We start from the raw sequence: 115343 nt of genomic DNA, 5'->3' as shown, positions 1-115343 counted from the left end.
ATCAAACTTTGCGGCTTCGCACATTTGAGTCAATTCGCGGATTATCTCGCGCTCAAGTTTTTTGTCCGTTTTTCGCATAGAAATCCCCTTCATAGCTTTGTAGGCGCAGGATAACCTATAACAACCTAGTTAAGACAGAACACCACCGCGTTTGACCCGCCTACTCAGCTAGCTATACTCATTTTATCAGTCGTCATAAGGGGCTTGGTATTTGTTAAACCCTGATAACTGGACGTTATTTCAAGGACTAGCGGTATTTGGGGTTTGCGCTCTGGTTATCGCTATTACCGGAACCCGTATTACACGTATTGTTGACCAGCTTGCTGACCGCACCGGTATTGGTGAAGCCGCAGCAGGCGCGGTGTTACTGGGTGCGACAACATCCATTGGTGGCTCCGTGCTGTCCGTTACCGCAGCCTGGAACGGTAATGCCGAGTTGGCCATGAGCAATGCCCTGGGCGGTATTGCGGTACAAACCTTATTCCTGGCGGTAGCCGATATGGTCTACCGCCGCGCGAATCTTGAGCATGCCGCAGCATCGGTTCCAAACATGATGCAAAACGCACTCCTTATAGTCCTGCTCTCGCTCATTCTTATGGCCCCGCTGCTGCCTAATGTTACCGTCTGGGGTCTTCACCCGGTCACGCCCATACTTTTTCTTGTTTATATCTACGGTATTCACCTAGTGCACCGGGCACACAGTGCGCCAATGTGGGCACCGACCAAAACCCGCGAAACGCGTGAAGACAAGCCGGATGATACAAGCCAAATACCATCAATGGTGAGACTGACCAGCGAGTTCTTTGTCCTGTTTGTCGTGCTCGGATTCGCAGGTTATATGCTCGAACCTTCAGCAACCATTATTGCAGCAGAGACTGGACTGACTCAAACAGTGGTGGGCGTTATGCTAACAGCCATTAGCACCTCAATTCCTGAACTGGTTACTTCCATCGCTGCCGTCCGGCGCGGCGCCTTAACCCTGGCGGTAGGCGGTATTATTGGTGGCAACGCGTTTGACACCCTATTTACCGCCGCATCAGATATTGCCTACCGCGGCGGGTCGATTTATCACACCATGACCGACGGTACCTTGTTCTGGGTGTGTCTGACGGTGTTGATGTCCGCTATTTTAATCATGGGCCTCATTCGACGTGAACGCGAAGGTCCCGGTCGTATTGGCCTGGAAAGCGTACTTATCACTATGCTTTACCTTGGCGGGGCGTGGCTGTTGCTAGGTCAAATTTAGTCGGCGGCTTGCCTATTTCTACGATAAAGCACCTAATTTATTTCAGCTTTTCTTTAAAGTGACCGATAAACAGTTCTATAGGGTGCCAACGCAAATTTTGATTGACTTAAATCTAACCTATAATCAATCTTAACATAATATTAACAAGGTTCAGGGTGGCTATGAATATCTCAAAAAAACTTACTCTGTCATTCTTCAGTACAGTGTTTCTGCCCATCATCATTATATCGACCATTCTGATACTTCAAATTCGGGATCAAGCAGTAGAAGACTTTGAAACCACGACATCTCGCGAAGTTAAGCAAGTTGATAACGCCATTCAAATTCTATTCAGAGAAATAGAGCAAAACCTGAATTTCATCGCCCAGGAGCCACTGATTAATCAGGCTGTCCCTAATGCACGTGCCTATTTGTCGAACCCTGAAGGAACGCAAATGGACTCATTAAATGAGTCTAAAGAAGAAGCTGCCGTATTTAATTTCTATACCCGCTTCGCTAAAACACATCCGAGATTGGCCTATCTTTACTTAGGTACAGCCAACGGCGGCTACATTCAGTGGCCACAGGGCCCGCTCAGCAAAAACTACGACCCAAGAACTCGCCCATGGTATGAGGCCGCCATACAGGGAGAAGGCGAAATAGTGCGAACCGATGCCTATTACTGGGCTGCGGACGACGCCGTTATCGTCTCAACCGTCAAAGCTTTGAAACAAAATGGCAAGCTGGTCGGAGTACAAGGCATGGACGTGTCTTTAGCTCAACTGACGGATCTCATCGCCGACGTCAAGATTGGAGAGTCAGGCTATTTGATGCTTGTTGAGGACACAGGAACCGTTTTAGTTGATCCTAAATATTCTGACAATAACTTCAGTAATATTGACGATGTCTATAACGGAAACTTTGCCCAAATAAGCAAACAGTCTGACCAAAACCAAGTCGGTCAGGTTGTTATAGACAACGACAATTACTTAGTTAACACCTACATTTCCGACAAACTCGGTTGGCAGTTTATTGGCTTAGTGAAAGAAAGTGAGGTGATGAATAGCGCCAACCAGTTAACCTGGGTTATTGTCGCCGTCGGAATCATTCTGATTCTTCTATTTACCTTACTGGGCTGGTACTTATCTAAAGTCATATCCACTCCTATTGTAAACGTATCCAATAAGCTGTCAGAGATAGCCGAGGGCGGCGGGGACCTGACGCAACGGATTGAAGTTTCAACCAACGACGAAACACGCGATCTTGCAGACAACTTTAATCAATTCCTTTTGTCCATTAACCGACTGGTCAAAGACATTAATAATGCATCTCTTCAGGTCAGCGATAACGCAGAAATTAATAAGCAATTGTCGGAAGAAATCACCGACTCAGCAGGTAAGCAACAACAGTCACTGGAAATGGCATCGAGTGCCGTGGATGAAATGGCTTCTGCAGCAGACGAAGTCGCCGCCAGTTGTTCACGGGCGGCAGACTTGGCCCGGGAAACACAGGATTCTGCGAACAACGGCGTTCGTATTATCAAGGAAAACAATGACAGTGTTGCCGAGCTGCGCAACTCACTTGAACAAGCCGAAACCAACCTTCAGGCATTGCAGGAAGGCAGTGAGTCGATGGTCTCTATCATTAGAACGATTAGAGATATTTCAGAGCAGACCAATTTACTGGCACTTAACGCTGCCATTGAAGCCGCTCGCGCCGGTGAACAGGGACGCGGCTTTGCGGTCGTTGCAGACGAAGTGCGGGAATTATCGCGGCGAACCGCAGATTCAACCACTCAAATATCGGATCAGCTCGAAAACTTCAAGAGTACATCTCAGTCTATTGTTGACGTCATGAAAGCCAATATTGGGCGTTCTCAGCAAGCCGCGGATAAAGCCGATCAGGCACAAAGTGAGTTTTCGGGAATTGTGCAATCTATCGCCCACATCAGCGATCAAAACGCACAAATAGCGACCGCAGCCGAGGAACAACAATCGGTAGCGGAAGAAATTAGTCGAAATGTCAGTGAGATTAAAGGTTCCGCCGATACCATAGCTGACGTTGCGCAGCGTGCCAGTGATAGCAGTCAGTCGTTGGAGCAGCAATCAAGCGCATTATCAACACTGGTTAGGAAGTTTAAGACGGACTAAGTGATGGAGTGTGGGTATGACTTTTGCTGCCACCCTGTGTTCAGCTAGCATTTAGGCTACCAGAGCTATCCGCTTATACTTGCTAATTACTTTATTTTACTCTCGTCGTGAGCCGAATAGTAGATATATTCGGCTCACTTTCCAAACATTGGTCAAGCTATGCTTGTAGAACGTGAAGTGATGGAGAGGTAAGTAGGTTACTCTATATTCTGGATCTGCTCCCTCATCTGCTCAATCAAAACCTTCAATTCTACCGCAGCAGCGGTAATATCAGAGTTGATAGACTTAGAGGCGAGGGTGTTTGCTTCGCGGTTGAACTCTTGCATCATAAAATCAAGACGGCGTCCGCAAGGGCCGCCTTTTTTCAGTATTTTGCGGGCTTCTTCCACATGCGCGTCTAAGCGATCGAGCTCTTCGGCTACGTCGGTTTTCTGCGCCAGCATGACCATTTCCTGTTCAACGCGTTGCTGGTCGAGCTCTACTTTGGCTTCTTCAAAACGGGTTAGTAAGCGCTCACGTTGCCAGGCCATAACTTCCGGCATGCGTTCACGCACAAAAGCTACCTGCGTGGTCACACCGTCTAAGCGTTCCTGCAGCATTTTATCAATGGCTGCGCCTTCACTTTTGCGGTTCTCGATAAAGTCGTTGGTGGTCTTTTCCAGAGCAGCCAGAACGTCTTTTTGCAGCTCGTCCATGTCCTGGTCCTGAGCGGCGACTACGCCGGGCCATTTTAGAACATCAATAGGGTTTAACTGGCCTGCGGCAGAATGCTGGCTCACCCACTTGGCGCTGGCAATGACGCTTTTTGCCAGGTCTTCGTTAATCGACAAAGCGCTTTGCTGGGCTTCATCTACCTGCAGGCTCAGCTTGCACTCAACTTTGCCGCGCTGCAGCTTTTTACGAAACTGTTCGCGTAATGAATTTTCCAGTGAACGGAAGGTTTCCGGTAAACGAAAGTAAGTTTCCAGATACCGTTGGTTAACGGAACGAATTTCCCAAACTGCGGTGCCCCAGTCGGCTTTTTGCTCGTAACGAGCATAGCCAGTCATACTTTGAATCATGTCGGTTCCTTTAAAACGAATCGTTTCTGTTACCGCTTAGCGTGCTTTTCACGGTTCTTTTGTTTCTGTTCGGCGTTCTTTTTCATCATTATGTAGGCTGCGCCGCGGCCTCCATGGGGTCGCTGTGCGCTATGAAACGCCAGTACCGGCTCCAGCTCGCGCAACCACTTATTCACGTAACTTTTTATCAGTGCCGGATGCGGCTTTGTGTGCTTGCCCATGCCGTGGATGATTAAAGCCGTACGTACACCCGCGCCGTGACAATCTTTCACAAAGTTAAACAGTGCCGTGCGCGCCTCTGCCAACGTATGGTGGTGCAAGTTCAAACTGGCTTCCATGCTGTAACGCCCCTGTTTAAGGCGTTTATAAACTCCAGCCTGAACACCATCGCGATGAAACTCAATAACATCGTCCGGCTCAACTAAGTCCACATATTCGGTCGATAAAAAGTTTTCGTTTTCAGCTTCTTCTGCCTCAGCAGCGCGGCGACGCTCTTTTTGCGCCAGCGTGGGTTCAAAAGCCTGCTTAATATCCGCAACTTCTTCACCCGCCAAGGGCGTTACGTCAGTCATTTCCTGACGAAACAGCTCAAATTCTTCATCATCTGAACGCGACATACTGCCTCCCGCTCATATTCTTTTACTCGGTCTAGTGTAATACGTTGCTGCGCGAATCGCGATCCATTAATCGTGCAATTCTGCTACAATTGCGCTCAATTTATACATCGCGACATTCACTCAGTAAGGAGATGACATGCGTCCAAGTGGCCGTACGGCACAACAAATTCGACCGGTAACCATTACCCGTAACTTTACCAAACACGCAGAAGGCTCGGTTTTAATTGAGTTTGGCGAAACCAAGGTGCTTTGTAATGCATCGGTAGAGCGCGGCGTTCCGCGCTTTTTAAAAGGTAAAGGCCAGGGCTGGGTTACCGCTGAATACAGCATGTTACCACGCGCAACGCATACCCGTTCTGCCCGCGAAGCATCACGCGGTAAGCAAGGCGGTCGTACCTTAGAAATTCAGCGCTTAATTGGCCGTTCACTGCGTACCTGCATCGACATGAGCGCATTAGGCGAACACACCATTACTATCGACTGTGACGTGATTCAGGCCGACGGCGGCACACGTACCGCGTCTATCACTGGCGCTTGTGTGGCGTTAGTTGACGCGCTGAACTGGATGCGCGGCCAGGGCATGGTCAAAGTAAACCCACTAAAAGAAATGGTCGCAGCAATTTCAGTCGGGATTTTAGACGGAGAACCGGTCAGCGATCTGGAATACATCGAAGACTCAAAAGCCGATACCGACATGAACATTGTCATGACAGAAGCCGGCAAGTTTATCGAAATTCAAGGCACAGCCGAGGGCGAAGCCTTCAGTTTTGACGAAATGAACAGCCTGGTTGAAATGGCGCGTCACAGTATTCGCGAGTTAATTGATATTCAGAAACAAGCTTTAGCGTAAGCTTCAGTATAAAAGTAAGCGAGGAATAAGCAGGCAATGAAAGCGTATCAAAAAGAGTTTATTGAGTTTGCCATAGAGCGTGGCGTATTAAAGTTTGGCGAGTTTACCTTAAAGTCCGGGCGCACCAGCCCGTACTTTTTTAACGCGGGGCTTTTTAATAAAGGTTCTGACCTCGCCCGCTTAGGCCGCTTTTATGCCGCCGCGCTGGTCGACTCCGGTATTGATTTTGATGTGCTTTTTGGCCCGGCTTACAAAGGCATTCCTATTGCCACTGCCACAGCGGTTGCCTTATACGACCACCATCAGAAAGACACCCCATATTGCTTTAACCGCAAAGAAAAGAAAGATCACGGCGAAGGCGGTAACCTGGTTGGCTCAGCGCTGGAAGGCAAAGTGATGCTCGTGGATGACGTGATCACCGCAGGCACAGCTATTCGCGAAGCTATGGAGATTGTCGAAGCAAACGGCGCGGAACTGTCCGGTGTGCTCATTGCTCTGGACCGTCAGGAAAAAGGCAAAGGTGAGCTATCGGCTATTCAGGAAGTTGAGCGTGATTTTGGCGCTCAGGTGGTCAGCATTGTAAGCTTAAATGATGTCATCAACTTCTTGAAAGATGACGACACCTTTAAAGAATATCTTCCCAAGGTTGAAGCTTATCGCGCCGAGTTCGGCGTCGCCTGATACGTATTCCGTTGCCTGACATTCATGTCAGGTGGAATATCGGACCGGACGTAAACGTCAGGCTATCAGGAAAACGGCAATAAGTGATTATTCCCTCTCCTCAAAGTGTGTGGCGCCAGGGATGGGTTCACGGCGTCTTTCAGGTGAGGGGACAATCGCCAACCGTTTTCATTCGCGCCAGTTGGGATATCGGGGAAATAAGAGTGCGCCTACGGTTGCGAGGGGCCTTATGGAGGTGTGCAGCGCCATGGATGGCGCTGCTCAAGCCCTACAAGGATGTATTCACGGGCGTCCTCCAAAAGACCCCTTGTAACCTCAGCACTCGTTTCCCCGGTTTCCCAGCCGTTACAGCTGCTCCTGTGGCTGCCAGGCAATACCAATGCTGCCGTTTACAATCTGGCATTCGCCACCTGAAGACTGTACGCGACTGGATTCCCCGCGCTGCGCAATTAAGCGAAAGTCTTTATTCAACAAGCTAACCTGCTTACGCTCACCACACAAAATACGCATGGAATCGATTAACCCACGGTCGCTGAGAAAGTTGGTTGTCGGCTCTTCCTGAACCACATCATCACCTTCCGCAAATTCGGCGGTTTGTAATCCATACGGAGAGATAACCCCCGATGCTCCGGCGACCAGATAATGAAACGTAGCAGCTACGGCATTATCGGTTCCTTGTGCATCTTCCACCATAAATGCGCCACGCTCGCCAATAATGTTGAAAGCACCGCTCTCTAAATTCACTTCCATTGCGGTATTTTCGTCAATACCAATAGACAACGGCGTTGAGCTCGAAGCCGCCAAACGCATTAAGCGTCCCTGACGTCCACGCTCAGAAAACCCAGTATCCAATGTGGCATAGTGAAACAAACTTAACCCACCCAGCGGATGGTAAGTCAGACTATCCGGCCCAACATTCGGCGGACAAGTGGTGTCTAAATCACATCCAAAAGGAGGTGGATCAGAAGCAATAGCCCCCTCTTTTATAGCCTGAGCCGTTGAGCCATTAGAAATCATAGGCTTGGACGTCATAACCGCTGTGCCGGCACCCATTCCACCAATAACCACTTCCTTTTGTTGCACGGCTGCAATAATTGTCTTCAGCACGTCGCCGGGTTCATTATTCGCCTTAATAAAGGTTGAGCGACTAAGGTTCTGATCGCCATCATTAAAAAACAGTCCGTCGGCGTCGGCTAGCATCTCTGCGGCCGCATCAGAATCTTTACAAAATGCGACTTGCTCCTGATACCGGTCTTTATGCACCCGGTCACGTTCATAAGCACCTAATTGCTTTTGCTGAATTTTTGCCAATTCATCGCAACGACCTTCACGCTGAGCTTTGGCTAAGGCTGAATCCAGCGGCAACCAATGTACCTCTGCTCCCAGCTGTTCAAATACACTATTGTAAAAATCTATCTCATCGTACGGGTTACGTGATGCCGACGTCAGGAAGTACACTTTCGGCTTCTGATCCTCTCCGGCAACCGATTGAGCCATTTCAACAAAGCGCTGAAAAATCGCTTTTGACTCACCTTTGAGGTTTTCATCCAAATTAACCACTTCTCGTGCAGAATCCGGAACCGGTAGCTCAATTAAATCAATAATCCGATTCCACTCTGCATCTGACAACGAGTTATAAAGCTGCTGTGTCGCCCGCCGGGTAAACTCACGCAGAAAAACCCTCTCAGGAACAATGTCCTCTTTTAAACGGTCGTGAATTAACTCCAGCGCGTCAGCGACTTTTTTACGAGTCTCTTCACGGTAAGTAGGCCAAACCGATTCCGCCGTTGCCTTCGAACGAAACTTTTTCGACAGGTTTAAATATCTGTCGGTACGCATCGTTTCCTTATCTATCCAGTCAACGTCATCACAGTTATCCGACGCGAAACTGGAACAGGCCGTCAGGCCACCACCAGCCAACAATAAATGCCGGTACGTATCATCATCGGCAGCATTTGACGGTGTAGCAAAAGCTGATGACAATGCCGCCAAAGAGAGCAAGGAAAACAACGACTTAACCATAAATAAAACCCCTAGTTACCGACGGCTTTCACCGCTAGAATATTTCAACTAACAAAATCAACAGGCTGCAACGCTAGAGCGTTAACGACCTAACTGTCAAATATAGGACAATAGATTAACGCATTTATTATAGACAGACCTAAAATTCTCGCAGAATTAACTTATGTAATAAGCTATAGTAAAGCCACTGTTAACAAATATAAGTATATGAAAATAAATAATTTTCAGGGCTCGTGACGAGCATCTGAACACTGCTATACTAACCCTCTTTTATGAAATAAGATCACACGCGTTGTTATGAAGTCACCGTTACGTTTTTGCTTTCTGTTACTGCTCGCGGGTCTGCTCCCGATGACTAGTCTTGCTTTCTCAGAGCAGAAACTGACCTTCCGTGCACCCGAGAAAGGGCCCTTTACGCAATATGTAACAGCGGTGCTTGAAGAGGCTTATGAAAAACTCGATATTGAACTCGAGTACATAGAGCTTCCCCGCTTACGAGGTGAGCAGTTAGCTACTGAAGGCACAATTGCTGGAGAACTGGGCAGAACCGCGCTACTTGAAGATAAGCGTCGACACCTCCGCAGGGTGCCTTTTCCATTATTCACTTTCGATATTATTGCGGTGGCCGATCGTCGCAATTGTGGTTACTGCCCATTGTCAGAAATGGAAAGTCTGGCCTACGTTAACGGTATGGACTCAATTACTAAAGTTGTCAAAAACCTGCCTTACGAACCATCCATTGTCACCCCTATCAATATTGAACAGGTGGTAAAATTACTTGATTCGGGGCGCATTCAAATGGCATTTATGGGGGATTTTCAATTTGAAAATTCAGAGCTGAGAGATAACCCTCATTTAATTACTCATAAGTTATCGACAGAGGTTGGTTTTCATTATCTGAACGAGGATCATGCCAGGCTTATCCCCCAACTGACTTATCATCTGCAAACTATGCGTGACAACGGCCGGATGAAAGCACTACGCGAGCAGTATGGTGTCACCCTGGAAACACCAGTACAGCCCGTAAAGCGTCCTGACGAACTGACCGTTGTCGGGGCTATACATCAGGGTTTACTGAATGCCGACGGCACGGGCAAATTATGGAATTTGGCTAAATCCGTATTTCCGACTTTTACCTCCCGGCTCAATACGGTTGTCAGCAGTTGGCAGCGAAGTATTCAATTACTACAGGAAGGCCGTGCAGATGCGTTAATCGGTGTTCGTCCTGATCAGAAAATAAAAAATATCATTCTGTCTAAATATCATATTGGCTACGACGACAGCATTTTTCTTTTCACCCTTGAACAACCGAATGATGGTCCTATTTGTGTATCCGGCCCTCGCTTCATGCAAAACTTAGTGGATACCGACCGACCCTTTTACCGGGCCTCGAATTCACTGGACTGCTTTGCACTGCTGGATATGGAAAGGGTCAGTGCGGTAATAGACTACAAGGACAACCTGCCTGACTGGACCGAAAAGCCCTACAAGAAACAGAAGCTGTCGGGACCACAACCTTTATTCATGGCCTTTCTCGACAACAACAGAGGCCGTGCACTTCGTCAACTATTTGATAACACGCTGTTCGAACAGACAATTGAAAAAAGGGCTAAACAGCAAATTAACGAGCGCCTGTAAAATCGTTCTGGCGCCAGGCTTCATAAGCAAAAATAGCCACTGAATTGGATAAATTCAGGCTTCGGCTGGTGTCCGCCATTGGCAACCGCAACCAGTTCTCTTGTGGAAAAGTTTCCAGGACCTCCATTGGCAGCCCGCGAGTTTCAGGGCCAAACAACAAAACATCGCCGGCCTCATAAGCCACTGCAGAGTAATTTGTCTTACCTTTGGTTGTGCACGCAAAAATGCGGTTAAACGAGGTACTATTCAGAAAGCTCTGCCAGTCTTTATGGATATTTACAGAAGCTAAATCGTGATAATCAAGACCCGCCCGACGTACTTTTTTTTCATCCAGCTCAAACCCTAAGGGCTCAATTAAATGCAAGGACATGCCCGTGTTCGCCGCCAAACGAATAACGTTGCCGGTATTAGGGGGAATTTCAGGCTCAAACAGTACAAGGTGCAACATGGTCGTTTTCATCACTTGGGTAAAAGCGGTAGAATAGCAGAATATCTTTTATAAATGTGTACCGGTACTGTGGCAAATCAGAAAAACTACCAACAGAATTATGCTTTTTGGGTACGACTGGCTAGTACAGCGTCGGTTATCGTTGCCATAATCCTAATTACCATTAAGCTTTTTGCCTGGTTCCAGACAGAATCAGCCAGTATGCTGGCATCTCTCACCGATTCAATTTTAGACAGCGGCGCTTCCATATTCAGCTTTTTTGCGATTCGCTACGCTTTGCAACCAGCAGATGAAGAGCATCGATTCGGTCACGGTAAAGCCGAATCCCTGGCGGCGTTAGCGCAAAGCGCCTTTATTTCCGGTTCCAGCATGCTGCTTATTTTTCACAGCGTTCAACAGTTTATGCAGGGCGGCAGTGTGCCTAAAGTGGGTTACGGTATCGCGGTTTCTGCCATTGCTATTGTCATTACCTTTGTTTTAATTGTTATACAGCGTATGGCTATTCGTCATACCAACTCTCAGGCCGTGCAGGCCGATAATCTTCACTATCAGTCGGACATACTGCTGAACTTAGCCGTTATTGTGGCGTTAATTTTAAGTAGCTATGGCTGGCTCTGGGCTGACAGTATTTTTGCCATGGGCATTGCGGTTTACCTCATTATTGGCGCAGTTCGTATTGGCTGGGACGCCTTTCAGGCACTGATGGATCGTGAGTTGTCAGAAGAGCTGCAAGAGCAGATTGGTAATATCACAATGGCGGTAAACGGCGTTAGAGGCTTTCACGGTCTACGCACACGGGAGGCCGGGCCGGTACGCTTTATTCAGTTGCACATTGAGCTGGCCAACGAGTTGTCTCTATTACGGGCACACGCCATTGCCGATGATGTTGAAGCGCAGCTAATGAAAGCTTTTCCGGGAGCCGATATTATTGTCCACATGGACCCTGAAATTGTCGCCGTCGTGGAAGGTTCACTTAAGCGTTAACAAGTTTCCGGGTCTCTTCAATAAGAGCGTCCAGCACAGGTTGACGAAACTTGTCTGTTTCCATCATCAACTCGTGCGACGCACCTTTAATGGTCTTAAACCGAAAGTGATCACCGGTAACCGCAGCAGCTACTTTCTTTTGTCCTGAAGCGGAAACTACTTTGTCATTCCCAGCCTGAAACAGAATGACCGGAATGGTGATGTCATTTGCCAGCTTCTGCGCGTTGATAGCGGCACTGATGGCCTCATACAGCCAGTTAAATGTGGGCCCGCCTAGCTGAACATCCGAAACATTGTCGTAAACATCCCGAAATGCCTTATATCGCTGTTGGCTGTGCGTCAGAACGTTATCTTCAAAAGGCACCGGCTTGTAATTTCCCATACCGAGAAAGTACCAGGGTTTTGCCAGCCATTGGTTTAGCCAGGCTCCAGCAAAAACTATCCAACGCGCCAACCGATAAGGAACTATTCCTGTTTCTATGGAGAACATAGGAGCGGAGAGTATCAACTTTTTATAAGGGTGCTGGTAAGTGGCACAGTAAATGGTCGCTATTGTTCCGCCCATCGAATGAGAGAACAGCATTTTAGGTACATCGCCAAATCGTGCCATTAACAGGTCAGTAAAGTCTGAAAAGTCACGTACAAAGTCGTTAAAGCTCTCGACATGCCCCTGATGAGGGTTCGCCGTCAAACGCCCCGACAACCCCTGCCCACGGTGATCCAGTGCGGCAACGGAAAAGCCTTGCTGCGCCAGCTCCCAAAACAGTTCCTGATACTTAAGCGCCGATTCTATTCGCCCCGGAGCAATAACCACTAAGGGTGCGGAATCACTATGTCGGTAATAAGCAAAGTGTAATTTGATACCATCAAATGCAGTAAAATACTCAGAGGTAACTTGTTGTTCCCAAAAGACTTCGACTTGAGTGTTAAAAAACTCAAGCCATTCAGGCGTGTCGTCCGCAGGGCGTTGTTGTGTAGTAGGCGGTTGCTTCATTCTTTCTGTTCAGGCTGACTTTTAGGTAAGTCTAACACGACTTCAAGTCCCCCTTCAGAGTGATTATGAGCTTTTAATTCGCCACCCAGAACAGCCGCCGCGCGATGACTCAGGGCTAAACCAAGACCAACGCCGGCTTTATGATGTCGCGCTGGGTCGCCGCGATAAAAGGGCACAAAAAGTTTACTTATGGTGCTTTCATCAACCCCCGGGCCATGGTCCCGAATACGTATATGACAGCCTTTACCGTAATCGTCACAAGAAAGCTCTACATTATCATCAGTGTAGTGCAGCGCATTACGGACAATATTCTCGAGAACCAGCCGCAGCAACTCAGGGTCGGTATCAATAACCGGCCAGTTACTGCCGTGACGCAACAGGCGCTCCCGTACTTCGGGATGCTGATAACACATATCGTTAATAAGCTGCTGCGCCAGTTCACCACTATCCAGACTTTCATGGTTCAGATCAACCAGTCCATTCTCCAGTCTCGACAGCGACAGAATACGTTCAATAATCACACTGAGACGTTCAGTATCGCGTCGCAGTTGCTGCCAATTGGAGTCGTTCTCGTCGCAATCGGCTAAATCCAGAGCAACTTGCATACGCGCCATAGGAGAGCGTAACTCATGTGATACATCGCTGAGTAAGCGCCGTTGTGCGTCGCGCGAGGTTGCTAAGTCAATTGCACCCTGCGATAAAGCTCTTGCCAGTTCGCCAATTTCATCGCCGCGTTTAGGTAAGCGTTTAAGTTCTGGTGTCGCACTGCCGTCAGCCACTTCACGCATTGCTAAGATCATTCGTCGTATAGGACGAATAAGCCAAATACCCAACAAGACCGCAAGTAAACCACTCCCGACCAGCAAAGTCAGTATGCGCGCACGAGTCGACTCAGCTTCCAGTTGCTCACGGTCAACCTGCTCCTCAATGCCTAATGGCTTAGTCACCAGAATTTTATTGCCGTCGAGCTCGAACGGACCCATTAGCAAACGTTCATCCAGAGGAATTTGCTGAGGTGAATCCTGACCCAGCATACGCAATAGTGTGGAGCCATGGCTCACGCGCAGCATCTCGTCCATTAACAGCTTCTCGCTGCCCTGCACCGATAACTGAGCAGCAACACGGTAGTCACCGGCAATAAGCCGGCCGGGTTGTAACGAGTGAAAGGTTAGGGCATCGCTCAATAAAGGCTGTAACGTCTGATAAATCTCCGAGTTCAGTGGTTTAAGTTCAGCTTTGGGTTTATTCCAAACTGCTAACAAATAACCACTGGCCGCCGTGACCGAAAGCAGCGCCCAGAAAATGAAAAGTAATCTCAGAGCAAGCGATCGGTACCACCGCGTACGCCGGTTTTTCATAAGCTTGCAATCAGTCGGTAGCCGCGACCTCGTATGGTTTGAATACGATCAGGTTTTGCCGGGAATTTCTTCCGGATGTTACTAATATGCACATCCAGACTGCGGTCAAAAGGCTCCATTTTTCGTCCCAGTGCCGCAACCGACAGCTGATCCTTGCTAACCATTTGACCGGCCTGCTGCATCAGGCAACGCAAAATATCAAATTCGGTTGGGGTCAGTATCAGTTCTGCGTCATCGCATTTCACTTCGGTGGTCGCCGGATCCAGCACGATGCCGCAAACATTCAGGCTTTCATTCTGCATGGTCGTGTTTGGCGTGCGACGCAGCAGAGCTCTTACACGGGCAATCAGTTCGCGTGGGTTGAAAGGTTTTGGCAGATAATCATCTGCACCAAGCTCCAGCCCCATAACTCTGTCGTCATCGTCACCACGAGCCGTCAGCATTAGTACGGCGGTATCTCGGTGTTGTTGGCGCAATCGTTGCAAAAGCTGCATACCATCAATACCGGGTAACATTACGTCCAGCAAAATAAGTTCGTAGTCACCGTTAAGTGCTTTATCAAGACCAGTGACACCATCTTCAGCGACACTTAAATCCACAGATTCACGTTTAAACAATTCTGTCAGCATGACAGACATTTCAGTATCATCGTCAATGAGTAGTACGGAATGTCTCATAACTTGTTGTTCTCTCCAGAAATAAATCCATGATCCAAAATGCCGGGGGTGGATACGACCCTCTTTACATAACTTTTACTTTACACTTTTTATTTTAGCAGAGTTTTCAATTTTCGCGTTAAAGTGTTCCTTCCCCAACCCAGCCATGCGGCTGCTTTTTGTTTGTGTCCGGAGAAGCGTTTTAACGCAGTCTGTAACGCAATCTGCTCCAGCTGCTGCTGGTAACTTTGCAGAACATCCTGCGAGTTTAACGGTTGCTGCTCCAGCTCGGTTTGCAACGAGTGTAACCAGGTCAGTTCACCCTTTTGCTTCGCCGGAACAGGTTCTGAGGTCACCAAAATGTCTTCAGGCAGGTCGCGGGGGCTAATTTGTTGCCCGGGCGCCATAACTGTTAACCAACGACAAGTATTCTCCAACTGCCGGACATTGCCGGGCCAGTTGTAGTCCTTAAGTGTGCTAAGCGTTTCATTTAACAACGATTTTGGTGTGACATTCAACTCTTCGGCCGATTTTTTAAGAAAGTGTCTGGCCAGAGTATCAATATCTTCTGCTCGTTCACGCAGAGGCGGCAGTCGCAGCCGGATAACGTTAAGACGATGATAAAGGTCATCCCGGAATGTGCCCTGGTTAACTAAGTGTTCCAGCTCCCGGTGGGTTGCAGCAATGACACGCACATCCACTTTTACCGGTTGCAGCGCTCCCACCGGATAAAATTGCCCTTCGGCCAGAACACGCAGTAGCCGGGTCTGAACTGGTAACGGCATATCACCAATTTCATCCAGAAACAAAGTACCACCGTCAGCTTGCTGAAACCGCCCGACGCGTTTCCGGTCGGCTCCGGTAAAGGCTCCTCGCTCATGCCCGAACAGTTCCGACTCAATTAAATCGGCGGGTATTGCTGCCATGTTAAGCGCAATAAAAGGTTTATCCGCCCGTGGGCTGTGTTTATGCAGAGCTCGCGCGACAACTTCTTTGCCGGTACCGGTTTCTCCGGTAAGCAGCACACTAACGCTGGAGCCCGACAAGCGACCGATAGCACGAAACACATCCTGCATAGGCGTGGCTTCACCAATAAGCTCGGGAACTGAATTTGCGTCTATTTGCGCGGGCGCATTTTCACTTTGTCTGGCATGCTGCAGAGCACGGTCAACGGCGGTAATAGCTTCATCAATGTCAAAGGGCTTTGCCAGATACTCAAATGCGCCGCCCTGAAACGCTTTTACCGTTGTCTCGAGATCGGAATGCGCGGTCATAACCACAACAGGCAAATGCGCTTCGGTCTGATGCAACCGCTCCAGTACCGCGAGGCCGTTTTCTCCCGGCATACGGATATCGGTGAGCACAACGGTTGGTTTATCGCTCTTTAAAGCTGTGAAAAAGTCTTCGCCATTGGCAAAACTGCGCACGTGATAACGGCTATCGGCAAAGGCTTTTTCCAGTACCCAGCGAATCGAGTCGTCATCATCAATTATCCATAACTGAGCATTAGTGGTCATCCGTCACCTCATTACCATTTTCTGCAGAAAGATAAGGCAGATACACTGAAAACCGAGTTTTTCCGGGGCTGGAATCAAAATCAATTTTCCCTTTATGCTGATGCACCAAGTTTTGTGCCAGTGACAAGCCGAGCCCGGTTCCTTCGGCACGACCGCTTATCAACGGATAAAACAGGGTATCGCGCAGCTCTGCCGGAATACCGGGTCCATTATCGGTCAAAGTAACCACTGCACATTGCCGATAGCGCTGTCCAAACAGAGTCAATTGATGCTCTACCCGGGTTTTAATTGTAATAGTGCCTTCGCCGGACATCGCTTGTGCTGCATTTTGGGCTATGTTCAAAAATACCTGTTCACAAGCTTCCGCAACCACCTGAATATCCGGCAGTGACGGGTCGTAATCCCGGATCAAATGTAGCGAGTCGCCATATTCGTACACCAAAGTTCTGGCAACTCTTTCCAACACCTCATGAATATTGGTTTCTTTCGACTCGCCCCTTTTTACTGGCCCAAGTAACCTGTCGACCAAATACCTTAACCGGTCCGACTGGCTAATAATCAAATCCGTATACTCTGTCAGGCTCTCGTCCGGAAGCTGCCGCGCTAGTAACTGCGCTGCGCCGCGTAAACCACCCAAAGGGTTCTTTATTTCATGCGCCATACCACGCAGTAAGTGCTGGGTAGCGAATAGCTGATTACGCTGTTGGTCTTCCTGATTTATTCGCCGCAACTGGTCTACTTGTTTTAATTCCAGTAGCAAAGCACGCCCAAAAGATTGCTCTACTGTCTGAATGCTGGTTTCCACCCGAATATTGTGCCCGGAATGCAGCGCGAACTGAGCTTCCGCATTCAGCACTGTTTGCTCGCTATTCAGACACTCCATCAGCGTTTCTGACGCCAGCGAACATTGGTAAAAAGCCGCAGTGAAGGGTTCGCCCAACAAGCGTTTTGCACTGTGATCGAGCAAGGATTCAGCAGACGAATTGACGTAACGGATGGTCAGGCGATCATCGAGGATGAGTATGCCTGTGAGTAATTGGTTAAGTAGCGCGCTATCGTTCACGAAGGCAGGATAAATTACGCACCAAGTTGGTGCAACCGGGTAAGGCAAGACACCTTACCCGGCCAGTGACCATTAAACGCTGTAGTACATATCGAATTCTACCGGGTGGGTAGTCTTCTTCAATGTTTCTACTTCGTTGTACTTAAGATCGATGTAGGCATCAATCATGTCGTCGTCCATAACGCCGCCTTGCTTCAGGAAGTCGCGATCTTTATCCAACGCGTCCAGAGCCATTTCCAGTGAGTGACAAACGGTCGGAATGTCTTTCGCTTCTTCAGGAGGCAGATTGTATAAATCCTTGTCCATGGCATCGCCAGGGTGGATCTTGTTACGGATACCGTCAAGACCAGCCATTAACAATGCAGTAAAGGCCAGGTATGGGTTCGCACTTGGGTCAGGGAAGCGCACTTCAATACGGCGACCTTTCGCGCTGGAAACTAATGGAATACGGATAGAAGCCGAACGGTTACGGGCAGAATAAGCCAGCATGACCGGTGCTTCAAAGCCAGGAACCAGCCGCTTGTACGAGTTAGTAGAGGCGTTCGCAAAAGCGTTAATGGCACGTGCGTGCTTAATAATACCGCCAATATAGAACAGCGCGGTTTCGCTCAAACCTGCATACTGGTCGCCGGCAAATAAGTTTTCGCCGCCTTTGTTCAGTGACATATGCACGTGCATACCAGAGCCGTTATCACCAACCAGTGGCTTCGGCATAAAGGTTGCGGTCATACCATAAGAGTGTGCGACGTTGTGCACCACATACTTATAAACCTGCAGTTCATCAGCTTTCTTAGTCAGAGTATTAAAGCGTGTAGCCACTTCGTTCTGACCTGCTGTCGCTACTTCGTGGTGATGGGCTTCAACAACCATACCCATGTCTTCCATTACTAAGCTCATGGTGCCACGAATGTCGTGCGCTGAGTCTACCGGAGGCACCGGGAAGTAACCGCCTTTTACACCAGGACGGTGAGCCAGGTTACCTTCTGAATATTCACGGCCTGAGTTCCACTTCGCTTCTTCCGCGTCAATCTTGTAGAACGAACCACTCATGTCTGTGTGGAAACGTACGTCGTTAAACAGGAAGAACTCAGGTTCCGGACCGAAGTAAGCGTCGTCTGCAATGCCTGATGAACGCAGGAAGTCTTCCGCGCGCTTCGCAATTGAACGAGGGTCACGGCTGTAGCCTTGCATAGTTTCCGGCTCAAGAATGTCACAGCGTACATTCAATGTGACTTCATCAGTAAAGGGGTCAATCACCGCAGACTCGTTGTCTGGCATCAGTACCATGTCTGATTCGTTAATGCCTTTCCAGCCGGAAATAGATGAACCATCAAACATTTTACCTTCTTCAAAGAAGTCTTCATCGATTTGCGACACCGGAATAGTGACGTGTTGCTCTTTACCTTTAGTATCGGTAAAGCGTAAATCGACGAATTTTACGTCGTGTTCTTTGATGGTATCGAAAATCTTATTAGCTGACATGTTGTCCTCCGTAGACAGCGTCTAAAAATACAGCTTGAGTATAGCAAAGCCTGTGCCAACTGACTTTTTTGTTTATATTCATAAAGTTAGTTTATTTAGCACTATATTGCACAAATTAATATGCACCAGTATAGCGCATAATGCACAATATTGGTGCGGAAGTGAGGTTTTAGAATAACGTCATAAAAATATAACGAACAAAAAACAATCAGGCCTTTCTTAATTCAACTCAAAAAGGTAGAATACGCCGCTATTTTTCATAAAACCCCTTGCCCGGGGTTCCATTCCCGGACAACTACAGGCAGTTCTTAATGACAATTCAGGTATTTGATATAGAAAAACTACGCAACATCGCGATCATCGCCCACGTTGACCATGGTAAAACCACGCTAGTCGACAAGTTGTTGCAACAATCTGGCACTTTAGAAAGCCGCGGCGAAATAGAAGACCGTATTATGGATTCCAACGATCTTGAAAAAGAACGTGGTATTACTATCCTCGCCAAAAACACAGCGGTTAACTGGCAAGATTACCGCATCAACATTCTGGACACACCAGGCCACGCCGATTTCGGTGGCGAAGTTGAACGCGTACTTTCTATGGCAGACTCGGTATTGTTAGTGGTTGATGCCGTTGACGGTCCTATGCCTCAAACTCGATTTGTTACGCAGAAAGCCTTCTCTCATGGTTTGAACCCTATTCTTGTTATTAACAAAGTTGACCGTCCTGGCGCACGCCCTGACTGGGTAATGGATCAGGTATTCGACTTATTTGATAACCTGGGCGCTACTGACGAACAGCTGGACTTTCCGGTAGTTTACGCATCAGCGCTTAACGGCTGGGCATCATTAGACATAGAAGATCAAGACGGCGACATGACGCCACTGTTCGAAACTATCGTTAGCAAGGTAAGCCATCCCGATGCTGACCCTGAAAGCGACCTGCAAATGCAGGTGTCACAGCTTGACTACTCAAGCTACTTAGGCGTTATTGGTATTGGTCGTGTTACCCGCGGTAGCGTGAAAGTTAACCAGCAAGTGACTATTGTTGGTGCCGACGGCAAAGAACGTAACGGCAAAATTGGGAAAGTCTTTAGCTACTTAGGTCTTGATCGCATTGAAGCGGACAAAGCTGCAGCAGGCGACATCTGCGCCATTACCGGTCTGGGCGAGCTAAAAATCTCCGACACCGTGTGTGCAGTTGGTAAAGCTGAAGCTATGAAGCCACTGACAGTTGACGAGCCAACAGTAACTATGACCTTCCAGGTCAACACCTCACCTTTCGCAGGTAAAGAAGGTAAATTTGTTACTTCTCGTCAAATTCTTGAACGTTTGCAACAAGAGTTAGTTCATAACGTAGCATTACGCGTTGAAGAGACTGACAACCCGGATCGTTTCCGCGTATCAGGTCGTGGTGAGCTGCACTTAGGTGTTCTTATCGAAAACATGCGCCGTGAAGGCTTCGAGTTAGCCGTTTCTCGTCCGGAAGTTATTATCAAGTACGAAGATGGTCAAAAACTGGAACCTTACGAAACCATGACGGTTGATATTGAAGAGCAGCATCAGGGCGCCGTTATGGAAAAATTAGGTACGCGTAAAGCTGAAATGACCAACATGACACCAGACGGTAAAGGTCGTGTTCGCGTTGACTTTGAAGTACCAAGCCGTGGTTTGATTGGCTTCCAGACAGAATTCATGACACTGACTTCAGGTACTGGCCTTATGTACCATACGTTTGACCACTACGGTCCGCACAAAGGCGGAACCATCGGTCAGCGTAGTAACGGTGTACTGATTTCAAATGCTCAGGGTAAAGCTCTGACTTACTCACTGTTTAACCTGCAGGAACGCGGTAAGTTATTTGCATCACACGGTGATGAAGTTTATGAAGGCCAGATAATCGGTATTCATAACCGTTCAAATGACCTGACAGTAAACTGCCTGAAAGGTAAGCAGTTAACCAACGTTCGTGCATCTGGTACTGATGAAGCGCAAACGCTGAGCACGCCAATTCGTTTAACGCTGGAACAGGCGCTTGAGTTTATCAACGATGATGAGCTGGTCGAAGTGACACCAGAGTCTATTCGTATTCGTAAACGCGCACTGACAGAAAACGATCGTAAACGTTTAGGTCGTGAGCCGAAAAACGGTTAATAGACGACGGAGTCTATAATCAAGAAGCCCGCTACATCAGCGGGCTTTTTTATGTCTGAAATTCAGCTAAAAGCTAACCGGCGCTGAGCAATTCCGGTTGCGGCAGCACGAAATAGAAAATCGAAAAAAAGTGGAAAACACTACCAGCCAGCACAAATAGATGCCAGATAGCATGGTGATAAGGCAACGACTTCCACACATAAAAAATAACGCCTAGCGTATAAGCTAAACCACCGGCAACGAGCAGCATTAATCCACCACTGTCAACGTTATCAATCATCGGTTTAATGGCAATTAATGCCATCCAGCCCATTCCCAGATATAAGCTAAGCGATAACCATTTTATACGCTTTTTCATACCCAGTTCGAGGATCACCCCCAATAAAGCAATACCCCAAGCAACGCCTAATAAAGTCCAGCCCCAGGCACCGCGCAAATTGATTAGCGCGAAGGGTGTATATGTGCCGGCAATCAAAACATAGATAGCGGCATGATCCATCTGTTGGAACACCGCTTTCATTCTCGGCCACGGGAAAGCGTGATAAAGCGTTGAGGCAGTATAAAGCAGGATAAGGCTGGCACCATAGATACTCGCAGCAACAACATGCCAGGCATCACCATAGGCGGCAGCCCAGACCAACATGAAAACTAAGGCAACTATGCTCAAAACGGCACCAATGCCATGAGTTAACGCATGAGCCACCTCTTCCTTTACAGTGTAAGCTTTATCCAGGCTCATCCTCTCTCTAGCCCCGGCGTTTCATAGCCTTTGCTGATGTTCTTAAGAGCCCGTATAAATTGGTCGTACTGTCTCTCGTTGTCGTATTTTAGGTTGTACGAATTATGAAACTGCAGGGTGAGCGTAACCCCATGCCCTTCCAGAAAGACCGTATAACCGTCGTGGTCGGTATAAGCTTCTATACCGTCTAAATAATGGCGACCCTGACGAGCTTCACCATGAGTGTGTATCTTTTCGTACGCATCCAACATCAGTTTGTTATCAAGTTCGTTTTTCATCACACACCTCAGCGTTTTTTAACTAAATGTATACCCTTATTATTAGGGTCGAATGTCCATTCGACAACCGCTTTTCCCTATTTGTTTTAAAATCCTTGTATCAGAATATACATACATAGGTGCATGATTACGCAAAAGCCGTTATAATAATGAACGGATGTTAAGAAATAGGAGCCCGAAATGGTTCGACGCACAAAAGAAGACGCAATGGAGACCCGCGCCAAGTTGTTAGATGCTGCTGAAGCTTTATTCAGCGAAAAAGGTGTGACTCAAACGTCGATGATGCAAGTGGCGGAGAAAGCAGGCGTTACTCGCGGTGCAATTTACCATCATTTTGAGAATAAAATGGACTTGATTGAGTCTCTCATGGGGCGCGTTAAGCTGCCATTTGATGAAATGCGGGAACAAGTTGCTGAAGGCTCCGAATTTGATCCATTAATTGAAGTCAAAGAACGCTCTAAAGAGTTTATTCGCCGTGTTCAGGACGACGATCAGGTACGCTCCTTAGCTAGTATTCTTTTACACAAATGTGAATACATTGACGAAGTAAACCCTATCAAACTAAGACATATAAGCGGCCGCAACGAGTGTATTTGCGACGTCGAAAAGCTTTTTGAAACTGCGGTAAAAAGGAATGAACTTGCGCCGACAGTCCACTCACGCGTAGCGGTTATTGGTTTGTTCTCTCTGGTCGACGGCCTTATTTACAACTGGCTACTCGCGCCTGATTACTTTCCTCTAGTTGAGTATGGCAACCAGGCTATCGATAGTTACATTAATGGCTTAAAACGTTAAGGCTCATTGCTGTCACCGCGGCTACGGCGCCAGCCACTGTATTTCCGATGTACGCCGCGGGTCAAAGACTGAAAAGTGTCCTCTAGTAAATCAACACCCAGCAGTACACCGACAATAACCAGCGATAACACAATACTAACCCCGTACATACCAAGGCCTACCGCAATGCCAATTGCTGCCAGAGCCCAGATAGTCGCTGCGGAAGTCACGCCAACCACAACTCCGTCTCGCGCCAGCATAACGCCAGCGCCAAGAAAACCGATACCGGTAATAATTTGACCAATAACTCGTGACGGATCGCCACCCTGATTAACAACCGACGAGCCACCAACTAAAAACAGGTAGGTTCCCAAGATGATGAGTGCCGCAGTTCTTATACCAACCGGCTTCCCCCTAATTTGTCGCTCCAGCCCCACAATGGCACCACATAGCAGTGCGGTGCCTATACCATTCCATGAGTAAGGACCTAACTCCTGAACAACTTGCCAGTCAATCACTAACTAGCCCTCTCCTTGTTCTAAAAATTGTTTCAGGAAACTCTCATCCATTGCTGCAATAGCGTCATCGCTGGCCTTAGGACAGCTTGCGCACAGAGGTGCGGTCCAAGCCTGAACATTGGCAAGAATATCGCGTAAATGACTTACGGCTCGCAAGCCGCCTAAACCACCGGGTGAAGCCGCAGCCAGTAACACGGTTTTACCAGCCCAGGCCTGACTATCAAGTCGTGACACCCAGTCAATTGCATTTTTTATCAGCGGCGACACCGACGAATTATACTCCGGGCTCACCAAAACAACTTTCGATGCTGACTGAATCTTTTCGCCTAAACTTTTCATCGACTCAGGCACTCCGTCGGCGGCTTCTAAGTCACCATGGTAAATCGGCGCGTCCAGTGCATCAGCATCAACCAGTTCATAGCGAATACCATGTTTATCAGCCACTTCGGCTAAACGGTGTTTCAGTTTGGTATTAAGCGAATCCTTACGGCGGCTACCACCAATAAATAAAACGGTCATATTATCTCCTGCTCATTAAGATTGAGAGTCTTTCATAGCTTCAATAAAGCGGTTCGACTCGGTTACGGCCGCTTCCATATCTTTTATTAATACGGAAATATCGCTTTGCAGATTACTGAATTCACCACGAATGGCATCAATCGCCTTGGCGTTCAGGTTATGCTTAAGATAAAGCACGTTATCCTGCATTTTATCCAGCACCGGCTGCATCTTGTCTGCTGCACGTTCCATAACCCTAAGCAGTTCAGCATAGCGACGCTCGGTTTCGCGCAACTGTCGTTCACTTTCACGACGCATGTTGTCGTTACTGTATTCACCCAGCTCATCGCTCCACTCGTCGAATAAGTCATTAGCCACTTCATCAACTTCCTCTATACGGCTACGAACTTTCTCTGCTGCAGATTTACTGTCTTCGTAATCATCAAGCAATGCATTGTATTGCTTTTCCAGCTTACCACCATCAATATTTAACATGGCGTCCAGCCGCTCTAACGCTGAGCGAAACTCTTCCTGAGCATCGGTTTGCGAATCGCGCGCATCGTCTACTCTATCGACCAGAATATCGCGCTTCTCGACGCCAAGTTTTTCCATAGTGCCGTAGTAAGCACTTTGACATGCTGACAGCATGAAGACCGCTACCAACGGCAATGTCCATTTTCTCATTTGTCACCTCGTGCAGCTTTAATGATACGTTCGTCGCGTTTGTCCCGATGATAACCATGCACCGCAATAATGGCGTGAAGAATAGCGATAATGTAAAGAGCGCCCAGAGCACCAAGCGAAACAATAAAAAGCACCACGCCGACAATGGCGATAATTGCATTGAATATCGCCTGAAAGATTTTACCGGTAAGTAAAATTGCGACGGGTGGCAGTAAAATGGCTAAAATATATAACATCGTGTTCTCCTTGCACTTAACATGCCTCTTACCAATTAAGAGACATTCCTTTAAAAAAAGCAAACTAAATCAGTAAGGTAAACGGCTACCGTCCCAGTGCCATAACGCTCCGGTATTTTCCGGTTTTAAGTTTTTCACAACAGCCACAATCCGCTCTGCAGAGAGTTCAGGTGAATACAGTTTGTCGGCGGATATTCGCTCCTGGAAAGGTTCCGACAAACGGGTATCCGTTGTGCCCGGGTGTATTGCTGCCACCGTCAGGCTTTTATGAGTGCGCCTCAACTCAATTGAAGCTGTTTTCAATAGCATGTTTAACCCCGCCTTGCTTGAGCGGTAGGCATACCAGCCACCTAAATAGTTATCCTCAATACTGCCGACTTTCGCTGACAACTGTACCCAAAAGCGGGTTTTCTTTCTGTCAAGAATTGGCAAAAAGGCCTTAAGCGCCAGCATGGGTTTCACAGCGTTAACGGAAAATAACTTATTCAAATTGTCTGCCGTTATATCGGTCAGTTTTTTCTCCGGAAACGTTTCTTCGTCATGCAACATGCCTATAGTTGAGATAACGCCGCTTAGCTGTTCACCACTATTTTTAAACTCACGAACCCAGGCACCAAGCGTTTTCTCATCATAGTCTTCTACTTGGCAATACGTTACATCTTTCGACTCTGGCTCCGACACCTCAGGCTGCCGCGACAACGCGAATATCGTTTCACTGGGGTATTGCTTAAGTAACTCCAGAGTAATTGCCCGGCCTAATCCACCGCCGGCACCTAATACCACCATTGCCATTTGCACGACTCTCTATCATGATAGTTATTACTTCCCTACGTGAATAAAACTGGATTAGCTCAATACACCATGAAGCAAATTGAATGGAAATCGTATTTCAACCACACCTTAGGCTTTCTAAAGTACTTTGGGCAAAGGTTTAACAGCGACAATACCAATATTACCGCAGGCCACCTGACCTACGTCAGTATGCTGTCGTTGGTGCCTCTGTTAGTCGTTATGTTTACGGTTTTTTCAGCTTTCCCTATGTTTGAAGAATTGCAGGAAAACCTGGAACAGGCAATATTTGCTAACTTACTCCCTACCTCGGGTGAACAACTGGAGGAGTATCTTAACGAGTTTGTGACTAATGCCTCCAAGATGACAGCAATTGGTGTCGGTTTCCTGTTTATTGTCGCCATTATGCTCATGTCGGCCATTGATAAGGCGCTGAATAATATCTGGCGGGATTCAAGCAAACGCCATTGGTTGGTCTCTTTTGCTGTTTACTGGATGCTGCTTACATTGGGCCCGGTTCTGATCGGCTCAGGGCTCGCCGCAACCTCATACTTTATTTCACTCAGTCAGTTCGCCGACGAATACGTATCCGGCGTGCAAAATTTTGTTCTTTGGTTTGTTCCAGTTATCACTTCTTTTGTGTTCTTTGTGTTGATGTATCAGCTGGTACCAAATCGCCAGGTTAAGTTTCGTTATGCGGCCTTTGGTGCGGTTATTGCGGCGCTTCTGTTCGAACTGAGTAAGCAGTTATTCTCCCTGTACATTACTTTTTTCCCGACTTATCAGGCTATCTATGGCGCACTGGCGACCATCCCAATTCTTATCGTATGGATTTACCTGTCCTGGTTAATCGTACTTATTGGTGCCGTTTTAACTGTGAGTTTAGAGGAATACCAGTTACAGCAAGCTGAGCCGAAGTCTGATTGACCTGTTCAGAGTTTTCACCGACCATAGCCGTTCTGTTTTTGAAAGGTATGTACTCATGATCGGACTCATTCAGCGCGTTAGCCGTGCCAAAGTCACTGTTGCCGATGAACTGATCGGTTCTATCGGGCCGGGGCTGTTAATCTTATTAGGTGTAGAACACAAGGACGACGAAGCCAGTGCTGCCAAGTTAGCTCAGCGCATAGCCAATTATCGCGTATTTAGTGACGCTGAAGATAAAATGAATAATAGTGTTATCGATGCGCAGGGTGGCGTTTTGGTGGTTTCTCAATTCACGTTAGCGGCCGATACTCGTAAAGGTCGACGTCCCAGCTTTTCTTCAGCGGCAACGCCCGACCAGGCACAGCATTTATATCAGGTTTTTTGTGAACAAATGTCGGCGCAAGGCTTGCCGGTAGAAACCGGACGTTTTGCAGCAGATATGCAGGTTGAGCTCGTCAATGACGGCCCGGTCACATTTGAATTGAAGGTGTAACACCTATGTATCGCGTTATTACTCCGGAAACAGACGAACAACTCGAACGTTATTACTACCTTCGTTGGCGGGTTCTTCGCGAGCCTTTTCAACGACCTTTAGGCTCGGAACAAGACGAGTACGATCAGGTTGGCCATCACCGAATGGTGGTAAATGAAGCAGAGGAAGCCGTTGCGGTTGGCCGCCTTCACTTTAACAGCCCGGAAGAGGCTCAAATACGTTTTATGGCGGTAGCTCCTGAGTTCCGGGGTGAAGGGCATGGGGTCGCTATTATCTACGCTCTTGAGCTTGCTGCGCGCAAAGAAGGCGCAACACATGTCGTGATCAACTCACGCGACAACACCATTGGCTTTTATAAGAAATGTGGTTACGACGTAGCGGAAGAAGCCGATACCGTAAATAACCCCATGGCAGAACATCATCTACGTAAGTCTTTCACTGAGTATAACCGCATTATTTATCGGCCTGAGTGGTGTACCGAACTACAGAAAACCTGGCAGGAAGACATTCCTATTTCCGATGCCATGGGCATTAAAATCCATCAATATACTGGTCGTGTCTTCGAAACCCGCGCAGTACTCTCGCGGAACATTAACGTACACGGCACCATGTTTGCCGGCAGCATTTACTCACTGGGTACTTTAACCTGCTGGGGATTGCTACATTTACAGCTGTTAGAGCGGGAACTGGAAGGAGCCGTGGTGTTAGGCGATGGTAACATTCATTACCACAAGCCGGTTACCCAGGAACCTCGGGCAATAGCTCGTTTAAGCGACGTTACCGGTGACTTTTCCGCGTTAAAACAAGGGAAAAATGCGCGTTTAACGATTAAAGCTCAGATACTGGATGAAGAGCAGCCGGTAGCAGAATTTACCGGCCGCTTTGTGGTTCTGGCTAAACGGGACTAGCCCGCAGAATTAAGCTTCAGACAAAATATGCGGTAGTTTCACCACTGCCGCTAACTCACCATTTTGAATCAGGTCACTGGCCGCTTTAATGTCCGGCGCAAAGAAACGATCCTCAGCATAGTAAGCCACTTGTTCACGTAAGCAGTTAAATGCGGTTTCAACTGCTGCTGCACCTTTTAAAGGGCGACGGAAATCCAGACCCTGTGCCGCTTCTAACCACTCAATCGCAACAATATCACTGACGTTTTTAGCAATGTCCGTTAACCGACGTGCCGCAAAGGTTGCCATCGACACATGGTCTTCCTGGTTAGCAGAGGTTGGCAGACTGTCCACAGACGCCGGATGCGCCAGCGTTTTATTTTCTGACGCCAATGCCGCAGCGGTAACTTGCGCCAGCATAAAGCCCGAGTTAACTCCGCCGTCATTGACCAGAAATGCCGGTAACTTGCTTAAATGACTGTCTATTAGCAATGCACTGCGACGCTCTGACAAAGCACCAATTTCGCTGGCAGCAATGGCCAGAATATCGGCTGCCATAGCGACTGGCTCTGCGTGGAAGTTACCACCGGAAATAATATCCTGCTCTTCGCTGAACACCAGTGGATTGTCAGTAACACCGTTGGCTTCGCGCACTAAAATACCCGAGGCATGCTCAACTTGGTCTAGCACCGCACCCATTACCTGAGGCTGACAACGTAGAGAATACGGATCCTGCACTTTTTCGCAGTTCTCGTGGTCTTTAGCAATTTCGGAACTGTCGGTCAGTATATGACGCAACATTTCGGCGGCTTTAATTTGCCCTGGTTGTCCGCGTACTGCGTGAACACGTTCATCAAACGGCGCCCGCGAGCCCATAGCGGCTTCCACAGAAGTTGCACCCACCACAATGGCGGCATGGAAATTACGTTCAATACGGAACAGACCTGCCAACGCTAATGCCGTTGATGCCTGAGTACCATTTAATAAGGCCAGACCTTCTTTCGGCGCAAGTTCAAAAGGCTCAATACCCGCTATTTTCAAGCCTTCCTCAGCGTTTAGTACCTCGCCGTTATGACGAACCGTGCCTTCGCCTACTAAGGGCAATACCATGTGCGCTAACGGTGCCAAGTCGCCCGACGCACCCACCGAACCTTTTTCCGGTATACACGGGTACACTTCGGCATTCAATAGCTTGATCAGCGCATCAACCAGCACCGGACGTACACCAGAAAAGCCGCGCGACAGAGAGTTAATTTTCAGCAACAACATTAAACGCACCACGGCGTCTTCCATTAGGTTGCCGGTGCCGGCAGCGTGCGATAACACAATACGACGCTGGAGATCAGTCAGACGCTCAGGGGGAATGCGGGTATTCGCCAGCAGCCCAAAACCGGTATTAATACCGTAAACCACTCGTCCTTGCTCCAGCACATCTGCAACGGTTTTCGCCGAAGTCGCAATGTTGTCCTTAGCTTCATCAGACAACTTCAGTGTCTGATGCTGATAAAACCAGTTGCGCAGTTCACTTAACTGCAATTTTCCTGGCTGTAATTCAAAATGACTCATGCAACCTCCTTACTTCGTATCCAGCATCGGTAAATCAAGCCCTTGTTCACGGGCGCAGTTTTTCGCAATATCGTATCCGGCGTCGGCATGACGCATAACACCAGTACCCGGGTCGTTCCACAGCACCCGGCCTAACCGCTTGTCAGCTTCTTCGGTACCGTCGGCTACAATCACCACACCGGCGTGCTGTGAGTAACCCATGCCAACGCCACCACCATGGTGAAGGCTGACCCAGGTAGCGCCGCCTGCTGTATTCAGCAAAGCATTCAACAACGGCCAGTCCGATACCGCATCAGATCCGTCCTGCATAGCTTCGGTTTCACGGTTAGGGCTGGCAACTGAGCCAGAATCCAGGTGGTCACGGCCGATAACAACCGGTGCTTTCAGCTCGCCGCTTTTAACCATGTCGTTAAACGCGCGGGCAATGCGGGCACGGTCTTTAAGGCCAATCCAGCAAATACGTGACGGCAGGCCCTGGAAGCTAATGCGTTCTTTGGCCATATCCAGCCAGTTGTGTAAGTGCTCGTTGTCCGGAATCAGTTCTTTGACTTTCTGATCGGTTTTGTAGATGTCTTCCGGGTCACCCGAAAGCGCAACCCAACGGAATGGGCCAATACCTTCACAGAACAGCGGACGAATATAAGCAGGCACAAAGCCCGGGAAGTCAAAAGCGTTATCCACACCAACGTCTTTGGCCATCTGACGAATGTTGTTGCCGTAATCCAGTACGGCCGCGCCCTCTTTCTGGAAGTGCAACATAGCGCGCACCTGCACAGCCATGGATTCTTTCGCAGCATTTACCGTACCGGTGGCATCGCTTTCCTGCTTCGCTTTGTATTCTTCCAGTGTCCAGCCCTGCGGCAAGTAACCATGCAGAGGGTCGTGGGCTGAGGTCTGGTCAGTCACTACGTCCGGCGTTACACCGCGCTGCTGCAATTCCGCATAAACGTCAGCGGCGTTCCCCAGTAAGCCCACTGAAATGGCTTCGTCTTTTGCCATAGCGTCATTAATCAGTTTTAACGCATCGTCTAAGTTAGTGGCTTTATGATCCACGTAACCGGTGCGCAAACGGAAATCGATACGTGACTCGTCACATTCAACAGCCAACATACAAAAACCGGCCATGGTTGCCGCTAATGGCTGAGCTCCACCCATGCCGCCAAGACCGCCAGTAAGTACCCACTTACCTTTCGCGTCACCGTTAAAGTGCTGACGCGAAACCGAACCAAAGGTTTCATAGGTGCCCTGCACAATGCCTTGCGAGCCAATGTAAATCCAGGAACCTGCGGTCATCTGGCCGTACATCATCAGGCCTTTTTTATCGAGCTCGTTAAAGTGTTCCCAGTTTGCCCATTCAGGCACCAGGTTAGAGTTTGCAATCAGCACGCGCGGCGCGTTTTCATGGGTAGGAAATACACCTACCGGCTTACCGGATTGAATCAACAGCGATTCGTCTGGTTTTAAACGCTCTAAGGTTTCAATAATTTTGTCATAGCATTCCCAACTGCGCGCTGCACGACCAATGCCGCCGTAAACAACCAGCGCCTGTGGGTGTTCCGCCACTTCGTCATCCAGATTGTTCATCAGCATCCGCTTTGCAGCTTCCACCTGCCAGTTGCAGGTGGTTAGCTCGGTTCCATGAGGTGCGCTAATTTTGCGACTTTTATCCAAACGGGTGAATGACATGACTTACTCCTTAAAGGTTAAATGGCCGCCTAACTTAAAACGGGAGCCCGGATGGGTCAGCGTGGCGAAAGTTACCACGCCACCAGAGCTCCAGGTGCGGCGCAAAATTCTGAGACAAGGTTCGTGACGGTCGATACTTAAGTATTGGCAGAGAGTATTGACCGGCAGAATAGCTTCAATTTGATGACTGGCTTCGGTGAGCGGGCTGACCACGCATAAATATTCGTGCGGAGTCACCTTGCTGTAGTCCTGCTTAAGATAATCGGGAACCAGTTTGGGGTTAACAAAACGCTCTTCCAGCTGCACCGGCAAGTCGTTTTCATAATGAGTGATCAACGAATGAAACACCGGGCTGCCTTCTTCCAGTTCCAGCGCTTCAGCTACCTGAGTCGAGGCCGGTTGTTCTTTCAGCATATGCACTTTGGCGCGGTAGTCGTGACCGCGTGAACGCACTTCATCGGCAATATTGCGAATGGCCATAAATGAGGTTTGCGACTTAATTGGCGCAACGTAGGTACCAGAGCCCTGGGTACGAATGACCAGACCCTCGTCGGCCAGTTCCTGTAGCGCACGCCTTGCCGTCATTCGACTGACAGAAAACTGCGCCGACAAGGCATTTTCTGAACTGACAGGGTGGTTTTCAGGCCACTCACCGGATTCTATCTTCAGATAAATATGCTGTTTTATCTTTGAGAACTTATTCATCCCGACCCCAACATGTAAATGACATGACTCGATGTTTTTGAGGTTAAAAGTCTAGTTCAGAATAATTGTATATACAAGCAGCTTTTGCTACTCTTTTATCAGAATCAACCTTAAAGGACTGTTATGCAACGCATAGAAAATATCAACGCAGCGACAATGACTGATGATAAGGGTTATGGCCTTATCCAGGACGCTACAGTCATTATTAATAAGGACAAAATTGAATTTGTGGGTGCCGCTTTTGACGCCCCCGCCACCCCAACTGCAGAAGTAATTGACGGTAACGGCGGTCTGCTGACTCCCGGGTTAATTGATTGCCACACTCACCTGGTTTGGGCCGGGTCCCGCGCTAACGAATTCGCACAACGTCTGCATGGTGCCAGCTATCAGGAAATTGCTGAGCAGGGCGGTGGTATCAAGAGTACGGTTAAAGCCACTCGCGAAGCCTCCGCAGAAGAGTTACTGGCACTGGCTTTAGAGCGCGCAGAAACGCTCATGTCGCAAGGGGTGACCACCATAGAAGTGAAGTCCGGTTACGGATTGGATCTGGAAAACGAGCGCAAACAATTAACCGTAGCGCGTCAGTTAGCTAAACAGTTACCGGTGAACATCAAAACGACTTTGCTGGCGGCACACGCGGTGCCTGCCGAATTTAGCAATAACTCCGACGGCTATATTGAAGAAATTATTCAAAACATTTTACCGAGACTGGCTAATGAAGGCCTGGTCGACGCGGTTGATGCTTTTTGTGAAAGTATTGGATTTAGCCCGGCACAAACCGAAAAAGTGTTTAAAGCGGCAAAAGAGTTAGGGCTGCCAATCAAGCTTCACGCCGAGCAAATCACCAACCAGAAAGGCGCCAAACTGGCCGCGGACTATCAGGCATTATCGGCCGATCATCTTGAGCAACTGGATGAAGAGGGTGTGAAGGCCATGGCCGAAAATGGCACTGTGGCGGTGTTATTGCCCGGCGCATTTTACTTCCTGCGCGACACGCAAAAACCGCCGGTTGAGTTACTGCGCAAACACGGTGTCCCCATGGCCATTGCCACCGATGCAAACCCGGGTTCATCGCCGATTCATAACTTACCGTTAATGCTGCAAATGGCTGCGACCTTTTTCCACATGACACCGGAAGAGTGTCTGCGGGGCGTTACCGTCAATGCAGCAAAAGCATTAGGCGAGAACCAACGCGGCGTTATTGCCGAAGGCTGTTACGCAGATTTAGCACTCTGGAATTGCAAAGACGCCGCTGAGCTCACTTACCAGTTTGGCGTGAACCCGTTAAAAACCTTGTGGTTTAACGGCGTCGCTCACGACCGTGTAAATAAGCCGTGGTCAGCTCGCTAAGCAACTGTCCGCATATTTTCATACCTTCGTCGAAGCCTGCACTGCACAATGACGGCGCGGCTTCGGCAAGGTGTAAATAACGCGCTTCGTTCACCTCAGCTAAACGCTTAACGTACTGAAAACCCTGGCCCAGACTTAAGCCAACATAGTTTACAGCACTAGCCGGTACGGCATTTAATGCATCAACATCAACTTCAATACCCAGCGGCCGCTGCCAGGACACGGCTTTCGCTACCACTTCGTCCATCACCTCAACAAATGACCGCTCATATAAGCGGTGCAAGGTATGGTAACGCATTCCGGCATCCTGCAGTTGGCGTAGGCTGCTGGCGGAGTTTTTGCCCTGATGCAGGCCAACAATATGGTAAAACTCCAACGCACCTTCCATATAAGCGTAGCTAAAGCCATTGCCCGAGTGGCGGCCTTCGCGCGGACGGAAGTCTGCATGAGGGTCTAAATTGACCGCACCACAAGCTTCCTCTGTCACTTTATGCAAACTTTTCAGCAGCGGATACGCATTATTGTGACCCCCGCCGATAACAATGACTTCAAAACCCTGCTCGAACAACGGTGTCAGAATTTTCTCGACGCGGGCATCAACCTGCGCACAAAGTTCACGTAAAGTGGCAAGATCATGAGCGTCTGTAGCATCGAGTTCAGCGGCCTTTTCGTTTAAGTCGTCGCAATTAACCGCTCCAACCAACAACAGTTCGTGCGTAGAAAGTAGCCCCGTTTTTTGCAGGTTTAAGAAGCTTTTCAAAAAAGCCTGCCAACCGTCATCGGCACCGGCGCGACCAAGGTTGGCTCGCACACCGATACTCTCGGGAATACCGACTAATGCTACACGCTGGCCGTCTTCCCAAGCTGCCGCCAGGCTTTCTTCGTAAGTGCCCTGTTCAGAAAGCCCCCGAATGGCCTGGCCAATTTTCGTTTCCTGTTCACGTACCGTGACCCATTTTGCCGGGTCGGTCAGTTCTAAGTAAGAGATGTCACTCATCATTCAATATCTAATGGTTCCGGAGACAAGATAACGCCAGTAGTATCGATATAAAGGTGGTCTTCCGGCAAAAAGGTTACGCCACCAAAGTTTACCGGCACATTCAGTTCACCTACGCCTTCGCTAATAGCGCCAACCGGAATAGAAGCAACGCCCAGAATCCCAATATCCAGCTCTTCCAGCGCGTCAACTTCGCGCACGGCGCCGTAACAGACAATGCCTTCCCAGTCGTTATCCATGGCTTGCTCAGCAATAGCTGCATCAACCAGAGCGCGGCGTGATGAGCCACCACCATCAATCAATAGAATCTTACCACCACCGTCGGCAGCAATGGTTTCCTCAATAAGCCCTTTATCTTCGTGGCACTTGATAATAACCAAACTTCCACCAAAAGAGCTGCGGCCTCCGTAAGACTCAAACATGGGTTCAACCACATCGACCATATCGGGGTATAAATCGCAAAGTTCTGAAGTGTTGTATTCCATGATTGTATTCCTGACGTTGCTATAGCAGTAGCTGGCAGTATACCTGCTATCCGGTGCGGACAAAAGCAACCTGATAGCGGCAACGAAACCCTTGAATTATAGGATAAAAACCCGTTTAATCTAACTAACCATAATAATAATAAAGTGAATTGCTATTTTCATGCCCCAGCTCGACCTCATGACCAGTCTGGCTATAGAGACCTTTGCGCATTCAATACAGGCAGTTTTTCTGCTCGGATTTGCCGCTTTACTGATGTATTACCATAGATACTATCAGCGCGATTATCTAGGCTACTGGGCTTTCGCCTGCTGTGCATTTGGTCCTGGAGAAATCATCAGAGCCTTTCTGGCCGGTAGCGCCATGATCGCGCCTGAGTCTGCGCTTAGCTGGTCCAGTGGTTTACAGGGGGTTGCTTTAACCTGCCAGTACCTCGCCATTTCTTTTATTGCCCTGGGTGCCTCTTGCGCCGCTTTTAATAAAAAACCACAAAACTACTGGCAATACATAGCTTATGCGGCGTCTCTGCTGGGCGGCATTATTTCATACTTTTGGCTGGAACCAACCATCAGCTACGCTGGTAGCACGCCCAATGCCGGGTTTATGAGGTTTCTGGTCACAGGTTCTGTCTTAGTGGCGGTCAGCTTGTTCATGTGGCGGAAATTAGGAAGCGGTATTGGACCCAAACTGGTATCCGGTGGCTTTTTCAGCATTGGTTTTAAAAACTTTATTGTACTCGGTGCTATTTTCTTCTTGCCCGGCAACGCCATTGACTGGATCCTCAGCTTTCAGGCACTGTTCACCGTTATTCTCATTGCCGCCGTCATTGTCGGCATAATTATTTGGCTGCTGGAATCTGAACGCAATACCGCCGTGCGCGCCATTCAAAGAGCCGAGTATCTGCATACCCATGACGCACTGACCGGGGTCTCTAACCGTGATCAGCTAGTCAGTAAAATTCCTTTATTCATCGAGTATTGCCGCAGTAATAACCGCCAGTTAACCATTATGCTTATTGGCGTCAGTCGCTTTAAAGTGGTTAACGAAAACATTGGTATTCGCGGTGGTGACCAAGTGTTAAAAGAAATTGCCCGACGCCTGCAGAACTTTCGCAAACAGCCCCTGGCGGTATCCCGTATCAGCGGCGATGTCTTTGCAATTGCCTTTGATCATTTAAAAAGTCGCAGTCTTATAAAAGACTTAGCTGCAGAACTTCAGGACACACTGAGTAAGCCCATTGAAGTGGGTGAAAAAACGTTGAATATTGCCGCTGGTATTGGTATTTCCCGCTACCCTCAGCACGGCAGTCGCTCAGAAGTTCTGCTGAACAAAGCAACCATTGCGCTGACTCAGGCAAAGCAGTCACACCAGCCCAGTGTTACCGTTTATGAGCGGGGCATGGATGAGATGTACTCTTACCTGGTTGATATGGAGCCAATTTTGCGACGCGCGATGCGGGAAAATGAGTTCACTCTGTATCTTCAGCCGCAGTTTGATTTTGACCATCAACAGCTTTGCGGCTTTGAAGCCCTGATCCGCTGGCAACATCCTGATCGCGGCCTACTGAGTCCAGCAGAGTTTCTGCCATATATCGAGCAATTGGGGCTTTCCACCGAACTGGATGACTGGGTGCTGAACCACGCGGCGGCTATCCTTGCCTCCTGGAAACAAAAGTTTGGTCTCTGCTGGCCCATAGCGGTGAATTTATCCGCGCCGCAATTTCAGCATTTTCAATTAATCGAAAAAATGCAGCAACTACTGGAAGACTACAGTATTTCACCTGAATGGCTGGAGCTTGAGATTACCGAAAACGTAGCTATGTCAGATTTACACAACGGCATGAGTGTTATCCAGCGGTTGCGGGAAATGGGTTTTGGTATTTCTATTGATGACTTTGGTACCGGCCATTCTTCACTGGCTTACCTTCGTTCATTACCTATTAACAAAATTAAAATAGACCGCAGCTTTGTCAGCGAACTGCAGCAAAATAATAACGATGTCACCATTTTAAAAGCTATGATCCGTTTGTCTCACGGTCTGGGTAAACGCGTTATTGCCGAAGGCATTGAAACCGAAGAGCAACAGGACATGTTGCAAAAGCTGGGTTGCGACATGATGCAGGGCTACTTCTATTCACCACCAATGCGTCTGCAATTTGCCGAGCAGTTTATTGAACGCCAAATTCAGGGCGACAAAAAGCCGTTGCCACCCGGAGAGTTTGCAACGGCTTTCTAGCTCTACAATTTCTGCAGAGTTTTTTTACAGGATGAACCGGCTTAAGTCTTCGTCCTGTGACAGCTCACCGACATGTTCATTCACGTAGTCGGCATCAATAACCAGTTTCTCACCGCTGTGGTCAGTGGCATGGAACGAAATTTCTTCCATTAAACGCTCCAGCACCGTATGTAAGCGACGCGCACCAATATTTTCTGTGGTTTCGTTTACATGGAAGGCCACTTCAGCAATGCGCTGGATACCTTCTTCAGTAAAGCTTACCTCTACGCCTTCAGTGTTCAGCAGAGCATGATACTGAGTGGTCAGCGACGCGCTTGGCTCTGTCAGAATGCGAACAAAGTCACCACTAGTCAGTGCTTCCAACTCAACCCGAATAGGCAAACGGCCCTGCAGCTCCGGAATAAGGTCAGACGGCTTGCTCATCTGGAATGCACCAGAAGCAATAAATAGAATATGATCGGTTTTTATCATACCGTGCTTGGTATTCACCGTTGTACCTTCAACCAAAGGCAGTAAATCGCGCTGCACACCTTCGCGGGAAACGTCTGGCCCGCTGGTATCACCACGCTTACAAATTTTGTCAATTTCATCTAAAAAGACAATGCCGTTCTGCTCAACCGACTCAATAGCGGCTTCTTTAACGTCGTCAGGATTCAGCAGCTTTGCCGCTTCCTCATCAACCAATTGTTTGTAAGCGTCTTTAATGCGCATTTTGCGCGCCTTGGTCTTATCGCTGCCCATGTTCTGGAACATGTTCTGCAATTGCGACGTCATTTCTTCCATTCCCGGCGGCGCCATGATTTCAACACCCATTTGCGGCATGGCTAAATCAATTTCTATTTCTTTGTCGTCCAGCTGGCCTTCACGCAATTTCTTACGGAATACCTGACGCGTGCCACGTTGGTCATCGTTTTCCGGCGTCTCTTCCTGTTGCTGAGCCCAACCAGAAGAAGACGTCTTAGCCGGTGGCAGCAGTACATCCAGAATACGCTCTTCCGCCGCTTCTTCAGCGCGGTAACGTACCTTCTGCATCATTTCTTCGCGCGTTTGTTTCACAGCAACGTCGGTTAAATCCTTAATAATGGATTCAATTTCTTTACCCACATAACCCACTTCTGTGAACTTAGTCGCTTCAACTTTAATAAAAGGCGCTCTCGCTAATTTAGCCAGCCGACGGGCAATTTCCGTTTTGCCCACACCGGTAGGACCTATCATTAAGATATTCTTAGGTGTTACTTCCTGACGCAGCTCGTCATCCAGCTGCATCCGGCGCCAGCGATTACGCAAAGCAACAGCGACAGCGCGTTTGGCTTTATCCTGACCAATAATATGTCGGTTTAATTCGTCTACAATTTCTCTTGGGGTCATCTCAGACATCTTATTTTTTCCCCTGCTTCGTTTTGTCTTCAGCAATAGACTCTTCTTCTTCAATGGTCTGGTTGCCGTTGGTATACACGCAAATATCGCCTGCAATGGTCAGTGCTTTTTGCACAATGTCGCGGGCATTTAAGTCAGTATTTTCCAGCAAAGCTCTTGCTGCCGACTGCGCAAACGGCCCACCGGAGCCAATCGCGATCAAGTCGTTTTCCGGCTGCACGACATCGCCATTACCGGTAATAATTAATGACGTTTCTTTGTCAGCAACCGCAAGCAATGCCTCCAGTCGGCGCAAAGCACGGTCGGTACGCCAGTCTTTTGCCAGCTCCACAGCCGCACGCATCAGGTTCCCCTGATGTTGCTCAAGTTTGGATTCAAAACGTTCGAATAGTGTGAAAGCGTCAGCGGTGCCACCGGCAAAACCTGCCAGCACTTTATCGTGGTAGAGACGGCGCACTTTGCGCGCGTTGCCTTTCATTACGGTATTACCCAGAGAAACCTGGCCATCACCGCCAATAACAACTTTATCGCCGCGGCGAACAGATACGATAGTAGTCAAATCAAGACCCTCTTTTTTGTCTTAGTGACGTCGATGACAAGTATTTGAGGGTCTATATCGTATTTTTCAATGGTGAATGTCGACTAATCGATATTCCAGTTCCAGATTGCGCAGCCAAACACCTGATTACGCTGCAATTTATGGCGATCACGTTCGGCATCGCGTTTGGTTTCATAAGGCCCCAGAATGACTCGGTACCAAAGCCCATTACTGCCTTCAGTCGAGCGCACCTGAGATTCCAGCCCCGCCATCGCAATTTGTGCACGTAACCTTTCAGCGTCCTCCTGCTGACGGAAAGAACCACATTGCATGAGTTTCGGTGGACCCACTTCGCGTTCCGGCACATCCACTTCCACTTCTTTACTTCTTAGCTCTTCAATGTAACGCCAGCGCTCAGCCGATTTCTTCGGCAATAAGTCCGCCGGAGGCGGTTGCACTAGCGGTTGTTCAACCTGTTCAGACTTACCGCTAATTTGCACCAGAATATAGCTGAAAAAAGCAATGAGACCAATGGCAACAGCGACCACGAACCAAGGCACCGGTTTACGCTCAGCAACCGGTTTCGCGCCGCGTTGCTGTTTTTTATTGGTTCCCTTTTTCTTAGCCGGCTTACGTTTTGGCGATTTTGGCTTACGATTCGCGTAATCCATAGTGCGTTACATCTTCTCCAGGGTTGGAATACCCAGTAATTCCAGGCCTTGTTTCAGTACGTTGGCGGTTAACATCGACAACTTCAGACGGCTGTTACGAAGGGCTTCGTCTTCCTGATTCAAAATTGGGCAGGCTTCGTAAAAACTAGAGAAGCGACCGGCCAAATCAAACAGGAAACCGCATAAGAAATGCGGCATCGCTTTATCCTGAACCTGATGCAGTACTTCGTTAAAACGGACCAACTGATTCGCTAGCGCCAGCTCGCGCTCATCACTCAGAATAATATCTGCGTTACGGTCAAAGGCGGTGTCGCCTAAACGGTCAAAAATACTGTTCACGCGGGTGAAAGCATAAAGCAGGTAAGGTGCAGTGTTGCCTTCAAAAGTCAGCATGTGGTTCCAGTCGAAAACGTAGTCGCTGGTACGGTTTTTCGATAAGTCCGCGTATTTAACTGAGCTAATACCCACTACTTCAGCAACTCGTTTCTGCTGCTCTTCGCTAAGGTCGGTAGTTTTTTGCTGCAATAGTTCCAGCGCACGGCGTTCGGCTTCATCCAGTAAGTCAGCCAGCTTGGTTACGCCGCCGTCACGACTTTTATAAGGTTTACCGTCTTTGCCCATTACTGTACCAAAACCGTAATGGTTCAGCTGTATATCGCCTTCCACAAAACCGGCTTTGCGCGCCAGCGTAAAAATTTGGTCAAAATGCAGTGCCTGACGGGCATCCACAAAGTACATCAAATGGTCGCCGCCCAATTCTTTCTGACGGTACTCAATGGCGGCTAAGTCGGTAGTGGCATAAAGATAACCCCCACCTTTTTTCTGCACAATAATTGGCAGCGGCTCGCCTTCTTTGCCTTTGTATTCTTCAAGGAACACACACTGCGCGCCCTGATCTTCAGTCAACAGGCCTTTCTCGCGCAGATGCTCAATAACGCCCGGCAATTTGTCGTTGTAGGCACTTTCTGCCATCACATCGTCACGAGTCAGCTTAACGCCCAGACGGTCGTAAACGTCCTGACAATGGCTCAGTGAGACATCAATAAACTGATTCCACAGCTTCAGGCAATACTCGTCGCCCGACTGCAATTTTACCACCAGCTGACGCGCACGGTCGGCGAATTCTTCGCTTTCATCAAAACGCTGCTTGGCGGCTTTATAAAAGGTTTCCAGATTGCTCAGTTCGTATTCTGCCGACTGATTATCCAGCGCTTCCATGTACGCCAATAACATACCAAACTGCGTACCCCAGTCGCCCACGTGGTTCTGGCGAATCACTTTGTGCCCTAAAAATTCACACACACGGGACACGGCATCGCCAATAATGGCTGACCGTAAATGGCCTACATGCATTTCTTTGGCCAGGTTAGGCGACGAGTAGTCAATAACAATGGTTTTGCTTTCTTCTGCCACATCCACGTTCAGGCTGTCGCTGTTAAGCATTGCGGTTAGCTGGTCTTTCAACTGGTCCTGCGAAATGGTGAAGTTAATAAAACCGGGACCCGCAATGTCCATTTTTGACAGTAAAGAATTTTCCGGAACCGCAGCAACAATGGCTTCTGCCAACTGGCGCGGGTTCGATTTCGCCGGCTTTGCCAGCATTAATGCCAGGTTTGTCGCAAAGTCACCGTGCGACTTATCGCGGGGTCGGTCCAACTGAATGTTTACTGAGTGATCCGCCGGAATTGTGCCCTGTGCTTTAAGTTGACCAATGGCTTCGGCCAGTAACTGTTCAAGTTGTTCTTTCATTAATGCGACTACCTGTATGAAAAATCGAAGAGGAAATTCAAAGCGCTTAGTTTAATCGCTACGCTCGATAAAAAAAACCGCTTAGTTGTTAATCAGCTGAAGTCTTGTGGATCAATGTCCAGTGACCAGCGCACTTTTTTCAATAACGGCAAGGCGTTAATCTGCGGCAACAAGTGTTCAATAAGCTGAAAACGCAATTTACGTGACTGACAATGTAGCAGTAATTGGTAGCGGTAACGACCAGCTTTACGCTCCATTAAAGCTGGCATCGGCCCCAGTAAAAACGCACCTTCCACCTGCGGCATTAACTGCTGAATTTGCGTCATGGCCTGTACCACCGAGTCTCTGTCGGTTGCTTCCCCACGGAACAGAGCCAAATAGGAGAACGGCGGCAGCTCGCTTTGCTGGCGTTCGGCAAGTGCGGTCAGGGCAAAGTGTGAATAACCGTTGTTGAGTAAGTCCTGAATTAAGTCGTGCTCCGGATGATGAGTTTGCAGTACCACCTTCCCGGCTTTGTGCTCCCGCCCGGCGCGACCAGCCACCTGAGTGTAAAGCTGGCCTAAACGCTCTGCTGCCCGGAAATCCGCACTGTAAAGCGCGCCATCGACATCCAGCAGCGCCACCAACGTCACATGCGGAAAGTGATGGCCTTTTGCCAGCATCTGCGTGCCGACCAGCAAAGGGTACTCGTTATTTGTAGCTTTTTGCAGGTAATCATCCAACTGACCTTTACGGCGGGTTGAGTCCCGGTCAATGCGCAGCACCCCTCGATCCGGAAACATTTCTTTCAGGCTATGCTCTAACTGTTCGGTACCCACACCATGAGAAATCATCTGCGGCGATCCACAGGAGCCACACTGGCGAGGTATGCGCTGCTGGCTGCCACAATGGTGACACTGCAGCTGCTGATGGGTTTTATGTACGGTGTAATAAGCGTCACAACGATGACACTGCGCCAGCCAGCCACATTCGTGACACATTAACGCCGGTGCAAAACCACGACGGTTAAGAAACAGCAGTACCTGATTGCCACGCTCAATTTCTACCTGAATTTGTTCCTGCAAAGCTTTAGAAACACCGGCTTTTATGGGCTGCTGTTTCAGGTCAATAAGTTCGTGTTTAACCATTTGTGCGCCACCAGCGCGCTGCCCCAGCTTAAGCCAGTGAAAGCGCTTGCTAACCGCGTTATTCAGGGTTTCCAGCGAGGCCGTTGCACTACCCAGCACCAGCGGAATATTCAGCAACGACGCCCGTTTAATAGCAATGTCCCGGGCATGGTAGCGAAAGCCGTCCTGTTGTTTGTAGGACAAGTCATGTTCTTCATCGACCACAATAAGCCCTAGCTTCTGGCAGGGCGTAAAAACCGCCGAACGGGTACCGATAATAATTGCCGCATGTCCGTGCTTTGCATCCAGCCAGGTATTCAGTCGCTCTCTGTCGCTCATACCGGAATGCAGCATCACCACCGGCGCGTCAAAGCGTTCTTTAAAGCGCTGCAAAGTCTGTGGAGTCAGGCCTATTTCCGGTACCAGTACCAACACCTGTTCACCACGTTCCAGTACCGGTTCCATGGCTTGCAAATACACTTCGGTTTTACCACTACCGGTAACCCCTTCCAGCAACAAAGTGCTGTGCTTCTGCTGTTGGTTAATGGTCGAAACCGCCACTGCCTGTTCGGTATTCAGCGCATGACCCTGCTCTTTTAGCACCGATGACTGCTTTTGCCAGCCCTGTGTTTTTGCCGGTGCCTGCTCGCGCACTTCAATCCAGCCTTTATCCTGCAAGGTACGAAGCACGGCTGAGGTTACGCCTATATCGGTCAAGTCACTGCGCCTGAGCGGCTGATTCTTGAGCGCCGCCAGCACCTGCTGCTGTCTTGCCGCCCCTTTTAAATCATTAATGGACTGCGCCCGGCCTAAATCGGTCAATGCATAAAAAGTTTCGGTCAGATATTCCGGCGCATCGCCTTTGCGCAACAAAACCGGTAGGCTATTGGCGGCTACATCCCCCAATGAATGGTGGTAATAATCGGAAGACCAGCGCACCAGTTGCCAGATATCATCCGGCCACAGCCGTTGCTCATCCAGTACCGAAGCGACCGCTTTCAGTTCAAATGTTGGCGGTTCGTCATTGGCTTCGGCAACCACATAACCCACTAGCTGACGCTGGCCAAAAGGCACGCGCACGCGGACTCCCTGCGGCAGTGGCTCGGCACTTTTGCACAGATAATCATAGGTTTGTCGAAGAGGTAACGGCAGTGCGACTTTATAACGTCGTTCACTGCCGGTGCTGGCTTGCTTCATGGCTCTATTCTGGAACGCTACCGCGCAGAATACAAGGCAGCAGATTCTGCTTGATCACAGGCGCAGGATCACATAAAATGCGCGGCTCTTAATTCATTGATGTTTTTTTGCGCATGGTGTTCGGCTTTGGATCGAATGGCGATGCGGCCCATAACTGAGGTAACCCCATGAAACAAGGTATTCATCCTAAGTACGAGACTTTAAAAGTCAGCTGTTCTTGCGGTCACACGTTCGAAACGCGTTCAACCCGCTCAGAAGATCTTCACCTGGACGTATGTTCAGAGTGCCACCCGTTCTACACTGGTAAGCAACGTGTAATGGACACTGGTGGTCGTGTTGATAAATTTAAGAAGCGTTTTGGTGCTCTGGGCAAGAAAGACTCCTAAGAAAACCTATAGAAAACGCTGCTTAACAGCAGATTTTAAGAGAAAGGCGCTAAACAGCGCCTTTTTTTGTGCCCGCTCGCCTAAACCTCCTATTGTTAAAGAAAAGTTAACTGGTGTACTTTTGAACACTCGTTAAATTTAGTTCGCGTCATTCGGCATAAAGACGGAGGTAAGATTTGTTTCTTAGCATAAAAGCGATAGACTGATTGGCATTCTGATAACCAGACTCAGGTATCACCGCATGACAGATTTTCGCCAACAGGCACTGGATTACCACGAATACCCGACCCCGGGTAAAATTTCGGTTGAACTCACCACTCCCGCAGAAACCAGCAAGGATTTAGCTCTGGCATACAGCCCGGGCGTCGCAGAGCCGGTTAGGGAAATAGCTCAGGACCCAGACGCTGCCTACCGGTATACGGCCAAAGGCAATATGGTTGCGGTTATTACTAACGGAACCGCCATTCTTGGTCTGGGCAATTTAGGGCCACTGGCATCAAAACCGGTAATGGAAGGCAAAGCTCTTCTATTTAAGCGCTTCGCCGGACTAGACTCTATTGATATTGAAGTGAATCATCGTACTACTCAGGACTTTATCAATACCGTTGCTAACATTGCCGATACCTTTGGTGGCATCAACTTAGAAGACATTAAAGCGCCTGAATGTTTCGAAATAGAACAGGCGTTAATAGAGCGCTGCAATGTACCGGTATTCCATGATGATCAGCACGGTACAGCCATTGTGACGGCCGCCGGTATGCTGAACGCGTTGGAAATTCAGGGTAAGAAGCTGGAAGAGTCGCGCATTGTTTGCCTTGGTGCCGGTGCTGCCGCCATTGCCTGTATGGAGCTTTTAATTAAATGTGGCGCACAACGTGAACACATTTATATGCTCGACTCAAAAGGCGTTATTCACACCCGTCGTGATGACTTAAACGAATACAAACAGCTGTTTGCCAACAATACCGACAAACGTACGCTAAAAGACGTTATTGAAGGTGCCGATATCTTTGTTGGGGTTTCAGGACCAAACTTACTTAGCGCAGAAGAGTTAAAACTTATGGCGCCTAACCCGGTTCTGTTTGCCTGCTCTAACCCAGACCCGGAGATTAAGCCGGAAACCGCTATGGCGGCGCGTGATGACCTGATTATGGGAACCGGACGCTCAGACTACCCGAACCAGGTGAACAACGTTTTATGCTTCCCGTTTATGTTCCGCGGCGCATTAGATGTGCGTGCTACTGCGATTAATGACGAAATGAAGGTTGCAGCGGTAGAAGCCATTCGCCAGCTGGCGAAAGAGTCGGTGCCGGAATCGGTATTAAAAGCGGCCGGTGTCAAAGAATTAACCTTCGGCCGTGATTATATTATTCCTAAACCAATTGACCCGCGCTTGTGCCCACGCGTATCGCGCGCCGTTGCCGAAGCCGCGGTGAAGTCCGGCGCAGCTAAAATCGATTTACCAAAAAATTATATGCAGGATTAATCGTCGAGCTCTTCGTCGGTCGGAATCGGTAATCCCCGGGCTTCCAGCTCTTCGCGCACCGCTTTGGGGATTTTATTCGGATTAGATTTTTGCAAATCTTCATCTTCCGGCAGCGGCTGACCGGTAAAAGCGTGTAAAAACGCCTCACACAGCAGTTCGCTGTTGGTAGCATGGCGCAGATTATTAATTTGGCGACGGGTTCGTTCATCGGTCAATACTTTTAACACGCGCGTGGGTATTGAGACCGTAACTTTTTTCACCTGCTGACTCTTACGACCGTGTTCAGCATAAGGGTAAATATATTCGCCGTTCCATTTCATTGTTATTGTCCCGCTATATAACAAAACCACATAAGTTATAATGAATTGTACCCGAATGAATGACCCCGTCAAATTTTATCCGTCTAGATGGCTAAAAGTTGCTGACATTTGCCTGACAATATTTTAGCCTTAGTAGCAGTTACCTAATTCAAGCGAGTAGTTAAGGAAGGCGGAATGACCACAACTCAGCTCACAGAAGAGCATAAGCAAGCCGTTGCCGACAGCGTTCAGGTGCACAAATTTGGCGGCAGCAGTCTTGCCGATGCGTTCTGCTATCGCCGCGTTGCCCGAATTGTAACCGAGTACGCCGGTGCCAGCGACTTAGTCGTTGTTTCCGCAGCTGGAGATACAACCAATCGCATTCTTGCCATTATTAATGCCAAAGCTCAGCCGGGCGATACCGCCAGCATTCTGCTCGATCAGTTGGAGAGTTTTCAGCAAGGGCTGATCACCGAATTATTAAGCGGCAATTTACAGCAGCAACTACTGCAGCATTCACAACAAGATTTCACTCGCTGGCGTCGTTGGTTGGCCGGTGACGAAGATATTAGCCATAACGCCGAGTTACTGTCGTACGGCGAACTCTGGTCTGCCCGCTTGTTATCAGCTTTACTGCAAAAACAGGGCACCCGCGCCGACCACATTGATGCCCGGGACTTTTTACTCGCCGCAGATGCCCCTGAGCCCGTTATTCAGGTAGAACATTCTCGTGAAAAACTATTACAAAGAGTGGCTCCTCACTCGGGCACCCGCTTTATTGTTACCGGCTTTATTGCCCGCGGTTTAAATGGCGAGAGTTTAACGTTGGGGCGTAACGGCAGCGACTATTCAGCGACCTTAGTCGGCAGTCTGCTGGATACACGCCAGGTTACTATCTGGAAAGACGTGGCCGGCGTTTATTCGGCAGATCCGCGCAAAGTAGAGCGCGTGGTCAGCTTGCCAACATTAGACTGGACCGAAGCCGAAGAACTGGCGCGCCTTGGCAGCCCTGTTCTGCACCCAAGAACCTTTCAACCAGTCGACCGCCAGCGCATGGTCATTTCCGTTCGCTCCAGTTTGAAAGTAGAAAATCAGCAAACGCGTATTGGTCAGTTCCAAAATACCCAGCCCCGCGGAAAAGTCTTCACTTCACTGTCTGAGGTGGTGCTGTTTAAGGTTGAGCTGCACGATAAAGCCTTAGTAAAACGTCTGGATGAACTGGAATTAGAGCCGCTGGTCAGCTGGACCGAGCCAGAAAACCATCAGCAGTATCTGGTGTTTCACCAAAACCACTTAGACTACCTGACCGGCTGGTTAGACAGTCTGGGTGCCGGTGACGCCATAACTCAAATTCGCGGCTATTCCATGCTGGCCATTGTCGGTAACCGCATTCAGGAAACCGACCAGTTCTCGACCTTTAAACTGCAACTTTCCGAGCAAAAAGTGCGGCGCTTTGCCCTGACGCAAAACGGTGACTCTGCTGTTGCCATTCTGGAGCAAAAGCTTGATAACCGTTTACTCAACCGCCTGCACAGCCAATTGTTTAACTATCGTCGCAGCCTGGGCGTGCTGGTTATTGGTCGCGGCAACATTGGGACAGCCTGGCTGGAACTGTTCCGACAACAGCGTGACCGTATTAATCAGGTGATGGACGTTCGGGTTATGGGCATCGCCAACTCACGGCGCTTATGGCTGGATTACAATGGCGTAGAGCTAACTCAGTGGGCAGAAGACTTCGACCGCCTGGCGCGACCTTATGTACTCACGGAACTGCTGCGCGAGCTACCAAATGCACCATACGACGAGCTGGTCGTCATTGATTTAACCGACGCCAAACAAGTCGCGCAGCTGTATCCCAGCTTGTTCGCAAACGGTCTGCACATTATCAGCGCCAACAAACGCGCGGGCTCCGCCGATGAAGCACTGTACCGTGAAATTCGTACCATTCAGCACGAGTACAAGCGTGAATGGCTGTACAACACCACGGTGGGTGCCGGGCTGCCGCTGAACTACGCTATAAACGACTTGCGTAATTCCGGCGACGAAATTCGCAGTATCTCCGGTATTTTCTCAGGAACCATGTCCTGGCTGTTTGAGAATTTTACCAAAGGAGTCACTTTCAGTTCACTGGTAAAAGAAGCCAAAGAACGAGGTTACAGCGAACCTGACCCCCGTGAAGATCTGTCCTGTCAGGACTTAGTGCGTAAATTACTGATTCTGGCGCGCGAAATTGGCTTAAAACTGGACTGGCAGGATATTGAAGTAAAAAGTCTGGTGCCGGAACATTTACGTGACTTGCCACTTAGCGAGTTTATGCAGCGCTTATCGGAACTTGATGAGCCTATGACAGCCATGCTGGACGAAGCGGCTAAAGACGGCAAAGTGCCGCGACTGCTGGCGAGCTTTACCGTCAGTGATGAGCAAAGAGTTACTGCTCAGGTTGGTATTGAGTACATTCCGGAAGGAGACATGCTGGCCAACTTAATACCCGGTGAAAACATCTTCGTTATCTACACCGACTGGTATTCAGAAATGCCGTTAGTTATTAGCGGGCCTGGCGCGGGTAAACACGTTACCGCCGGTGGCGTGCAGTCAGACCTGAATCAGTTACTGAGTAAACTGGCAGTGGGAGCTTAACGCTCCCCTGCTTTTATTACGCCGATTTTACCTGATTAGAATAAGTCGTCGTCATCATCTTCAAAGATGTCACCGTTAGACTGACCGTTGTCGCGACTGTATTCAGTGGGCTCAGTGCCACGTATAAAATATTCAAACCGCGTTGTGTGATCGCTTTTGTGCGACAACTTCCCACTTTCTAAGTCGATACGAACATTCACCACTCCCGGCGGAATGCCAAAGTCGCGAGACGGAAACAGTGGCAGTGCTTTTTCCATATACAGGATCCAGCCCGGTAGCGCGGTTTTAGCTCCCGCTTCACCGCCGGTTATTGCCTGCTGACTGGAATCAACTTCAGGGTGCTTCGACGTGCGTCCCAGCTTACGGGAAACATCATCAAAACCCACCCAGACAGTCGTCGCAAGGTCCGATGTAAAACCTGAGAACCAAGTATCACGAACATCGTTAGTGGTACCGGTTTTACCGGCAATATTGCGGCCAACGGCTTCAGTAATAGGTTTAGAGCGCTGAATACGCCACGACGTACCGTTCCAGCCAGTGCCATTTGGCCAGCTGCCGCCGCCCCAGACAGCTGAGTTCATTGCCTGCTCAACCAGAAACGCATTCTGCTCGCTAATGACCTGAGGAGCCCGCTTGTCACAGTCGAAACAGGCGCGCACAGGGTCGGTTTCCTCAATCACGTTGCCGTCGGCGTCTTCAATGCGTTTGATAAAGTATGGCTCTACCAGAAAACCGCCGTTCGAGAACGCCGCATAAGCACGAGCCACTTGCATAGGGGTCATTGACAAAGAACCCAGAGATAGCGACTCGTTTTCAGGAATTTTTGAGCGATCCAGACCAAACTTAGCCAAATGATCCGCTACTTTTTTAACCCCCAGCTCGCGAATTAAGCGCACCGAAACCACGTTCTTGGATTTAGCCAGGCCTTTACGCAAACGAATAGGGCCTTCATAGACTTCTGGTGAGTTTTTCGGCCGCCAGGCGACACCTGAACCGGGGTTCCACTGGTTAATTGGTGCATCGTTCACCAGCGTAGCCAGGGTTAAACCTTCTTCAAACGCGGCTGAGTAAATCAAAGGTTTAATATTAGAACCTACCTGACGCTCTGCCTGCAACGCACGATTGTACTGGCTCAGCTGGAAACTGTAACCGCCCACAACAGCGGCAACAGCGCCATCATCCGGGCGCAAAGATACCACCGCAGAACTCGGCTCAGGAATTTGTGCCAGGCGCCATTCGCTGTCGTCATTCACCCGGCGCAGCCAAATAACATGGCCCGGCTGCATAATTTCATCTGCGGTTTCCGGTGGCGGCCCCTGACGTTCCTCGTTCAGATACTCTCGAGCCCAATGCATCGCTTTCCATGGCAGGGTTAACTTGCCCTCACCCTTAACTAATATGTCAGCCGATTGCTCTCCGACCGCGGTTACAACCGCCGGCGTTACCGCACCAATAACACGCAGTTGCTCCAGGTACTTACGTATGGCCGGTTCTTTAACAGGTTCTTCGTTTTTCTCTGCAGACCACAATATGCTGACAGGGCCGCGGTAACCGTGTCGTTCATCATAACTGTGCAGGTTATCCCAGATAGCCTGACGTGCGGCAAGTTGTACGTCACTTCTTATGGTTGTGTAAACCCGGTAACCTTCGTTATAGGCTTTGTCTTCACCGTAACGATCCACCATTTCCTGACGCACCATTTCCGCCAGATAAGGCGCATTAACTGTCACTTCGGCACCGTGTCGACGGGCTGTAACGGGCGCATTAGCGGCTTCTTCAAACTCTGCGCGAGTAATTTTCTTTTCATCCAGCATGCGCAATAGCACAACGCGGCGACGCGCTTTAGAGGCGATGGGGTTTGAAATAGGGTTCAGGTTGGATGGCGCCTTAGGCAAACCGGCAATAGTTGCCATTTGCGCCAGCGTCAGTTCGCTTAGCGGCTTACCGTAATACACTTGTGCAGCAGCACCGACACCATGGGCACGGTGACCAAAGGTGATTTTATTCAAATAAAGCTCAAGAATTTCATCTTTACTCAGCAGCTGTTCAATGTGAACCGCAATAAAGGATTCTTTCACCTTGCGCATCCAGGCCCGATCAAAGCTCAGGAAAAAGTTTCGCGCCAGCTGCATGGTAATGGTACTGGCACCTTCCTGAATTTCACCGGTGGTGAGCAACACGCTAAAGGCACGGGCAACACCAATAGGATCAACCCCAAAGTGCTGATAAAAGCGACTGTCTTCGGTAGCGAGAAAGGCGTCAATAAGCGGTTGAGGTACGTCTTCCAGTTTTACCGGAATTCGGCGCTTTTCACCAAATTGCGAAATCAACTCACCATCGGCAGTAAACACCTGCATAGGAGTCTGCAGACGCACTTCCCGCAAGGTTTCCACACTGGGTAGCTCCGGTTTTACATAAAAGTAAAGGCTGCCAACCGTTACCCCGCCAAGAATAATACACACCAGCAAGGTGTAGATTAGCCGCTTAAACCACTTCAATTATCTGCTCCATGACTTCATTTTTATTACGCCAGAACTTACGCCAGAAACACGCCAAAGTGTTGAAACCGAAATCACCGACATAAATTAGCTCATAACTCTTACTGACTATTATGGAGGATTTTTGTTCACAACACTACGCTTGCATCTGGCTTTTCTACAATAAGGATATTGTCTAATGTCATTACTTCGACAACAACCACTTGCTGTGCAAATTAATCGTGAAAATTGTCTGGTTTTACAATTGTCCCGCCGGGGTCGGCATTTTGTTGTCGAACATTTTTCTCAGCAGCACCAGAGCAGCTTAACCGACAAGGGTTTAAAACCGGACAGCATTGTTTCGGCACTGGACTACAGCGCCACCCACTATCAGAAAATTCCGTTAGACAATAACCAGCAGGTTGAAGAGCAATTACTAGAAAAGTTACCGCCCCAGTTAAAACGCAATACCGGCATAAGTTACGACTATTTCACCCATAGCCATGGGAACGAGGCCGAGGCAGTTATTGGTCAGCGTTCAGCACTGGAGGATTTATTGGTATTACTGGCACCACTGAAAATGCCGGTGCAGGTGGTTGAACCCGTATATCAGTCAGTAGTACGGGCAGCTAATGCGGTTTTGCCTTACCTTTGGCCTGACAATGCCGAGTTCGAAACCAACATGGCGTGGGTAGTCGTTGAGCTTCGTCAGCAACAATCCATTTTGCTTTATTGTAAAAACGGCGTCTTTCAGCGGCTCGACTATGTCGACACCAACAATCTAGTGAGTCTTTTGCTTAAGGCTCAGCTTTCTCATCAATTCAGCTGGGTAATGAGTTTTGGCGATAAAGCCATTCAGTCGCAACTTGAACGGCAACTTTCTAATCAGCAACAACTGAAGCATCTGGCGCTTTCTACGGCCCCCTTTTTCCAGAACAACGTTGCCCCCATTATTTCAGCCCTGGACAACGAGCTAGTACTGCTGGGGTTAGCTTTGCGGGGGTTCAGTCAATGGCATCGCTAAACCTGTTGCAGTGGCGGGAACAAAGCCTATGGCTGCGCTACCGCGCGCTGCATTGTCTCGGTATTCTCTTGCTGCTTATTGTCAGCATTTTATCCGTGCAATGGGTCATTTCTTATGAGAGTTACCTGAGCAACTTAAAGCATCAGCTGGCGGAGCAAAAGCTGGTATTGGAAGAGCAGAATGCTCAACTAAAACGCTGGCAGCTTTACCAAAAACAGCAACAGTTGCAAAAAACCTTTATCCACCGAAAACATACTAGCCGCGAGATGCTCAACGCATTTTACGCTCTGCTTGAGCGAACACAGCACCAACTCCGGCAGCGCGAGCTTTCCCTTAGCCATTCACAAATGAAGCTCACCGCCGTCTACCAGCAGATACAGCAGGTCAATAAACAGTATTTTTGGCTGGAAAAGCAGTTAGTGAAACCCGGACTAAAGCAGCAACTATTGCCTCAGCAAGGTGTGGTGTTCTCCTACACAAGTCCTCAGAAAAACGCGGACAGCGGAGCTGAACCTAATGGCTGAATCACTTAAAAAACCGCTGTGGTCATGGATCGGCGCGGTTCTGCTTTTCACGGCGGGGGCTATTGGTATCAGTTACTTTCTTACCAGCTATCAGGCAAGCCAACTAAATGAGCAGCTTCGGACACAACAGAAACAACTGCAGCAGTCCGTTCCCGTGGTTCCGGAGCAAGCCGAGTCGGTTGTAACGGAGCACCCAGAAACGGATGTTTCCACTTTATTAACGCAGGCAGCAAGGCAACACAGTGTCGACCTTTATTATCAACAAAGCCCGGAAAACGCCGAACAGTGGCTGGTTGGTGTTAACGGGACTTACCAGAACGCGCTGCGGTTGGTCGCCTCTGTCATGCAGGCACAGCAGGAAATGCGACAACCGTTTCCATTTACGCAGACACTAAAGTGGCGGGACACTGGGGAAAACGGCGGCAAATTAAGCTGGCAATTTCTCTGGTTAGAAGCCGAAAGCCCTGCACCCTCAGAACTTAGCACTCATTCGTTGTTTAAATCAGACTTTCCGGACGTTATCGCAGAACCTATAAAATGTTTGGGCCAACCTGAGCAACCAAGCGATATTCGCATTAATGACTGGTCGCTAGTGCAATTAATTGCCACTCAAACCTCTCCGGTTAAAAAAGCTCTGCTGAAAATACCGGATCAACCGCTGCTGACACTCGAAGAAAGTAGCTGGATAGCTGATCCGCTCATGCAGTTGCAAGGCGTTAATGGCGAATACGCCGAATTTCAGTTTTGGGAAAAGCAAGCGGGATGCTGGTCAGCAAAGCCGCTGAAACTCCATTTAACTAAGGACAGTTCCTCACAATGATACCAACACGACTCTCTTTTTATGTCTTTTTGCTGCTGGGTATTCTGAGTTTCCAGCCCGTGTCGCCCGTCTATGCAGCCGACAAGAACTGGCAAAGCCTGCTGAGCGAACAGCAGCGCTTACAACCGGTGTCACTCAACACCCGTAAAATGCCGCTACGCGAGCTCATACAATTATTGGCGGATCAGCATCAACTGAACATATTGATGACCGACAACGTGAAAGGCGAGTCCAGCCTGAAACTGAATGGTGTCGCATGGCAGGACGCGTTTGCGACGTTAATCGAAAGCCATAATCTCGCTATTCGTCTGCAGGGATCTATGCTGCGCATTGATGTTGCCGGTCAACAAACCGCAGATAGCAGCGAGTATCGCTCTATTTTACTCAGCGTTAACTTTGCAAAAGCCAGCGACTTAGCCAAGCTATTAAAGAGCGAGCAGCAGAGCTTTCTGTCACCTAACGGCGCGGTGAGTGTCGACGAACGTACCAATACACTAATAGTAAGGGACACACCAGAGCAGTTGGACTCCATACGTCAGTTAGTTAATGACCTGGATGTTCCGGTTAAGCAGGTGCTGATTGAAGCCCGGATGGTTACCGTAAAAGCCAATGTCAGTAAAGAACTGGGCATTCGCTGGGGCGTTTCAGAATACGGTCTGGCGATACCCGAAGACGCAGGCAGTTTTGTCAAAGGCATGCAGGTAGACTTGCCTACCGCCGCACCCGCCGGCACTTTTTCTGCTAATTTAGCGCGGCTGAGTGACGATATTCTATTGGATCTCGAATTAACCGCGCTGGAGCAGGAGAACAAAGCGGAAATTATTACCAGCCCGAAAATTTTCACGTCGAACCAACAGCCCGCCTACATAGAGCAGGGCACCGAAATACCTTATGTTGAGACTGCTGCACACGGTGCTACCGCCGTGCAGTTTAAAAAAGCGGTTATGGGCTTAAGCGTTACACCGCAAATTACACCCAATAACCATGTTCTAATGGAGCTGACCATTACTCAGAACACGCGCGGCGATACCGTTGCCACCCCAACCGGCCCCGCTGTTGCTATCGACACTCAGGAAATGTCCACCCGTGTGCTGGCAAAAAATGGCGAAACTATCGTTCTGGGCGGAATCTTTCAGGAACATAACTTGAATGATGACAGTCGCGTCCCCATCTTAGGGTCGCTGCCATTAATCGGGAAATTGTTCTCTCATCAGCAGCAACGCGATGAAAAGCGGGAACTTATGATTTTTGTAACACCAACGATATTGCCACAAAGTTAGTCCAAAAGCCGATTACTATTGCTAAAGTGGGCTCAAGTTGCGATAATCGCGCTTCTTTTCGTTGGGTTGGGGGACGTCTCCAGACACTCCGGATTCGTGAGTTACAGCTAATTTTAACCAATGATGTAAGCAGGAATATGGCTGAGAAACGTAATATTTTTCTTGTTGGGCCCATGGGGGCTGGCAAAAGTACGATTGGCCGTCAAATCGCCAGACAATTACATTTAGAGTTCTACGACTCAGATTCTGAAATTGAGCGCCGCACAGGTGCCGAAATCAGCTGGGTGTTCGAGCTTGAAGGTGAAGAAGGCTTTCGTGCACGCGAAGAAAAAGTGATCGAAGAGCTTACCGAAAACATGGGCATCGTCTTAGCGACAGGTGGCGGCTCGGTCATGAGCAAAGAAAGCCGTAACAGGTTATCGGCTCGGGGTGTAGTGGTGTATTTAAAGACCCCTATCGAGAAGCAGTTGGCTCGTACCCAGCGTGATAAACGCCGGCCTCTAATTGCTGAAGCTGAAGACCCACGCAAAGTGCTTGAAGAACTGGCACAAGAGCGCGATCCTTTGTACGAAGAAATTGCCGATATTACGGTGCAAACCGATGAGCAAAGTGCAAAGTTTGTGGTCAACGACATTATCGAACAGCTTGAGTCCATTAACGGTCTTGGGTAAGTAACAGGAGCTGCGTTCATGGCTGAGGTTAACGTCTCTTTAGGTGAACGCAGCTACACCATCTACATTGGTAACGCCCTGTTACCCAACTATGTAGAGCGCCTTCCGCACAAACTGAATCAACAACTGCTGGTCATCACCAATCCGACCATTAGTCAGTACTACCTTAAGCCGTTATTAAAAAGCCTTGCCGGTCATCAGGTAAAAGTGTTTGAAATGCGCGACGGCGAGCAGTTCAAAAGTCTGGACAGCTATGCCGAAGCCATGGATATTCTGATAGACGCAGGTTTTAACCGCGACTGTGGCATCATCGCCTTAGGCGGCGGTGTGGTAGGTGATTTAGCCGGCTTTGTGGCGTCAACTTTTCAACGCGGTGTCGATTTTTACCAAATTCCGACCACTTTATTGTCGCAAGTTGACTCTTCCGTGGGCGGGAAAACGGCGGTTAATCACCCCCAGGGCAAAAACCTGATTGGCGCTTTTTATCAGCCTAAGTCGGTGGTTATCGACATTGACTGCCTGCAAACCCTTACTGAACGTGACTACCGCAGCGGTTTAGCCGAAATCGTAAAATACGGAGTTATCTACGACGCCGATTTTTTCCAATGGCTGGAACAACATACCGAAGAATTAAATCTGCAAGACCCGGCCGCACTGACCTACGCTATTCAACGCAGTTGCGAAATTAAAGCCGAAGTTGTGGCGTTAGACGAGCGCGAAAAAGGCCTGCGGGCATTGCTGAATTTAGGTCACACCTTCGGCCATGCCATTGAAGCCGCCACCGAATACGGCGCATGGACACACGGCGAGGCTGTGGCTGCTGGCATTATAATTGCATCTAAGCTGTCAGAAGTGACACAGCGGCTCAATTCGTCAGATTTTCGACGCATTAAAGATTTACTGCTGGCACTTAGCTTGCCAACAAAGGGTCCGCAAATGCCCTGGCAGGACTGGTTAGATTACATGCAGCGCGATAAGAAAGTAAAAGACGGTCAACTGCATTTTGTTCTTCCGGTTGCTATTGGTCAGGCTGAAGTTGTCAGTACTGTAGAACACAATACCGTTGCTGCTGTGATCACTGAATGTTGCTAACGCCAACGCGTTATCTCTATTCGGCTGACAGACAGGAACAGACAGATGCAAGCACTTGCAAGCCCACAACATATTGTTGCCGCGCCGGTAAAAACGAAACCGAGCCAACAGCAGGTTATTGACCAGCTACACGAGCAGTGCCAGCAGAGCGTGTCGCTTATTATGCTGCACGGTAAAGAAGGCAGCGGCAAAACCACCATTGCTGAAGTCTTTCTTGAACAAGCATCGGAATACGCTGAAGTCGCTTTTATCAGCGCCAACGAGCGCTCTACCAATGACCGCCTCCGCGCACAAATTCTGAACCAGCTGTTTGGCACTATCAGCATTAACGACGAGTCGTTAAGTCGTCAGATTCAGCGCCAGCATCCGCTAAAGCACGCCATTGTTGTTATTGATAACGGCGAACAGCTATCCGAAAGCTTTATGGCCGAATGTATTTCTACCGTTACCCAACTGAGTGCCATTGGTCAGCGCACCAGTATTATCATTACCGGAGATAGTCGCTGGGCTCAACAGCAGCGCCCTGCACCGCACTTGCGGGTGCAGGGGCCAACCATGATAGAAGTCCAGCCACTGAACCACGACGAACAAATACGTTTTGTGCAGGCGTTATTACCAGAAAAACAGCGCAGCTTCTGGAACCTGGAACGCATTCAGCAATTTTTAAATTCCATTCATGGGTTTCCCGGAGAAATTCAGCAACGTCTGCAATTTACTCTGACCACTCAGGCTGCCCGTTATCGCGATACCACGACAGACGAGAATTCCCACAAGAATGCCGACGGTAAAGACGCAAGCGAGCAAAGCAAAGCAAAACATAGCCCGGAACAAAACAATCGTCGGAAAATGCGCCTTTGGCCCATTATTTTAGTGACAGTGGTTATTAGTCTGGCTTTTGCCGGCTTTTTGAATAAAGAACAGTTAACCGCCTATTGGCAGCAAGTGAATCCTGAATCAGCGGCACCGGCAGAAACGACCGCAAGAGACGCTGCAAACAACACGACAGAGAGCGCGGCTGAAACAACAGCAGAAGCAACAGAGCAAGCCGCCAGCCTGCCAAGTTTTGAGCCTTTAACCGAGCGTTCATTAGAACTGGTTCCTGCAGAATTAGCGGCGTCTTATCGGAACGCTCTGGGAACATTGAATACTGTCGCTGCCTCTGAAATATCAGAAGGCGAAATCTCACTTGGCTTCATAAAGCAACAACAGCCACAGGAAGCAGAGCCTGTCGGAAAGTCTAACGAGCAGTCGGCGGCCGAGGCAGGCATTGATACCGTTGTAGCCCAACCAGAACCAGAAGTTAAAGCAGAACAACCTGAGCCGCAACCGCAACAGCCCCAACGTGCGCTACCGTTCCAGACCCAATGGGCGCTGGATCAGAGCTCAGGCAACTATACGCTGCAAATCAGCATTATTAGCGACCCGCAGCTACTGCGCAATTTCCGTAACGACTACGGTATTGCCGCTAATACCCAGGTTTACCAGCGTGCCGACCAACGTTATGTGGTTATTTTTGGCAGCTACCCCAGCATTGAACAAGCACGTGCAGCCGCCACGCAGTTGCCAGCTGAAGTGCAGCAAATGGAACCCTGGGCGAAGTCGTTTGCCAGTGTACAAAGCGACATTAATAGCCAGTAGCGGGACGAATCACGCAGTCAGCAATTTTCATCCCCCGGCCTTTGGGTTACAATCCGCAAAGGATAAACCAACGGCCGGCGCATGAAGAAGAATCGGGCATTTTTAAAATGGGCAGGCGGTAAGTACTCACTTATCGAGCCGATAACAGCACGCTTGCCGCAAGGTAAAAAGCTCATCGAGCCTTTTGTGGGCGCCGGTTCAGTCTTTCTGAATACCGACTACGACAGCTACCTGCTTAACGACATTAATCAGGACCTCATTACCCTGTATCAGTTTGTGAAGCGCCGTCCGAAAACTTTTATTCAGGACGCCCGCAAACTGTTCGTTGACCGTAACAACCAGGCCGACGCTTATTACGCCCTGCGCGCCGCCTTTAATGCCAGTAGCGACCCTTACTTTCGCTCTCTGCTTTTTCTGTATATGAACCGCCACGGCTACAACGGCCTGTGTCGTTATAACAGCAAAGGCATTTTTAACGTGCCCTTTGGTGACTACCGCAAACCTTACTTCCCGGAAAAAGAGCTCGAGCATTTTTCCGAGAAAGCGCGCAAAGCCAAGTTTATTTGCCGTCCATTTGAACAGGTTTTTCGACGTGCACGACAAGGCGATGTGATTTACTGCGACCCACCCTACGCACCGCTGGACCAGACCTCTAACTTTACCAGCTACGCCACCGGTGGCTTTGGCCTGACCGATCAGGACGAGTTAGCTCGCCGCGCGGTACAGGTTGCAAAGAAACGCCATATTCCGGTACTGATCAGCAACCACGACACCGACCTCACCCGCGCCTTGTACAAGCACGCCGATATCAGTAGCTTGTCGGTTTCGCGCAGCATTAGCCAAAAAGGCGACGGCCGCAAACCCGTGGCCGAGCTGCTCGCCTTATATGATAGCGAAGTCAATAAAAGCAACGTGGTTTCTCTTAGCAACTCATTGAAGAAAGTAGGCACATGAACTGGCATTTAAAAGCATTTAACGACCTTTCACTGCATGATCTGTACGACTTACTGAAACTTCGGCAGGAAGTTTTTGTGGTAGAGCAAACCTGTCCTTACCTGGACGCTGACGGCGCCGATGAGCAGGCCTTACATTTGTACGCCCGCAACAATGCCGATGAAATGATCGCCTACGCCCGGCTATACCTGGCCACCGCCGATACCGGCTATTCTCGTATTGGTCGGGTAATAACCCACGAGAAAGTGCGAGGTCAGAAGCTGGGTGTTGAAGTCATGCAACGCAGCATCGACTATCTTGAAGAATATGCCCCCAAAGCCCCAATTCGGGTAGGCGCACAGGTTTATCTGCTGAAGTTCTACCAAAGCTTCGGCTTTGAAGCCATTAGCAACGAGTATCTGGAAGACGATATTCCACACATTGATATGCAACGTAAGGCCGCACAGTGACAGCCGTAGTCCTGGTTCCCGTTCTTGCAGGCAGCGATGCTGAAACCGTTGAGGCAAAAGAGATTGCTAAGTGTTGGAGCCTCCCGTCTGAAGCCACCGATAGTGACGTTTTTCAACTGTGGCTGAACGACGATGTACTAGCGCTGCATTGGCTGCAAAGCCCACAAAAAATGTCACCTTTAGTGGTCGACTTTCATCAGGGCAAAGCGGCCTACCGTGCTCAGAACACACAGTTAAAAAACGAAGCAATTGCTAAAGCAGCTGGTGTCACCGGGCAGTTTAAGCCATCGGTTGTCGACGGCACCGCCGGCCTTGGGCGAGACGCCTTTGTACTAGCCGGGCTAGGTTGTGACGTTCAGTTAATTGAACGCCATCCGGTTGTCGCTGCACTGCTCGACAATGGCCTGCACAGAGCCCAGCAGGAAGCCGACTTCATTGGCGAAACCTGCCAGCGCATGCATTTAATCGGAACCGACAACTTATATACGGGTAAAGGCTTCACCCACGACCCCGACGTGGTTTATTTAGACCCCATGTACCCAAAAACCGGCAAGCAAAAGGCACAAGTGAAAAAAGACATGCAAATGTTCCAGCAGTTAGTCGGCAGCGACGAAGACGCTGATACTTTGCTGGAACCCGCCATCGCCCTGGCCAAATACCGAGTCGTAGTTAAGCGCCCGAACAGCGCACCTTTTCTGGCCGGGCGTGAACCAAACAGTCAAATTAAGAGTAAAAAACATCGCTTTGATGTTTATATAAAACGAGGTTTTCATGAGTCAGCAAATTAAAGAAGGCGATAAAATTCCATCAGGTTCACTGACCAGCAAAGGTGATCTTGGCATTCAGAACTACGACCCGGCAGAGATATTCGCCAAAGGCACGCACGTACTGTTTTCAGTGCCTGGCGCGTTTACTCCGACCTGTTCGGAGAAACACCTGCCCGGCTACGTAGAGCACGCCGAAGCATTAAAAGAAGCGGGTGTTCTGAGCGTTAACTGTGTGGCTGTAAATGACGCCTTTGTTATGAAGGCCTGGGGCGAATCTTTAGGGATCGGAGAAAAGGTTCGGCTATTGTCTGACGGCAACGGCGCATACAACCAGATAATGGGCCTTAGCATGGACACCGGTAACTTCGGTGGCATCCGTTCTAAGCGCTACGCCATGATTATTACCGACGGCCAGGTAAAAGCTGTGTTTGTAGAAGAGGACAAGTCCTTTGAAGTGAGCAAAGCCGAATACATACTGGAGCAGTTGCAGAAATAATGTCGAACTGGGATGTGATTATTATTGGTGCCGGCGCGGCGGGGTTGCACTGCGCCGCTCATGCCGCACAGCGCGGTAAGTCGGTGCTGGTATTGGATCACGCCAAGCAGGCGGGCAAGAAAATCCTGATTTCCGGCGGCGGCCGCTGCAATTTCACCAATATGTACGCCGGCCCCGAGAACTTTCTGTCTTCCAACCCGCATTTTTGCAAGTCGGCACTCAGCCGCTACACCCAGTGGGATTTCATTGGCCTGGTGGCTGAATACGGCATTGCCTACCACGAAAAAACCTTAGGTCAGTTGTTTTGCGACGACTCCGCCAAAGACATTGTGCGCATGTTAATGAGCGAATGCGACCGACACGGAGCCAAAGTTCAGTTACGCACCGAGATTGTGTCAGTAGACTACGACGACAACTACCGCATTGAAACCAGCCGTGGCGACTATAGCTGCGATAAACTGGTTATTGCCTGTGGTGGGTTATCTATGCCCAAATTGGGCGCCACCCCGTTGGGGTATCAAATTGCCGAACAGTTTGGGCATTCCATTGTGCCGGTACGCGCCGGTTTAGTGCCTTTTACTCTGCAGGACGACGAAAAGGCCCGCTTTGCCGAGCTTTCAGGTGTGGCCGTCCCCGTAAGCGCAGAAGCCCACGACGGCTATTTCCGAGAAGCCATGCTGTTTACCCACCGTGGCGTCAGCGGACCGGCCATTTTGCAAGTGTCTTCCTACTGGCAACCCGGCGAAGCCGTTACTATTAACCTGCTACCCGACTTAGACGCCTTTGAGTGGCTGAAAACACAACAGCAGCAGCAACCCAAAACCCAGCTTAATACCGTATTACAGCAACACTTCCCCAAACGAGTGGTGACCGCATTAGCAGAGCACCACCAATGGCCGCTGAACAATAAACTGGCCGACACCTCTAACGCACAATTTCAGGCCATAGCCGACAACCTTAACCACTGGCAGCTAAAGCCCAACGGCACCGAAGGCTACCGCACCGCCGAAGTTACCTTAGGCGGTGTAAACGTCGACGAAGTCAGTTCCAAAACCATGGAAAGCCAGAAACAACCCGGCCTGTACTTTATTGGCGAAGTGCTGGACGTAACCGGCTGGTTGGGAGGATTCAACTTTCAGTGGGCCTGGAGTAGTGGTTTTGCTTGTGGGTCGGAGTTGTGAGCAGTTATAGTAAAGAGACAATGGGTACTGTATTAACCCATCTGCGACGTGTCATTGAGTCGGACTGCAATTAAGCCAGAAACCAGAGTTTGCGTTAAAAATTTTTTATATCGGGCAACAGGTTCAACTGTTGCTCGCGCATATTTAACCATACTCAAGGGTTTCGTAACCCATAAAAGCGTCTTAAACTGATAACATGAATCTTCGGTTTAAGACGCTTTTATGGGACAAGTCTCAGGCATCCGCTTTGCGCTTACAGGCGCCACACTTATTGCCATAAGCTTTGGTTTAGCTCGTTTCGCCTTCGGTTTGTTTGTCCCGCAAATACGTGCTGACCTAGAGATCAGCGCTAATACAATCGGTGTTATCGCCGCACTTCCCCTTATAAGTTTCGTTTTTATCAGTTTAGTGGCTCCTTTAGTTACCAAATATTTTGGTGCACGTAACACGACAGTGTTATCTGCTTTGTTTAGTGTTCTCGGTCTGGCTACAGTGAGTCAGGCAACTGGCCCCATAAGTCTCGGCTTAGGGGTATTCGCTTGTGGTATATGCACTGGCTTAATGATGCCAGCTTTAACTTCAGCCATGCAGGCTTTGGTCGACCGCTCCATCCATGGACGGGTCAGTTCAGTAATGAATGCCGGCACAAGCATTGGCGTCGCGCTCTCTGTTCCAGCTGTATTATTTTTAGTTGGGGCGTGGCGCTACGCCTATTTATCATTCACGGTAATAGCCATTATTGGTGTTCTTCTTGCCTGGTATTTAATTCCTTCGGTTTCCAGGCTTACCCCATCAAATGCAGCGCCACCACCTAAAATCAAAGCTAGACAATGGTGGCGTCTATTAAAACTATCTTTATTTGCTTTCACCATGGGCTTTATTGCTTCAGCTTACTGGACGTTTGGGCCGGATTTAGTCACCAATTTGGGCTCATTATCACCTCAACAAAGTGGTTGGTTATGGTTGGCCTTAGGTATTGCAGGTTTGGGTGGCGCTATTATTAGTGATTTGGCCGATAGAAATAACCCGGCTATCACGCATGCACTAATGCTGATGATGCTAACAACCAGTTTGACTCTATTAGCCGCCAGCCCAAGTCAAATCTATCTTGCCGTGTTTTCAGCTTTGATCTTCGGCTTGGCCTACATGAGTCTAACCGGGCTGTACTTGATGACAGGCATTCGTTTATTGCCGGGCCGCCTGTCAATAGGACCTGTGCTACCCTTTGTAGCTTGTGCCTTAGGTCAGGCAGCAGGGTCGCCTATTATTGGCTTACTAGTCGGTGAATTTGGCTATGCCGAGAGCTTTTCTATTTTTGCAGCGGTGGGCGTTCTTATCGCACTAATATCACCATTTTATCCCGGCCATACTGAACATGAAGGTGACATACCTGAAGAGGAAACGGGTCTTCAAGCAGCGTTTGATAATCAGTTGCAAGATGAGGAAGGCGAGCCTCTAGAAAGCAATAGTGCCGAACAGTGAGGAATTTTTCTGTCAACCTTGAGCGAGGATCGGACGCGACTATGTCCTAAGAGTTTCAGGACTCAATTTTCTTTCTTTTATTAGGCATAATTAAAAGCTTCCATACCCAATAACCGGAGGCTATGGCGTAAAGCACATTTTTGCCAAAAAACATCCAATCAAAACCTGTACTCGGCCAGTAAAAGACAATATTCACAATAGCCACTACAAAAATTATTGAGCAAACAATAGCAAATAAAAGAAGAAAAGATTGTTTCAAAGAAGACATAGAAAGACGTCCTTGTTCACTACGAAAACTGAATCTACGATAATTTTTTTAACACTAAAAGACAAACCAGCCACTAATCATGATTATCCGTTTCCCGTTCCGTGTTCCAATCTTCTGCCTTTGGCACCAAATAGCCAGTCCGCCATGAGCGAGGACTGGACCTTAGAATTTTGCCTAACTTAATTGGCTCTTTGGCCCTCTATCATTAGTAAGCTTTTTGGCGGGCGAATTAGGCACGACTCTTTTCTCTCTGCGTTATTGCGCGTTTTTTATTGCGGTGTGTATTTAAGTCTTTTACTATCAATTACATAATGTTGGGCATTGTGTGCTCGTTAGAATATAATTGAGCATGCTCACATTAATTTGGCTTATTTAGAGCGTTTCATGGCTGAAATCTTTTTTACCTTAGTAATTTAAAGCTAGGTAACTACTTATTCAACGAGTGACAAAGTGAGCACGCACAATTAACAGGTGTCAGCTCCCTGTTAATTGATTTAAATTCAAAGGAAATAAAATGAAAAAAATATTACTACCAGTGGCAATAACAGCGGTACTTTCAGCCTGTGCAAGCGGAGTAAAAATAAACAACTATTCAGAATCATTTTCCAGCTTTAAAACAGGTTCAAACAAAGAGGAATTTTGCGCCCAAAACGTTAAACCCGGGAGCTTCAAAGAGGAATGCTTACATCAGCTAATCGTTCACGAACGAGCTACAAAAGCCTGCAGTGAAACAGCTAATGTTCAGTCGTGTATGCGCCTCAATAAAAACTTATGGGAACAAGAAATGTTTAAAGCTCGCTCATTGTTGGAAGGTTTTGCTTTTCACACAGACGGCGAAGTTGACCCTCTAAATTTGCATAAAAACCTGCTATCGATTGCACCTAAGTTCGTTCTTAAATGCTCTGATGGAAGTGGTAACATAAAAGCCTGTGCCTCACAGTAGTTTGCAGAGAAGCTAACAATTGCTTGCACTCGACCCGCACTCCGCTTTGCGGCTCTACTCCGTGCGGTCGAGTGAAGCAAGGCGTTAACGCCCGCTCTTGGCATTTAGCGGTCAACAAGGAGTTAGTGTTACTCTCCACTCAGTTTACAAACTATATTGTCACTTCACAGGTAGGTTGCCCTTAATATTCAGATAGAAAACCCGAACTGTGCTACACTCTCAGCATAGCTTTTTTAGGTTCACAAGCTCCAGTCTTCTCGCATTTACAATCAAAACCTATTCTCCACATCAAAGTACCTGCACATTTCATTCTCGCTTGCAGTAAGAATTGCCAACCACTGTTGGTTCAAACGCTCAAGCACAAGGCAATACCATGAATATGACTTCACTAGGCGTTATTGGCAGTTCTAAAAAGGAAGATGAACGGCGCGTGCCGATACATCCGGATCATTTATCCAGAATCCCCGAAAAAATACGTAAGCAACTCATTTTTGAAACCGGCTATGGCGAACGCTTTGGTATTGATGATGCTGAACTCGCGGCTCAGGTGGGAGGATTGGCATCAAGAGACGAGTTATTAGAAACCATGAACACGGTTGTTATCGCCAAACCAGTACTTGCCGATTTTGAGCAATTGCGGATCGGCGGCGTACTCTGGGGTTATCCTCATTGCACACAACAACGGGAAGTCACCCAGATTGGCATTGATAGAAAACAGACTTTAATCGCTTTTGAAGATATGTATGTCTGGGGTCCCCAAGGCCAGGTTGGGCGCCATACATTCTATAAAAATAATGAAATGGCGGGATATTGCGGTGTTATCCATGCGCTCCAGCTTAAGGGCATAGACGGCCATTATGGTAATCAGCGTAAAGCGCTTATTTTCAGTTTTGGTGCTGTCAGTCGTGGGGCTATTTATGCACTCAAAGCCCATGGCTTTCGCGATATTACTATCTGCATTCAGCGACCTGATCATGAGGTCCGTGAAGAAGTCCTCGATTGTCATTATGTTTGGTTAAGAGCTGGCGGTGCCGATCAAGCAAGAATGATGGTGGTTGAACATGACGGTACAGAAAGGCCACTGTGTGATTTGATCAGCGAATCGGGGCTCATTATCAATGGCATCTATCAAGACACCAACAACCCTATCGACTTTGTCATCGAACAAGAAAAAGCTTGTCTCAAACCGGGCTGTTTGATTATTGATGTCAGTTGTGACGAAGGTATGGGTTTTTATTTTGCTAAACCAACCACCTTTAAAAATCCCATGTTTCAAGTTGAAAAAGTGGATTACTACGCCGTTGACCATACACCCAGCTATTTTTGGGAAAGTGCCTCACGCTCAATTTCTGCCGCATTGGTTTTCCATTTACCGGCCATAGCCGCAGGACCGGATGGATGGCAGCAAAATGAAACCATACGGCGGGCTATCAATATTGATAAAGGCGTCATTCAAAAACCAGATATTCTGACTTATCAAAACCGCCAACAGGCTTACCCGCACCTGCCAATTTAGTGGCTCCAAGCCCATTTATTTGGGCTTCCAAATGGAGCTGTTTTGATGATCCGTTTTTCGCTCATAGCGGACGAGTATAGACGATACCAACTTATGAGCTCTTCGATACTTCAGCGGCGGTGGTAGCGTCGCACCCTTTAACCGGCAAAGAGAAAATAGAGGAAGCTAAAAATAGCGACTGAACCTACAAAAAACATTACAGTTAAAACTTTTGACTGGGTTATTGATCTGAAAAAAGCAATGACAGTCGAGGCTCCGGTTACTCCAAGAGTATAATTAACAGCGTTTTCATGGTCTCTTCGTTTCATCTACTTCTCATGTTAAATGTTCTCAATACTTTTAATAATACTAGCGCCATCGTAACGACTTTCTAACTCTGATCGACAATTGGAAAATATCGACAGTCAGAAAAGACGATGACTGGACAATGTCAAAGCTAAAATAGCTCCTAAGTATTATCCGCTTCAAGTGCTTTTCGTTTTCTATAAGGCATAATCAAAAGCCGCCAAATCCAATAACCGGTGGCTGACGCGTAAAGCATATTTTTGCCAAGAAACATCCAGTCAAAACCGGTACTCGACCAGTAAAAAGCAATATTAATAATTGCCACTATGAAAAGTATTGAGCAAACTAGTAGCTAGCTAATTTGGGGAGAAATCAGAGCCTATAAATTAGGCATTAACAGCCGCTGCGGCAAGCTTTTCACCGTAATATTGTTCGGCCGTTAGAGCAATTGATTGGATGTAAAAATAGAAGAAGAAAAAGTAAAAATTGTTCTCTATGAGAGTAGATCAATCTTCACAGAACACCTTTAAACTTTATTCGCATAAGTATATTTTATCGAAGGAGTATCTTTGAGCAGTGACGCAAACTCAGCCTCATCGATATCACATGTAAAAAAATTTTGATAAATATATTCTTGACCGCTACTCAAAACTAAACTTACTCCTATAAAACCAAATTTTGAGTGCACTAGTCCTATCTTTACCTCATCAAAATTAATAGTTAAGGCCGCACCAAGCACAATGTGTTCGTTTTCAAAATCGAAAATTATCTGTGATGGGTAGCTTCTCGTAGAAAAAATAATACCAACAGCAAAGACGATACAAAGTGGACCAGACATCATCAAAAAGTAAGTCTTAAACATCAAGCCTTTAGGCGTTGTAATAAGCGTTAGGTATGCAATTAAACTAATTAGTGACACCATAACCAATACAAAAGTTAGGGGGTTATACCACTTTTTTATCAATGAAACCTGATTCAACTTGTCTACCACCTTTTAAACTAAAATTACCGCGCGCCACGATGGGCTTCCCAGCTTGCATTAGACAGCCTGTAGATTCTCAAAGTACGGCTATTCAAAATTAGCAGGCGATACGCCGCCTGTATGAGAATAGTGGTTTGCCGTCGTTACCACGAAAGACGGGCGATGACACGCTTCTCATCAGAGAGCAGTGAAAACGACCAGCCATTGCGCTCACACAGCCGTTGCACAATACCTAACCCCAGACCATATCCGTGAGACGACGCCTCGGGCGGCGTGTGTCGATCATCAGCGTCACTGCTCACCTGATTGGTGACTAAGAGCTCGTCCTGTTTAATACGAACAGTGATGGGCCCTTGCCCGTCGAGCGTGTGCTCGAACGCATTTCGCACCAGATTATTGACGGCGATAGAGAAAGCTTGTGGATGTCCGTAGACTATGGGTTTTGCGTGCTTGTCAATTTCAACATCAACGAACTTGCCACTCAACAGGTAGCGCTGCTGATCTACCGCCAGGCTCACCAGAGGCATCACTAAAAACATTTCATTATACAATCCGTCGTCGGTTTCGCGAGAGAGGCACAGAAACATTTCAATCGTGGTTTTCATGTCGAGCGTGGCGCGCCTCACTCTATTTAACGTCTTCACATCAGTCGCTGACAGGTCGCTTTGCTCAAGCAACTCAAGCGCACCGGTTATCACCGTGATAGGTGTCCGCAACTCGTGGCTGGCTGAACTGGTAAAGTATCGCTCCCTCTCAACGAAGGCACTGATACGCTCAAGAGTCTTTTCAATGGTGTCAGCGAGCATGCCAACTTCATCATCGCCGAACCGACTAGACTCGATGCGTTTATGATCTTCGGCCGATAGATGCTCAAGGTCGATGTTCTCAACTGCTTTGGCAAGCTGCGTTACAGGGGCGATTGCGCGTCGCATCACCAAAATTCCCAGTCCGAAACCAAGCACACCGAGGGTGCCCACAACACCGGTAATAATCAGCAGATACCACCAATCTTCGGACGATGGTGCCTCAATTCCGGCAACGTCGAAAACCACGAAGGCGGCTTGTTGTTCATTGTTGGTAGGTATTACCGCAACATGCAACTCTGCGGCCTCGAATTCGTGTATGCCCGCAGCGGGGTTTGTCTGCGCCCACTCTCGGAGAGATTCCGGCAAGCCTTCAACCGTTTCGTAGCCGCGTAAGTTAGTATCCAGCTCGGGATAGTTTTCGGCAGCATGCTGTAACTGCTGGGTTAGCACACGATCTTCGCTCAATCTGACCGCCGCTAAGAACGCGAATCCCCAGACCACGCTGAGCACAGCAACACATATCGCAAATGCAACGGCGACACGCGTGCGCAAACTGTGTCGATACATTACTGAACGTCCTCTGCAATTCGGTAGCCAATGCGATGCACTGTATGAATTAACGGAGTATCAAATGACCTATCAATAGCCTGTCGCAGCTTGTACATATGCGAGCGAAGCGCATCACCATCAGGAGGCTCGTCAGCCCACAACAACGTCTCTAGAGCACCGCGAGTCACAACCGACGGGGCTTCTTCCATCAATCGCTGAAGGAGTTTCATGCCGGTAGGGTTGAGATCAATTCGTCGCCCTGAGCGATGAACTTGCAGCGTGGATCGATTCAGAGTCAGCTCTCCAACCGTTAACAGGTTATCGGTTTTTCCGTGACTGCGTTTGTAAAGCGCTTGCAGTCGCGCATGCAGCTCTTGTAATGCAAATGGCTTAACCAAATAGTCATCAGCTCCCGCCTCGAAGCCCTTAATTTTATCGTCAACCGTGTCTCTCGCCGTTAGCATAAGCACTGGTGTTTCTAGCTTGCTATCAGCGCGCAGCTTTTTGCAAAAACTTAGGCCATCCATCCCTGGAAGCATGAGGTCCAGAACAATAATGTCAAACGGGCTGGTCAACGCCAGGTGCATAGCGCTGATACCGTCGTAGGCAAAGTCCAGTATATAACGATGCTTTTCCAGGTAAGCGGCAATGTTTCCACAAATGTCGCGGTTATCTTCGACAATCAACACTCTAATCGGCGCCGCACCAAGCACGTTTGTCATCTACTGTTCTCCTTATCAGGCTCATTAACAAGCCTCTTTACCAAGCATAATCGAATCGTAAACCAATCAGAGGCTCGGCCTCACTTTCGTCTTTCACTTCAACACCCCGACGGTAGTCAAACTCGGTGTCGTCGCCCGATGATGCAGACGTTACGTTGATGACATCGAGAAAGGCAGTTACATCTACAGGGCCAACTGCGCGCCGATAGTCAACGCGAATATTCAAAATACCGGAACCGCTTTTGCGACCGACATTGCGCTCGGTAATCTCTTTCGAATAGCGCAAAGGTTGTCCTGGCCCTAATACATCTGAGTGAATAATAAATTCGTCGTCTGGCCTGCCAGAAAGATATTTGTAACGTCCGGCGACCTTCCAGCGGTCGTTAATTTCCCAGGTCAGGCCGAGGGTAGCAACATGCTCTCGGTTAAACTCAGCGGCTACATCACCGCGCCCGTCTTTCCGGTCGACTTCAGCATCGTTATAAGAATAGGTTGCGGTAGCGTACAGGCCTTCGCTAATCATACCATTGGCGACAATATCCACACCGTAAGATGTGCCGTCACCAATGTTTGCAAAGGTCCCGTTTGCTCGGTCAAGATCTACCACCAGATTATCGAGATTTTGATAATAGGCTTCGGTCAAAATTGACCAACGTTGGCTCGGGAAGTACTCAAAACCGACACTGCTGTGTGTGATTTCTTCGTTCTCAAGATTGTTAGACTGGTTAGCGGCAAGGTCTAAAAACCGTGGCGACTGATGAAATAACCCAGCACTGGCAAAGTATCGAACCGTGTTACTGGGTCGCCAGTTAACGCTGAACCTGGGCGACACTAAAGTTTCGTCGGCAAAGCCGTCCCGCTCAAGCCGCATACCCGTGCGAAAATCCCAATCACCGTACTCAAAAACTTGCTCCACGTAACTTGCTAAGCTCGTTTCCTTCTGACTGAGTGAAGAGTTAATGTTTTCCGGCGTCAGTACAATATAACGTTGATCAGGGTCTGGCCTAAAATCATCGTCGTCGTAGACAAATCGGTTCCAGTCACCATCTAAGACGGTGTCGTAATCCAAATCCATTTGCGTGACTCGAATACCGGCACTGAACACGCCCCATTGATTCAGCGTTTCGAAGTCGCTTCGCCAGCCAATCTCGGTTTCTTCTTCCCCGATAGTAATGATGTCTTCGCGCACTGGAAAACTGGACGCGGGCGACCCCGAAGGCACTTGCTCAGGAAATGCCTCACCCTCAGAACTGGTTTTTTCGCTTTTGCGGTAGTAAACCTTGTTGGTCAAGACACCAGTATCACCGATCAACGAGCGCAAGGTAAATCCATACATATCGCTGTCTTGTTCGGAATCTTGAAGCGCAGCATCTTCGAAATTGGGTGATGCGAAAACATGAGTTACGCCACGAGTATAATCCTCGTGTGTATCAATCAGTAAAATTTCCAATGTATTTTTCTGATTAATTGGTATGACCGACTTTACGATGACGTCTCTTAAAACAGGCTCACCAATGTCCAGTTCATCGATAGTTTCAAACAAATCGCCGAAGTCCAGTCGTCGAGCAGAAACGAGTAATGTCGCGTCTTCTGTGATACCGACAGGACCATCGTAACCAACTTCATAGCCGGCAAGGTCGTAGCGAAAACTTGCAGAGGGGCTTGGGTTGCCATCGGCGACTTCCAGTTTGAGTAGCGACGCCGCCCGGCCACCATACGCCGCGCCCCACCCACCGGGTGAGAATTCGGCTCCGCTGATAACGTTCGGTGCGAATATCGAGAAGCGGCCACCACCGCCGACGTCTTCCTCTTCACCCAGTGTCGCGTCAAAGTGCACCGCTTTATCAAAGGGGAAGTCATCAACGAATAGCAAATTGTCTCTTGGACCACGGCCGCGAACACTAAAGCTTGCGAATTCACTGGCGGACGCCAGGCCAGGCAACCCGTCCAACGAGAGTAGCGGATCGGCTCCACCGCCCACAGCACTTCGCAACGCTTCTCTATCAAGATAAGTGCTAGACGCTGATGCGAATGAATCGGTTTGCTGTCCCAGAACAACAACTCTCTCAATTTCCACTTCTCTAAGCTCTAATTCAATCTTGATATTTTTGCGTGTAATGACGCGTACGCTTGGTTCGTACACTGCAGTGAACCCGCTTTTGGTTGCATTCACCGAGTAAAGACCCGGGTCGAGCTGTTCAGCGACAATGCGACCTTGTTCGTCGGTTTCGAAAGTTTGCGTGGAAGAGGTTTCCCGTTCCGTAATCGTGATTTGCGCATTCGAGAGCGGCCTGTCAGTATTTTGATCTTTGACTATAACGGTCAGCGCACCGGGCGCCTCTGCTGCGTAGGTAAAAAGTGGAAAGCTAATCAGGAGTGTCCACAGAGCTAACCACGATACCTGTTTGAATTGTCTAATCATATTGTTACCCTCTAAAAACCCACTGTCATTTTTTGATGGATTGCTGCGAGGTTAACAAAGCTGATGTGACTAAAAAGTCGCTGTAATGTGAAAGCTACATCAAAGACATTGTTCTACATTGGCTCGAAAATAAAGATAGTAACAAACATGAAATGTCTTATTTTTTCCGATTAGGGGTTATTTATTGGGCCGTTTATCAACACTAATCTGCCCGTCAGCTAAGAGCAATTAGACTGCAAAAGTGTACAGGCCTCCCTTTTTGCTGTCAGGCAGAGTTAAAACATAGTGTCTGAACCAGCAGCTCTTCGTATTAGCTCATCCACTTATTTTAAAAGAATTCACTATACCGAGAACCGAAAGCTTTGTTCGTTCGTCTATTCTACATAGTAATCGATTTGAGGCGACAAGATGAGTGCTTCTCAAGTAAAGAGTAACCCTTATTCTGAACATGGCAAACACCAATGACAAAACAAAAAGGTGTGCAGATGAAGCCTGAATTAGTTGAGCTATTAGTGCTGGCAGCACAAGAAGGAAGATCATCTGCACTCTCAACACTTTATAAGGAATTCCACCGCCCCATGAAACGGTTTGCATTATTGCGAGTGGGTGATGTCATGGTGGCAGAAGACCTTGTTCAGAATGTCTGGATAAAAGTGGATAAGCGACTGACACGCCTCAACGACGTCAGCTTATTTCGGAGTTGGCTTTATCGTGCATTGCGGTGGGAGGTAACTGACTGGCTCAGAGCACAGCAAAAACTGTCATACCAGGCACCGCCCGAAGCAGAGTTACCATCGCCAGATATTGGATTGAGAGACTTACCCAAATTAATACAACAGTTAAGTGAAGACGAGCGCGATGTTGTCGAACTGTTTTATTTAAATGAATTATCGCTGAGCGAGACAGCTCTCTCGCTAAACCTGCCCGAGGGCACTGTTAAGTCTCGGCTATCACGCGCTAGAGCCAAGCTTAAGCAACTGTTTGAACAACCGGAGTAACGACAATGACACATGATGACCGTATTAAAAAAGAGCTGTCTAACGCATCTCAAGAGCTTGATGAATTGATGGGTGAAAACGAGGGCATTACAGGCTATTTAAAACTTGGCTTCCAATCGTCGACAGGCAAACTCGTGAAAATCGGTTATGCCTTAGCTGTTTTACTGACGTTCGTGATGTTTTTTACTGGCTACAGATTTTTTACTGCAGAGCCTACAGAGCAATTATTCTGGGGTGTCTGCTTAATATTAAGTTTCAATGCACAAGTCGCCACTAAGCTGTGGATTTTTTCTCAAAGCAACCGAAATTTTATCGCAAAAGAAATTCGGTTAATGGAGCTTCGACTTAAAGCCAAGGATGACGCATGAAATTGATAAGTAATTCAAGCTCGCCAAGTGCTGCTGCGGAGCTACGCAAAATAGGAATGAATATCGCAAAAGCGCTTATTAATACCGTTGATTAAGAGACGGTAAGAAGCTGCCGTTGCTGTATACGGCAGCTTCGTTGTTGACCTGGCCTACTTAAATGAGCTGGGACGAACAAAAATCGTCGGAAAGCATCAAGCCGGGAATAAGTACTAAAGCCATAAGTGAGCTTATCTCCTATCAAGAATAGCGTCTGCTAATCGCTTCACCGCTATATCAGGGTCTGATGGTTCATCTGATATTAAAATATCGGGTTGAATCGGCTTTTTACACAGATCTTGACCGGCAGGTCGTGTGAAAATTGCGGTTGGCATGGTTAGTTCTAGTTGTGAACCGTCAAAACTAAACGAGTGAATTCTGCCAGTCGTACATGATCTCGCACCACTAGACTCGCCAGCAATTAAAGCCTGATCTGAGTCTTGAAATGCGGTTAAAAACAAAACGCTTGATGAATAACTTAAAGGACCCATCAACAAATAGGCTTTGCCAGGTATGCGTAGGTCATTCTCTTCCTCGACCACAACTAGGTCGTCATAAGATCCTTCGACGATAGCCCCTAATTCTCCTTTAAACGGTCCTAACCTGATATTGCGCTCAGTCATTCGAATCTTGAATCCTGATAGAAACAAGAAGGACTCATCTGCGACATAAGGGGCAATGCCAAGCTGCCAATAGTGATCGGTTCCACCAGGATTATTTCGAACGTCAATGATTACATCTTGTACATTGGCATTGTGAAATTCCAACCATGATTCTTCCATGAAGTTGAAAAAAGGCTCTTCGTGATCAGGAGAGTAGTAAAATCGGTCGATTCGTAAATAACCAATATCATTGGCCAAGATTTTACGTTGCACAAAATCACCAATTTCAGAATTCTCACTCTCGGTTCTGTTATTGCTGCCAATGATTGAGTACCGCTTAAGGTCGCCACTATCATCAATATCGACTTGGTAATAGCCTGTGTCTCCATATAGAAGCCAATACATCTTGGCAAATCGCTCCGCGGCGAATGCGCGCCGGTTACTGGCGGTATCACCATGCATTCTGTTGAGAATGTTGCCAACAATTTCTGATGCGGCGATGCCATTAATCGCAGCTATTTTGTCACCAACTTCGATATCTTCATCAAGGTTTTCAATACCAGTAACATAGATATTCTGTGATTCATCGATTCCAACTTGAAGGGGAAAGAGCCGCCCACCGTTATCAATATGGTCGTTTAAACGCTGGTTGTACTCTGGATAGGAAATAAGCATGTGACCATCATTGAAAAATGGATTCATGAGCGAGAAATACTGCCAAGCTTCAAGCTGTGTCATTGGCTCTACAATTTCTTGGGTAAGCTTATCGAGTTGAATTTCAACCTCTGCGACGTTCATGGTGAAGCTAGGCTCAGGATGGACGGTTGATAGCAAGGTCTTTAACTCAGCCACGTCATTTTGCAAATCCTCAACTGAAATCAAGTCACCTTGTGGCGGGAATTGTATATTGCTATCGCTTTCTATCTCTATGTCCTTTGCTTGAACATTAAAGACCCCACTTAAAACAACAAGCCCCAAAACTAATAAATTTTTCATGCTTTAACTTTCATCCTGACAATAAAAAAGTATGCTCAATTATCCCTGAGCCGCTGAAAATCAAATTAACATGATGTTTTGGTAAAACGTGAGCATGGAATTGTAAGCTTGTGTTTAATCAGTAACATATGGTTGTTATTCAGGAGAGCGAGCCGCTTATCCGCATTTAGCCAGACATATAACGATTCAATCAACCTATTCCCGGGCAGTCGCAGACTCTGAAGTGTTAGACTCCTCTTCTGCCAGCAGTTTTTGCATTAACGTTCTGCCTAGGAGCACAAACTCCCTACCGCCGCTTGATGTCAAAAGTACGATGCCCGTTTGTGAACCAGGTGAGAAAATATATTCGCACCCATAACCATCAAGATCACCGCCATGCCACAGAACGGTTTGCGGATACAAACCTAATTCCGGAGTGGCTTCGAACATCCCGTAACCATAATTCAAGCCTTCATACAGACCTGTTGCATAGCTTGCTTGTGTTGAGATTAAAGGTGATATTTCTTCGTTTTCAGTAAACCTTTGATACATGGCCATCTGTTGCAACATTAATTTTGAAAGGCTGCTGGTTGATGAATACAACCCACCGTGTGGTGCCAGCAATCCCATGTCCCAAGGTTTAGTAGCTATATTGCGATCGTCTTTTCTGTATGGCGTAACCATAGCTGACTGCATAGCACTGGGGAGTCTAGCGTAAAAACCACTAACACCCAGGTTGTTCGGCAAATACTCTTCGACGAGCTTTTCATAAGACTTGCCTGTTGTTGTGCTGAGGATGTAGCCAATCACGGCATAATTAAAGTTAGAGTAAGCAAACTTGCTGGTGGGTTCAAAATCCAGCGTTGTCGATTTAAATGCCTCCAATAACTGCGACTCAGTGTAACCACCTTCCAAGGGGTCACCATCCACACGAGTGAGATTGTCAGGGTAGTTAGGAAGGCCTGAGCGATGACTAAGCAGAGTATCAAGGGTAATTTTTCGTAACGTTGTTTTATCGATTGATGAAAATAGCCCAGGGAGTAAATCATCAATATTATCGTCTAGCTTTAACTGACCCTCTTCAACTAACGCCAGTGCTAGCATACTGGTGATAACCTTTGACTGAGAACCGATTTGAAACAAGCTCGTTGTAGTTACCAGAGCGTTGGTTTCTCTATTTAGAGTACCATAGGCTTTTGCAAACTTAAGCTCACCATTTTTTATTACGGCAACAGAAATAGCTGGTACGTTCTGCTCTTGCATAAATGACGTTATTCCGCTTTCCACAAACTCGTAGTTTTCCTTCGCATGAGCAAGACTCGAAAGAATACCAACCATCAACAAAAATACTTTAACAAAGCCCACGATAAACTCCTGATTTTAAAATTAACTTTTACATTGAGCACTGAAGAAGCAATCCGCAACGAAATCCCTTCAGCATGCATAAACTTCTTCAAATAATATGATTTAAAGACACCTACTTAACAGAAGTGCTTTTTATACTCGCCCGGTGTGCAACCAAAAGCTTTGTTAAATAACCGGATTAGGCTACGTGAATCCTTAACTCCTACTGCCACACTAATCCGCTGCAAGGGATAACCATCACATAAAAGCAGACTTCTGGCTTTGTCTAACCGCAAGTGCAGCAAATATTGCATTGGTGACATTGCAAACCTGGTTTGGAATACCCGGCGAAACTGACGTTCGCTTAATGCGACCTGTACCGCCATATCAGCGACGGTCAGTGGTTGATCCAGATGCTCAAGAAGCCAATTCTGCAACTGAGTAAAACGCTGTTCTACGCTATGTTGTATTTTTAAAGGGCTCGCATATTGCGATTGGTTACCGCTTCGTCGCAAGTACATAACGAACTCTTGCGCTATTGACTGAGCAATAGCAACACCTAAATCCTGCTCTATCACGGCCAGACAAAGGTCTATACCCGCAGTCATACCTCCAGAAGAGTAGAATTTACCGGTTTTCACGTACAGCTCCGTCGGATTGACTCGTACTTTGGGATAACGTTTCTGTAAATCTTCAGCAAAGCGCCAGTGAGTGGCGAGCGTTAAGCCATCCATTAGACCACTATGGGCTAGCAGGTATGCACCAGTGCAAATTGATAGCAGTTTTTGCGCACTTGAACCTTGCTCACGCAGCCACGCCATGAATATCGGATCCGCCGTTAACGCACGAGCACCTGCACCTCCAGGAATCACCAGATAATCAATGGCCGGGCAATCTTCCAGTGTGAATTCGGCACACAGTTGCAAACCATTCTCGGCTTTTAAATTATTTTTGCTTTGTGACAAAGTGAATATGCGATAACAGGGCTGTCGCCCTGCTGCGGTTAGAGTTTGATTGGCCTGACCAAAACAATCCAAGGCACTTGAAAGATCAATCGCCTGAATATCTGGATAAATTACAATCCCAACTGCAATCATCATGGTCTCTAGTTAGCGAGGATTTATGAACTTTAACACAAACATTAATGTCCAGAATGACATTAAACTCACACTTTCGGCCATTGTGCAGTGGAAAAATGACGAAGAAGCCAAAAGTTATTGTATCCGACTCAAGGCCTAATCAAGAACTCCTGCGTTTGCATCCCGAACCGCTTTTAACATAGCTTGCGTGTCCTCAGATGAATACCAACGTCCGTTAGACATAACGCCCGAAATTGCTCTGGTATTGTGGATATCCACCAGCGGATTACTATTCAGTACCACAAGGTCTGCCTGGTAACCTGCAGCAACGACGCCCGTTTTTAGCCCCATCCACTGTGCGGTTTCAGCCGTCGCGCTTCTCAATGCCTCAGCTGGTTTATAGCCGGTACGAACCAGCGCAGCAAGCTCGTCGTGCATGGAAAACCCGGGAACCATCACAGGAACATTTGCATCAGTACCCGCCAGAACCTTGACCCTATTATCGCGCATAGCCTGCAAAAGTATCTGGTTCGCTTTTGCGTAAGCTTTCCAATAACGCTGATTACCGGGAACGCGCTCTTCAGGATAGTCCTCCGGCAAGCGATAAATGTTTACCTCAGGCAGCCACCCCATGACTTTAATACTTGGGTGTAGAGCCTCGGCAATTCCCCGGTTTACATGCTCTACATGAACATGACTCAGTGCATTTTCTACGCTCTTTTTCTGTGCAGGAAAGCTCTCGACAAGCGCCAGAGTAGAAACCACCGCCATATCATTCTCTGCCAGACGGCTCGCTATGTCGGTGCTGCGCTTTTCTACAAACTCCAGAAATGCCTCAGTATTATCGCGGCCATAGCCACCAAACTCACGGTCCAGGGCTTTAACAACCTCTTCAACATGGGCTATTTCTTTCAGGTTCGACGACCAAAGCTCTGAAAGTGGCAGGTTATATGGAATATGCCCTAAAATTTGTATATCGCTATTGTTAGCCTCCTGGTTAAAAGCAAAGAAGTGGTCACTGCTTAAAAGCGTGTAAATTTTTATTGCATCGTAGCCTGCGTCTTTAATCTCGTTTACCCGCTCAGGTATCTCGTCGATATCGGCTACCGGGTTTATTTTTGCAGCCCAACGGTCGAACAGGCCAGCAATACCACTTGAGCTATTATGACGTCGGGTTGCCACAAATAAGTCCGGGCCCGGCCGTCCGGCTGCAATTTCAGCACGCCATTGCAGGTGCTCTTCACTACCATTGAGCTCACGTACATGGGTAACGCCATTAGCCAGATACAACAACAAATCATTCGCGCTTTGCCATAAGTGTACATGCGCATCAATAAGGCCGGGAATTATAAACTTGCCTGTGCCATCAATGACTTGCGCATCCTCAGGTAATAAGAGGTCGCTCCCCACTTTTGTTATTTTGCCTTCTTGAATCAACACCGTCTGATTAGGACGCATGTACTGTCCATTATCAGACAACACGTTTGCGTTGGTAATGGCGTAAGCTCTCTGAGTTTTTACATAAAGCGCAGGGTCTACAACAGGAACATATTCTCCCCAGGCTTTATTCACCTGGTAGTACATAACACCGAAACTGGTCGCGCTGAGAGCAAGCAATAAAACAACTAACCACAAACCGAGTTTCTTTAAGTTTAAAGCTTTCATAACTAATTACCTTTGGTTCTGATAAGTCCATTCAGAATAGAAAGGCAACCCAACAAAAGCTGGTCGATTATGAAAAAAATCACGTCAATTTTGAAAATTCTGCAGGTTTTTTCGGAATTGAGACGGCGTCATTCCGGTTTCTTTTTTGAAGGCACGATTAAAAGGCGGTAAGGAGTTAAACCCGTTATTCAGTGCAATGGTTAAAATGGGCAGGTGGTCGTTCTCCCGTTCTGAGAAGCAGTCCATCACGCCTTTAAGCCGGAAAGAGTTAATGTAATGGCTGAAGTTAGTGAAGCCCGTTTGGGTGTTTATCAAGGTTCTCAATTTATGCTCTGCCACACCCAGCTTTTTGGCCAAATCAGCAATGACCAGAGCCTCTTCTAAATACACCTTGTCTTGTGTCATTAGCTTGTCGAGTTCGGCCAGTATTCTTTTATCCACTGCTGACAATTGCTTTTTCTGAGACGCGTTCCGATAAAAAGTCAGCGCAGACGTGTCACCCTTTAATACCCATAGGCTCATGGAAAAAATGGGAAGCCAGACGCTCAGTGCATTAATTGTAGACTGGGAGCTTTGCAACCAAATAGACCCCACCAAAATTGCGACCAAAATAGACGCAGAAATAATGAACAGAAAATAAAGTCGATAAGTACGCCGGGCTTCAATTAAGTCATCATTCCGGCCTATTAGCGTAACGAACATCATATGTGCCAACAGAAAAAGTGACAGCGCAATGACAACAACGGGCCACCACGCAGGCAGCTCATTCAACCAACCCAGCCAAACAGCCCGTTCAGCCAGCATAGAGGCGCTTACTGCAATTAAAGCAAGCCAATGGAGTTTTCCTGGCCTGAAATCTCGATGAAAAAGGGTTAACACAAATACCCAGGTAACCGGCAAAAGCAAAGTATCCAGTAACCGAAAGGGAACTTGCCACACCATAGGAAGCGCAAATTCAGCGGGCATAGAGCCAAGCAGAAAGCTTGCCAGGCAGAGGTTTGTAGCCACCATTAAAGTACAACGCCTGGAACGCGGCAGATCTTTAATGGCCAGCACAGTCATAAGCAGCAACAAGCCCAGTGCGGAAAACCGGATAAATGCGTCAATCAATAACATAAGCCTGTGCCTTGGGCTGTCCTGAAAATCAGTATCTTTAGTTAAATTATAACCAGCCTTGAGATAAAATCTGAAAATTAATCTAACCCGGCTTTGTCTTCCAAAATCAGCTCACCGTTAAGACTATGTAAAGCTATTCGGTAATTGCCAGCAGTTGCTGTCTACTTGGGCTATTTGTTCCAATCGGTTATTATTTATTCACGTACACTTCGAAGGTCATCAGCATGTCACACAACAAATTTGACATTATACCTGCTGCCAGCTTCTCTAATATTGGGTTAGAAATGATTCCGCCGTTTCCAGGCCTCTCCAACTGGATTCAGTGCTTGTGGGTTACTAACAACTCGAAGAACAATTCGCGCCATGTTGAAGAAAAACTCTACCCCGATGCCGGGTCCAGTTTAACTTTTGAAATACGTAATACTCGGATCAATGCACGTTATTTTCACCATACTCAAGTCGTTACTCACCGTTGGGATATATCAACAAGGCACATTAGCGTACGATTTCGTCCCGGAGGCGCCAAAGCACTACTGGGGCTGGACATCGATGCTTCGCAGAACATCGAAATAGAGTTACTCGACACACCTTTTTCTCAACAACTCAGTTTACAGCCATTAATGAACATGCTGCCCACTCTATCGGTAGACCAGCAAGTACAGGCTGTGCAGAACTGGTTACTGACGCTGAGTTATCGTGCTCAAGAACCGAATCGAAAGTGGTCGACTTTATTGGCTCATGCGTCCGCTGATTTAATACCGCCTCAGCAACTGGCGTTACAAAGCGGTTTTAGTCGACGGACACTGGAAAGGCAGTTGCGCAAATACTTAGGTTTTACGCCAAATCAGCTGCACGGCTTTGCTCAAATCCGAGCCGCCCGACAATATTTGATTATGACGCCAGACAGTCTCAGCGACATTGCTCTTGCCTGTGGCTACTTCGATCAAGCTCACTTTACGAATGCTTTCCGTGAGCAAACTCTGGAAACGCCACTTCAATACCGACTAAGAAAAATGTCGCAAATCTCCAATTGATAGCTAACGAATGTTCCTAAAGTATCCGGAGTTAATCTTTGGAGGACATTATGCAACACCGAATTTCACAATCTTCACTTTATAAACAATGCCCGCGCCTGGTGACTCATTTAACCGCATTAGGTGATGTACCGGAATCAGTAAATCTGTCTCCGCAACTTCTGCATCTCGTCAGACTGCGCGCATCACAACTAAACCACTGTGGGTTTTGTCAGAAAATGCATGCCGATGAAGCCCGAGCTGATGATGAACTCCAGTCAAGATTAGATGTGCTTCCGGCCTGGAAAGAATTATCGTGTTTTACCGCAAAAGAGCGAGCTGCGTTGGCCTGGACTGAAGCACTAACGCTAGTCAACCATGTAGAAATCACAGATGCTGTCTTTCAGTCGGCACTGGATGCTTTTGGAGAAAGTGGGTTAATTGAATTGACCACGGTCATAGTACAGATAAATAGCTGGAACCGTATTGCGGTGAGTTTCCGTTTCCAACCCGACATAAAATAATGGGGCGTAGTATGAAAGCAACATTCTTACAGCGCCTTCAGAAAAACACATTAGGGATCTTGGCTAGCTTGTCGTTCTTTTTTGGAAGTATGTTATTTCTACCCACTTTCGCGAGCTATGCAACGGTCGGTGTGTGGCTCTTCATGACAGGATCAGCTTTGATGTTTATCGATATTATTCGCTCACTACATGATTAGTGGGTGAACTGAGCTTTATACTCTTCAGTTATATCCTCCAATCGTCCGCCATGCAGCTGGATAATACGATCAGCGTTTAGAATGGTCTCTGGCCTGTGAGCGATAATAATGCGTGTCATGTTTTGTTGCTTAATCGCATGGTTCACATGATGCTCTAGCTGGACATCCAAATGGCTTGTCGCCTCATCCATGAACAAGATTTTAGGTCGTCTATATAACGCACGAGCAAGCAGTACCCGCTGCTTCTGGCCGCCGGACAATGTACTTCCCATATCACCTATTAGCGCATTGTAGCCCATCTGCATCGAGGATATGTCCTGATGAATACCCGCCATTTGCGCGCAGTTAACCACTCGCTCCATATCAAGTTTGGTATCGAAAAAGCTAATATTCTCGGCGATAGATCCCGACATGAGTTGATCATCCTGCATCACCGCTGCAATCTGCTGGCGATAATTACGAAGCCCTATGTGAGTAATATCAACACCATCAACTTCAATTTTGCCGCTACTTGGCTGCAAAAGACCCAACATAATTTTCATGAGCGTTGTTTTACCATTACCCGATGGGCCTATAATCGCAACAGACTCGCCTTTTTCCACACTAAGCTCTAGCCCATCAAATAGCATCGGGTCGTTCATTGCATAGCGAAAACTAATCTTATCGAGCTTTAAAGTACCTTCTATTTCACGATGATAAGCACTCGCACCTTCATCTTCTTTATCTGTCAAAGCAATGTCCGACAAGCGGTCTAAATGAAGTCGAACCATTTTAACTTCGACCAAACGGTCAATAAGTCCCGCCATGCGTTCAGTAAACTGGCCTTTATAGGACATGAAGGCAAAAAGCATACCTACAGTGAGATCACCTTCCATAACATACAACGCAGCAAGATAAACAACTACTATGTTCTCTATGCCAAATAAGAGTTGATTGATAGTTTGATATGAAACCTCCCACTGGCCTAAACGGTAAGTTTCATTGACTGTATCTGCATAGCGGTTTTGCCAAAGATTTAAGCGAGGAACCTGGTGCCCAAACAGTTTAATAGTCTGCATGCCGCGCACGGTTTCCATGAAGTTACTTTGCTCTTTTGCTTCGGCCATAATGGCTGCTTCATTACGAGCCTGCAGAGGACGGTATAACAAGGCCCGTGACAATGCATAAATGAGGGTTACACCGATAACGACGAAAGCCAAAGTTGAGCTATATAGAAACATTACTACCAGAACCACGATCGCCATCAGACCATCGATAATGCTTTCTATTAGGTTATTGGTAAATAATTCTCTGACTTGATTTAACGAACCAAAACGGGAAACTACGTCACCCATATGGCGCTTTTCAAAATAACTTAAAGGTAGATGAATCAAATGCCTAAACAGATTCACCCCCATCTGTACGCTCATCACAGCGCCCAGATGGAGCACAACCCAGCCTCTCAAAGCATTGGTTACCACCCGCATAAGCACTAGCAGACCGAAACCAAGTGCAAGTACAACTAGTAGCGGCTGGTCATAACTAACAATAACCTCATCCACAACCGTCTGAGTGTAGTAAGGTGCCGCCAACATAAAAATTTGCAGTAACAACGACAGAATAAACAGTTTGACTAAGGAAGGCACCAGGCCTTTGGCTCTAGTCCAGAAAGAACTTAGTTTCAGCCGAACTCGATCATCCTGCTTTTTAAAGTCACTTGTTGGTGTTAATTCAAGGGCAATGCCGGTAAAGGATTTATCAGCATCCGCCAAAGAAACTTTTCGTTCACCCCGTGCAGGATCGAGAATAGTAATAGATTTACGGCTAACTTTTTTCAGCACCACAAAGTGGTTCATATCCCAGTGAAGAATGCAGGGTAAAGATAATTTGTGCAATTCATCAAGCTCAAGCTTCAGAGCCCGACCAGCTAACCCTAGTTGTTCGCCTAGGTCCATTATCTGCTGCAGGTTTGCGCCCGTTAATGAAACTGAATAACGACTTCGTAGAGTTTGAAGATCAACTTTGTGGCCATAGTAGTTAGATACCATCGCGATACTGGCTAGCCCGCACTCTGCGGCTTCGGACTGATATATATTATCCACTTCAAGTTCCTGAATTCAGAGTATTGCTAAAATTACCGTACCTAAAAATTATGTTTTATCTCTTCAAACAAAAAGACGAACTAATTTCACCAGCTATAATTAAAGCATAGGATACGTTATATTAAGAAAAGTCGTTTAAGGTGGGATAAAAATAAGAACCCTTATTACAAATTTTCATTAAAAATCAAAAACATCATAACGGTAATTTATTCTATCCATATATTGAGTTCAAGAGTTGTAATGCGCCCCTGAAAGAATAGGGGCGCAGCTATTTTATTTAGAAAAGACGCGAAATCTTACGCCCCCAATATCTAAATGAGGCACCAGCTGACGCAGCAGAGTTAGATAGGTAACGATTAATACCTTCCGCGCCTCCAGCTTGCTGATATATGTATGCACTAGCAAGACCCCAAGCAAGAGGATGACCACCAGAAACTTGGTTTAGATTCTCAGATTTTAGTTCTTTCATAAAAAGTACCTTTATAGAGTTTAAATACGCCCTTTCAGGCTCAACAAAGGCTCAAACAACCAAGCCAAAATGCTGCGTTGCTCAAGCACCACATCAGCACTTAGTAGCATCCCTGCCTGCAGTGGCATGGACTCTCCGTAAGCGCGGATCTCTTGCGCGGTCAGTGTTGCTTCTACTCTGTACACTGGCTCTTGAACAGTGACCGGCATATCAATTTCGTTCGGTAAAACAATAGATTTAGACGTTCTGGATATTTTCCCATCAAATAGACCAAAACGCTGATGCGGAAAAGCGTCGAAACGAATCTTGGTATTTTGCCCAGGCTTTATAAAACCATAGGCTCTGGTAGGAATTAATAACATCGCCTTTAATTCGGTATTATTCGGTAAAACCGTTACTAATGAGCCTGCCGGCTGTACTTGTTGGCCCACTTCAGCGATTAAATTTGTTACAACACCACCAACTGGGGCGGTAATCAGAATTTCGCTACGAGCGCCTAGCTCTAGTTGCTGCTGTTCAAGCCGAGTAATTTCCGAATTAATGACACTAAGTTGCTGATCTGTTTCGTCGGGCAGTCTCGCCAGTTCGCCACTTAATTGTTCCAGTTGTGATTCGTGCGACTGCTGAGTAACCCTTAATTCAGCAAGTTGTTGACGAGCATTCAAAATAAGCTCTTGTTGCTGCCTCACTTCATCAGTAGCTAGTAAGCCACTATCACTTAAGGTGCTCATATCTGTAAGGCGTGCTTTATTAAGATCTAGACGTTCCTGCAGCAAATCCTGTTGTTCTTGCATATCACGTAGTTGAGCCGTGTGATATTTTATTCGCTGTTCAAGTTCCTGTTTTTGGGAGTCTGATTGACGACGTGTTTGAGCTGCTCGATTATTTAGAATTTCAACTTGCTCAATCAAGTTACCTGAAATCAACTCGCTTAAACTTTCTCCACCAGCAAGATATTCGGGTGTTTTTAACAATATTAACGGCTGCCCCTTCTTGACGAGCTCTCCGTCGTTCACATAAATAGCGCTAATCACTCCATTTCGAGGAGCAGCAATCTTTGAGATACCTGAGTCAGGCTGCAAAAAACCAGAAACTGTTTCTTTACGATTAAAAGAAGAGCTCGCCAAAAAAACAATAGCGATAGCTACAGCAGCTAATAGGCAGGAGGTGAGTACAGTAGTACTAACTGGTTGAGCGACTATTACATCACCGTCCAATTTATTCGCTTGTGCTTTTATGGCGCTGTTTCGGAAAAGCCCTTCGTTACTCATTATCTATTACTTCTAGCCGTTTGTTAGAATAAAGATAACAATAATAGCAACAATAAATCAACAATGTTTCTTCATAATTATCGATTTTTTTAACGTGAATATAACGAAAAACTTACAACAACGTGAAGGCATCTAATTCAAGCGGGATAAGCCTCTAAAAATCACACTTCCCCCCTAAACAACAATTTTCCCTTTACCTCCACCACTCATCTCGCTTATGCTAAATAGCCGTTTAGACGTCTAAATGGCTTATTCGTTCATTTTGTGAGGTATTTAATGAAATCAAAGTTCTTTACGTTATCAACTGTTGCCGCTGGGCTTATCGCTGCATCGGCATCCCCAGCTCTGTTAGCCAATGATGCTAGCTCCGAGTTGGAACGCATTAGTGTCACGGGTTCCTACATTAAACGGGCCCAGAATGAAGACGCCACGCCGTTGCAAATTATTGATGCCAGCGACATAGCCGCCAGTGGTGAAATTACACTTACGGATTTGCTGCGTGACTTAACGGTGAATACCGGTAACAGTTACGACGAGCAATACACCAGCAGCTTTTCGGCGGGGTCGGCGTCGGTTGGTTTGCGCGGCTTAAGCCCTAAAAACACGCTTATTCTGGTGAATGGTCAGCGGGTCTCTAACTACGGTTTTGCGCTGGGCACTCAGGACACCTTCGTTGACTTAAATGCCTTACCTTTAGGCGCGGTGGAGCGCATAGAGGTACTAAAAGACGGTGCGTCCGCGGTCTATGGTTCGGACGCTATTGCCGGGGTTATCAACATTATTTTGCGCAACAACGTACAAAGCACGCAATTTCGTGCGGGAGTTGGTGGTGCCAGCGAAGGTTCATTAACGCAATACAGTGCGGGCGTTATCAGCGGGTTTGGCGACATAGCAGACGACGGCTATAACCTGACATTCAGCTACGACTATCTGACCCGCGAGCGGCTAAATGCCGACGACCGCGACTTTACCCGTTCCGGTGACTTTCGCGACAAACCCGGCGGGCGCCTGGCTGGTTGGTCGTCGCAGGGCGGTAATTATTTAAGCGATCCGCAGAACCCTCAGGCTTTTGAGAACTGCCCGGGCCTGTCTGAAAAAAGAGACCGAAGCGATTTCACCCCCGGGGCAGACGGGCAGGTGTGTGCCTTTAACGCTCAGCCATACAACACGTTGCAGCCGGAAGTTGAACGGCACCAGTTTTCATTGCAGGGCACTTTGCAGCTCACCGACGATATACAGGCCTACAGCGACTTTCTGTACAGCAATAACCGTTCAAGCCATGTGTTTGGCGCGCCGTTAAGCGTCGGTGCCGGACTGCGGGCTTACAATCAGGAAACCGGCAGTTTAGTCGATATTCCAGTGGAATTACCGGTCGGGCATCCGGACAACCCGGGCTCGCAACCCTTACCTTTTGAATACACCTTTTTTGATGTGGGCGAACGCGTAAAAGCCAATAAACAGGACTTTCACCGCTTTCTGGCCGGTGTGAACTATCGGGGCTTAGACTGGGACTGGTCGGTCAATGTGCTGAACTCACAAAGCCGCCAGCGCGAGTACGTTGATAATTTTATTAACCGCTACACTTTTGAGGATGTGCTGGCCAGTGGCGAATATGACTTCTTTAACGGCAATAACGACGCTGAAACCATTGATGCATTGCGCATTGATACGCGGCGTCCGGGGTTTTATGAGCTAAACAGTATTAACGCCAATGCCAGCACCATTTTAAAAGAGCTGGATAACGGGCCGCTAAGCGTTGCCTTTGGGGTCGACTGGCGGGAAGAAGAAATGGACGCGGGAACCTCACCGGAGGTGTTATCGGGGACCGAACTACGTCCCGCAATCAACCTGGTTAAAGGGAAGCGACAAGTTGCGGCGGGCTTTGTTGAGCTGGACGTTCCTGTTGTGGAAAACCTAAACGTAAACCTTGCCGGCCGCTATGATCATTATGACGATTTTGGCTCAGCCTGGTCACCTAAGGTGGCGTTCCACTATGTATTAGGCGACGACTGGTTGCTGCGCGGTTCCTGGTCACGCGGTTTTCGTGCGCCATCGCTTCCGGAAATCGCAGAGAGCAACACCATCAGTTATGGCTCGGTTATTGACCCGAATGACCCTATTGATCCGGGCGTGCGCCGCGGTTTCACACAAGTGCGTACGGGTAACTCAGACCTCGACGCCGAACGCTCAACCAACCTCAATGCCGGTATTATCTGGTCGCCGCAAACAGGCGCCAGCATAGCTGTAGATGTATTCGAAATTGAGCAGGACGATATTATTGCCCCCGACAACGCGCAGTTCATTATCAATAATGAAGACCAGTACGCAGACCGCATTCAGCGTGACGACGCCGGGCGACTGCAAATTATCAGTAACCAATATAAGAACCAGGGCACCCGCTCTACCCGCGGCTTTGATATTGATGCAAACTACCAGGTGCAGCTAAGCAACTCGACGCTTCAGTTTCAGAGTACCTGGTCACGGCTTTTAGAGTACGAGCAGGCGTTAGTAGCAGGTCAGGAACCTACTGACGGTGCTGGCAGTAATATTTTAGGCGCACTGCCCAAGTGGAAAGGTAACAACCAGTTGCGCTGGCTTGTTAGTGACTGGCAATGGGGCGTTAGCCTTAATTACACCAGCAGCTATAAACAGCAGGTGGCCACGCAAAGCAGCAACCCGGGCTTAGATGAAAAGGTTGATAGCTACTGGCAGGTTGATTCACAATTGGTTTATCAGGGTTTCGGTGATACTCAACTGACCTTGAACATCAGCAATCTGTTTGACGAGAAGCCGCCGTTTGATCCAGCTGGTGGGGCCTACGGATACGATATGACCCAGTACAACCTACGCGGTCGTACGGCTAGTTTATCCGTTGTTCATAACTTTTAACTGATAATGTCAGCAGGGTCAGAAGTTTTTCTTCTGGCCCTATTTTGTAAACGTGTGATCTAAACACCCCTCTTACGCTATAGTACAAGGAATCTCAATAAAGGAAGCTTGCGCTTATGAAAAAATGGATCTGGATAATTGCATCGGGAGTTACCGCACTAGCAGCGGTTAATGTCCAGGCGCAAGAACTGTCTGATATGCAGCAATGTCTGCTGGATGAAATGAACAACACGAAGGCTGACGCAACCATTGCGGATATTCGCTCTACCTGCGAAGAACAGTTGCGGTCAGTTGAGAGTGACGAAGATATAGTGAAAGTCGATGCGGTTGAAGACCCCGGTGCTTTAACCAGCCGCATGAAAAGCGAGCAAGTTACCCAGTTTGACCCTTATGTATTAACTCCACACCGTCGTAACTATTTATTGCCCGTTATTACCACTAATAGTATTAACCGTCTGCAATATGCAGATGTCGAAGGTTACGAAGAGAATCTGGAAGACTACGAGGCTAAATTCCAAATCAGTTTTAAAATACCTTTTAACAAGGAAAGTCTGCTGTTTGAAGACGACCAACTGTTTTTTGGTTTAACCGTGCAGTCCTGGTGGCAAGTGTATTCCAGTAATATTTCTAAGCCTTTCCGCGAAACCAACTACATGCCCGAGCTTTTCTACGCCACTTCAACCGGTTGGCATCCTTTTGGTACCAATACGGCGTTAGTTTTTGGTTTAGAGCATTTGTCTAATGGGCGCAGCCAGCCACTGTCACGAAGCTGGAACCGCGGTTATATGCAATTTGTGGTAGAAAAAGGCCGCTTCGTTTTCTCACTGAAGCCCTGGTTACGGTTTCAGGAAGACCCAAAGACAGACCCCATGCAATCGAGTGGTGACGACAACCCGAATATTACCGACTACGTGGGTGACTATGAATTCACCACCGCCTATAACGATGGTGACTTCGAGTACATTCTCAGGCTTCGCCATGCTGTGGATACCGGCAGAGGGTCGGCGGAGCTTAACTGGACATTTCCTATTGGCGGGAAGTTTATCGGCTATACCTCAATTTTCACCGGTTACGGAGAGAGCCTGATTGATTACAATCACAAACAGACTCGTTTTGGTATCGGTATAGCCTTAAACAACATTCTATAAGGGTTTAAAAACTATAGGCGGCTGACAACCATAAGCGTCGGCCGTCTTCAACATAGCCGTACTCTTCCACGCCAATTTCCTTATCGAATAAATTGTAAACTCCCGCAGCCAGCTTCACGTCACGCGTAACAAAGTAGTTCACACCAAAATCCGCCAGTGTGTAAGACGGTGCGACCAGAGAGCCCTGTGAAGGTCCGGTTGTCGGTTGGCTCTCTTCACCACGATAATGCACACGCAACCAACTGTTCCACCGCTTACTGGGTTTCCAGTTCAGTGAGGTTTGCACTAAGTGCTTAGGTAGCTGGTTTAATGGCTCACCTTTATATTCACCCGATTTCTGCTCAGAGTCGGTGTAGGTGTAGTTTCCTTTCAATGACCACTCCCGGCTGAAATGAGTGCTTAAGGTCATTTCAATACCTCGAGTAACAGCTTCATCAATGTTAATCCGGGTAGTCGGCATAGAGCCAAATTGGTTGGGGCCTGCGTCACAGACCGTTTCAGGGCAATCGACCCGGGTAATTTTGTCATCAAACTCATTGTAGAACACGGTAATTGAGGTTGAGCTGCGACGTCCCCAGTCTGTGTATATTCCTAACTCGTAGTTGGTCGAAGTTTCAGCTTCTAAATCCGGGTTACCGTAAACATTACCACCGCGGCTAACCTGTCCCCAGTCAGCCGTTGTTTCACGCAGGCTTGGCGCACGGAACCCGGTAGAAACACCACCTTTAATAGTGGTCGCACGGCTTAATGTATACACACCGTAAACACGCGGGCTCCAGTGCCCACCAAAAATGTCGTCGTCATCGTAACGAACGCCGGTCGTCAGGTTAAAGTCATTGAATATCGGCCAGGCGGTTTCTGCAAAGGCTGACCATTGTGAGCCTTCAATACGGCTTCTGTCACTTATTTGGTTACTGGTTAAATCTTCCAACTCTTCTTTTTGATAAGCCACCCCAAGGTTCATTGAGCTTTCTTCAAGCAGCGGTACGTTCCAGTGACTCTGAAAGTCGGTATTGGTAATGGTCATCAGGCGCGCTTTGTTTTCATACTCATCGCGCTTTAAATAACTGCGGGCGCCCACCAGGCCCCACTGGCCATTATGAGCAATGGACACGCTGGTATTATCGTATTCGGTAGTTGATGACTCGGGGCATCCACGGCGACCGCATTCTTCGCCCGGTGCCAGCGGCTCAATGGTTTTACCGACAGAAGCGTCGATACTTTGCTGAGCGGTACCTACTTCAAACAAAATTTCATGATCGCGGTTTGGCGTGTAAGCCAGTTTTAAATCGGCATCTTCTGCGGTTTTATCCCGGTAGCCAGAAACAATTTCATCTTCCAGGCGACGCGTATAACCGGCCGACAGTTGAATACCCAAAGTGTCTTTAATTAGCGAGCCGGAGGTGAACAAGTTAGTCTGGTAGCTATTGCCTGACTCTGAACGTTCCTGCAGGGTGCCATCAACGCGAATTTCCGATCGCCATTCTTCCGGCGTTTTACGGGTAATAATATTGATAACGCCGCCTATTGCGTCTGAACCGTAAAGTGATGACATAGGCCCCCGAATAACCTCTATGCGGTCAATTGACGCCAGTGGTGGTGTCCAGGCTCCTTCAACGCCGGGGCCGTCACTGTTTGGGCGGGTTTCGCGCGAGCTCTGACGCTGACCATCTACCAAAATCAATGTGTAGTCGGCACCCATACCGCGCAGGCTAATATCCTGACGGTCACCGCCGCCGGTCACAATAACGCCCGGGGCGTCGGTCATGGCGTCGGTTAAGTCTTTATAAAAACGCTGAGAAAGGTCTTTTCTGTCAATAACGGAGATTGAAGCTGGAGCTTCTTTCAACTGCTGAGCAACACCTGACGCCGTTACCACCATAACTTCCATATCTTTGTGCTTATGATGTTTTCTTTTTGGCTTTTCCTGTTCCTGCGCCTGAGCAACGCCTACAGCTGATGCTACAGTTAATGCTAGAATGCTCAATTTTAAGCCGCTGATACTGCAATTCATGTTCATCCCCTAATGAAATATAAATGCGAATTATTTTCATTAGCGATTTTAACTGGTACTATGGAATCAGCAATTTCAAAAATATTGAAAGCTTCTTTAGCAGGACTTAAAACATGAATCCGAAAATGATTCGATCATTAAAAGCCTTTACCCGTACGGTAGAACTCAACAGCATGAGTGCCGCTGCAAATGAACTGCATATGACAGTGTCCGCTATTAGCCAGCAGTTGCAGCGACTGGAGAACGATAACGGAATTTCGCTTTTTCACCGTAATACACGTTCGCTTTCACTTACCGAAGCCGGTCAGGTTTTTTATCAATCGTGCCTCGACATGTTGTCTATTGCAGCTAAAAACCAGGAACGCTGGGATCAATTAACGAATCAGCCGCAAGGGCAAATAAAAATTATTGCGCCCGTGGGTTTTGGCGGAGGCTTGTTAAGCGAGCCCTTAAAGCAGCTGCAGCAAGAGTTTACTAACGTAAGCTTTCAACTGCATATGACCGACGAGCCTATTGACCTCATTACCGCGGGGGCAGATCTGGCTATTCGCATTGGTCCGCTGGCCGATTCAACATTATACGCCAGACATTTGGCTGACTGGCACATGGTTCCCTGTATTGCTGCTGAACACCCTGCGGCTAAGAACCCGATAAAAAGCTTTGAAGACTTACCCGAAGGTTGTTTTATTGGCCACATACCCAGCTTACCCAATAAGGATTTCCCCAAGCCAAAAGTGCTGCTGAACAACATGCAGACGGTAGTCCAGTTGACGCTAGATGGTGTTGGCTATGCACTACTTCCGGAGCCGGAAATTAAGCATTACATTGAGAGTGGGCGTTTACTGCGTTTGTTGCCAGAATGGGAAGGCAGTCCGTACAGCGTACACGCCGTGTTGCCTATTAAAGACAACATACCGGCGAAAACTGAACGGACTATTGAAGTGCTAAGCCATTTCTTTCATCGACTGCAGTGAATGCTCTACTTCACTGTCACCCGACATTAAGTCAAAAGCTCTGAGTTCGGTACCGGTTTCATCCAGACACCGGCGTAAAACACTGGCGACATCTTCGCGTGGCACTGAACCTGGTGCCAACGATTCACCAACAACCACTTTGCCGGTTGCTTCTTCGTCGGTTAATGCTCCCGGACGCACAATGGTCCAGTTAAGTTTGGTGCGCATTAACTCGCGATCGGCATAATGCTTGGCGGCATAGTAAGGAAGCAGGGCTTCAGCCCAGTTCTCACGGTTGTTCGACTGCCAGGCACTGACCATAACAAAACGTTTTACGCCCACAGATTCAGCCGCTTCCATTGTTTTCACTGCACCGTCTAAGTCGACTAATAAGGTTTTATCGTCACCGGAGCTTCCACCTGAGCCTGCGGTAAATACCACAGCATCAACGCCCTGAAGCAGTTCTTCCAATTTTGAGACGGAGCCTTCTAAATCAGCTAATTTGGCCGTAACTCCGCGGTCTTCCCAGGCTTTTTGCTGCTCTTCCTTGCGTACCACCGCAATCACTTCATGTTTTTTTGCGTGTTGCATCTGTTCAACTAAATGCTGACCAATTTTTCCGTTTGCGCCTATAACTGCTACTTTCATCATCGACCTCCATGAGTGTTTCGTGTCTGAGCTTACGTAATAAAAGCTTAGTTTAGATCGCTAACTTACACCGATTTACAGGCACAAAAAAAGGCAACCCGAGGGTTGCCCTTTTAGACTTCGAGGCGCGTAATTACAGCGCTACGATGTTCTCAGCCTGAGGACCTTTAGGGCCTTGAGTTACTGCGAACTCAACGCGCTGGCCTTCAGTTAAGGTTTTGAAACCTTCGCTAGCAATAGCACTGAAATGTGCGAAAACGTCTGCGCCGTTTTCACGTTCGATGAAACCGAAGCCTTTTGCTTCGTTAAACCATTTTACTGAACCAGTAATTTTATCAGACATAATATATCTTCCTGTAACTTTTAAGTATGTGGCCATTTAGGCCGATGATGCGGGTAATAATAAGAACTTAGAACTACAGGACGATGGTATTAATAATAATAGGTCAACGAAGTGGAGTCTTTTAACTAACTGTCTTTCTATCTATCCGACCCGATGGAGTCTACGCTTATTACACTGGGAGTCAAACCATTTACCAAGTTATTTTCATAATAAGTTTAAACATCGCTTTCACTGGCCCAGACAACACGGTTGCGACCTTCTCGCTTAGCCTTATACAGCGCCTGATCCGCTCTTCTGTAGATACTGGAAACATCATCATCAGGGCGGCTTTCTGACGCACCGACACTTACCGTCGGATTAATGATTTCACCTGAATCTAAGGTAACTACCGTTTCCTCAACGGCCGCCCGCACCCTTTCCAGTACCTGTACGGCACTTTCATGGTCAGCATAGGCAAGTACCACCATAAATTCTTCGCCACCCACTCTAACTACACTGTCGCTGCTACGAACCGCCGCTGACATAGCTTCAGAGCCTGCAATTAATACTTTGTCACCAATATCGTGGCCATAGGTATCGTTAATGGTTTTAAAGTGGTCAAAGTCAATAACTGAGACAACAAAACCCTGCCCTCCATGTTGCCGAACCAGGCTCTGTTCAAGTATTTCCATACCAGCTGAGCGATTTTTTAATCCGGTTAGCGCATCGGTGTAGGCAATTAGTGCCATATCGTCGCGCTGGCGGATTAAATCGGAGCGAACTTTCTGTTCCGCAATAACAGTCTCCAGTGCGGTGCCCATCATTCGCACCATTTCAATTTCCAGCTCAGTAAAAGGCTCTGCTCTTTTGCTTTTACGGGCGAAACCCAAAATCCCCCATACCTGATCATTAATAATAAGTGGCGTACCTATATAAGTCTCCAAACCATAAGTTTGATAACTCGCGTGCTCTTTAAAGCGTGAGTCTTTTGACGCGTCATTGGTATAAATTAGATGGTTAGCCTCAAGCACAACGGAACAATAGGTGGTTGCCAGCGGCAGCTGCGTTCCGGCCGAAAAGTCCATTTTCGCGGTTTGCACCCACTCAATGGTATAAGTGCCGTTTTGAATGGAGCTGGCAGTTCCTATATCAACACCTAAATATTCAACCCCCACTTTTAACAGCTCATCAATAGAAGCAGGGTCAATGCGCCGTCCACGCTTATGGATAACTTCATGAATCGTGCGCATAACATCAACCGACGCATAATAGTCACTGACATCTTCAATAAGCACATAGATACCAATGACATTGTCTTGCTCATCAATTTCAGGAAGGTAGCGAATATCTAAGAAGCACTTATGTCCGTTGCGAAAAGTGACAGAATCTGAAAACTCCATTTTCTCGCCGGTGGCAAAAATATGATCATGATTGGGCTTTATACGTTGATAAGACTCTTCGCTCAGTACGTCGGTTAACGGCTTGCCAAGCATTTCCTTTGGGGTCAGGTCAAAGAACGCCGCATACGACGTATTTACATAGCGAAAAAGCCTGTCTCTGTCGACATAAGCCACCATAGTTGGTAGCTGTTCAATAATTCTATGAGTAATATGATGTTTTGTCATGACGCCTCATCACTTTATGGTTCGACAGAGCAAGCAACGCTAATTAATGTGATATTACTAATAGTGTAGCAACAACTCGCACTCTAGACTGTCAAGATTGCTTTAAAAAATCCAGCGCCTTTACGTCGGGCAAATTCGATATTGCGTTCAGGAATCGATTCAGGGTCGTCATAGTTCTCCAGAGCCTTTTCAATACTGGCCTCACGCAGTAAATGTAAAGTTGGATACGGAGCACGGTTGGTATAATTTGCCGGATCATCCTGGGACTCTCCCTCAAAGCAGTAGTCGGGGTGAAAATGCGCCAGCTGGTATACACCTTCATAGCCTTCCTCAATAAGCGAAGCATCGGCGACATCAACCAGATTCAGAAATTCGTAAAACCCTTCAAACCCCGACGGCAGAATAAGCAGCGTGGTCTCGGTTTCAGGTGTGGTATCCAGGTGTTTAGCTTCATCCAGCAACTGCTGTAAAACAACTTGTGGCTTGCGATTTTCGGCTACACTATAGCGAATACTCTTGCGCTCAACTTCACGGCGTGCAAAAGGGCAGATGTTGTACTTTACAATCAACTGTTGCACCCAGTGCCGGGTTTGCTCAATAATCTGATGGGTATCGGTCGTCATATTTCTTGTCTTCGCTAAAAGGGGCGCCACTTTGCCATGAAATCACTTGAACTCAAAATACCACCTTTGCTGGTTGTTGCCATAGTCGCCGGTTTAATGTGGTTAACGGCTCACTATACGCAGGTCTTTAACCAATTTTATGTCGGCCAGCGCGCCGCTGCTATTTTTCTATTGGTATTAGGAGTCTTGCTGCCCTTGCTTGGCGTTATTGGTTTTCGCAGAGCACAAACCACTGTAGACCCACGCGCTCCGAACAAAAGCACCGAACTTGTCACTACCGGAATATACCAAAGAACACGTAACCCAATGTATTTAGGCTTTTTCTTTTTGCTTATGGCCTGGGGTGTTTTTCTGGGAAGTGTCTTTTCTTTATGGGGGCTGGCGTTGTATTTCGCCTATATGCACCGCTTTCAAATTCTGCCGGAAGAACGTATTTTAACCGAAACTTTTGGTGAAACTTACAAAAGCTATTGTCGTAGAGCCGGGCGCTGGTGGTAACCGGCAGCTTTAGAGTAACTGCCGGTGTTTTAAGCTGCGACCGAGTAAAATTAAGCCTGACAAACTAAACCATAACGCGATGGTAGCGGCAATAATATTCAGTAAGCTGTTAAAGTCGCGTTCACCACTGTAATCCATAAAGTGTAAACGGAACATCCAGTCACTTAGCCACCAATTGTTATTGCGGTGATTGACCACTTCACCGGAGGCAGCGTCAACATACACACGCGTACGAATATCGTCGGTAAAAATGACTCTATAACCGGGCTTGTTCCAGTCAATAATTCCCTCACTGCCCATTACGGCCTGTACTTCTTTAACCGAGCCTGGCCCGTTATAGCTTTGGCGTGCCAGTTTTGCGGCCAGCGGCGCAGAGGTTTGCCAGCGCTCTCCAGTCTGAGCATTCACATAATGTCTGGAGCCATCAATTGTCAGAACAAGGTACTGAGCCGTTTCCGAAATTGAGCGTACTTCCACACTTTTAACGTTATCAAAACGTTCAATTAAGGCGTTTTCAGGGTAAAAAACAGCCCCTACCGGAGCTTTCGGAATGCTTTGAAAGTAGTCATGAGCAGCCAGACTCTGGTGACCCACCCAGCCGAAGTACAGGCCACTGACCAGCCAGATAAGCACTTGTATAAAAATGACCAAACTCAGCCAGCGATGCAGCTTACGCATAAACCTCATGGAGCTCGCCTGCTTCTTCTGCGCGGCCGGAAATGAAAGTAAAGCAGAGCCATACCAGTTATTACAAAAAGTATATTTGCGATGCTAAATGCCTTTAACCACCAGGTTTCAATATCCACTCGGTCTTGGTAATCCATTATGTGAAGCATCCAAAAAAAGTCGAACAACCGCCAGAAGTTATGCCGTTTGGTCACGAGCTCCCCGGTTGTCGCCGAGAAATATAAGGTAGCACCGGCCAAATCATTAAAATCTACTCGCCATACGGGTAACAAAGCGGGGTTAAGTTCACCAGGCGCCCGGTCTTCAATATAGCTAACCTGGGCTTTTGTCTCTTCATTACCGGTGTAGTGTTGGCGGGCAATATAGCCAATATCCATGCGATCAAGTGTTATCGGCTCCAAAGATTCGGCACTCAGCAATTGCGTACTGGTTTGGCTTTCAACACGATAAACCGTCTGCAGCGAGCCGTCTATCCACTGGCGCATAAGCCGCACCGACGTGGCTTCCGGATGTTGCTCTAACACCCAACTTACCGGCGAAACTAACGTGTTCTCTGCTATAGGTTGTTCAAGCTTTTTCACCAGTTGGTCGCCGTGAATGAAGCTTAAATCAAAGAACACCATATAGGCGCCACTAATGCTCCAGACCACTAACTGCAGGCCAAAAAGAAGAGATAACCAGCGGTGCCAGATTCGCCATTGTCGTAATTTCATCAGGGTTATCCGTGCCCGCCGCGTTTAAGTTAAGCCTCTAAAATTATCGACTTGCCCTGTAAAAGTCAAAGCAGTTCTTTCACTCTTTGTCTTAATTCCGGAATAACCTCAGCTTCGAACCAGGGGTTACGCTTCATCCAGATATTGTTTCGGGGACTAGGGTGAGGTAATGGTAATAACTGCGGCCAGTAACTTCGCCAGTCTCTGACACGTTCTGTCAGGCTTCGCTTAGGTTCCTGCAAATGCCACTGTTGCGCGTACTGACCAATAGCCAGTGTTAATTCTAAATTGGGTAGCTGTTGCAGTAACTGCTCGCGCCAGGTGGGCGCGCACTCCTTACGGGGAGGCAAGTCACCGGACTTACCGGTACCCGGATAACAAAAACCCATAGGAATAATCGCCAGCTCTTCGGCATTATAAAAAGTGTCTTTATCAATTCCCATCCACTGACGAAGCCTGTCGCCACTGGGATCATCGAAGGGTTTACCTGAGACATGAACGCGCTTTCCGGGAGCTTGTCCGGCAACTAGAATTCTGGCTTTAGGGTGCAACTGAACAACCGGGCGGGCACCAAGCGGCAGCTCTGGTTCACATAGGGTACACGCACGGACATCACGCAGCAGTTGTTGCCAATGCGGCGGCTCTTCCCATTTCATAACCTTGCTCCAGCAGCTTTTTATCCTGAGTGAAACGCCCTACCGGGAAATCCTCCGGCGGAGCCAGAACGGTCATTTTACAGTCCGCAGGAGGGTTATCAATAAAGTTAATAGCGTCATTGTAAACTTCTGAACGTCTGGCGACTGCGTCAAATAAGGCGGGATGGTGTTTAAAAAAGCGCTTGGTAAACTTAGGTAAGGGTCTTATCTTCTTTCGGAAGCCTCGCGGCCGGGACAAAATAACGGTTATATCCCGCGCACCCATTTCATAAGCTTTAATTACCGGAATAGAGTCACCCAGCCCGCCATCAGTCATAGGCGCTCCACCAACGGCCGGAAACTCACGATAAGCCAGCGGAATAGCGCAGGAAGCAGGGAATAGCTCGTGTAAGTTGTCGGCTGTTACCCTGGTATACACCGGAAACCCGGTATCGACGTTGGTCGTTACAACGTATAAAGGGCGGTTCTGCTCAAGGTAATGGCGGGTATTCAGTGGCACTTGTTCAAACGAAGCGTGCCAAAGCCAGCTTACATCGCAAAAGTGTCCGCCCTTTAAAAAGCGTCGCCAGTTCAAAAACTCTGGTTGTAGCGCATGCTGCAAAAGAATTTTACGGTTACGTCCGTGGTCGCCGGCAAGAAAACCAATCAGGTTTGTTGAACCTGCCGACACCCCAACTGCAAAATCAAAGTCGGTTTGTCCGGTTTCAAGGAAACCGTCCAGCACACCAGCGGCGAAGATACCGCGCATGGCGCCACCTTCTACCACTAGTGCTTTTTTACTTTGCTCCTGGGTCATACACCTGCTTATTTTTCAATACTCTCTACTTCTCAATGCTCTTTATTTCTCAATGAAGGCCTGCTCAATCACGTAGCTGCCTTGCTTACGTGACGTTGCTTTACTAAAACCTCGTTCATTGAGAATAACCATAAGATCTTGAAGCATAGCGTCATTACCGCACAACATAAAGCGATCGTGTTCAGGGTTCAAATCTGGCATACCAATGGTTTTAGTTAAGGTACCAGACTCCAGCAAATCGGTAATACGTTGCTGATGCGCTTCATCACGGAATGGCTCGCGGGTAACTGTCGGGTAATAAATGAGTTTTTCCCGCACCCAATCACCAAAGTATTCGTTGTTTGGCAGAATCTCAGAGATTTCTTTTTGGTACGCCAACTCAGAAACCCAGCGCACACCGTGAACCAAAATGACTTTATCGTACTGTTCGTAAATGTCAGGGTCTTTAATAACGCTCATAAAAGGCGCTAAACCGGTGCCGGTACTGAGCAAATACAAGTTTTTTCCTGGCAGTAAGTGCCCGGGTACTAACGTCCCGGTAGGGCGTGTCGACAACACCACTTCGTCACCCACCTTAATATGTTGCAGGCGTGAAGTTAAAGCGCCGTCCGGCACTTTAATACTGAAGAACTCAAGCTCTTCTTCGTGGTTTGCACTGGCAATGCTGTAAGCCCTGAGCAGAGGCTTATCTTCCAGTTGCAGTCCCATCATTACAAACTGACCATTCTCAAAGGTAAAGCTTGGCTGACGTGTGGTTCTAAAGCTAAACAGGGTATCGTTCCAGTGGCGTACCTGAGTCACTTTTTCCGCAATGATACTTCTCATAACAATTCCTCATTGGCGATTTTGTGCGCATAATAACATAAAAAAACTAAATCTAAATGAGAATTTTTATCATTAAGTATTGCAAATGAGAACGGTTTTTATATAAGATACATTCACTGTTGTTTGTAAAGGAAGAAAAGTGAATGGCTCGACGCTCGGGTGGCCGCAGAGGGTGGTCTTTAAAAGACTGGCATTGGATAAGCTCTGCCGTTTGCCTCATTGGCATGTTGTTGTTTTCAGTCACCGGCATAACACTGAACCATGCTGGCTGGATAGAATCCGCACCCAGCGTCGAAAGCCACGAAAGCTCTCTCCCACAAACGGAATTGGACCGGTTGGCGAATGCTTCAGGGACTGACGCTCTACCAACTTTTTTCCACCGCTGGTACGAAGATAAGACGCAAAACAGCATCAGTTCAAATGCCGAAATCGAATGGAGTGACTACGAATTGTACGTCGCCATGCCTCGCCCTGGCGGGGACAGCTGGTTCAGCGTCGATTTAACCAGTGGTGCTTTTTACTCTGAAACCACCGATCGCGGCTGGATTGCCTACTTCAATGACCTCCACAAAGCCCGCAACACCGGTTTTCTCTGGAGCCTTTTCATTGACGTATTTGCCGTTGCCAGCATTTTATTCACAATTACGGGGTTATTACTTTTGAAAAAATACAGTAAGGGACGCAAGTCCACCTGGCCACTGGTTCTGGCTGGCTTCATCATTCCTTTGTTCGCTGTTATGGGGTCAGCACATGCTGCTGAAAACGAGCTTAATGTCGAAATTCCCCGCCTGTCAGTGGCTGAATACCACGCACCTTACCTGGCGGTATGGCTGGCAGATGAACGCAACCAACGGGTAGCTGATATTGCGGTCTGGTACGACGTTAATTTAAAAGATAACGAAGGCGAAAAGTGGCTTAAAGACATGCGCCAGTGGTGGCGTCGTAGCGGCCGCATGGCCGATATGCCTATCGACGGTGTATCGGGTGCAACTCGCCGCCCCGGCACTCACAAGGTGGACTTAACGCCGTTATTAACCAAACTACCTGACCTTGAGCCCGGCCAGTACTACTTGTATGTAGAAGCCGCACGCGAAGTTGGCGGTCGTGAAATGCTGCGCCTGCCATTGTCTTTACCTATCGATAGCCCAATATCCATCTCAGAGACCGGCGAGCACGAGCTTGGCCGAGTGTCATTAAAACTGGAGCCTTAATCATGAAATTATCTTCTGTACTTACTACCAGCCTGGCTGTGCTGACCTTATTTGCCAGCACCAGCAGTGAAGCTCACCGGGTCTGGATTAAACCCAGCGCCACCGTTGTTTCCGGCGACTCGGAGTGGGTAACTTTTGATGCCGCCATCGCCAATGGCATTTTTTATCCAGATCACTACCCGCTAGGTTTAGATAACGTCAAAGCCATGGCGCCAGACGGCTCTGCTGTGACCCTAGAAAATGGGCATAAAGGTAAGTATCGCTCGGTATTTGATATTGAACTGGAAAAACAAGGTACTTACACCATTTATTCAGCCAGCTCAGGTTTATCCGCACGCTGGGTGGATGACGGAGGTGAACGTCAGTATTGGCCGCCACGTGGTGCGCAAAAAACCAATGAAGACTTCTACAAAGAAGTTCCTCAGGACGCTAAAGAGTTGGAAGTTAGTGAACGCTCACGTCGTGTTGAAACCTTTGTTACCTCTGGTGCGCCAACTTATGACACCCTGGGTCCGACAGGTAGCGGTCTGGAACTTGAACCAGTAACCCACCCGAACGATTTATACACCGGTGAAAACATTACCTTTAAATTTAATATTAACGGTGCTGCAGCCGCCGGAACTGAAATTGTCTTAGTAAAAGGTGGTGAGCGTTATCGTGACCAGGTACAACCAACCAAGTTAACGACTAACGAGAAAGGCGAAGTCACCTTCACTCTGGATGAGCCTGGCATGTACTGGTTAGAAGCAGAATACGCTGACGACAACGGCGAAGCCCCGGCTAGCAAACGCCAGGGCTCTTACGTTGCCGTATTAGAAGTTCTGCCTATGTAACCTGACTACTGAAGACGAACCACTCCCAAGGTGTTGGCGTCGGTGCCGAACCAAATGGAATCGGTATTTTCATCATAGAACATATGACGAACCGTACCGCCGCCACTCTCCAGCTCAATTGGCTCTGAAAACTCGTGGGTTTCGGTATCGAAGCCCACTAGCCGGTTCGGCTGCACACCGGTTTCAACGAACCAGACGTCATTACGTTTATCCACAGCCATACCATAAGGCCGTGAATTTTCTTTAGCTGGTGCCCGCCAGTCTTTATTCTCTCCGCTAGCCGGGTCGTAGCTACCCACATAACCTTTATTATAATCAACATACCAGATGGTACCGTCGTCAGTCATACCAAGCCGACGTGGACGATTGTCTTTTCGTTCAAGCTCAATTTCCTGCAGCTTACCGTTTTCAACAGTCGCTAATTTATTGGTACCAAAGAGCGTAGCCCAAGGTTTGTCGTTCTCGACAATTAAACCGTAAGGCCGGGCCGAATCTGTGGGAACATCCCAAAGCTCTATTTCACCGTCATCGGTTTCCAGAAAGCCTATTTGGTTACCGCCCTGCACCGTAAACCAAATATTATCATCGCTAGTGAAATCCATTGTGTGGCTGTCACGCGTCCCATCTCCGGGTAATTCATACTTTTTAATGTCGCCTGAAGCCGGATTAATTAAGCCAATATGGTTCATAAGGTTGCCGGCATACCAGCCCCCGCGATCATCAACAATAACGGTATGCGGGCCAGCGCCATCGGGCAGATCGTAGCGTTTGAACTCTTCGGTTTCGGGGTTAAATGTTGCCGCGTAATCACTTCCCTGACCCACAAACCAGACAGTGTCATTATGTACCCAGGGGTCACGGGGCCGGGAGTCCTCCCAGGGAACCTGCCACTCCTGAATTTCCGCTTTAGCCAGTCCACTGTTTTTGTGGTCATCGCTTTTAGCCGGCGCACTGCTTATTCCCGCCAGGCCAATGATTACCACACTTGTTAAGCTTAAGTATTTCATTTTATGGCCTCCGTAAATAATTTTGTATCCTGACACTGTAGTAGCCTGACATTCATGTCAGGTGAGATACCGTTCCTGACGTAAACGTCAGGCTACTACAATGGGATGTCAGGCAACTGACTGATTTATCAGTATAGACGCTATTGCTTCAAACCCAACACTGTGCAATCTTCAACCTTTAAACACTAAACGGTACCTGTTACATGCTGGATCAATGGCTCATTGGAATAATCTTAGTCGCCATGTTGGTGCTTTTCGTCATAGATAAATGGCGTTACGACCTGGTTGCCATGATGGCGCTATTGTCCGCAGTTATTCTTGGTCTGGTTCCAACTGCCGAGGTGTTCAGTGGTTTCGGTAACGCTGCTGTCATTACTGTTGCGGCGGTATTGATTATTAGCCAGGCGCTTTGGCGCTCCGGCGTTGTCGATGCATTGGCCTCAGCCATGAAAAACATTGGCGATAAACGGTGGGTACAGATGATAGCCCTGACCTCAGTCACTACGGTCTGCTCGGCTTTTATCAGCAACACGGGGACCATGGCGATAATGATCCCGGTCGCCCTTCAACTTGCCCGCAGCAGTGGCAACAACCCCTCCAAACTGCTTATGCCTATGGCTTTTGGTTCATTACTGGGCGGTGCCATTACTATGGTGGGTACGCCACCAAACATTATTATTGCTGACATTCGCCGCGAAGCTATGGGCGAGTCCTTTGGTATTTTTGAATTTACTCCGGTCGGCCTCAGTATTGCCATAGCCGGTTTGCTTTTTATGTGGTTACTCAGCTCCTGGCTGGTTCCGGAAAAGGCAGGAAAGTCGAAATCGCAGTCGCTGTATGATGTCAGCAGCTACCTGACCGAACTCTATGTACCTGAAGGCTCCAATTTCGTTGGTGAAACCCTTTATGAGCTGGAAAACCGAAGCGAAGAAGACTTTGTAATTGTCGCGCTTCAGCGTGGCGATAAACGCTGGTCTGCACCCGCTCGTTATTTACGGCTAAAAGCTGAAGACGTGCTAATAGTTGAAGCCAATGCGGAGACTATTCAGCAGGTTATTGACGGAACCGGACTGGAGCTTAATGCCGAAGAAGAAATTGATGACCGCTTTTTAAAATCTGATGACATTACGGTTATTGAGGGCATTGTCGGACATGACTCTCGCCTTATCGGCCGTTCGGCGGCCGACATCAAACTGCGCAGCCGCTACGGTATTAATGTATTGGGTGTTGCCCGCGAGGGCCAGAAATTGGGCACCGCACTGGCCAATATTCGCTTTAAACCGGGCGACGTTTTATTACTGCAGGGCGACGCGGAAATCCTCGATGATGTATTTCAGCGCTTTGGCTGTTTCCCGTTAGCACAGCGCAGCTTGCGCATTGGTTCGTCAAAGCGGTTAATGTTGCCGCTGGGTATTTTTGCTGCGACTATTTTATCGGCTGCGTTTGGCTTAATCTCGGTTCCTGTCGCTTTCTCACTGGCAGCAGGCCTTATGGTTATTACCAATATTTTGCCTCTGCGAGAGCTCTACGATGCCATTGACTGGCCTATTATCGTTCTGCTGGGCGCAACCATTCCACTGGGTTCTGCACTAGAGCGCAGCGGTGCTGCCGACACCATTGCCAATGCGGTGCTTTATGTCAGCGAAGGCTCGCCAGAATTTGTTGCGGTGGGTTTACTGCTAATAGTGACCATGTTGCTGTCCAACATTGTGAATAACGCGGCTGCCGCAGTACTGATGGCGCCTATTGGCATCAGCATGGCGAGCAGCTTTGGTGCGAGTATGGACCCGTTTTTAATGGCGGTTGCTATTGGTGCCGCAGTCCCTTTCTTAACCCCTATAGGCCACCAGTCGAATATATTGGTTATGGGCCCCGGCGGTTACAACTTTAGCGACTACTGGCGGCTTGGCCTGCCGTTGTCCCTGCTGGTCTCAGCGGTGGCGCTGGTCATGATACTGCTGGTATGGCCGTTGTATTAATCGCTGGTTTTATAAGGCAAATAGGTTTGCAGTGTTTTCAGGTGTTCGCGTAACGCACTGCTTTCATCCTGACAATACTGCTCAATGGCGTCGCTAAGAGGCGCCTCCATAAAACGGTAAAAGCCTTCGCGCAGAACTGGCTCGAAACCGCGATGCAATTTGTGCTCACCCTGAGCGCCCGCGTCAAAATACTGTAGCCCGTGGTTTATGCAAAACTCAATTCCCTGGTAATAACAGGCCTCAAAGTGCAGGAATTCAAGCTCTTCCCTACACCCCCAGTAGCGTCCGTAAAGTGTATCTTCGCCTTTAAAGCACAAAGAAGCAGCCAGCATGTTGTCGTCTCTGTAGGCAGCAAAAACAACAATATAATCGGATAAATACTCAGCCCAGAGCTTGAAGGTAGCAGGGGTTAAATAGCCGCCATGCCCAGAACGTTTTAAATAAGTACGCTGGTAGAACAAAGTAAATTGCTGCCAAAACTCCGCAGTTAACTCGTTACCCTGCAAGGTTCGCATTTGCACATTTTGCTCTGATATTTTCTGCCGCTCTTTACGAATCGTCTTACGCTTACGCGACACCAGAGCCGCTAAAAAGTCATCAAAATTGCCATAGCTACGGTTTTGCCAGAGAAACTGAATATCGAAGCGCTGCCACCAACCTTCGTCGGTGAAAGCACGGCCTAAGTCAGGTTCAACATACAAACTCTGCAAGTTACTCACGTCATGTTGCTTTAACAACTCAGACTCAATAATGGACAGTATTTCGCCGTGGTTAACGCCCTCGCTAATAGCCAAACGCGGCCCCTGACATGGGGTAAAAGGTATCGCGTTAATTAGCTTGGGGTAGTATTGAAAACCATAGCGCTCAAAGGCTTCGGCGAATGCAAAGTCAAACAGATACTCACCATAAGAATGCGTTTTCTTAAACCACGGCATAGCAGCAACCATGGTGTCATTATCATCATAAACGACAACATATTGCGGCAACCAGCCGCGCTGCAGCCCAAGACTGCCACCCTGCTCAAGTGCCAGCAGAAAGTCATAGCGAGTAAAGGGATAATGGCTCCCAAACAGGCGATCCCAGTCGTTTGTGGCTACAGTAGTGATTGTTGAATGAATAACTACTCGCATGCGTTAGGCGCTCAAAGTAAAAACCCGCACCCAGACATCAGCTGTCAGCTGTAAAGAGCTGAGAACCTCGGCGCGTTTGCGGCCTTCGGCGCTGCTCCGGTAGAGGTGGGGTGTCATGGTGAGTAGGTTTTGAACAGCCTCGTTAGTATTCAGTTCAAATTGGAAAGTCACACGCTGCTCTGATGCTAAAAACCAGTATTCTGAGTTTACAGGCAGGCTATCTGACTTTGTTTTTATCTCAGAATAAATAATAGCTTTTAGCTCTTTTAGATGATCACCAGCCGGGTCTACCATAATCAGCCGACCGCCGGGCTTTAGAACCCGCTTAAATTCAGTTTCAACAGGAAATCCAAACAAGCACAAAATGGTATCGACACTATTATCGTCCAGTGGAATAGAGCTATTGGAAGCGACTATCCAGCTCAGCCGTTTATCGCGTTTTCCGGCGGCCTGCACTGCCCATTTTGAAATATCCAGAGCGGCCACGCTTAAATCAGTACCGTTTTGCTCTGCCTGCTCAACCAAGTAGCGTAGGTAGTAGCCTTCGCCGCAACCGGCATCGAGCACCGCCTGCTCGCCCTGTGCTAACACCGTATCAGCCAGAGCCTGCGCCAGCGGTTCATAATAACCCTGCTCCAGAAACTTGCTCCGAGCCTGCACCATGGCTTTGCTGTCGCCGGGATCTTTCGAGCGCTTATTCTGCACTGGCAACAAATTCACGTATCCCTGTTTTGCCACATCATAGCTATGGCCATTTTCACAGCACCAGCTTCGCTCATTTAAGTGCAACGGCTTGCCATCAAGTGGGCAGATGAAATCGGTTAACGGCTGAGTCACATTCGGTTCCGGTTCGCTTGTTCTGTCATCATTCTACGTTGTTTATCGCTAAAATTCAGATACAAAAAAAGCAGCCCGTGGGCTGCTCTTCATAATTTTTAGCTTACTTAGAAGCTTAATCCATGCAAATTAAATTGCTTGGATGTTCTCAGCCTGAGGACCTTTAGGACCCTGAGTTACTGAGAAAGAAACGTTTTGGCCTTCGGCTAGCGTTTTGAAACCATCGCTAACAATCGCGCTGAAATGAGCGAATACGTCTGCGCCGCCTTTCTGCTCGATAAAACCAAAACCTTTTGCTTCGTTAAACCACTTAACAACACCGTTTACTGTATTAGACATAATAAATATCCTGAAATTTTATAAAATAAGTAGTCGCTCCGGGCGTTCCCAGTTGCGATGATCATGCGGGGTAAAAAATGAAACTAAAAACTGCAGGACGAAGATATTACTAAGAATAAAGCGACGTAGAGGAGTGTTTAACTAACTGTTTCTTATCCAACGCCGACCACTCTACGCGCATTCCATATAAATTAAAAGCATAGTTTTAATTTATTTTATAAATTTCCTTTATAATTACTCTGCAGCACTTGCTACGCCTGCGTTCCGCTAAATAAAAAGAGGCGGTGCAAAAACACCACCTCTTCTTAGCTGCTTTTACCAAGCGTATTTAACACTCAGTTCCACATTGCGCGGAGCACCGAAAAAGCCCTGATTGAAAAAATCGATGCTGGAATAGTACTTTTTATCAAACAGGTTATTGACGTTAAAGCTCAGATCCCAGTTTTGGCTTAACTTATAGTTGGCCATAGCATTCACGACCGTGTAGCTGTCCTGAGTAAAGGTTTCGCCATTTGGACCTATATTCGGATTAGACGATATTTTGCTCTGCCAGTTTGCGTTTACGCCCAGTTTCAGTGCATCGGTGGCAGTATAGAGTACACTGGCTTTCACCATATCTTCAGGCAGATAAGGAGTATAATTAGAGCCATCCTGATCTTCAGATTCATTGTGCGTATAACTAAAGAAAATATTCAGTGAATCGGTTGGCTTGCCATTTAACTCAAGCTCATACCCCTCACTCTCAGCACCCTCCACACCGATATAAGCGGAGCTTCCATCGGGTAAAGGCTCTGGATTATTCAAATCTAACTTACCAACATTATCTTCTTTTACTTTAAATACGGCGAAACTTGCTGTTAATCCTTCGTTGAAAAAGTCCCCTTTAACTCCGGCTTCAACGTTAGAGCCCTCGATAGGATCAAGACGACGATTGTTTGCGTCTTTATTAGCCTGAGGTTGAAATATTTCCGTGTAACTTACATAAGCAGAGACAACGTCACTGACGTCATAAACTAAGCCAGCATAAGGTGTAGAAACACTATTTTGTTCGTAATTATCCCCAGTTCCCTTAATTTTATAGTCACTTAAACGGTTGCCTAGAATAACGGTAACATCATCGTATACATTTAATTGAGCGGCTGCGTATATACCCGACTGAGTTTCCGTGCCATAACTTACAGAAGGGGATTGTTGAAGAGGCGGACGCTCTGGCCCGTTCCCCCAGTCAAACAAGCTTCCGATAGAAACCGTGCTAGTCGCATAAAATGAATCAGAACTGATATCTTGCTCCGAGTGCAAAGCTCCTGCAGTCAACTGATGCTCACGCCCAAATAATTCAAACGGGCCAGAAGCTAAAGCTCTAAATGACGTTTGCTCACGATCGGACTGATAAGTCATTGCCGAGCCGCCAACCAGCCCAACCCCCGTTTCTTTGTCCGGAGAACCTGTCAGCCAAAGTAAATCGCCGTCCATCTCATCTTCGCGACGTTCAACGTCTAATTGTATGTCCCACCCGTTATCAAACGCGTGTTCCATCTGTACGAAAACGTTGGTACTTTCGCGATCCCACTTACTCCACTCCGCCGCGGTCGTTGTACTTACCGGCAAATCATCAGCCTGCGTACCGTCGGCGTAAAACAGAGGCAAAGCGCCCCACATACTGCCTTTCGGGTTACGTTGACTGTAGTCCGCACCAATGGTTAATCGCGTTTGGGTGGTCAAGTCTGCGGTAGCTACAGCATAAATTTGTAGGTTTTCTTTTTCGGCTAAATCGATATAGCTTTCGCCTTCTTCATAAGCGACTGCAACACGACCCTTTATATTTCCACTTTCAGTCAGTGTCTGAGACTGGTCGAGTTCTAACCGGCGATTACTCCATGAGCCAACCTGTGCACTGACATAACCACCATCTTCCGCTTTAGGGCGCTTACGAATAAGGTTAATAGCAGCAGAAGGTTCTCCTGCACCGGTTAACAAGCCTGTCGCGCCACGCACAATTTCAACGCGTTCAAAAATAACGGAGTCCGCCAATGCTTCACTAAAGAAGCTGTTGTATGCAATAGGCACACCGTCAAATTGGAAATTGGTCACATCGCGGCCACGTGCACGGAAGAAAAATCGGTCAGTTTCGGCCTGTTGCGCCTGAATACCCGGAGCAAACTGCATCACATCGGCAACCGTATCGAGTGAGAAGCTGTCTATAAAGGTGCGGTCAATAATAGAAATAGATTGGGGTGTCTGGCGCAGAGTTAACGGTAACCCAGTAGCTGTTGTTGCCTGATCTAAAGAACTACCGGTAACCTTAATGTGTTCAAAAATCTTTTCCTGCGTTCCTGCTTTTTCTTTGTTTTCTTCAGCAGAAGCTTCGTTTTGTGCGGCTACAGCAGCGGAGCTTAACAGCGCGGATGCTACCGCTGTGGCTATAAAATTTCTGGCAAATGCCTTCATGAATTGTCTCCCGACCAAACTTTGTAAATGAGAATTGTTATCGACACATTGTATTTGATAATTGTTCGTATTTACAATATCATTTCGGAAAATTTCTCGGGGGAGTTCGAATGACGCAAAGGCAATGGTTTAAATTACATGGGTGGTGCTCGCTACCAATATGGATCCTGTTTTGCTTTATCTGCATTACCGGTACCATCGCCGTATTCAGTCACGAGCTAACCTGGCTGTTTAACGAAAATGCGCGCGCGGTTAATCCGGACAATTTGCCCGCTCAGCCTATCTCTGAGTTAGTTGCTACCGTCAAAGATCAGTTTCCAACGGCCAACGTTACGACGGTAATGACTTTTGAGCCTTATATTATTAACGCCGTCGTTTTCTCCGATGAAAACATCCCGATGGGCATTGCCTATGTAAACCAGTACACCGGCGAAATTCAGGAAGTTAATCAGGGCATTACTTTTATTAACTTTATGCGCTCACTGCATAGCTGGTTGCTATTCCCCTGGCAAGACGGCTACAGCGTTGGCTACTATTTAGTGTCAGCCATGTCCTTTGTCATGATTGGCGCTCTGGTTACCGGCCTGGTCATTTATAAAAGGTTCTGGCGTGCCTACTCGCAACCTAAAATTCGTGCCAAGCAAGGCAAAAAAACCCTTTTAACCGACTTACATAAGCACGGCGGCGCCTGGTCCATCTGGTTTCTCATTGTTATGAGTTTAACTGGCCTCTGGTATTTTACTCAGCAAGTGCTCTGGCACGCAGATATTGATATTGAAGAACACGCTCCGCTGGTTGAAGTATCTGACATTCCTATGGGAGAAAAAGCACAAGCTCCTGTGTCTTTTGAAGACGCTTTACTCATTGCCGAGCAGCGCTTCCCCGATATCCGACCCAGCTTCATTATGATGCCTGAGCATAACCGTGACATGTTCAAAATTATGGGCGGTGGCGACTTTATCTTCTACGATCAGTACTCCTACAGGCTGGATATTAACCCCTGGAACGGTGAAATAGCGCGAGCCGTTTCGCCCGACAACATGAATACCCTGCAGACCATTCAGCATATTGTTGACCCACTGCACTACGGCACCATTGGCGGTATCTGGACTAAAGCCATTTGGTTTATTTTTGGTCTTATTTTATCGGCTATGTCCATTACCGGATTTTTGATTTGGGGTTCTCGCACGGTGAAAGCGGCAAAAGCCAAACGCACACCGCTGCAAGAGTCGTTACAGAATGAAGGAGCTCATTAATGGCGCGCCGTAAAAATACCTTCTGGAACCGCAATAAATTTAAGCTCAGCGGCTTAATTCTTATTCTGCCCTTTTACTTTCTGTACCAGCAACTGCAGCTACCAGAGCTGCCTCCCGTCTGGGATGAAAAAGCCGTAGGCCCGTTTAAAGTAGCCTTACAACCCGCAAATAATGAAGCGCCTTACGCGCACCATGAAGACTGGGTGAAAGACTTTTCAGCGTACGTTAACGAAGGGAAAGTCAGTGATATTCGTCAGGGTTACGTGAACATTGGCGAGGAACCAATTGCTATTGAAAAACTGCAACAAGATGATGTCGGCATTTTGCACGGCAGTGAGTTATTGCAGCACGTTCATGCCATAGCACCACAAAAGCTAGAACCGCAGCAACGCGTTTGGGTCACTCTGCAAACCTGGAATGGTGATGTTCATCAAGCTCATTGGGAACTTCCTGAGACTTGGGTGAAATAAAGCTTTAAACACGAATCGTTTTCATTTAGGATCCATCTCGATTTAGACCAAATCTAAGATTCGAGGGGAATCATGAACATTCAAAAGACTGTATTGGCGGCTAGCATCCTGGCCGCTTTAGCTTCCACCAGCAGCTACGCACAAGAAGAAAAACAAGAAAAAACGCAAGAAGAGATGATGGAAACCATCAATGTCAGCTCTCGCGGACTTATCTCTTACGTTAGTGCCACCGGTTCCAAATCTGATACACCCATTATTGAAACGCCTTTATCCGTTTCGGTTCTTACCGAAGCGCGTATTCAGGACTTAGGTGCTGTTACAGTACAAGACGCTATCGGTTATGTAGCAGGCTTATACAACGGTCCATTCGGTGTTGATACTCGTGGCGATTGGGCAAAAATTCGAGGTGTTAGTCCAGTTCAATACCTTGATGGCCTTAAATCTCTGTTTGGTAACTACAACAACGTTCGCGTTAACCCTTATTCTCTTGGTCAAATTGAAGTTCTAAAAGGCCCTAGCTCGGTTCTGTATGGCCAAGGCTCTACCGGCGGTATCATCAACTTGGTCAGTAAACGTCCGAAGGCAGAAACTGAGGGTCAGTTCTGGGCGCAGTTGGGTAATTATTCCCGTAAGCAAGTTGCCGGCGATATTACTGGCGCATTGAACGATGATGCTTCATTAACCGGCCGCTTTGTTGGCTTATACCGCGACAGCGATACGCAAACCGATTACGTTCCGGATAACAGCCTGGTACTAAACCCGTCATTGAGCTGGCATGCCTCTGAAGACACAAAAATTACCTTAATTGGCAACATTCAGCGCAATGAGTCAGGCTCTAGCACGCAATTTTTCCCGTGGCAGGGAACCTTGTTGCCGAACGAGTTTGGCCAAATTGACAGCTCTACTTTTGTATCAGAGCCGGGTTTCGACAAATACGATACGGAACAAGACGCGCTAACAGCCATTGTTGAACACGATATTAATCTGGACTGGAGTCTGCGCCTGGCCAGCCGTTACAGCGACAGCAGTTCTGAGTACAACACAATGTACGGCTGGCCGCCGGTGTTCGCGGAAGATAATCGTACAGTCAATCGCGTATCTTACCTGTCGCGTGCTGATGCCAGAGCATGGACCACAGATTTACAGCTTCATGGCAACCTAAATACCGGCGCGGTCGAACACGACTTAGTTTTCGGTATCGACTTCCAGGATGCCTATACTGATAACGACACTGCCTACGGCGCGATGAATACACTCGATTTATACAACCCGGTGTACGGTCAGGCAACTGGCTTACCGACAGAAGCCGATCTTTCAGACGCACCTTCCAGTACAACCTACCAGCTTGGCGTTTATGTGCAGGACAACATGCGCATAGCAGACAAATGGTTAGTGTCAGCAGCTTTGCGTAGAGATCGCGCTACAACGAATCCTGAAATGTCGGACTCAACGGATCAGTACGCCACAACCGGCCGTTTAGGTTTTATGTATTTAATGGACGGTGGCGTTTCTCCTTACGTTAGCTATAGCGAGTCATTTTCTCCGGTATTAGGTACTGACGCTTTCGGTAAAGCCTTTGTCCCTAACGAAGGTAAACAATGGGAAGCGGGCGTTAAATACCAGCCCGAAGGTACAGAGCATTTGTTAACTGCGTCTGTTTACAAGATAACTGAAGAAAACCGCACAACCAGTGTTAACGCAGAACAAGCGGCAGACCCAGACATTGTTGACCCTAATGGCCAAGTGCAAACTGGTGAAGTTGAAATTGAAGGGGTTGAACTGGAAGCTCAGCTGGCCTGGGATTCTCTGGACGTTTACGCCAGCTACGCGTACACCGATGCTGTAGTCAGTGAAAGTAATACCGTCGGAGAAGAAGGAGCAACACTTTCTGCCACTCCAGATCAGCAAGCGTCTGTCTGGGCAACTTATCGCCCAGATAATTGGAACGGTTTTAAAATTGGTGCTGGCGTTCGCTACGTAGGTAATACTTCCGATGGCAGTGCTTACGTTGAGCAAAACGGTGTGGTACTCAATGATCCACTAGAAACTCCAAGCTATACCGTATTCGACGCAATGATCGGTTACGACTGGGATAACTACAGCTTAAGTCTGGATATCGACAACCTGACCGACAAAACTGTATTAACCTCGTGCTTGTCTCGTGGCGATTGTTTTTACGGACAGCAACGCACGATTATGGCGAACTTCCGTTATAACTTTTAAAGCTTACTGAGTGTAGGTTTCACGTGTAGCCCCGGGCGTCTCTCTTCCCAGCGTCCGGGGCTTTTTTTAGGTGTGATTTATTCGTTGGTGTAGTACTGAACGCCAATTTCTATGCGGTCACGGCCATTCTTCAGGCGCCACCGATTCATGTCTCGTAATGAGTAAACGCAGCCGCAGTATTCCTGCTGATAAAAACGCTCACGTTTGGCAATTTCCACCATACGCGCCGCGCCGCCTTGCTTACGCCAGTTAAAAGTCCAGTAATGCAAACCTGGGTATGGTGCTACAGCGCGCTGACCACAGTCGTTTATCTGGTCCATGTTTTTCCAGCGTGAAATACCTAAGCAACTGGTAATGGTGTCAAAACCGTTTTCATGGGCATACAGCGCTGTACGCTCAAAGCGCATATCAAAACATTCGGTGCAGCGTTCACCGCGCTCCGGTTCCCACTCCAGACCTTTAACCCGTTCGAACCAGTTTTTAGAGTCGTAATCGCAGTCAATGAAGTCGACACCCAGCTTCTCAGCAAAACGGATGTTCTCTTCTTTGCGCAGCAGATACTCTTTTTCCGGATGAATATTCGGGTTATAGAAGAAAATGGTAAATTTAATGCCAGCTTCCGCCATGCGCTCCATAACCTCGCCTGAACATGGCGCGCAGCACGAATGCAACAGCACATGATCAGACCCCGTCGGGGTCTCCAAAACAATGGATTCTTTCTTGTTTCTAGCCATAATTCTCTCTTCGCGGCTGAAATTTGTGCGAATTATAACTCAAACAGGCGGGGGTGATCACGTTCTTGGTTAGATGAGCTTATAGTTAAGAGTTTTGACAGAAATAATTTTTTAACTAAACTATGTATATCCAAATTGGATATACATAGGAGCTTATGGCTAGAACAACCATTTTCAAAAGTAACCAAACACAAGCAGTAAGGCTGCCAAAAGACGTTGCCTTTTCCGAAGACGTTAAAGAGGTGGAAGTTTTAGTGGTTGGTGAAAGCCGAATTATTACCCCAGCCAAAACAAGCTGGGCATCTTGGTTTAACGGCGAACCAGCAAGCGATGACTTTATGGTTGAACGCGAGCAGCCTGAGGAGCAGGAGCGTGACCCGCTATGAACTTGCGCTATATGCTCGATACGAATATTTGCATCTATATCATGAAGAATAGACCAGCATATTTAGCTCCTATTTTTGATGAACACTCGCGCGAGCTCTGCATCAGTTCAGTTACAGTAATGGAACTGCAATATGGTGTCGAAAACTCGCAGCAACGTACAACTAATGCCGACAAACTCGACAGCTTTTTGGCTCGTTTGAAAATATTAAATTACGATACTGACGCGGCTTATCACACAGCACTTATTCGTCACAAACTGAAACAACAGGGCACACCGATTGGCCCCTATGATCAGATGATAGCTGGCCATGCCCGATGCCATGGACTCACGGTTGTTACCAATAACACCGGAGAATTTGAACGAGTTCCCGGGCTTATTACCGAAAACTGGCTGCAACAACCACCGCAATCATCAATCAATGAGCCAACTCCAGCCTATCGTTGATTAAGCCGCTAGTGTGACGTCGATATTGAATACTAGAAAGAAACTCAAATTTAAACCGCAAACACTTTAGAGGTAAATATGAAAAGGATTTTATTAGTATGCGCATTTGTTTTAGTTTCTGCTTTCTCTTTTTGGGCAGGCCACCAAGCATCGGAAGTAAATACGCCAAAAACTCCCGATACTTCAAATAAAGACGAGCTCAAACGCGAGCAACTTATTGCAGAAAACCCCAGCTTTTTTGAGGGACAGAATAAGTACTTTGCCGATGATGAAAAGTATCTCGATGGCGCTGAGAAATTTGTACCGCAAAATGGCATCAGTTCGTGGGGAGTTGATCGCGAGAAGGAGCTATCCAATCTGCTGTCTGACCA

Annotated in this window: 107 protein-coding genes (2 of these 107 cut by a window edge); 49 read left to right on the top strand and 58 right to left on the bottom strand. The window is 47.8% G+C overall.

Annotation, left to right across the window (positions count from 1 at the left end):
- Positions 1-78 carry the start of a hypothetical protein gene (locus tag ACN0TF_RS08415; protein ID WP_417441564.1) on the bottom strand. 219 nt of this gene lie to the left of the window's left edge, so only the first 78 of its 297 coding nucleotides appear in the window; its start codon is at positions 76-78; its stop codon lies beyond the left edge, outside the window.
- Between the two features lie 133 nt (positions 79-211).
- On the opposite strand from ACN0TF_RS08415, the gene ACN0TF_RS08410 reads away from it, so the two are divergent.
- Together ACN0TF_RS08410 and ACN0TF_RS08405 are read left to right on the top strand one after the other, a co-directional pair.
- Positions 212-1246 carry a sodium:calcium antiporter gene (locus ACN0TF_RS08410; protein ID WP_417441563.1) on the top strand — a complete coding sequence of 345 codons (1035 nt, stop codon included), beginning with the start codon at positions 212-214 and terminating at the stop codon, positions 1244-1246.
- A gap of 161 nt (positions 1247-1407) precedes the next feature.
- Positions 1408-3375 (top strand): methyl-accepting chemotaxis protein, encoded by a 1968-nt coding sequence (locus tag ACN0TF_RS08405; protein WP_417441562.1) that lies wholly within the window; start codon positions 1408-1410, stop codon positions 3373-3375.
- Between the two features lie 197 nt (positions 3376-3572).
- Here the strand turns inward: ACN0TF_RS08405 and ACN0TF_RS08400 are convergent, their stop codons facing one another.
- Together ACN0TF_RS08400 and smrA are read right to left on the bottom strand one after the other, a co-directional pair.
- Positions 3573-4436, bottom strand: coding sequence for a YicC/YloC family endoribonuclease (locus tag ACN0TF_RS08400; protein ID WP_417441561.1), 864 nt, complete (start codon positions 4434-4436; stop codon positions 3573-3575).
- A gap of 29 nt (positions 4437-4465) precedes the next feature.
- Positions 4466-5053: a DNA endonuclease SmrA gene (smrA, locus tag ACN0TF_RS08395; RefSeq protein WP_417441560.1), complete on the bottom strand. Its 588-nt coding sequence runs from the start codon at positions 5051-5053 to the stop codon at positions 4466-4468.
- Between the two features lie 136 nt (positions 5054-5189).
- On the opposite strand from smrA, the gene rph reads away from it, so the two are divergent.
- Positions 5190-5903 (top strand): ribonuclease PH, encoded by a 714-nt coding sequence (gene rph / locus ACN0TF_RS08390; protein ID WP_126782790.1) that lies wholly within the window; start codon positions 5190-5192, stop codon positions 5901-5903.
- A 36-nt stretch (positions 5904-5939) separates the two neighbouring features.
- Positions 5940-6584, top strand: a complete 645-nt coding sequence (gene pyrE, locus ACN0TF_RS08385; RefSeq protein WP_417441559.1) for an orotate phosphoribosyltransferase — start codon at positions 5940-5942, stop codon at positions 6582-6584.
- 345 nt (positions 6585-6929) lie between these two features.
- Here the strand turns inward: pyrE and ACN0TF_RS08380 are convergent, their stop codons facing one another.
- On the bottom strand, positions 6930-8606 hold the full coding sequence (locus ACN0TF_RS08380; protein WP_417441558.1) for a cyanophycinase: 1677 nt from the start codon (positions 8604-8606) through the stop codon (positions 6930-6932).
- Between the two features lie 297 nt (positions 8607-8903).
- On the opposite strand from ACN0TF_RS08380, the gene ACN0TF_RS08375 reads away from it, so the two are divergent.
- On the top strand, positions 8904-10244 hold the full coding sequence (locus ACN0TF_RS08375; protein WP_417441557.1) for an ABC transporter substrate-binding protein: 1341 nt from the start codon (positions 8904-8906) through the stop codon (positions 10242-10244).
- On the opposite strand, the gene trmL is transcribed toward ACN0TF_RS08375, so the two are convergent.
- On the bottom strand, positions 10228-10692 hold the full coding sequence (trmL, locus tag ACN0TF_RS08370) for a tRNA (uridine(34)/cytosine(34)/5-carboxymethylaminomethyluridine(34)-2'-O)-methyltransferase TrmL (RefSeq protein WP_011235655.1): 465 nt from the start codon (positions 10690-10692) through the stop codon (positions 10228-10230). The genes ACN0TF_RS08375 and trmL overlap by 17 nt on opposite strands.
- Positions 10693-10746: 54 nt before the next feature.
- Between trmL and ACN0TF_RS08365 the strand changes: the two genes are divergently transcribed.
- Positions 10747-11676 (top strand): cation diffusion facilitator family transporter, encoded by a 930-nt coding sequence (locus tag ACN0TF_RS08365; protein ID WP_417441556.1) that lies wholly within the window; start codon positions 10747-10749, stop codon positions 11674-11676.
- On the opposite strand, the gene ACN0TF_RS08360 is transcribed toward ACN0TF_RS08365, so the two are convergent.
- From ACN0TF_RS08360 to glnA, 6 genes are all read right to left on the bottom strand, one after another.
- Complete coding sequence (locus ACN0TF_RS08360; protein ID WP_417441555.1) at positions 11666-12670, bottom strand: lysophospholipase; 1005 nt, start codon at positions 12668-12670, stop codon at positions 11666-11668. The genes ACN0TF_RS08365 and ACN0TF_RS08360 overlap by 11 nt on opposite strands.
- Positions 12667-13932 (bottom strand): sensor histidine kinase, encoded by a 1266-nt coding sequence (locus ACN0TF_RS08355; protein WP_417441554.1) that lies wholly within the window; start codon positions 13930-13932, stop codon positions 12667-12669. Before ACN0TF_RS08355 ends, ACN0TF_RS08360 begins: the two co-directional genes overlap by 4 nt.
- Before the next feature lie 92 nt (positions 13933-14024).
- The gene (locus ACN0TF_RS08350) at positions 14025-14705 is read right to left on the bottom strand and encodes a response regulator transcription factor (RefSeq protein WP_011235659.1); all 681 of its coding nucleotides are present in this window, start codon (positions 14703-14705) and stop codon (positions 14025-14027) included.
- A gap of 89 nt (positions 14706-14794) precedes the next feature.
- Complete coding sequence (ntrC, locus tag ACN0TF_RS08345; RefSeq protein WP_417441553.1) at positions 14795-16201, bottom strand: nitrogen regulation protein NR(I); 1407 nt, start codon at positions 16199-16201, stop codon at positions 14795-14797.
- Positions 16191-17264: a nitrogen regulation protein NR(II) gene (glnL, locus tag ACN0TF_RS08340; protein ID WP_417441552.1), complete on the bottom strand. Its 1074-nt coding sequence runs from the start codon at positions 17262-17264 to the stop codon at positions 16191-16193. Before glnL ends, ntrC begins: the two co-directional genes overlap by 11 nt.
- A 72-nt stretch (positions 17265-17336) precedes the next feature.
- Positions 17337-18746, bottom strand: coding sequence for a glutamate--ammonia ligase (glnA, locus tag ACN0TF_RS08335; RefSeq protein WP_011235662.1), 1410 nt, complete (start codon positions 18744-18746; stop codon positions 17337-17339).
- 311 nt (positions 18747-19057) lie between these two features.
- On the opposite strand from glnA, the gene typA reads away from it, so the two are divergent.
- Complete coding sequence (gene typA / locus ACN0TF_RS08330; protein WP_417441551.1) at positions 19058-20899, top strand: translational GTPase TypA; 1842 nt, start codon at positions 19058-19060, stop codon at positions 20897-20899.
- Between the two features lie 73 nt (positions 20900-20972).
- Here typA and trhA read toward each other — a convergent pair whose 3' ends face one another.
- Both trhA and ACN0TF_RS08320 read right to left on the bottom strand, forming a co-directional pair.
- Positions 20973-21638, bottom strand: a complete 666-nt coding sequence (gene trhA, locus ACN0TF_RS08325) for a PAQR family membrane homeostasis protein TrhA (protein WP_417441550.1) — start codon at positions 21636-21638, stop codon at positions 20973-20975.
- The gene (locus tag ACN0TF_RS08320; protein WP_153850151.1) at positions 21635-21916 is read right to left on the bottom strand and encodes a DUF3081 domain-containing protein; all 282 of its coding nucleotides are present in this window, start codon (positions 21914-21916) and stop codon (positions 21635-21637) included. Before ACN0TF_RS08320 ends, trhA begins: the two co-directional genes overlap by 4 nt.
- A gap of 180 nt (positions 21917-22096) precedes the next feature.
- On the opposite strand from ACN0TF_RS08320, the gene ACN0TF_RS08315 reads away from it, so the two are divergent.
- The gene (locus ACN0TF_RS08315) at positions 22097-22711 is read left to right on the top strand and encodes a TetR family transcriptional regulator (protein WP_417441549.1); all 615 of its coding nucleotides are present in this window, start codon (positions 22097-22099) and stop codon (positions 22709-22711) included.
- Here the strand turns inward: ACN0TF_RS08315 and ACN0TF_RS08310 are convergent.
- From ACN0TF_RS08310 to ACN0TF_RS08290, 5 genes are all read right to left on the bottom strand, one after another.
- Positions 22708-23208 carry an MgtC/SapB family protein gene (locus ACN0TF_RS08310; RefSeq protein WP_417441548.1) on the bottom strand — a complete coding sequence of 167 codons (501 nt, stop codon included), beginning with the start codon at positions 23206-23208 and terminating at the stop codon, positions 22708-22710. The two genes, ACN0TF_RS08315 and ACN0TF_RS08310, sit on opposite strands and share 4 nt — an antisense overlap.
- 3 nt (positions 23209-23211) lie before the next feature.
- Positions 23212-23727 carry an NADPH-dependent FMN reductase gene (locus ACN0TF_RS08305; protein WP_417441547.1) on the bottom strand — a complete coding sequence of 172 codons (516 nt, stop codon included), beginning with the start codon at positions 23725-23727 and terminating at the stop codon, positions 23212-23214.
- Between the two features lie 15 nt (positions 23728-23742).
- A complete protein-coding gene (locus tag ACN0TF_RS08300) occupies positions 23743-24390 on the bottom strand; it encodes a DUF2959 domain-containing protein (protein WP_417441546.1) in 648 nt (215 codons plus the stop codon).
- The gene (locus ACN0TF_RS08295; RefSeq protein WP_417441545.1) at positions 24387-24626 is read right to left on the bottom strand and encodes a YqaE/Pmp3 family membrane protein; all 240 of its coding nucleotides are present in this window, start codon (positions 24624-24626) and stop codon (positions 24387-24389) included. Before ACN0TF_RS08295 ends, ACN0TF_RS08300 begins: the two co-directional genes overlap by 4 nt.
- 69 nt (positions 24627-24695) lie before the next feature.
- On the bottom strand, positions 24696-25418 hold the full coding sequence (locus tag ACN0TF_RS08290; protein ID WP_417441544.1) for an SDR family NAD(P)-dependent oxidoreductase: 723 nt from the start codon (positions 25416-25418) through the stop codon (positions 24696-24698).
- A 69-nt stretch (positions 25419-25487) separates the two neighbouring features.
- Between ACN0TF_RS08290 and ACN0TF_RS08285 the strand changes: the two genes are divergently transcribed.
- From ACN0TF_RS08285 to ACN0TF_RS08275, 3 genes are read left to right on the top strand one after another with little or no spacing between them, the layout of a single operon-like run.
- On the top strand, positions 25488-26342 hold the full coding sequence (locus ACN0TF_RS08285) for a virulence factor BrkB family protein (RefSeq protein WP_153850156.1): 855 nt from the start codon (positions 25488-25490) through the stop codon (positions 26340-26342).
- A gap of 55 nt (positions 26343-26397) precedes the next feature.
- Positions 26398-26835 carry a D-aminoacyl-tRNA deacylase gene (gene dtd / locus ACN0TF_RS08280; RefSeq protein WP_153850157.1) on the top strand — a complete coding sequence of 146 codons (438 nt, stop codon included), beginning with the start codon at positions 26398-26400 and terminating at the stop codon, positions 26833-26835.
- A 5-nt stretch (positions 26836-26840) separates the two neighbouring features.
- Positions 26841-27743: a YiiD C-terminal domain-containing protein gene (locus tag ACN0TF_RS08275; RefSeq protein WP_417441543.1), complete on the top strand. Its 903-nt coding sequence runs from the start codon at positions 26841-26843 to the stop codon at positions 27741-27743.
- A 9-nt stretch (positions 27744-27752) separates the two neighbouring features.
- Here the strand turns inward: ACN0TF_RS08275 and hutH are convergent, their stop codons facing one another.
- The 3 genes from hutH to hutC are packed head-to-tail and all read right to left on the bottom strand — an operon-like array spanning position 27753 to position 31679.
- On the bottom strand, positions 27753-29288 hold the full coding sequence (gene hutH, locus ACN0TF_RS08270) for a histidine ammonia-lyase (RefSeq protein WP_417441542.1): 1536 nt from the start codon (positions 29286-29288) through the stop codon (positions 27753-27755).
- Between the two features lie 9 nt (positions 29289-29297).
- Positions 29298-30974, bottom strand: a complete 1677-nt coding sequence (gene hutU, locus ACN0TF_RS08265; protein WP_417441541.1) for a urocanate hydratase — start codon at positions 30972-30974, stop codon at positions 29298-29300.
- Positions 30975-30977: 3 nt separating this feature from the next.
- A complete protein-coding gene (gene hutC, locus ACN0TF_RS08260; protein ID WP_011235677.1) occupies positions 30978-31679 on the bottom strand; it encodes a histidine utilization repressor in 702 nt (233 codons plus the stop codon).
- Between the two features lie 123 nt (positions 31680-31802).
- Here hutC and hutI point away from each other — a divergent pair, with 123 nt between their 5' ends.
- Positions 31803-33029 carry an imidazolonepropionase gene (gene hutI, locus ACN0TF_RS08255; protein ID WP_417441540.1) on the top strand — a complete coding sequence of 409 codons (1227 nt, stop codon included), beginning with the start codon at positions 31803-31805 and terminating at the stop codon, positions 33027-33029.
- Here the strand turns inward: hutI and ACN0TF_RS08250 are convergent.
- Together ACN0TF_RS08250 and rraA are read right to left on the bottom strand one after the other, a co-directional pair.
- Complete coding sequence (locus tag ACN0TF_RS08250; protein ID WP_417441539.1) at positions 32980-34029, bottom strand: formimidoylglutamase; 1050 nt, start codon at positions 34027-34029, stop codon at positions 32980-32982. The genes hutI and ACN0TF_RS08250 overlap by 50 nt on opposite strands.
- Entirely contained in the window at positions 34026-34511 is a 486-nt protein-coding gene (gene rraA / locus ACN0TF_RS08245) for a ribonuclease E activity regulator RraA (protein WP_011235680.1), read from the bottom strand. Before rraA ends, ACN0TF_RS08250 begins: the two co-directional genes overlap by 4 nt.
- A 160-nt stretch (positions 34512-34671) precedes the next feature.
- On the opposite strand from rraA, the gene ACN0TF_RS08240 reads away from it, so the two are divergent.
- Positions 34672-36744, top strand: a complete 2073-nt coding sequence (locus ACN0TF_RS08240) for a putative bifunctional diguanylate cyclase/phosphodiesterase (protein WP_417441538.1) — start codon at positions 34672-34674, stop codon at positions 36742-36744.
- A gap of 24 nt (positions 36745-36768) precedes the next feature.
- Here ACN0TF_RS08240 and hslU read toward each other — a convergent pair whose 3' ends face one another.
- The 5 genes from hslU to priA all read right to left on the bottom strand — a co-directional run bounded on the left by hslU (position 36769) and on the right by priA (position 43382).
- Complete coding sequence (gene hslU, locus ACN0TF_RS08235; protein WP_011235682.1) at positions 36769-38121, bottom strand: ATP-dependent protease ATPase subunit HslU; 1353 nt, start codon at positions 38119-38121, stop codon at positions 36769-36771.
- A gap of 1 nt (position 38122) precedes the next feature.
- Entirely contained in the window at positions 38123-38680 is a 558-nt protein-coding gene (hslV, locus tag ACN0TF_RS08230; protein WP_011235683.1) for an ATP-dependent protease subunit HslV, read from the bottom strand.
- An 83-nt stretch (positions 38681-38763) separates the two neighbouring features.
- A complete protein-coding gene (locus tag ACN0TF_RS08225; protein ID WP_417441537.1) occupies positions 38764-39330 on the bottom strand; it encodes an SPOR domain-containing protein in 567 nt (188 codons plus the stop codon).
- Positions 39331-39336: 6 nt separating this feature from the next.
- Complete coding sequence (argS, locus tag ACN0TF_RS08220) at positions 39337-41079, bottom strand: arginine--tRNA ligase (protein WP_011235685.1); 1743 nt, start codon at positions 41077-41079, stop codon at positions 39337-39339.
- A gap of 92 nt (positions 41080-41171) precedes the next feature.
- Complete coding sequence (gene priA / locus ACN0TF_RS08215; protein ID WP_417441536.1) at positions 41172-43382, bottom strand: primosomal protein N'; 2211 nt, start codon at positions 43380-43382, stop codon at positions 41172-41174.
- Positions 43383-43549: 167 nt separating this feature from the next.
- On the opposite strand from priA, the gene rpmE reads away from it, so the two are divergent.
- Both rpmE and ACN0TF_RS08205 read left to right on the top strand, forming a co-directional pair.
- On the top strand, positions 43550-43768 hold the full coding sequence (gene rpmE, locus ACN0TF_RS08210) for a 50S ribosomal protein L31 (protein ID WP_011235687.1): 219 nt from the start codon (positions 43550-43552) through the stop codon (positions 43766-43768).
- 241 nt (positions 43769-44009) lie between these two features.
- Positions 44010-45254 (top strand): malic enzyme-like NAD(P)-binding protein, encoded by a 1245-nt coding sequence (locus ACN0TF_RS08205; RefSeq protein ID WP_417441535.1) that lies wholly within the window; start codon positions 44010-44012, stop codon positions 45252-45254.
- Here the strand turns inward: ACN0TF_RS08205 and metJ are convergent.
- Positions 45251-45574, bottom strand: a complete 324-nt coding sequence (gene metJ / locus ACN0TF_RS08200) for a met regulon transcriptional regulator MetJ (RefSeq protein WP_011235689.1) — start codon at positions 45572-45574, stop codon at positions 45251-45253. The two genes, ACN0TF_RS08205 and metJ, sit on opposite strands and share 4 nt — an antisense overlap.
- Positions 45575-45748: 174 nt before the next feature.
- Here metJ and ACN0TF_RS08195 point away from each other — a divergent pair, with 174 nt between their 5' ends.
- Positions 45749-48190: a bifunctional aspartate kinase/homoserine dehydrogenase II gene (locus ACN0TF_RS08195; RefSeq protein ID WP_417441534.1), complete on the top strand. Its 2442-nt coding sequence runs from the start codon at positions 45749-45751 to the stop codon at positions 48188-48190.
- 35 nt (positions 48191-48225) lie between these two features.
- On the opposite strand, the gene ACN0TF_RS08190 is transcribed toward ACN0TF_RS08195, so the two are convergent.
- Complete coding sequence (locus ACN0TF_RS08190) at positions 48226-50688, bottom strand: penicillin-binding protein 1A (RefSeq protein ID WP_417441533.1); 2463 nt, start codon at positions 50686-50688, stop codon at positions 48226-48228.
- Positions 50689-50866: 178 nt separating this feature from the next.
- On the opposite strand from ACN0TF_RS08190, the gene ACN0TF_RS08185 reads away from it, so the two are divergent.
- From ACN0TF_RS08185 to ACN0TF_RS08115, 15 genes are all read left to right on the top strand, one after another.
- The gene (locus tag ACN0TF_RS08185) at positions 50867-51691 is read left to right on the top strand and encodes a hypothetical protein (protein WP_417441532.1); all 825 of its coding nucleotides are present in this window, start codon (positions 50867-50869) and stop codon (positions 51689-51691) included.
- Entirely contained in the window at positions 51679-52215 is a 537-nt protein-coding gene (locus ACN0TF_RS08180) for a hypothetical protein (protein ID WP_417441531.1), read from the top strand. The genes ACN0TF_RS08185 and ACN0TF_RS08180 overlap by 13 nt, the downstream gene beginning before the upstream one ends.
- Positions 52208-53035: a hypothetical protein gene (locus ACN0TF_RS08175; RefSeq protein WP_417441530.1), complete on the top strand. Its 828-nt coding sequence runs from the start codon at positions 52208-52210 to the stop codon at positions 53033-53035. The genes ACN0TF_RS08180 and ACN0TF_RS08175 overlap by 8 nt, the downstream gene beginning before the upstream one ends.
- On the top strand, positions 53032-54315 hold the full coding sequence (locus ACN0TF_RS08170; protein WP_417441529.1) for a type IV pilus secretin PilQ: 1284 nt from the start codon (positions 53032-53034) through the stop codon (positions 54313-54315). The genes ACN0TF_RS08175 and ACN0TF_RS08170 overlap by 4 nt, the downstream gene beginning before the upstream one ends.
- Before the next feature lie 137 nt (positions 54316-54452).
- A complete protein-coding gene (gene aroK / locus ACN0TF_RS08165) occupies positions 54453-54986 on the top strand; it encodes a shikimate kinase AroK (RefSeq protein ID WP_011235696.1) in 534 nt (177 codons plus the stop codon).
- Between the two features lie 18 nt (positions 54987-55004).
- Positions 55005-56078 carry a 3-dehydroquinate synthase gene (gene aroB / locus ACN0TF_RS08160; protein WP_417441528.1) on the top strand — a complete coding sequence of 358 codons (1074 nt, stop codon included), beginning with the start codon at positions 55005-55007 and terminating at the stop codon, positions 56076-56078.
- Between the two features lie 45 nt (positions 56079-56123).
- A complete protein-coding gene (locus ACN0TF_RS08155) occupies positions 56124-57716 on the top strand; it encodes an AAA family ATPase (RefSeq protein ID WP_417441527.1) in 1593 nt (530 codons plus the stop codon).
- A gap of 81 nt (positions 57717-57797) precedes the next feature.
- Entirely contained in the window at positions 57798-58670 is an 873-nt protein-coding gene (locus ACN0TF_RS08150; protein WP_114982334.1) for a Dam family site-specific DNA-(adenine-N6)-methyltransferase, read from the top strand.
- Positions 58667-59119, top strand: a complete 453-nt coding sequence (locus tag ACN0TF_RS08145) for a GNAT family N-acetyltransferase (RefSeq protein WP_417441526.1) — start codon at positions 58667-58669, stop codon at positions 59117-59119. The genes ACN0TF_RS08150 and ACN0TF_RS08145 overlap by 4 nt, the downstream gene beginning before the upstream one ends.
- A gap of 11 nt (positions 59120-59130) precedes the next feature.
- On the top strand, positions 59131-59907 hold the full coding sequence (locus ACN0TF_RS08140) for a class I SAM-dependent methyltransferase (RefSeq protein ID WP_417441670.1): 777 nt from the start codon (positions 59131-59133) through the stop codon (positions 59905-59907).
- Entirely contained in the window at positions 59891-60382 is a 492-nt protein-coding gene (locus tag ACN0TF_RS08135; RefSeq protein WP_417441525.1) for a peroxiredoxin, read from the top strand. Before ACN0TF_RS08140 ends, ACN0TF_RS08135 begins: the two co-directional genes overlap by 17 nt.
- Positions 60382-61563, top strand: coding sequence for an NAD(P)/FAD-dependent oxidoreductase (locus tag ACN0TF_RS08130; RefSeq protein WP_417441524.1), 1182 nt, complete (start codon positions 60382-60384; stop codon positions 61561-61563). The genes ACN0TF_RS08135 and ACN0TF_RS08130 overlap by 1 nt, the downstream gene beginning before the upstream one ends.
- Positions 61564-61785: 222 nt before the next feature.
- A complete protein-coding gene (locus tag ACN0TF_RS08125) occupies positions 61786-63045 on the top strand; it encodes a CynX/NimT family MFS transporter (protein WP_417441523.1) in 1260 nt (419 codons plus the stop codon).
- Positions 63046-63827: 782 nt separating this feature from the next.
- Positions 63828-64256: a hypothetical protein gene (locus ACN0TF_RS08120; protein WP_417441522.1), complete on the top strand. Its 429-nt coding sequence runs from the start codon at positions 63828-63830 to the stop codon at positions 64254-64256.
- A 373-nt stretch (positions 64257-64629) separates the two neighbouring features.
- Positions 64630-65772, top strand: coding sequence for a N(5)-(carboxyethyl)ornithine synthase (locus ACN0TF_RS08115; RefSeq protein WP_417441521.1), 1143 nt, complete (start codon positions 64630-64632; stop codon positions 65770-65772).
- An 811-nt stretch (positions 65773-66583) separates the two neighbouring features.
- On the opposite strand, the gene ACN0TF_RS08110 is transcribed toward ACN0TF_RS08115, so the two are convergent.
- The 4 genes from ACN0TF_RS08110 to ACN0TF_RS08095 all read right to left on the bottom strand — a co-directional run bounded on the left by ACN0TF_RS08110 (position 66584) and on the right by ACN0TF_RS08095 (position 71538).
- Positions 66584-67036 carry a hypothetical protein gene (locus tag ACN0TF_RS08110; protein ID WP_417441520.1) on the bottom strand — a complete coding sequence of 151 codons (453 nt, stop codon included), beginning with the start codon at positions 67034-67036 and terminating at the stop codon, positions 66584-66586.
- Positions 67037-67182: 146 nt separating this feature from the next.
- Positions 67183-68310, bottom strand: coding sequence for a sensor histidine kinase (locus ACN0TF_RS08105; RefSeq protein WP_417441519.1), 1128 nt, complete (start codon positions 68308-68310; stop codon positions 67183-67185).
- 101 nt (positions 68311-68411) lie between these two features.
- The gene (locus ACN0TF_RS08100) at positions 68412-69089 is read right to left on the bottom strand and encodes a response regulator transcription factor (RefSeq protein ID WP_417441669.1); all 678 of its coding nucleotides are present in this window, start codon (positions 69087-69089) and stop codon (positions 68412-68414) included.
- A 64-nt stretch (positions 69090-69153) separates the two neighbouring features.
- Positions 69154-71538 carry a TonB-dependent receptor gene (locus ACN0TF_RS08095; RefSeq protein ID WP_417441518.1) on the bottom strand — a complete coding sequence of 795 codons (2385 nt, stop codon included), beginning with the start codon at positions 71536-71538 and terminating at the stop codon, positions 69154-69156.
- Positions 71539-71999: 461 nt separating this feature from the next.
- On the opposite strand from ACN0TF_RS08095, the gene ACN0TF_RS08090 reads away from it, so the two are divergent.
- Positions 72000-72536, top strand: a complete 537-nt coding sequence (locus tag ACN0TF_RS08090; protein ID WP_417441517.1) for an RNA polymerase sigma factor — start codon at positions 72000-72002, stop codon at positions 72534-72536.
- Positions 72537-72541: 5 nt separating this feature from the next.
- Complete coding sequence (locus tag ACN0TF_RS08085) at positions 72542-72904, top strand: DUF6768 family protein (protein WP_417441516.1); 363 nt, start codon at positions 72542-72544, stop codon at positions 72902-72904.
- Between the two features lie 227 nt (positions 72905-73131).
- Here the strand turns inward: ACN0TF_RS08085 and ACN0TF_RS08080 are convergent, their stop codons facing one another.
- The 5 genes from ACN0TF_RS08080 to ACN0TF_RS08060 all read right to left on the bottom strand — a co-directional run bounded on the left by ACN0TF_RS08080 (position 73132) and on the right by ACN0TF_RS08060 (position 79721).
- Positions 73132-74538 carry a S41 family peptidase gene (locus ACN0TF_RS08080; RefSeq protein ID WP_417441515.1) on the bottom strand — a complete coding sequence of 469 codons (1407 nt, stop codon included), beginning with the start codon at positions 74536-74538 and terminating at the stop codon, positions 73132-73134.
- A gap of 195 nt (positions 74539-74733) precedes the next feature.
- Positions 74734-75882 (bottom strand): serine hydrolase domain-containing protein, encoded by a 1149-nt coding sequence (locus ACN0TF_RS08075; protein WP_417441514.1) that lies wholly within the window; start codon positions 75880-75882, stop codon positions 74734-74736.
- A 116-nt stretch (positions 75883-75998) separates the two neighbouring features.
- Positions 75999-76961 carry a GlxA family transcriptional regulator gene (locus ACN0TF_RS08070; protein ID WP_417441513.1) on the bottom strand — a complete coding sequence of 321 codons (963 nt, stop codon included), beginning with the start codon at positions 76959-76961 and terminating at the stop codon, positions 75999-76001.
- Positions 76962-77096: 135 nt separating this feature from the next.
- Positions 77097-78605 (bottom strand): amidohydrolase family protein, encoded by a 1509-nt coding sequence (locus ACN0TF_RS08065; protein ID WP_417441512.1) that lies wholly within the window; start codon positions 78603-78605, stop codon positions 77097-77099.
- A gap of 84 nt (positions 78606-78689) precedes the next feature.
- Positions 78690-79721, bottom strand: coding sequence for a helix-turn-helix domain-containing protein (locus tag ACN0TF_RS08060; protein ID WP_417441511.1), 1032 nt, complete (start codon positions 79719-79721; stop codon positions 78690-78692).
- Positions 79722-79945: 224 nt separating this feature from the next.
- Between ACN0TF_RS08060 and ACN0TF_RS08055 the strand changes: the two genes are divergently transcribed.
- Genes ACN0TF_RS08055 through ACN0TF_RS08045 form a run of 3 tightly spaced genes read left to right on the top strand, consistent with a single transcriptional unit; the run spans position 79946 to position 81455 of the window.
- Positions 79946-80755, top strand: a complete 810-nt coding sequence (locus ACN0TF_RS08055) for a helix-turn-helix domain-containing protein (RefSeq protein WP_417441510.1) — start codon at positions 79946-79948, stop codon at positions 80753-80755.
- 50 nt (positions 80756-80805) lie between these two features.
- Positions 80806-81258: a carboxymuconolactone decarboxylase family protein gene (locus ACN0TF_RS08050; RefSeq protein WP_417441509.1), complete on the top strand. Its 453-nt coding sequence runs from the start codon at positions 80806-80808 to the stop codon at positions 81256-81258.
- Complete coding sequence (locus ACN0TF_RS08045; RefSeq protein ID WP_417441508.1) at positions 81258-81455, top strand: YrhK family protein; 198 nt, start codon at positions 81258-81260, stop codon at positions 81453-81455. The genes ACN0TF_RS08050 and ACN0TF_RS08045 overlap by 1 nt, the downstream gene beginning before the upstream one ends.
- Here the strand turns inward: ACN0TF_RS08045 and ACN0TF_RS08040 are convergent.
- From ACN0TF_RS08040 to ACN0TF_RS08030, 3 genes are all read right to left on the bottom strand, one after another.
- On the bottom strand, positions 81452-83536 hold the full coding sequence (locus ACN0TF_RS08040; RefSeq protein ID WP_417441507.1) for a peptidase domain-containing ABC transporter: 2085 nt from the start codon (positions 83534-83536) through the stop codon (positions 81452-81454). The two genes, ACN0TF_RS08045 and ACN0TF_RS08040, sit on opposite strands and share 4 nt — an antisense overlap.
- Before the next feature lie 277 nt (positions 83537-83813).
- Positions 83814-84005 (bottom strand): hypothetical protein, encoded by a 192-nt coding sequence (locus ACN0TF_RS08035; RefSeq protein ID WP_417441506.1) that lies wholly within the window; start codon positions 84003-84005, stop codon positions 83814-83816.
- 20 nt (positions 84006-84025) lie between these two features.
- A complete protein-coding gene (locus ACN0TF_RS08030) occupies positions 84026-85276 on the bottom strand; it encodes an HlyD family secretion protein (protein WP_417441505.1) in 1251 nt (416 codons plus the stop codon).
- A gap of 276 nt (positions 85277-85552) precedes the next feature.
- On the opposite strand from ACN0TF_RS08030, the gene ACN0TF_RS08025 reads away from it, so the two are divergent.
- Together ACN0TF_RS08025 and ACN0TF_RS08020 are read left to right on the top strand one after the other, a co-directional pair.
- Complete coding sequence (locus ACN0TF_RS08025; protein ID WP_417441504.1) at positions 85553-88165, top strand: TonB-dependent receptor plug domain-containing protein; 2613 nt, start codon at positions 85553-85555, stop codon at positions 88163-88165.
- Between the two features lie 116 nt (positions 88166-88281).
- On the top strand, positions 88282-89313 hold the full coding sequence (locus ACN0TF_RS08020; RefSeq protein WP_417441503.1) for a phospholipase A: 1032 nt from the start codon (positions 88282-88284) through the stop codon (positions 89311-89313).
- Between the two features lie 4 nt (positions 89314-89317).
- On the opposite strand, the gene ACN0TF_RS08015 is transcribed toward ACN0TF_RS08020, so the two are convergent.
- Positions 89318-91327, bottom strand: coding sequence for a ligand-gated channel protein (locus ACN0TF_RS08015; RefSeq protein WP_417441502.1), 2010 nt, complete (start codon positions 91325-91327; stop codon positions 89318-89320).
- A 113-nt stretch (positions 91328-91440) separates the two neighbouring features.
- Between ACN0TF_RS08015 and ACN0TF_RS08010 the strand changes: the two genes are divergently transcribed.
- On the top strand, positions 91441-92301 hold the full coding sequence (locus ACN0TF_RS08010) for a LysR family transcriptional regulator (protein ID WP_417441501.1): 861 nt from the start codon (positions 91441-91443) through the stop codon (positions 92299-92301).
- On the opposite strand, the gene ACN0TF_RS08005 is transcribed toward ACN0TF_RS08010, so the two are convergent.
- The 4 genes from ACN0TF_RS08005 to ACN0TF_RS07990 form a co-directional block, all read right to left on the bottom strand.
- Positions 92272-92931 (bottom strand): SDR family oxidoreductase, encoded by a 660-nt coding sequence (locus ACN0TF_RS08005; protein ID WP_417441500.1) that lies wholly within the window; start codon positions 92929-92931, stop codon positions 92272-92274. The two genes, ACN0TF_RS08010 and ACN0TF_RS08005, sit on opposite strands and share 30 nt — an antisense overlap.
- 130 nt (positions 92932-93061) lie before the next feature.
- Positions 93062-93271 carry a cold-shock protein gene (locus ACN0TF_RS08000; RefSeq protein ID WP_417441499.1) on the bottom strand — a complete coding sequence of 70 codons (210 nt, stop codon included), beginning with the start codon at positions 93269-93271 and terminating at the stop codon, positions 93062-93064.
- A gap of 215 nt (positions 93272-93486) precedes the next feature.
- A complete protein-coding gene (locus ACN0TF_RS07995; RefSeq protein WP_417441498.1) occupies positions 93487-94875 on the bottom strand; it encodes a diguanylate cyclase in 1389 nt (462 codons plus the stop codon).
- A gap of 83 nt (positions 94876-94958) precedes the next feature.
- Entirely contained in the window at positions 94959-95498 is a 540-nt protein-coding gene (locus tag ACN0TF_RS07990; protein WP_417441497.1) for a DUF1415 domain-containing protein, read from the bottom strand.
- A 36-nt stretch (positions 95499-95534) separates the two neighbouring features.
- Here ACN0TF_RS07990 and ACN0TF_RS07985 point away from each other — a divergent pair, with 36 nt between their 5' ends.
- On the top strand, positions 95535-95996 hold the full coding sequence (locus ACN0TF_RS07985) for a methyltransferase family protein (RefSeq protein ID WP_417441496.1): 462 nt from the start codon (positions 95535-95537) through the stop codon (positions 95994-95996).
- 9 nt (positions 95997-96005) lie between these two features.
- Here ACN0TF_RS07985 and ACN0TF_RS07980 read toward each other — a convergent pair whose 3' ends face one another.
- The 5 genes from ACN0TF_RS07980 to ACN0TF_RS07960 form a co-directional block, all read right to left on the bottom strand.
- Complete coding sequence (locus ACN0TF_RS07980; RefSeq protein WP_417441495.1) at positions 96006-96674, bottom strand: PepSY domain-containing protein; 669 nt, start codon at positions 96672-96674, stop codon at positions 96006-96008.
- 5 nt (positions 96675-96679) lie between these two features.
- A complete protein-coding gene (locus ACN0TF_RS07975; protein ID WP_417441494.1) occupies positions 96680-97396 on the bottom strand; it encodes a PepSY domain-containing protein in 717 nt (238 codons plus the stop codon).
- A gap of 65 nt (positions 97397-97461) precedes the next feature.
- Positions 97462-98052: a uracil-DNA glycosylase family protein gene (locus tag ACN0TF_RS07970; protein WP_417441493.1), complete on the bottom strand. Its 591-nt coding sequence runs from the start codon at positions 98050-98052 to the stop codon at positions 97462-97464.
- Positions 98009-98848, bottom strand: coding sequence for a patatin-like phospholipase family protein (locus ACN0TF_RS07965; RefSeq protein WP_417441492.1), 840 nt, complete (start codon positions 98846-98848; stop codon positions 98009-98011). Before ACN0TF_RS07965 ends, ACN0TF_RS07970 begins: the two co-directional genes overlap by 44 nt.
- A 42-nt stretch (positions 98849-98890) precedes the next feature.
- Positions 98891-99673: a ferredoxin--NADP reductase gene (locus ACN0TF_RS07960; protein ID WP_253618489.1), complete on the bottom strand. Its 783-nt coding sequence runs from the start codon at positions 99671-99673 to the stop codon at positions 98891-98893.
- 143 nt (positions 99674-99816) lie between these two features.
- Between ACN0TF_RS07960 and ACN0TF_RS07955 the strand changes: the two genes are divergently transcribed.
- Positions 99817-100884 carry a PepSY-associated TM helix domain-containing protein gene (locus tag ACN0TF_RS07955; protein WP_417441491.1) on the top strand — a complete coding sequence of 356 codons (1068 nt, stop codon included), beginning with the start codon at positions 99817-99819 and terminating at the stop codon, positions 100882-100884.
- A gap of 2 nt (positions 100885-100886) precedes the next feature.
- Complete coding sequence (locus ACN0TF_RS07950; protein ID WP_417441490.1) at positions 100887-101717, top strand: DUF4198 domain-containing protein; 831 nt, start codon at positions 100887-100889, stop codon at positions 101715-101717.
- A 5-nt stretch (positions 101718-101722) separates the two neighbouring features.
- Here the strand turns inward: ACN0TF_RS07950 and ACN0TF_RS07945 are convergent, their stop codons facing one another.
- Positions 101723-102724, bottom strand: a complete 1002-nt coding sequence (locus ACN0TF_RS07945; RefSeq protein ID WP_417441489.1) for a lyase — start codon at positions 102722-102724, stop codon at positions 101723-101725.
- 203 nt (positions 102725-102927) lie between these two features.
- Here ACN0TF_RS07945 and ACN0TF_RS07940 point away from each other — a divergent pair, with 203 nt between their 5' ends.
- Complete coding sequence (locus tag ACN0TF_RS07940; RefSeq protein ID WP_417441488.1) at positions 102928-104703, top strand: SLC13 family permease; 1776 nt, start codon at positions 102928-102930, stop codon at positions 104701-104703.
- Here the strand turns inward: ACN0TF_RS07940 and ACN0TF_RS07935 are convergent.
- From ACN0TF_RS07935 to ACN0TF_RS07920, 4 genes are all read right to left on the bottom strand, one after another.
- Complete coding sequence (locus ACN0TF_RS07935) at positions 104700-105833, bottom strand: GNAT family N-acetyltransferase (protein ID WP_417441487.1); 1134 nt, start codon at positions 105831-105833, stop codon at positions 104700-104702. The two genes, ACN0TF_RS07940 and ACN0TF_RS07935, sit on opposite strands and share 4 nt — an antisense overlap.
- A gap of 3 nt (positions 105834-105836) precedes the next feature.
- Positions 105837-106670 carry a putative RNA methyltransferase gene (locus tag ACN0TF_RS07930; protein WP_417441486.1) on the bottom strand — a complete coding sequence of 278 codons (834 nt, stop codon included), beginning with the start codon at positions 106668-106670 and terminating at the stop codon, positions 105837-105839.
- Positions 106671-106799: 129 nt separating this feature from the next.
- Positions 106800-107009, bottom strand: coding sequence for a cold-shock protein (locus ACN0TF_RS07925; RefSeq protein WP_054490405.1), 210 nt, complete (start codon positions 107007-107009; stop codon positions 106800-106802).
- A gap of 315 nt (positions 107010-107324) precedes the next feature.
- Complete coding sequence (locus tag ACN0TF_RS07920) at positions 107325-109457, bottom strand: TonB-dependent siderophore receptor (protein WP_417441485.1); 2133 nt, start codon at positions 109455-109457, stop codon at positions 107325-107327.
- 110 nt (positions 109458-109567) lie between these two features.
- Here ACN0TF_RS07920 and ACN0TF_RS07915 point away from each other — a divergent pair, with 110 nt between their 5' ends.
- The 3 genes from ACN0TF_RS07915 (at position 109568) to ACN0TF_RS07905 (ending at position 113406) form a co-directional block, all read left to right on the top strand.
- Complete coding sequence (locus ACN0TF_RS07915; RefSeq protein ID WP_417441484.1) at positions 109568-110713, top strand: PepSY-associated TM helix domain-containing protein; 1146 nt, start codon at positions 109568-109570, stop codon at positions 110711-110713.
- Complete coding sequence (locus ACN0TF_RS07910) at positions 110713-111183, top strand: hypothetical protein (RefSeq protein ID WP_153850211.1); 471 nt, start codon at positions 110713-110715, stop codon at positions 111181-111183. Before ACN0TF_RS07915 ends, ACN0TF_RS07910 begins: the two co-directional genes overlap by 1 nt.
- Before the next feature lie 72 nt (positions 111184-111255).
- Entirely contained in the window at positions 111256-113406 is a 2151-nt protein-coding gene (locus ACN0TF_RS07905; protein ID WP_417441483.1) for a TonB-dependent siderophore receptor, read from the top strand.
- A 77-nt stretch (positions 113407-113483) separates the two neighbouring features.
- Here the strand turns inward: ACN0TF_RS07905 and ACN0TF_RS07900 are convergent, their stop codons facing one another.
- On the bottom strand, positions 113484-114140 hold the full coding sequence (locus ACN0TF_RS07900; RefSeq protein ID WP_034822872.1) for an epoxyqueuosine reductase QueH: 657 nt from the start codon (positions 114138-114140) through the stop codon (positions 113484-113486).
- Positions 114141-114295: 155 nt separating this feature from the next.
- Between ACN0TF_RS07900 and vapB the strand changes: the two genes are divergently transcribed.
- The 3 genes from vapB to ACN0TF_RS07885 all read left to right on the top strand — a co-directional run.
- Positions 114296-114526, top strand: a complete 231-nt coding sequence (gene vapB, locus ACN0TF_RS07895; RefSeq protein ID WP_417441482.1) for a type II toxin-antitoxin system VapB family antitoxin — start codon at positions 114296-114298, stop codon at positions 114524-114526.
- The gene (gene vapC, locus ACN0TF_RS07890) at positions 114523-114972 is read left to right on the top strand and encodes a type II toxin-antitoxin system tRNA(fMet)-specific endonuclease VapC (RefSeq protein ID WP_153850214.1); all 450 of its coding nucleotides are present in this window, start codon (positions 114523-114525) and stop codon (positions 114970-114972) included. Before vapB ends, vapC begins: the two co-directional genes overlap by 4 nt.
- 78 nt (positions 114973-115050) lie before the next feature.
- On the top strand, positions 115051-115343 hold the 5' portion of the coding sequence (locus ACN0TF_RS07885; RefSeq protein WP_417441481.1) for a hypothetical protein. Its footprint extends 199 nt past the window's final position; 293 of the gene's 492 nt are visible here — the first part of the coding sequence; its start codon is at positions 115051-115053; the stop codon falls past the right edge of the window.

The sequence above is a fragment of the Idiomarina sp. genome, from assembly GCF_048265525.1.
Lineage (GTDB): Bacteria > Pseudomonadota > Gammaproteobacteria > Enterobacterales > Alteromonadaceae > Idiomarina.
This window is presented reverse-complemented; position numbering and strand designations above follow the sequence as displayed.

What these genes read in the sequence shown, in the direction of transcription:
- hutC (WP_011235677.1), bottom strand. Translation starts at nt 31,679, where the DNA reads ATGAATAAGTTCTCAAAGATAAAACAGCATATTTATCTGAAGATAGAA.
- trmL (WP_011235655.1), bottom strand. Translation starts at nt 10,692, where the DNA reads ATGTTGCACCTTGTACTGTTTGAGCCTGAAATTCCCCCTAATACCGGC.
- ACN0TF_RS08035 (WP_417441506.1), bottom strand. Translation starts at nt 84,005, where the DNA reads ATGAAAGAACTAAAATCTGAGAATCTAAACCAAGTTTCTGGTGGTCAT.
- priA (WP_417441536.1), bottom strand. Translation starts at nt 43,382, where the DNA reads ATGAAGCAAGCCAGCACCGGCAGTGAACGACGTTATAAAGTCGCACTG.
- ACN0TF_RS08070 (WP_417441513.1), bottom strand. Translation starts at nt 76,961, where the DNA reads ATGATGATTGCAGTTGGGATTGTAATTTATCCAGATATTCAGGCGATT.
- ACN0TF_RS08030 (WP_417441505.1), bottom strand. Translation starts at nt 85,276, where the DNA reads ATGAGTAACGAAGGGCTTTTCCGAAACAGCGCCATAAAAGCACAAGCG.
- ACN0TF_RS08055 (WP_417441510.1), top strand. Translation starts at nt 79,946, where the DNA reads ATGTCACACAACAAATTTGACATTATACCTGCTGCCAGCTTCTCTAAT.
- ACN0TF_RS08180 (WP_417441531.1), top strand. Translation starts at nt 51,679, where the DNA reads ATGGCATCGCTAAACCTGTTGCAGTGGCGGGAACAAAGCCTATGGCTG.
- pyrE (WP_417441559.1), top strand. Translation starts at nt 5,940, where the DNA reads ATGAAAGCGTATCAAAAAGAGTTTATTGAGTTTGCCATAGAGCGTGGC.
- rph (WP_126782790.1), top strand. Translation starts at nt 5,190, where the DNA reads ATGCGTCCAAGTGGCCGTACGGCACAACAAATTCGACCGGTAACCATT.
- ACN0TF_RS08250 (WP_417441539.1), bottom strand. Translation starts at nt 34,029, where the DNA reads ATGATGAGTGACATCTCTTACTTAGAACTGACCGACCCGGCAAAATGG.
- ACN0TF_RS08090 (WP_417441517.1), top strand. Translation starts at nt 72,000, where the DNA reads ATGACAAAACAAAAAGGTGTGCAGATGAAGCCTGAATTAGTTGAGCTA.
- aroK (WP_011235696.1), top strand. Translation starts at nt 54,453, where the DNA reads ATGGCTGAGAAACGTAATATTTTTCTTGTTGGGCCCATGGGGGCTGGC.
- glnA (WP_011235662.1), bottom strand. Translation starts at nt 18,746, where the DNA reads ATGTCAGCTAATAAGATTTTCGATACCATCAAAGAACACGACGTAAAA.
- ntrC (WP_417441553.1), bottom strand. Translation starts at nt 16,201, where the DNA reads ATGACCACTAATGCTCAGTTATGGATAATTGATGATGACGACTCGATT.
- ACN0TF_RS08080 (WP_417441515.1), bottom strand. Translation starts at nt 74,538, where the DNA reads ATGAAAAATTTATTAGTTTTGGGGCTTGTTGTTTTAAGTGGGGTCTTT.
- ACN0TF_RS08135 (WP_417441525.1), top strand. Translation starts at nt 59,891, where the DNA reads ATGAGTCAGCAAATTAAAGAAGGCGATAAAATTCCATCAGGTTCACTG.
- ACN0TF_RS08020 (WP_417441503.1), top strand. Translation starts at nt 88,282, where the DNA reads ATGAAAAAATGGATCTGGATAATTGCATCGGGAGTTACCGCACTAGCA.
- ACN0TF_RS08360 (WP_417441555.1), bottom strand. Translation starts at nt 12,670, where the DNA reads ATGAAGCAACCGCCTACTACACAACAACGCCCTGCGGACGACACGCCT.
- ACN0TF_RS08400 (WP_417441561.1), bottom strand. Translation starts at nt 4,436, where the DNA reads ATGATTCAAAGTATGACTGGCTATGCTCGTTACGAGCAAAAAGCCGAC.
- ACN0TF_RS08065 (WP_417441512.1), bottom strand. Translation starts at nt 78,605, where the DNA reads ATGAAAGCTTTAAACTTAAAGAAACTCGGTTTGTGGTTAGTTGTTTTA.
- ACN0TF_RS08285 (WP_153850156.1), top strand. Translation starts at nt 25,488, where the DNA reads ATGAAGCAAATTGAATGGAAATCGTATTTCAACCACACCTTAGGCTTT.
- ACN0TF_RS07910 (WP_153850211.1), top strand. Translation starts at nt 110,713, where the DNA reads ATGGCGCGCCGTAAAAATACCTTCTGGAACCGCAATAAATTTAAGCTC.
- ACN0TF_RS07985 (WP_417441496.1), top strand. Translation starts at nt 95,535, where the DNA reads ATGAAATCACTTGAACTCAAAATACCACCTTTGCTGGTTGTTGCCATA.
- ACN0TF_RS08005 (WP_417441500.1), bottom strand. Translation starts at nt 92,931, where the DNA reads ATGATGAAAGTAGCAGTTATAGGCGCAAACGGAAAAATTGGTCAGCAT.
- ACN0TF_RS08320 (WP_153850151.1), bottom strand. Translation starts at nt 21,916, where the DNA reads ATGAAAAACGAACTTGATAACAAACTGATGTTGGATGCGTACGAAAAG.
- ACN0TF_RS08130 (WP_417441524.1), top strand. Translation starts at nt 60,382, where the DNA reads ATGTCGAACTGGGATGTGATTATTATTGGTGCCGGCGCGGCGGGGTTG.
- ACN0TF_RS07975 (WP_417441494.1), bottom strand. Translation starts at nt 97,396, where the DNA reads ATGAAATTACGACAATGGCGAATCTGGCACCGCTGGTTATCTCTTCTT.
- ACN0TF_RS07980 (WP_417441495.1), bottom strand. Translation starts at nt 96,674, where the DNA reads ATGCGTAAGCTGCATCGCTGGCTGAGTTTGGTCATTTTTATACAAGTG.
- ACN0TF_RS08290 (WP_417441544.1), bottom strand. Translation starts at nt 25,418, where the DNA reads ATGGCAATGGTGGTATTAGGTGCCGGCGGTGGATTAGGCCGGGCAATT.
- ACN0TF_RS08060 (WP_417441511.1), bottom strand. Translation starts at nt 79,721, where the DNA reads ATGTTATTGATTGACGCATTTATCCGGTTTTCCGCACTGGGCTTGTTG.
- ACN0TF_RS07940 (WP_417441488.1), top strand. Translation starts at nt 102,928, where the DNA reads ATGCTGGATCAATGGCTCATTGGAATAATCTTAGTCGCCATGTTGGTG.
- ACN0TF_RS08170 (WP_417441529.1), top strand. Translation starts at nt 53,032, where the DNA reads ATGATACCAACACGACTCTCTTTTTATGTCTTTTTGCTGCTGGGTATT.
- hslU (WP_011235682.1), bottom strand. Translation starts at nt 38,121, where the DNA reads ATGTCTGAGATGACCCCAAGAGAAATTGTAGACGAATTAAACCGACAT.
- ACN0TF_RS08085 (WP_417441516.1), top strand. Translation starts at nt 72,542, where the DNA reads ATGACACATGATGACCGTATTAAAAAAGAGCTGTCTAACGCATCTCAA.
- ACN0TF_RS08405 (WP_417441562.1), top strand. Translation starts at nt 1,408, where the DNA reads ATGAATATCTCAAAAAAACTTACTCTGTCATTCTTCAGTACAGTGTTT.
- ACN0TF_RS08015 (WP_417441502.1), bottom strand. Translation starts at nt 91,327, where the DNA reads ATGAATTGCAGTATCAGCGGCTTAAAATTGAGCATTCTAGCATTAACT.
- ACN0TF_RS07950 (WP_417441490.1), top strand. Translation starts at nt 100,887, where the DNA reads ATGAAATTATCTTCTGTACTTACTACCAGCCTGGCTGTGCTGACCTTA.
- ACN0TF_RS07955 (WP_417441491.1), top strand. Translation starts at nt 99,817, where the DNA reads ATGGCTCGACGCTCGGGTGGCCGCAGAGGGTGGTCTTTAAAAGACTGG.
- ACN0TF_RS08025 (WP_417441504.1), top strand. Translation starts at nt 85,553, where the DNA reads ATGAAATCAAAGTTCTTTACGTTATCAACTGTTGCCGCTGGGCTTATC.
- ACN0TF_RS08380 (WP_417441558.1), bottom strand. Translation starts at nt 8,606, where the DNA reads ATGGTTAAGTCGTTGTTTTCCTTGCTCTCTTTGGCGGCATTGTCATCA.
- ACN0TF_RS08175 (WP_417441530.1), top strand. Translation starts at nt 52,208, where the DNA reads ATGGCTGAATCACTTAAAAAACCGCTGTGGTCATGGATCGGCGCGGTT.
- trhA (WP_417441550.1), bottom strand. Translation starts at nt 21,638, where the DNA reads ATGAGCCTGGATAAAGCTTACACTGTAAAGGAAGAGGTGGCTCATGCG.
- ACN0TF_RS07915 (WP_417441484.1), top strand. Translation starts at nt 109,568, where the DNA reads ATGACGCAAAGGCAATGGTTTAAATTACATGGGTGGTGCTCGCTACCA.
- ACN0TF_RS08275 (WP_417441543.1), top strand. Translation starts at nt 26,841, where the DNA reads ATGTATCGCGTTATTACTCCGGAAACAGACGAACAACTCGAACGTTAT.
- ACN0TF_RS08120 (WP_417441522.1), top strand. Translation starts at nt 63,828, where the DNA reads ATGAAAAAAATATTACTACCAGTGGCAATAACAGCGGTACTTTCAGCC.
- ACN0TF_RS08315 (WP_417441549.1), top strand. Translation starts at nt 22,097, where the DNA reads ATGGTTCGACGCACAAAAGAAGACGCAATGGAGACCCGCGCCAAGTTG.
- ACN0TF_RS08095 (WP_417441518.1), bottom strand. Translation starts at nt 71,538, where the DNA reads ATGATTAGACAATTCAAACAGGTATCGTGGTTAGCTCTGTGGACACTC.
- aroB (WP_417441528.1), top strand. Translation starts at nt 55,005, where the DNA reads ATGGCTGAGGTTAACGTCTCTTTAGGTGAACGCAGCTACACCATCTAC.
- ACN0TF_RS07965 (WP_417441492.1), bottom strand. Translation starts at nt 98,848, where the DNA reads ATGACCCAGGAGCAAAGTAAAAAAGCACTAGTGGTAGAAGGTGGCGCC.
- vapB (WP_417441482.1), top strand. Translation starts at nt 114,296, where the DNA reads ATGGCTAGAACAACCATTTTCAAAAGTAACCAAACACAAGCAGTAAGG.
- ACN0TF_RS07920 (WP_417441485.1), bottom strand. Translation starts at nt 109,457, where the DNA reads ATGAAGGCATTTGCCAGAAATTTTATAGCCACAGCGGTAGCATCCGCG.
- ACN0TF_RS07960 (WP_253618489.1), bottom strand. Translation starts at nt 99,673, where the DNA reads ATGAGAAGTATCATTGCGGAAAAAGTGACTCAGGTACGCCACTGGAAC.
- ACN0TF_RS08240 (WP_417441538.1), top strand. Translation starts at nt 34,672, where the DNA reads ATGCCCCAGCTCGACCTCATGACCAGTCTGGCTATAGAGACCTTTGCG.
- hutU (WP_417441541.1), bottom strand. Translation starts at nt 30,974, where the DNA reads ATGTCATTCACCCGTTTGGATAAAAGTCGCAAAATTAGCGCACCTCAT.
- smrA (WP_417441560.1), bottom strand. Translation starts at nt 5,053, where the DNA reads ATGTCGCGTTCAGATGATGAAGAATTTGAGCTGTTTCGTCAGGAAATG.
- ACN0TF_RS08010 (WP_417441501.1), top strand. Translation starts at nt 91,441, where the DNA reads ATGAATCCGAAAATGATTCGATCATTAAAAGCCTTTACCCGTACGGTA.
- ACN0TF_RS07970 (WP_417441493.1), bottom strand. Translation starts at nt 98,052, where the DNA reads ATGAAATGGGAAGAGCCGCCGCATTGGCAACAACTGCTGCGTGATGTC.
- ACN0TF_RS08150 (WP_114982334.1), top strand. Translation starts at nt 57,798, where the DNA reads ATGAAGAAGAATCGGGCATTTTTAAAATGGGCAGGCGGTAAGTACTCA.
- ACN0TF_RS08000 (WP_417441499.1), bottom strand. Translation starts at nt 93,271, where the DNA reads ATGTCTGATAAAATTACTGGTTCAGTAAAATGGTTTAACGAAGCAAAA.
- ACN0TF_RS08195 (WP_417441534.1), top strand. Translation starts at nt 45,749, where the DNA reads ATGACCACAACTCAGCTCACAGAAGAGCATAAGCAAGCCGTTGCCGAC.
- hutH (WP_417441542.1), bottom strand. Translation starts at nt 29,288, where the DNA reads ATGAGTCATTTTGAATTACAGCCAGGAAAATTGCAGTTAAGTGAACTG.
- metJ (WP_011235689.1), bottom strand. Translation starts at nt 45,574, where the DNA reads ATGAAATGGAACGGCGAATATATTTACCCTTATGCTGAACACGGTCGT.
- ACN0TF_RS07995 (WP_417441498.1), bottom strand. Translation starts at nt 94,875, where the DNA reads ATGACAAAACATCATATTACTCATAGAATTATTGAACAGCTACCAACT.
- argS (WP_011235685.1), bottom strand. Translation starts at nt 41,079, where the DNA reads ATGAAAGAACAACTTGAACAGTTACTGGCCGAAGCCATTGGTCAACTT.
- vapC (WP_153850214.1), top strand. Translation starts at nt 114,523, where the DNA reads ATGAACTTGCGCTATATGCTCGATACGAATATTTGCATCTATATCATG.
- ACN0TF_RS08205 (WP_417441535.1), top strand. Translation starts at nt 44,010, where the DNA reads ATGACAGATTTTCGCCAACAGGCACTGGATTACCACGAATACCCGACC.
- ACN0TF_RS07925 (WP_054490405.1), bottom strand. Translation starts at nt 107,009, where the DNA reads ATGTCTAATACAGTAAACGGTGTTGTTAAGTGGTTTAACGAAGCAAAA.
- ACN0TF_RS08350 (WP_011235659.1), bottom strand. Translation starts at nt 14,705, where the DNA reads ATGAGACATTCCGTACTACTCATTGACGATGATACTGAAATGTCTGTC.
- ACN0TF_RS07900 (WP_034822872.1), bottom strand. Translation starts at nt 114,140, where the DNA reads ATGGCTAGAAACAAGAAAGAATCCATTGTTTTGGAGACCCCGACGGGG.
- ACN0TF_RS08225 (WP_417441537.1), bottom strand. Translation starts at nt 39,330, where the DNA reads ATGGATTACGCGAATCGTAAGCCAAAATCGCCAAAACGTAAGCCGGCT.
- rraA (WP_011235680.1), bottom strand. Translation starts at nt 34,511, where the DNA reads ATGGAATACAACACTTCAGAACTTTGCGATTTATACCCCGATATGGTC.
- ACN0TF_RS08155 (WP_417441527.1), top strand. Translation starts at nt 56,124, where the DNA reads ATGCAAGCACTTGCAAGCCCACAACATATTGTTGCCGCGCCGGTAAAA.
- rpmE (WP_011235687.1), top strand. Translation starts at nt 43,550, where the DNA reads ATGAAACAAGGTATTCATCCTAAGTACGAGACTTTAAAAGTCAGCTGT.
- ACN0TF_RS08295 (WP_417441545.1), bottom strand. Translation starts at nt 24,626, where the DNA reads ATGTTATATATTTTAGCCATTTTACTGCCACCCGTCGCAATTTTACTT.
- ACN0TF_RS07935 (WP_417441487.1), bottom strand. Translation starts at nt 105,833, where the DNA reads ATGCGAGTAGTTATTCATTCAACAATCACTACTGTAGCCACAAACGAC.
- ACN0TF_RS08300 (WP_417441546.1), bottom strand. Translation starts at nt 24,390, where the DNA reads ATGAGAAAATGGACATTGCCGTTGGTAGCGGTCTTCATGCTGTCAGCA.
- ACN0TF_RS08050 (WP_417441509.1), top strand. Translation starts at nt 80,806, where the DNA reads ATGCAACACCGAATTTCACAATCTTCACTTTATAAACAATGCCCGCGC.
- ACN0TF_RS08115 (WP_417441521.1), top strand. Translation starts at nt 64,630, where the DNA reads ATGAATATGACTTCACTAGGCGTTATTGGCAGTTCTAAAAAGGAAGAT.
- dtd (WP_153850157.1), top strand. Translation starts at nt 26,398, where the DNA reads ATGATCGGACTCATTCAGCGCGTTAGCCGTGCCAAAGTCACTGTTGCC.
- ACN0TF_RS07990 (WP_417441497.1), bottom strand. Translation starts at nt 95,498, where the DNA reads ATGACGACCGATACCCATCAGATTATTGAGCAAACCCGGCACTGGGTG.
- ACN0TF_RS08125 (WP_417441523.1), top strand. Translation starts at nt 61,786, where the DNA reads ATGGGACAAGTCTCAGGCATCCGCTTTGCGCTTACAGGCGCCACACTT.
- ACN0TF_RS07945 (WP_417441489.1), bottom strand. Translation starts at nt 102,724, where the DNA reads ATGAAATACTTAAGCTTAACAAGTGTGGTAATCATTGGCCTGGCGGGA.
- ACN0TF_RS07905 (WP_417441483.1), top strand. Translation starts at nt 111,256, where the DNA reads ATGAACATTCAAAAGACTGTATTGGCGGCTAGCATCCTGGCCGCTTTA.
- ACN0TF_RS08305 (WP_417441547.1), bottom strand. Translation starts at nt 23,727, where the DNA reads ATGACCGTTTTATTTATTGGTGGTAGCCGCCGTAAGGATTCGCTTAAT.
- ACN0TF_RS08045 (WP_417441508.1), top strand. Translation starts at nt 81,258, where the DNA reads ATGGGGCGTAGTATGAAAGCAACATTCTTACAGCGCCTTCAGAAAAAC.
- ACN0TF_RS08185 (WP_417441532.1), top strand. Translation starts at nt 50,867, where the DNA reads ATGTCATTACTTCGACAACAACCACTTGCTGTGCAAATTAATCGTGAA.
- ACN0TF_RS08375 (WP_417441557.1), top strand. Translation starts at nt 8,904, where the DNA reads ATGAAGTCACCGTTACGTTTTTGCTTTCTGTTACTGCTCGCGGGTCTG.
- ACN0TF_RS08365 (WP_417441556.1), top strand. Translation starts at nt 10,747, where the DNA reads ATGTGTACCGGTACTGTGGCAAATCAGAAAAACTACCAACAGAATTAT.
- typA (WP_417441551.1), top strand. Translation starts at nt 19,058, where the DNA reads ATGACAATTCAGGTATTTGATATAGAAAAACTACGCAACATCGCGATC.
- hutI (WP_417441540.1), top strand. Translation starts at nt 31,803, where the DNA reads ATGCAACGCATAGAAAATATCAACGCAGCGACAATGACTGATGATAAG.
- ACN0TF_RS08145 (WP_417441526.1), top strand. Translation starts at nt 58,667, where the DNA reads ATGAACTGGCATTTAAAAGCATTTAACGACCTTTCACTGCATGATCTG.